At 54.7% G+C, this 114,079-nt stretch carries 121 protein-coding genes, 2 tRNA genes and 1 other RNA gene (1 of these 124 cut by a window edge); 92 read left to right on the top strand and 32 right to left on the bottom strand.

The genetic code is table 11. The annotated features are described in order from the left end of the window. From ahcY to secA, 8 genes are all read left to right on the top strand, one after another. Window positions 1-1,173: the 3' portion of an adenosylhomocysteinase gene (gene ahcY / locus SFC07_RS11465; protein ID WP_411208395.1), read on the top strand. It extends 264 nt beyond the left edge of the window; 1,173 of the gene's 1,437 nt are visible here — the last part of the coding sequence; its start codon lies beyond the left edge, outside the window; it ends in the stop codon at window positions 1,171-1,173. Further along, a complete protein-coding gene (locus SFC07_RS11460; protein WP_411208394.1) occupies window positions 1,173-1,784 on the top strand; it encodes a dTMP kinase in 612 nt (203 codons plus the stop codon). The genes ahcY and SFC07_RS11460 overlap by 1 nt, the downstream gene beginning before the upstream one ends. A gap of 24 nt (window positions 1,785-1,808) precedes the next feature. Continuing rightward, window positions 1,809-2,489, top strand: a complete 681-nt coding sequence (gene mtrA, locus SFC07_RS11455; RefSeq protein WP_411208393.1) for a two-component system response regulator MtrA — start codon at window positions 1,809-1,811, stop codon at window positions 2,487-2,489. Between the two features lie 32 nt (window positions 2,490-2,521). Further along, window positions 2,522-4,153 carry an MtrAB system histidine kinase MtrB gene (gene mtrB / locus SFC07_RS11450; RefSeq protein WP_411208392.1) on the top strand — a complete coding sequence of 544 codons (1,632 nt, stop codon included), beginning with the start codon at window positions 2,522-2,524 and terminating at the stop codon, window positions 4,151-4,153. Continuing rightward, the gene (gene lpqB, locus SFC07_RS11445) at window positions 4,150-5,844 is read left to right on the top strand and encodes an MtrAB system accessory lipoprotein LpqB (protein ID WP_411208391.1); all 1,695 of its coding nucleotides are present in this window, start codon (window positions 4,150-4,152) and stop codon (window positions 5,842-5,844) included. Before mtrB ends, lpqB begins: the two co-directional genes overlap by 4 nt. Then, window positions 5,844-6,434: a ComF family protein gene (locus SFC07_RS11440; protein ID WP_411208390.1), complete on the top strand. Its 591-nt coding sequence runs from the start codon at window positions 5,844-5,846 to the stop codon at window positions 6,432-6,434. The genes lpqB and SFC07_RS11440 overlap by 1 nt, the downstream gene beginning before the upstream one ends. Window positions 6,435-6,576: 142 nt before the next feature. Further along, a complete protein-coding gene (gene hpf / locus SFC07_RS11435; RefSeq protein ID WP_411208389.1) occupies window positions 6,577-7,242 on the top strand; it encodes a ribosome hibernation-promoting factor, HPF/YfiA family in 666 nt (221 codons plus the stop codon). 125 nt (window positions 7,243-7,367) lie between these two features. Continuing rightward, on the top strand, window positions 7,368-9,905 hold the full coding sequence (gene secA, locus SFC07_RS11430; RefSeq protein ID WP_411208388.1) for a preprotein translocase subunit SecA: 2,538 nt from the start codon (window positions 7,368-7,370) through the stop codon (window positions 9,903-9,905). On the opposite strand, the gene SFC07_RS11425 is transcribed toward secA, so the two are convergent. Continuing rightward, on the bottom strand, window positions 9,902-10,282 hold the full coding sequence (locus tag SFC07_RS11425) for an Rv3235 family protein (protein ID WP_411208387.1): 381 nt from the start codon (window positions 10,280-10,282) through the stop codon (window positions 9,902-9,904). The two genes, secA and SFC07_RS11425, sit on opposite strands and share 4 nt — an antisense overlap. Window positions 10,283-10,367: 85 nt before the next feature. Between SFC07_RS11425 and SFC07_RS11420 the strand changes: the two genes are divergently transcribed. Together SFC07_RS11420 and SFC07_RS11415 are read left to right on the top strand one after the other, a co-directional pair. Then, on the top strand, window positions 10,368-10,811 hold the full coding sequence (locus SFC07_RS11420) for an HAD-IA family hydrolase (RefSeq protein ID WP_411208386.1): 444 nt from the start codon (window positions 10,368-10,370) through the stop codon (window positions 10,809-10,811). Window positions 10,812-10,813: 2 nt separating this feature from the next. Further along, the gene (locus SFC07_RS11415) at window positions 10,814-11,320 is read left to right on the top strand and encodes a DUF6912 family protein (protein ID WP_411208385.1); all 507 of its coding nucleotides are present in this window, start codon (window positions 10,814-10,816) and stop codon (window positions 11,318-11,320) included. Here the strand turns inward: SFC07_RS11415 and rsgA are convergent, their stop codons facing one another. Continuing rightward, the gene (gene rsgA / locus SFC07_RS11410; RefSeq protein WP_411208384.1) at window positions 11,321-12,310 is read right to left on the bottom strand and encodes a ribosome small subunit-dependent GTPase A; all 990 of its coding nucleotides are present in this window, start codon (window positions 12,308-12,310) and stop codon (window positions 11,321-11,323) included. Beyond that, on the bottom strand, window positions 12,303-13,595 hold the full coding sequence (gene aroA, locus SFC07_RS11405; protein ID WP_411208383.1) for a 3-phosphoshikimate 1-carboxyvinyltransferase: 1,293 nt from the start codon (window positions 13,593-13,595) through the stop codon (window positions 12,303-12,305). Before aroA ends, rsgA begins: the two co-directional genes overlap by 8 nt. Window positions 13,596-13,605: 10 nt before the next feature. Here aroA and SFC07_RS11400 point away from each other — a divergent pair, with 10 nt between their 5' ends. Beyond that, window positions 13,606-14,247 (top strand): SOS response-associated peptidase, encoded by a 642-nt coding sequence (locus SFC07_RS11400; RefSeq protein ID WP_411208382.1) that lies wholly within the window; start codon window positions 13,606-13,608, stop codon window positions 14,245-14,247. On the opposite strand, the gene SFC07_RS11395 is transcribed toward SFC07_RS11400, so the two are convergent. Next, window positions 14,244-15,356, bottom strand: coding sequence for an HNH endonuclease signature motif containing protein (locus tag SFC07_RS11395; protein ID WP_411208381.1), 1,113 nt, complete (start codon window positions 15,354-15,356; stop codon window positions 14,244-14,246). The two genes, SFC07_RS11400 and SFC07_RS11395, sit on opposite strands and share 4 nt — an antisense overlap. 165 nt (window positions 15,357-15,521) lie before the next feature. Here SFC07_RS11395 and SFC07_RS11390 point away from each other — a divergent pair, with 165 nt between their 5' ends. Further along, the gene (locus SFC07_RS11390; RefSeq protein WP_411208380.1) at window positions 15,522-16,148 is read left to right on the top strand and encodes a sigma-70 family RNA polymerase sigma factor; all 627 of its coding nucleotides are present in this window, start codon (window positions 15,522-15,524) and stop codon (window positions 16,146-16,148) included. Beyond that, window positions 16,145-16,414 carry a mycothiol system anti-sigma-R factor gene (rsrA, locus tag SFC07_RS11385; RefSeq protein WP_411208379.1) on the top strand — a complete coding sequence of 90 codons (270 nt, stop codon included), beginning with the start codon at window positions 16,145-16,147 and terminating at the stop codon, window positions 16,412-16,414. Before SFC07_RS11390 ends, rsrA begins: the two co-directional genes overlap by 4 nt. A gap of 52 nt (window positions 16,415-16,466) precedes the next feature. Here rsrA and SFC07_RS11380 read toward each other — a convergent pair whose 3' ends face one another. Then, the gene (locus SFC07_RS11380; RefSeq protein WP_020948532.1) at window positions 16,467-16,541 is read right to left on the bottom strand and encodes a 50S ribosomal protein bL37; all 75 of its coding nucleotides are present in this window, start codon (window positions 16,539-16,541) and stop codon (window positions 16,467-16,469) included. Window positions 16,542-16,640: 99 nt separating this feature from the next. Next, complete coding sequence (gene whcE / locus SFC07_RS11375; protein ID WP_015650583.1) at window positions 16,641-16,901, bottom strand: WhiB family transcriptional regulator WhcE; 261 nt, start codon at window positions 16,899-16,901, stop codon at window positions 16,641-16,643. 584 nt (window positions 16,902-17,485) lie between these two features. On the opposite strand from whcE, the gene SFC07_RS11370 reads away from it, so the two are divergent. Next, the gene (locus tag SFC07_RS11370) at window positions 17,486-17,887 is read left to right on the top strand and encodes a hypothetical protein (protein WP_411208412.1); all 402 of its coding nucleotides are present in this window, start codon (window positions 17,486-17,488) and stop codon (window positions 17,885-17,887) included. Here SFC07_RS11370 and SFC07_RS11365 read toward each other — a convergent pair. Next, complete coding sequence (locus SFC07_RS11365) at window positions 17,884-19,077, bottom strand: hypothetical protein (RefSeq protein ID WP_411208378.1); 1,194 nt, start codon at window positions 19,075-19,077, stop codon at window positions 17,884-17,886. The two genes, SFC07_RS11370 and SFC07_RS11365, sit on opposite strands and share 4 nt — an antisense overlap. A 3-nt stretch (window positions 19,078-19,080) precedes the next feature. Then, window positions 19,081-20,364: a DEAD/DEAH box helicase gene (locus SFC07_RS11360; protein ID WP_411208377.1), complete on the bottom strand. Its 1,284-nt coding sequence runs from the start codon at window positions 20,362-20,364 to the stop codon at window positions 19,081-19,083. 68 nt (window positions 20,365-20,432) lie between these two features. Here SFC07_RS11360 and SFC07_RS11355 point away from each other — a divergent pair, with 68 nt between their 5' ends. The 8 genes from SFC07_RS11355 to SFC07_RS11320 are packed head-to-tail and all read left to right on the top strand — an operon-like array spanning window position 20,433 to window position 32,483. Further along, window positions 20,433-20,660, top strand: coding sequence for a DUF3107 domain-containing protein (locus SFC07_RS11355; protein ID WP_411208376.1), 228 nt, complete (start codon window positions 20,433-20,435; stop codon window positions 20,658-20,660). A gap of 18 nt (window positions 20,661-20,678) precedes the next feature. Continuing rightward, a complete protein-coding gene (locus tag SFC07_RS11350; protein ID WP_411208375.1) occupies window positions 20,679-21,539 on the top strand; it encodes a DUF3152 domain-containing protein in 861 nt (286 codons plus the stop codon). Between the two features lie 9 nt (window positions 21,540-21,548). After that, complete coding sequence (locus SFC07_RS11345; protein ID WP_411208374.1) at window positions 21,549-22,316, top strand: TIGR02569 family protein; 768 nt, start codon at window positions 21,549-21,551, stop codon at window positions 22,314-22,316. 3 nt (window positions 22,317-22,319) lie between these two features. After that, window positions 22,320-25,373 (top strand): PD-(D/E)XK nuclease family protein, encoded by a 3,054-nt coding sequence (locus SFC07_RS11340; protein WP_411208373.1) that lies wholly within the window; start codon window positions 22,320-22,322, stop codon window positions 25,371-25,373. Continuing rightward, entirely contained in the window at window positions 25,366-28,608 is a 3,243-nt protein-coding gene (locus SFC07_RS11335) for an ATP-dependent helicase (RefSeq protein ID WP_411208371.1), read from the top strand. Before SFC07_RS11340 ends, SFC07_RS11335 begins: the two co-directional genes overlap by 8 nt. A gap of 13 nt (window positions 28,609-28,621) precedes the next feature. After that, window positions 28,622-29,680, top strand: a complete 1,059-nt coding sequence (locus SFC07_RS11330; protein WP_411208369.1) for a potassium channel family protein — start codon at window positions 28,622-28,624, stop codon at window positions 29,678-29,680. Then, entirely contained in the window at window positions 29,680-30,399 is a 720-nt protein-coding gene (locus SFC07_RS11325; RefSeq protein WP_411208367.1) for an NUDIX domain-containing protein, read from the top strand. Before SFC07_RS11330 ends, SFC07_RS11325 begins: the two co-directional genes overlap by 1 nt. Before the next feature lie 47 nt (window positions 30,400-30,446). After that, a complete protein-coding gene (locus SFC07_RS11320; RefSeq protein ID WP_411208365.1) occupies window positions 30,447-32,483 on the top strand; it encodes an ATP-dependent DNA helicase UvrD2 in 2,037 nt (678 codons plus the stop codon). A 40-nt stretch (window positions 32,484-32,523) separates the two neighbouring features. On the opposite strand, the gene SFC07_RS11315 is transcribed toward SFC07_RS11320, so the two are convergent. Then, window positions 32,524-33,315: a hypothetical protein gene (locus SFC07_RS11315; RefSeq protein ID WP_411208364.1), complete on the bottom strand. Its 792-nt coding sequence runs from the start codon at window positions 33,313-33,315 to the stop codon at window positions 32,524-32,526. A gap of 76 nt (window positions 33,316-33,391) precedes the next feature. Between SFC07_RS11315 and SFC07_RS11310 the strand changes: the two genes are divergently transcribed. Further along, complete coding sequence (locus SFC07_RS11310) at window positions 33,392-33,880, top strand: SprT-like domain-containing protein (RefSeq protein ID WP_411208363.1); 489 nt, start codon at window positions 33,392-33,394, stop codon at window positions 33,878-33,880. Here the strand turns inward: SFC07_RS11310 and SFC07_RS11305 are convergent, their stop codons facing one another. Then, complete coding sequence (locus tag SFC07_RS11305; RefSeq protein ID WP_411208362.1) at window positions 33,881-35,290, bottom strand: zinc-dependent metalloprotease; 1,410 nt, start codon at window positions 35,288-35,290, stop codon at window positions 33,881-33,883. Window positions 35,291-35,375: 85 nt separating this feature from the next. Between SFC07_RS11305 and SFC07_RS11300 the strand changes: the two genes are divergently transcribed. Further along, the gene (locus SFC07_RS11300) at window positions 35,376-36,431 is read left to right on the top strand and encodes a PDZ domain-containing protein (RefSeq protein ID WP_411208361.1); all 1,056 of its coding nucleotides are present in this window, start codon (window positions 35,376-35,378) and stop codon (window positions 36,429-36,431) included. Here the strand turns inward: SFC07_RS11300 and SFC07_RS11295 are convergent. Together SFC07_RS11295 and SFC07_RS11290 are read right to left on the bottom strand one after the other, a co-directional pair. Continuing rightward, window positions 36,428-37,105: a hypothetical protein gene (locus SFC07_RS11295; RefSeq protein WP_411208359.1), complete on the bottom strand. Its 678-nt coding sequence runs from the start codon at window positions 37,103-37,105 to the stop codon at window positions 36,428-36,430. The genes SFC07_RS11300 and SFC07_RS11295 overlap by 4 nt on opposite strands. A gap of 74 nt (window positions 37,106-37,179) precedes the next feature. Then, window positions 37,180-37,704 carry a PPA1309 family protein gene (locus tag SFC07_RS11290; RefSeq protein ID WP_411208357.1) on the bottom strand — a complete coding sequence of 175 codons (525 nt, stop codon included), beginning with the start codon at window positions 37,702-37,704 and terminating at the stop codon, window positions 37,180-37,182. 100 nt (window positions 37,705-37,804) lie between these two features. On the opposite strand from SFC07_RS11290, the gene SFC07_RS11285 reads away from it, so the two are divergent. Beyond that, window positions 37,805-40,750, top strand: a complete 2,946-nt coding sequence (locus SFC07_RS11285) for a UPF0182 family protein (RefSeq protein WP_411208356.1) — start codon at window positions 37,805-37,807, stop codon at window positions 40,748-40,750. Between the two features lie 40 nt (window positions 40,751-40,790). On the opposite strand, the gene SFC07_RS11280 is transcribed toward SFC07_RS11285, so the two are convergent. Beyond that, window positions 40,791-42,161, bottom strand: a complete 1,371-nt coding sequence (locus SFC07_RS11280; RefSeq protein ID WP_411208354.1) for a PLP-dependent aminotransferase family protein — start codon at window positions 42,159-42,161, stop codon at window positions 40,791-40,793. Between the two features lie 88 nt (window positions 42,162-42,249). On the opposite strand from SFC07_RS11280, the gene pdxS reads away from it, so the two are divergent. From pdxS to SFC07_RS11260, 4 genes are all read left to right on the top strand, one after another. Beyond that, a complete protein-coding gene (gene pdxS / locus SFC07_RS11275) occupies window positions 42,250-43,158 on the top strand; it encodes a pyridoxal 5'-phosphate synthase lyase subunit PdxS (protein WP_411208353.1) in 909 nt (302 codons plus the stop codon). Then, window positions 43,155-43,751, top strand: a complete 597-nt coding sequence (pdxT, locus tag SFC07_RS11270; RefSeq protein WP_411208352.1) for a pyridoxal 5'-phosphate synthase glutaminase subunit PdxT — start codon at window positions 43,155-43,157, stop codon at window positions 43,749-43,751. Before pdxS ends, pdxT begins: the two co-directional genes overlap by 4 nt. A gap of 106 nt (window positions 43,752-43,857) precedes the next feature. Continuing rightward, a tRNA-Met gene (locus SFC07_RS11265) sits at window positions 43,858-43,931 on the top strand. A 277-nt stretch (window positions 43,932-44,208) separates the two neighbouring features. Next, window positions 44,209-45,291 carry a S1 family peptidase gene (locus tag SFC07_RS11260; protein ID WP_411208351.1) on the top strand — a complete coding sequence of 361 codons (1,083 nt, stop codon included), beginning with the start codon at window positions 44,209-44,211 and terminating at the stop codon, window positions 45,289-45,291. A 77-nt stretch (window positions 45,292-45,368) separates the two neighbouring features. Here SFC07_RS11260 and hisN read toward each other — a convergent pair whose 3' ends face one another. Beyond that, window positions 45,369-46,157 (bottom strand): histidinol-phosphatase, encoded by a 789-nt coding sequence (hisN, locus tag SFC07_RS11255; protein ID WP_411208350.1) that lies wholly within the window; start codon window positions 46,155-46,157, stop codon window positions 45,369-45,371. A 6-nt stretch (window positions 46,158-46,163) separates the two neighbouring features. Further along, window positions 46,164-47,039, bottom strand: coding sequence for an inositol monophosphatase family protein (locus SFC07_RS11250; protein ID WP_411208411.1), 876 nt, complete (start codon window positions 47,037-47,039; stop codon window positions 46,164-46,166). A 78-nt stretch (window positions 47,040-47,117) separates the two neighbouring features. Here SFC07_RS11250 and prfB point away from each other — a divergent pair, with 78 nt between their 5' ends. From prfB to SFC07_RS11215, 7 genes are all read left to right on the top strand, one after another. Next, window positions 47,118-48,224, top strand: a complete 1,107-nt coding sequence (gene prfB / locus SFC07_RS11245) for a peptide chain release factor 2 (protein ID WP_411208349.1) — start codon at window positions 47,118-47,120, stop codon at window positions 48,222-48,224. Window positions 48,225-48,769: 545 nt separating this feature from the next. Next, window positions 48,770-49,459 (top strand): cell division ATP-binding protein FtsE, encoded by a 690-nt coding sequence (gene ftsE / locus SFC07_RS11240; protein ID WP_411208348.1) that lies wholly within the window; start codon window positions 48,770-48,772, stop codon window positions 49,457-49,459. Between the two features lie 9 nt (window positions 49,460-49,468). Continuing rightward, entirely contained in the window at window positions 49,469-50,371 is a 903-nt protein-coding gene (gene ftsX / locus SFC07_RS11235) for a permease-like cell division protein FtsX (RefSeq protein WP_411208347.1), read from the top strand. Window positions 50,372-50,398: 27 nt separating this feature from the next. Beyond that, the gene (gene smpB / locus SFC07_RS11230) at window positions 50,399-50,893 is read left to right on the top strand and encodes an SsrA-binding protein SmpB (protein ID WP_411208346.1); all 495 of its coding nucleotides are present in this window, start codon (window positions 50,399-50,401) and stop codon (window positions 50,891-50,893) included. A 105-nt stretch (window positions 50,894-50,998) separates the two neighbouring features. Next, window positions 50,999-51,375: a transfer-messenger RNA gene (gene ssrA / locus SFC07_RS11225) on the top strand. Between the two features lie 187 nt (window positions 51,376-51,562). Beyond that, entirely contained in the window at window positions 51,563-52,825 is a 1,263-nt protein-coding gene (locus tag SFC07_RS11220) for a tyrosine-type recombinase/integrase (protein ID WP_411208345.1), read from the top strand. Window positions 52,826-52,890: 65 nt separating this feature from the next. After that, a complete protein-coding gene (locus tag SFC07_RS11215; RefSeq protein ID WP_411208344.1) occupies window positions 52,891-53,637 on the top strand; it encodes a DUF5131 family protein in 747 nt (248 codons plus the stop codon). Here SFC07_RS11215 and tcmP read toward each other — a convergent pair. From tcmP to SFC07_RS11180, 7 genes are all read right to left on the bottom strand, one after another. After that, on the bottom strand, window positions 53,624-54,763 hold the full coding sequence (gene tcmP / locus SFC07_RS11210) for a three-Cys-motif partner protein TcmP (RefSeq protein WP_411208343.1): 1,140 nt from the start codon (window positions 54,761-54,763) through the stop codon (window positions 53,624-53,626). The two genes, SFC07_RS11215 and tcmP, sit on opposite strands and share 14 nt — an antisense overlap. Window positions 54,764-54,775: 12 nt before the next feature. Next, entirely contained in the window at window positions 54,776-54,952 is a 177-nt protein-coding gene (locus tag SFC07_RS11205) for a hypothetical protein (RefSeq protein ID WP_411208342.1), read from the bottom strand. A 185-nt stretch (window positions 54,953-55,137) separates the two neighbouring features. Then, on the bottom strand, window positions 55,138-56,091 hold the full coding sequence (locus SFC07_RS11200) for a hypothetical protein (RefSeq protein ID WP_411208341.1): 954 nt from the start codon (window positions 56,089-56,091) through the stop codon (window positions 55,138-55,140). 12 nt (window positions 56,092-56,103) lie between these two features. Continuing rightward, complete coding sequence (locus SFC07_RS11195) at window positions 56,104-56,418, bottom strand: hypothetical protein (RefSeq protein ID WP_411208340.1); 315 nt, start codon at window positions 56,416-56,418, stop codon at window positions 56,104-56,106. A 176-nt stretch (window positions 56,419-56,594) separates the two neighbouring features. After that, the gene (locus SFC07_RS11190) at window positions 56,595-56,765 is read right to left on the bottom strand and encodes a hypothetical protein (RefSeq protein ID WP_411208339.1); all 171 of its coding nucleotides are present in this window, start codon (window positions 56,763-56,765) and stop codon (window positions 56,595-56,597) included. Between the two features lie 116 nt (window positions 56,766-56,881). Further along, complete coding sequence (locus SFC07_RS11185) at window positions 56,882-57,235, bottom strand: ImmA/IrrE family metallo-endopeptidase (RefSeq protein ID WP_411208338.1); 354 nt, start codon at window positions 57,233-57,235, stop codon at window positions 56,882-56,884. Window positions 57,236-57,272: 37 nt separating this feature from the next. After that, window positions 57,273-57,734, bottom strand: a complete 462-nt coding sequence (locus SFC07_RS11180) for a hypothetical protein (RefSeq protein WP_411208337.1) — start codon at window positions 57,732-57,734, stop codon at window positions 57,273-57,275. 149 nt (window positions 57,735-57,883) lie between these two features. On the opposite strand from SFC07_RS11180, the gene SFC07_RS11175 reads away from it, so the two are divergent. The 47 genes from SFC07_RS11175 to SFC07_RS10945 all read left to right on the top strand — a co-directional run bounded on the left by SFC07_RS11175 (window position 57,884) and on the right by SFC07_RS10945 (window position 95,328). After that, on the top strand, window positions 57,884-58,111 hold the full coding sequence (locus tag SFC07_RS11175; protein WP_411208336.1) for a helix-turn-helix domain-containing protein: 228 nt from the start codon (window positions 57,884-57,886) through the stop codon (window positions 58,109-58,111). Window positions 58,112-58,131: 20 nt separating this feature from the next. Then, window positions 58,132-58,443, top strand: coding sequence for a hypothetical protein (locus SFC07_RS11170; RefSeq protein WP_411208335.1), 312 nt, complete (start codon window positions 58,132-58,134; stop codon window positions 58,441-58,443). Between the two features lie 65 nt (window positions 58,444-58,508). Then, window positions 58,509-59,279, top strand: a complete 771-nt coding sequence (locus tag SFC07_RS11165) for a hypothetical protein (RefSeq protein ID WP_411208334.1) — start codon at window positions 58,509-58,511, stop codon at window positions 59,277-59,279. Window positions 59,280-59,367: 88 nt separating this feature from the next. Next, a complete protein-coding gene (locus SFC07_RS11160) occupies window positions 59,368-59,598 on the top strand; it encodes a hypothetical protein (RefSeq protein WP_411208333.1) in 231 nt (76 codons plus the stop codon). Continuing rightward, the gene (locus SFC07_RS11155; protein ID WP_411208332.1) at window positions 59,595-59,810 is read left to right on the top strand and encodes a helix-turn-helix transcriptional regulator; all 216 of its coding nucleotides are present in this window, start codon (window positions 59,595-59,597) and stop codon (window positions 59,808-59,810) included. Before SFC07_RS11160 ends, SFC07_RS11155 begins: the two co-directional genes overlap by 4 nt. Further along, window positions 59,807-60,025 (top strand): hypothetical protein, encoded by a 219-nt coding sequence (locus SFC07_RS11150; RefSeq protein ID WP_411208331.1) that lies wholly within the window; start codon window positions 59,807-59,809, stop codon window positions 60,023-60,025. Before SFC07_RS11155 ends, SFC07_RS11150 begins: the two co-directional genes overlap by 4 nt. Then, the gene (locus SFC07_RS11145) at window positions 60,022-60,357 is read left to right on the top strand and encodes a hypothetical protein (RefSeq protein WP_411208330.1); all 336 of its coding nucleotides are present in this window, start codon (window positions 60,022-60,024) and stop codon (window positions 60,355-60,357) included. Before SFC07_RS11150 ends, SFC07_RS11145 begins: the two co-directional genes overlap by 4 nt. 96 nt (window positions 60,358-60,453) lie before the next feature. Continuing rightward, on the top strand, window positions 60,454-60,735 hold the full coding sequence (locus tag SFC07_RS11140; protein WP_411208329.1) for a hypothetical protein: 282 nt from the start codon (window positions 60,454-60,456) through the stop codon (window positions 60,733-60,735). Beyond that, window positions 60,728-60,949, top strand: coding sequence for a hypothetical protein (locus SFC07_RS11135; protein WP_411208328.1), 222 nt, complete (start codon window positions 60,728-60,730; stop codon window positions 60,947-60,949). The genes SFC07_RS11140 and SFC07_RS11135 overlap by 8 nt, the downstream gene beginning before the upstream one ends. A gap of 2 nt (window positions 60,950-60,951) precedes the next feature. Beyond that, window positions 60,952-61,257, top strand: coding sequence for a hypothetical protein (locus tag SFC07_RS11130; protein WP_411208327.1), 306 nt, complete (start codon window positions 60,952-60,954; stop codon window positions 61,255-61,257). Beyond that, entirely contained in the window at window positions 61,250-61,588 is a 339-nt protein-coding gene (locus SFC07_RS11125) for a hypothetical protein (protein ID WP_411208326.1), read from the top strand. The genes SFC07_RS11130 and SFC07_RS11125 overlap by 8 nt, the downstream gene beginning before the upstream one ends. A 134-nt stretch (window positions 61,589-61,722) precedes the next feature. Further along, window positions 61,723-62,478 carry a hypothetical protein gene (locus SFC07_RS11120; RefSeq protein ID WP_411208325.1) on the top strand — a complete coding sequence of 252 codons (756 nt, stop codon included), beginning with the start codon at window positions 61,723-61,725 and terminating at the stop codon, window positions 62,476-62,478. Window positions 62,479-62,958: 480 nt separating this feature from the next. Continuing rightward, window positions 62,959-63,582, top strand: a complete 624-nt coding sequence (locus SFC07_RS11115; RefSeq protein WP_411208324.1) for a hypothetical protein — start codon at window positions 62,959-62,961, stop codon at window positions 63,580-63,582. 129 nt (window positions 63,583-63,711) lie between these two features. Continuing rightward, window positions 63,712-64,767, top strand: a complete 1,056-nt coding sequence (locus tag SFC07_RS11110; RefSeq protein ID WP_411208323.1) for a hypothetical protein — start codon at window positions 63,712-63,714, stop codon at window positions 64,765-64,767. Between the two features lie 303 nt (window positions 64,768-65,070). Next, window positions 65,071-65,697 (top strand): hypothetical protein, encoded by a 627-nt coding sequence (locus SFC07_RS11105; protein WP_411208322.1) that lies wholly within the window; start codon window positions 65,071-65,073, stop codon window positions 65,695-65,697. A gap of 67 nt (window positions 65,698-65,764) precedes the next feature. Then, window positions 65,765-65,998, top strand: a complete 234-nt coding sequence (locus SFC07_RS11100) for a hypothetical protein (protein WP_411208321.1) — start codon at window positions 65,765-65,767, stop codon at window positions 65,996-65,998. Window positions 65,999-66,018: 20 nt separating this feature from the next. Then, complete coding sequence (locus tag SFC07_RS11095) at window positions 66,019-66,333, top strand: HNH endonuclease signature motif containing protein (RefSeq protein WP_411208320.1); 315 nt, start codon at window positions 66,019-66,021, stop codon at window positions 66,331-66,333. Window positions 66,334-66,471: 138 nt separating this feature from the next. Further along, window positions 66,472-66,927 carry a hypothetical protein gene (locus SFC07_RS11090; protein ID WP_411208319.1) on the top strand — a complete coding sequence of 152 codons (456 nt, stop codon included), beginning with the start codon at window positions 66,472-66,474 and terminating at the stop codon, window positions 66,925-66,927. 10 nt (window positions 66,928-66,937) lie between these two features. Beyond that, entirely contained in the window at window positions 66,938-68,587 is a 1,650-nt protein-coding gene (locus SFC07_RS11085) for a terminase (RefSeq protein WP_411208318.1), read from the top strand. After that, the gene (locus SFC07_RS11080) at window positions 68,581-68,856 is read left to right on the top strand and encodes a hypothetical protein (protein ID WP_411208317.1); all 276 of its coding nucleotides are present in this window, start codon (window positions 68,581-68,583) and stop codon (window positions 68,854-68,856) included. Before SFC07_RS11085 ends, SFC07_RS11080 begins: the two co-directional genes overlap by 7 nt. Window positions 68,857-68,862: 6 nt before the next feature. Continuing rightward, window positions 68,863-69,978: a phage portal protein gene (locus SFC07_RS11075; protein ID WP_411208410.1), complete on the top strand. Its 1,116-nt coding sequence runs from the start codon at window positions 68,863-68,865 to the stop codon at window positions 69,976-69,978. Continuing rightward, entirely contained in the window at window positions 69,975-70,895 is a 921-nt protein-coding gene (locus SFC07_RS11070) for a hypothetical protein (RefSeq protein WP_411208316.1), read from the top strand. The genes SFC07_RS11075 and SFC07_RS11070 overlap by 4 nt, the downstream gene beginning before the upstream one ends. Before the next feature lie 114 nt (window positions 70,896-71,009). Beyond that, window positions 71,010-71,507, top strand: coding sequence for a hypothetical protein (locus tag SFC07_RS11065; protein WP_411208315.1), 498 nt, complete (start codon window positions 71,010-71,012; stop codon window positions 71,505-71,507). 222 nt (window positions 71,508-71,729) lie between these two features. Beyond that, entirely contained in the window at window positions 71,730-72,092 is a 363-nt protein-coding gene (locus SFC07_RS11060) for a capsid cement protein (RefSeq protein WP_411208314.1), read from the top strand. Between the two features lie 15 nt (window positions 72,093-72,107). Continuing rightward, window positions 72,108-73,010 (top strand): major capsid protein, encoded by a 903-nt coding sequence (locus SFC07_RS11055; RefSeq protein ID WP_411208313.1) that lies wholly within the window; start codon window positions 72,108-72,110, stop codon window positions 73,008-73,010. 1 nt (window position 73,011) lies between these two features. Further along, window positions 73,012-73,386, top strand: coding sequence for a hypothetical protein (locus SFC07_RS11050; protein WP_411208312.1), 375 nt, complete (start codon window positions 73,012-73,014; stop codon window positions 73,384-73,386). A gap of 326 nt (window positions 73,387-73,712) precedes the next feature. After that, window positions 73,713-74,021, top strand: coding sequence for a hypothetical protein (locus SFC07_RS11045; RefSeq protein ID WP_411208311.1), 309 nt, complete (start codon window positions 73,713-73,715; stop codon window positions 74,019-74,021). Further along, a complete protein-coding gene (locus SFC07_RS11040) occupies window positions 74,021-74,458 on the top strand; it encodes a hypothetical protein (RefSeq protein ID WP_411208310.1) in 438 nt (145 codons plus the stop codon). The genes SFC07_RS11045 and SFC07_RS11040 overlap by 1 nt, the downstream gene beginning before the upstream one ends. A 12-nt stretch (window positions 74,459-74,470) precedes the next feature. Beyond that, window positions 74,471-75,151, top strand: coding sequence for a hypothetical protein (locus tag SFC07_RS11035; RefSeq protein ID WP_411208309.1), 681 nt, complete (start codon window positions 74,471-74,473; stop codon window positions 75,149-75,151). A 148-nt stretch (window positions 75,152-75,299) separates the two neighbouring features. After that, window positions 75,300-75,755, top strand: a complete 456-nt coding sequence (locus tag SFC07_RS11030) for a hypothetical protein (RefSeq protein ID WP_411208308.1) — start codon at window positions 75,300-75,302, stop codon at window positions 75,753-75,755. A 107-nt stretch (window positions 75,756-75,862) separates the two neighbouring features. Continuing rightward, window positions 75,863-76,168 (top strand): hypothetical protein, encoded by a 306-nt coding sequence (locus SFC07_RS11025; protein WP_411208307.1) that lies wholly within the window; start codon window positions 75,863-75,865, stop codon window positions 76,166-76,168. 10 nt (window positions 76,169-76,178) lie between these two features. Next, complete coding sequence (locus SFC07_RS11020) at window positions 76,179-81,023, top strand: hypothetical protein (protein WP_411208306.1); 4,845 nt, start codon at window positions 76,179-76,181, stop codon at window positions 81,021-81,023. Window positions 81,024-81,035: 12 nt separating this feature from the next. Then, window positions 81,036-81,926 carry a phage tail protein gene (locus tag SFC07_RS11015; protein ID WP_411208305.1) on the top strand — a complete coding sequence of 297 codons (891 nt, stop codon included), beginning with the start codon at window positions 81,036-81,038 and terminating at the stop codon, window positions 81,924-81,926. Then, on the top strand, window positions 81,913-83,598 hold the full coding sequence (locus tag SFC07_RS11010; protein WP_411208304.1) for a phage tail protein: 1,686 nt from the start codon (window positions 81,913-81,915) through the stop codon (window positions 83,596-83,598). Before SFC07_RS11015 ends, SFC07_RS11010 begins: the two co-directional genes overlap by 14 nt. Continuing rightward, on the top strand, window positions 83,595-84,002 hold the full coding sequence (locus SFC07_RS11005; RefSeq protein ID WP_411208303.1) for a DUF2744 domain-containing protein: 408 nt from the start codon (window positions 83,595-83,597) through the stop codon (window positions 84,000-84,002). The genes SFC07_RS11010 and SFC07_RS11005 overlap by 4 nt, the downstream gene beginning before the upstream one ends. Next, window positions 83,995-84,867: a hypothetical protein gene (locus tag SFC07_RS11000; RefSeq protein WP_411208302.1), complete on the top strand. Its 873-nt coding sequence runs from the start codon at window positions 83,995-83,997 to the stop codon at window positions 84,865-84,867. The genes SFC07_RS11005 and SFC07_RS11000 overlap by 8 nt, the downstream gene beginning before the upstream one ends. A 56-nt stretch (window positions 84,868-84,923) precedes the next feature. After that, window positions 84,924-87,128, top strand: a complete 2,205-nt coding sequence (locus SFC07_RS10995) for a glycosyl hydrolase family 28-related protein (RefSeq protein WP_411208301.1) — start codon at window positions 84,924-84,926, stop codon at window positions 87,126-87,128. 100 nt (window positions 87,129-87,228) lie between these two features. Then, entirely contained in the window at window positions 87,229-88,725 is a 1,497-nt protein-coding gene (locus tag SFC07_RS10990) for a glycoside hydrolase domain-containing protein (protein WP_411208300.1), read from the top strand. Then, entirely contained in the window at window positions 88,715-88,954 is a 240-nt protein-coding gene (locus tag SFC07_RS10985; protein WP_411208299.1) for a hypothetical protein, read from the top strand. The genes SFC07_RS10990 and SFC07_RS10985 overlap by 11 nt, the downstream gene beginning before the upstream one ends. 2 nt (window positions 88,955-88,956) lie before the next feature. Next, window positions 88,957-89,451, top strand: a complete 495-nt coding sequence (locus SFC07_RS10980; RefSeq protein ID WP_411208298.1) for a hypothetical protein — start codon at window positions 88,957-88,959, stop codon at window positions 89,449-89,451. A gap of 96 nt (window positions 89,452-89,547) precedes the next feature. Further along, window positions 89,548-90,018 (top strand): hypothetical protein, encoded by a 471-nt coding sequence (locus SFC07_RS10975; protein ID WP_411208297.1) that lies wholly within the window; start codon window positions 89,548-89,550, stop codon window positions 90,016-90,018. Window positions 90,019-90,338: 320 nt separating this feature from the next. Next, entirely contained in the window at window positions 90,339-91,598 is a 1,260-nt protein-coding gene (locus SFC07_RS10970) for a tyrosine-type recombinase/integrase (protein WP_411208296.1), read from the top strand. Between the two features lie 170 nt (window positions 91,599-91,768). Further along, window positions 91,769-92,311 carry a hypothetical protein gene (locus SFC07_RS10965; protein WP_411208295.1) on the top strand — a complete coding sequence of 181 codons (543 nt, stop codon included), beginning with the start codon at window positions 91,769-91,771 and terminating at the stop codon, window positions 92,309-92,311. A 129-nt stretch (window positions 92,312-92,440) separates the two neighbouring features. After that, a complete protein-coding gene (locus SFC07_RS10960) occupies window positions 92,441-92,653 on the top strand; it encodes a helix-turn-helix domain-containing protein (protein WP_066564953.1) in 213 nt (70 codons plus the stop codon). Then, window positions 92,653-93,075: a hypothetical protein gene (locus SFC07_RS10955; RefSeq protein WP_411208294.1), complete on the top strand. Its 423-nt coding sequence runs from the start codon at window positions 92,653-92,655 to the stop codon at window positions 93,073-93,075. The genes SFC07_RS10960 and SFC07_RS10955 overlap by 1 nt, the downstream gene beginning before the upstream one ends. Then, a complete protein-coding gene (locus SFC07_RS10950; RefSeq protein ID WP_411208293.1) occupies window positions 92,966-93,937 on the top strand; it encodes a bifunctional DNA primase/polymerase in 972 nt (323 codons plus the stop codon). The genes SFC07_RS10955 and SFC07_RS10950 overlap by 110 nt, the downstream gene beginning before the upstream one ends. Before the next feature lie 8 nt (window positions 93,938-93,945). Continuing rightward, complete coding sequence (locus SFC07_RS10945) at window positions 93,946-95,328, top strand: VapE domain-containing protein (RefSeq protein WP_411208409.1); 1,383 nt, start codon at window positions 93,946-93,948, stop codon at window positions 95,326-95,328. 859 nt (window positions 95,329-96,187) lie between these two features. On the opposite strand, the gene SFC07_RS10940 is transcribed toward SFC07_RS10945, so the two are convergent. Continuing rightward, window positions 96,188-96,421: a hypothetical protein gene (locus tag SFC07_RS10940; protein WP_411208292.1), complete on the bottom strand. Its 234-nt coding sequence runs from the start codon at window positions 96,419-96,421 to the stop codon at window positions 96,188-96,190. A 767-nt stretch (window positions 96,422-97,188) separates the two neighbouring features. Here SFC07_RS10940 and SFC07_RS10935 point away from each other — a divergent pair. From SFC07_RS10935 to SFC07_RS10925, 3 genes are read left to right on the top strand one after another with little or no spacing between them, the layout of a single operon-like run. Beyond that, entirely contained in the window at window positions 97,189-99,153 is a 1,965-nt protein-coding gene (locus tag SFC07_RS10935) for an N-6 DNA methylase (RefSeq protein ID WP_411208408.1), read from the top strand. Further along, entirely contained in the window at window positions 99,150-100,430 is a 1,281-nt protein-coding gene (locus SFC07_RS10930; protein WP_411208290.1) for a restriction endonuclease subunit S, read from the top strand. The genes SFC07_RS10935 and SFC07_RS10930 overlap by 4 nt, the downstream gene beginning before the upstream one ends. Then, window positions 100,427-103,612, top strand: coding sequence for a type I restriction endonuclease subunit R (locus SFC07_RS10925; protein WP_411208289.1), 3,186 nt, complete (start codon window positions 100,427-100,429; stop codon window positions 103,610-103,612). The genes SFC07_RS10930 and SFC07_RS10925 overlap by 4 nt, the downstream gene beginning before the upstream one ends. Before the next feature lie 38 nt (window positions 103,613-103,650). Here the strand turns inward: SFC07_RS10925 and SFC07_RS10920 are convergent, their stop codons facing one another. The 4 genes from SFC07_RS10920 to SFC07_RS10905 all read right to left on the bottom strand — a co-directional run bounded on the left by SFC07_RS10920 (window position 103,651) and on the right by SFC07_RS10905 (window position 105,631). After that, the gene (locus tag SFC07_RS10920) at window positions 103,651-104,331 is read right to left on the bottom strand and encodes a DUF4357 domain-containing protein (protein ID WP_411208288.1); all 681 of its coding nucleotides are present in this window, start codon (window positions 104,329-104,331) and stop codon (window positions 103,651-103,653) included. Between the two features lie 207 nt (window positions 104,332-104,538). After that, window positions 104,539-104,919 (bottom strand): hypothetical protein, encoded by a 381-nt coding sequence (locus SFC07_RS10915; RefSeq protein WP_411208287.1) that lies wholly within the window; start codon window positions 104,917-104,919, stop codon window positions 104,539-104,541. A gap of 30 nt (window positions 104,920-104,949) precedes the next feature. Further along, window positions 104,950-105,198: a hypothetical protein gene (locus SFC07_RS10910; protein ID WP_411208286.1), complete on the bottom strand. Its 249-nt coding sequence runs from the start codon at window positions 105,196-105,198 to the stop codon at window positions 104,950-104,952. Window positions 105,199-105,391: 193 nt separating this feature from the next. Further along, on the bottom strand, window positions 105,392-105,631 hold the full coding sequence (locus SFC07_RS10905) for a hypothetical protein (protein WP_411208285.1): 240 nt from the start codon (window positions 105,629-105,631) through the stop codon (window positions 105,392-105,394). Between the two features lie 298 nt (window positions 105,632-105,929). On the opposite strand from SFC07_RS10905, the gene SFC07_RS10900 reads away from it, so the two are divergent. Continuing rightward, window positions 105,930-106,628 carry a hypothetical protein gene (locus SFC07_RS10900; RefSeq protein WP_411208284.1) on the top strand — a complete coding sequence of 233 codons (699 nt, stop codon included), beginning with the start codon at window positions 105,930-105,932 and terminating at the stop codon, window positions 106,626-106,628. Between the two features lie 83 nt (window positions 106,629-106,711). Here the strand turns inward: SFC07_RS10900 and SFC07_RS10895 are convergent, their stop codons facing one another. The 4 genes from SFC07_RS10895 to SFC07_RS10880 all read right to left on the bottom strand — a co-directional run bounded on the left by SFC07_RS10895 (window position 106,712) and on the right by SFC07_RS10880 (window position 108,442). Further along, a complete protein-coding gene (locus SFC07_RS10895) occupies window positions 106,712-106,855 on the bottom strand; it encodes a hypothetical protein (RefSeq protein ID WP_411208283.1) in 144 nt (47 codons plus the stop codon). 106 nt (window positions 106,856-106,961) lie between these two features. Further along, complete coding sequence (locus SFC07_RS10890) at window positions 106,962-107,468, bottom strand: phage antirepressor N-terminal domain-containing protein (RefSeq protein ID WP_411208282.1); 507 nt, start codon at window positions 107,466-107,468, stop codon at window positions 106,962-106,964. A 284-nt stretch (window positions 107,469-107,752) separates the two neighbouring features. Beyond that, window positions 107,753-107,926: a hypothetical protein gene (locus SFC07_RS10885; protein WP_186365955.1), complete on the bottom strand. Its 174-nt coding sequence runs from the start codon at window positions 107,924-107,926 to the stop codon at window positions 107,753-107,755. Window positions 107,927-108,289: 363 nt separating this feature from the next. Then, on the bottom strand, window positions 108,290-108,442 hold the full coding sequence (locus SFC07_RS10880; protein ID WP_411208281.1) for a hypothetical protein: 153 nt from the start codon (window positions 108,440-108,442) through the stop codon (window positions 108,290-108,292). A gap of 202 nt (window positions 108,443-108,644) precedes the next feature. Here SFC07_RS10880 and SFC07_RS10875 point away from each other — a divergent pair. Beyond that, window positions 108,645-108,718, top strand: a tRNA-Met gene (locus SFC07_RS10875). Between the two features lie 86 nt (window positions 108,719-108,804). Here the strand turns inward: SFC07_RS10875 and SFC07_RS10870 are convergent. Further along, on the bottom strand, window positions 108,805-109,398 hold the full coding sequence (locus SFC07_RS10870) for a vitamin K epoxide reductase family protein (protein ID WP_411208280.1): 594 nt from the start codon (window positions 109,396-109,398) through the stop codon (window positions 108,805-108,807). 338 nt (window positions 109,399-109,736) lie between these two features. Here SFC07_RS10870 and SFC07_RS10865 point away from each other — a divergent pair, with 338 nt between their 5' ends. The 4 genes from SFC07_RS10865 to SFC07_RS10850 all read left to right on the top strand — a co-directional run bounded on the left by SFC07_RS10865 (window position 109,737) and on the right by SFC07_RS10850 (window position 113,815). Next, window positions 109,737-110,750 (top strand): siderophore ABC transporter substrate-binding protein, encoded by a 1,014-nt coding sequence (locus SFC07_RS10865; protein WP_411208407.1) that lies wholly within the window; start codon window positions 109,737-109,739, stop codon window positions 110,748-110,750. Between the two features lie 224 nt (window positions 110,751-110,974). Continuing rightward, the gene (locus SFC07_RS10860; protein WP_411208279.1) at window positions 110,975-111,991 is read left to right on the top strand and encodes an ABC transporter permease; all 1,017 of its coding nucleotides are present in this window, start codon (window positions 110,975-110,977) and stop codon (window positions 111,989-111,991) included. 31 nt (window positions 111,992-112,022) lie between these two features. Then, window positions 112,023-113,063: an iron chelate uptake ABC transporter family permease subunit gene (locus tag SFC07_RS10855; RefSeq protein WP_411208406.1), complete on the top strand. Its 1,041-nt coding sequence runs from the start codon at window positions 112,023-112,025 to the stop codon at window positions 113,061-113,063. Continuing rightward, entirely contained in the window at window positions 113,060-113,815 is a 756-nt protein-coding gene (locus SFC07_RS10850) for an ABC transporter ATP-binding protein (protein WP_411208278.1), read from the top strand. Before SFC07_RS10855 ends, SFC07_RS10850 begins: the two co-directional genes overlap by 4 nt. The last annotated feature ends 264 nt before the right edge of the window (window positions 113,816-114,079 follow it).

Here is a 114,079-nt window from a genome sequence, read left to right as displayed (position 1 = left end):
GCTGCTGCCATCGTGGTCGGCGACGGCACCGTTGAGGATCCACAGGGCGTTCCAGTTTTTGCCTGGAAGGGCGAATCCCTCGACGAATACTGGTGGTGCATCAACCAGATCTTCAGCTGGGGCGATGAACTTCCCAATATGATCCTTGATGACGGCGGCGACGCCACCATGGCTGTTATTCGTGGCCGTGAATATGAAAAGGCGGGCGTTGTGCCACAGCCTGAGGCCAATGACTCCGATGAGTACATCGCTTTCTTAGGTATGCTGCGTGAGGTTTTGGCAGCAGAGCCAGGCAAGTGGGAGAAGATCGCAGAGGCCGTTAAGGGTGTTACCGAGGAAACCACCACTGGTGTGCACCGCCTCTACCACTTTGCTGAAGAAGGCGTCCTGCCTTTCCCAGCAATGAACGTTAACGATGCTGTCACTAAGTCCAAGTTTGATAATAAGTACGGTACCCGCCACTCACTGATCGACGGCATTAACCGCGCTACCGATATGCTCATGGGCGGCAAGAATGTCCTGGTCTGCGGTTATGGCGATGTGGGCAAGGGCTGCGCCGAGGCATTTGATGGCCAGGGCGCTCGCGTGAAGGTCACCGAGGCTGACCCAATTAACGCACTGCAGGCTTTGATGGATGGTTTCTCCGTGGTCACCGTGGATGAAGCAATCGCAGATGCCGATATCGTGATCACCGCCACCGGCAACAAAGACATCATCTCCTATGAGCAGATGCTGCAGATGAAGGATCACGCACTGCTGGGCAATATTGGTCACTTTGATAATGAGATCGATATGCACTCCCTGCTGCACCGCGATGACGTTATGCGCACCACCATCAAGCCACAGGTTGATGAGTTCACCTTCACCACCGGCCGTTCCATCATCGTGCTTTCCGAGGGTCGCTTGCTCAACCTGGGCAACGCCACCGGACACCCATCCTTCGTGATGTCCAACTCCTTCGCCGATCAGACCATCGCGCAGATTGAGCTCTTCCAAAACGATGGCGAGTATGAGAACGAGGTTTACCGTCTGCCCAAGATCCTGGACGAGAAGGTTGCCCGCATCCACGTTGAGGCACTCGGTGGCAAGCTCACCGAACTCAGCAAGGAACAGGCAGAGTACATCGGCGTAGACGTAGCCGGCCCATTCAAGCCGGAGCACTACCGCTACTAATGATTGTCAGCATTGAGGGCATCGACGGTGCCGGAAAAAACACCCTGGTTAGAGCGCTCACCGAAAAAATCGAGGCCACAGTTTTAGCGTTTCCGCGCTATGAAACCTCGATCCATGCACAGTTGGCTGCCGAAGCCCTGCATGGTCGCATGGGTGATCTCACCGATAGTGCCTATGGCATGGCCACGCTTTTTGCGCTGGACCGCCACGGTGCCCTCGATCAGCTGCACGCCCCCGGGTTGTTATTACTCGACCGCTACGTGGCCTCCAACGCGGCATATACCGCGGCCAGATTGCTTGACGACTCCGCCACGCAGTGGGTGGCTGAGCTGGAATTCGGCCGTCTAGGTTTACCGCGACCAGCCCTCCAAGTGTTGTTAGATACCCCTGCTGAGCTGGCCCAAGAAAGAGCGAGACGTCGAGAAGCACTTGATGTCGCGCGCACCCGGGACCGCTATGAATCCGACTCCGGGTTACAGGAGCGCACCGCTGCGCAATATCGCCGCTTAGCGGCGCAGCAGTGGGAATCTCCCTGGCTAGTTGCTGCCCCCGATGAGGATCCTGGCCATGTTGCCACCAGAATCATCGAATTCCTGGGTAGTATTAAATAACCCCGACTAGCTGGAAGGTGTCTCATGCCGCAGAAAATTCTCGTCGTTGATGATGATCCCGCAATCTCCGAAATGCTCACCATTGTGCTCAGCGCCGAAGGTTTTGATACCGTCGCCGTGACCGATGGCGCGCTGGCAGTGGAAACCGCCACCCGTGAGCAACCCGATCTCATCTTGCTTGACCTGATGCTGCCCGGCATGAACGGAATTGATATTTGCCGTGCTATTCGACGCGACTCCGCAGTCCCCATCATCATGCTCACCGCCAAAACCGACACCGTTGATGTTGTGCTCGGTTTGGAATCCGGTGCCGATGATTATGTAAACAAGCCTTTTAAGGCCAAGGAACTGGTAGCGCGCATCCGCGCTCGTCTGCGTGCCACGGTAGACGAACCCGGCGAAATCCTTGAGGTCGGCGATCTCTCCATCGACGTTCCCGGCCATACCGTGAAGCGTGGCGAAGAAGAAATTTCTCTCACCCCTTTGGAATTTGATTTGCTGCTTGAGCTTGCTCGCAAGCCCCAGCAGGTTTTCACCCGTGAAGAACTACTGGGCAAGGTGTGGGGTTATCGCCATGCCTCTGATACCCGCTTGGTGAATGTGCATGTGCAGCGACTGCGCGCCAAGATTGAAAAAGATCCGGAAAACCCCCAAATTGTGCTCACTGTGCGTGGCGTAGGATATAAAACCGGACATAGCGACTAATACCTGGATAAATAGAGGGGCAGTTTCCCATTTTGACCTGGCTTAAGCGACTTCGACATCGCTTTGTAGATAAATGGCGCACCTCTTTGCAGGTTCGTGTACTTGGATCGATCTTCACCGCCTCGGCGATTGTGATGCTCCTCCTTGGACTCGGCATGCTCACGGTTTTTACCCAGCGTTTGGTGGATCAAAAAATTGATATCGCCAACTCTGAAATCGACCGCGCGCGGGTGATTGTTGAAGATCAAATTGTCGCATCGGGTGCCTCAAGCTCAATGCAGGTGCGAGTTAACTCCGCCCGCGCTGCACTTTCCAGTTTGGGCACTGGTGGGGGAGCAGAGGTGAATGCTGCTTATGACGCCGTGGTTTTGGTCAATAGTGAAGACTTAGTGGTTTCGCCAGAAGGCTATGGTATTCCTGAGCGACTGCGCTTTTTTGTTTCCCAAGATCAGGTGTCCTATCAATTTGCCACTATCGATCAAGGCGACGGCTCTTCCTATAATGCGCTGATTATTGGCACACCCACCGATAGTGATATTCCGAATCTCCAGGTCTACCTGGTGTTTTCTATGGAAGGCGATGAAGCATCGCTGGCGTTGATGCGAGGTTTGCTCTCTGCAGCGCTGCTTATTGTGGTGATTTTGCTAGTCGGCATTGCCTGGCTTGCCACCCAACAAGTGACCACGCCGGTGCGATCGGCGAGCCGAATCGCCGAGCGTTTTGCGCAAGGAAAACTCCGTGAGCGCATGGTGGTTGATGGCGAAGACGAAATGGCGCGTTTGGCAGTGAGCTTTAATGCCATGGCGGAATCGCTTTCGGCGCAGATTAACCAATTGGAAGAATATGGAAATCTGCAGCGGCAATTTACCTCCGATGTTTCCCATGAATTGCGCACCCCGCTGACCACTGTGCGCATGGCCGCAGATCTTATTGCCGATAGTGGAGATGAGTTATCTCCAGGAGCACGCCGCGCCAGCGAGCTGATGATCCGCGAACTAGACCGTTTTGAATCGCTGCTAAATGATCTGCTGGAGATCTCCCGTCACGATGCCGGCGTGGCAGAACTCTCTACCGCCCAGCACGATATCCGCATTCCAATCCGTTCTGCCCTAGATCAGGTTGCGCATTTGGCACAGGAACTCTCGGTGGAGCTGGTGGTGGATATGCCAGAAGAATCGGTGATGATTAATGGCGATTCCCGTCGCATCGAGCGCATTGTGCGAAATCTGCTTGCCAATGCCATCGACCATTCCAAGGGCCATCCGGTGGAACTAAAATTACGCGCCACCGATGCAGCAGTAGCGATCGCCGTAATTGACCATGGCGTGGGCCTAAAGCCTGGACAAGACGAGCTGGTATTCAATCGCTTCTGGCGTGCCGATCCATCTCGCGTGCGTCACTCCGGTGGCACCGGTTTGGGATTAGCGATCTCCCGCGAGGACGCAGCGCTGCACGGCGGAACCCTCGAGGCCGCTGGCACCGTAGGTATCGGATCGATTTTCCGATTGGTGCTGCCCCGTGAACCTCATGGAGATTATCGACGTTCCCCGATTGCGCTCGTGGCACCAGAGAAGGCCTGGGAGGACATGGTGGAACCTGAGGTCATCGAGGCAGATGCTGTGGAGTCTGGGGCGATTGTGCACAAACAGGAGGAAACCCCATGAGGAAATTCACCCAGGTGATAGCTGTGGTGGCTGTGACCTCATTGATCGCTGGATGTTCCACGCTGCCCTCCAACACCGATCCGCAGGTGCTGCGATCTTTTAGTGCCGCAGATACCACCCAAGAAATCGCAGGACCAACACCTGGCCAAGATCCCGATTTGCTGCTGCGTGGATTTTTCGCAGCGGGGGCTTATCCCACTCAACAATATGAAGCGGCTCGTGCATATCTCACCGAGGCTGCCCAAAAGAGTTGGGATCCGGCGACCACAAACAGAGTTGTCGATCGTGTAGATCTAAATACTTTGCCTGGTTCCACAGATGAGGAACGTCGAATAGCAATTCGTGGCACCCAGGTGGGCACGCTGGGCAGCGGTGGGGTGTACCAGCCTGAAAATACGGAGTATGAATCTGAAATCACCATGCGCAAGGAAGATGGCGAATGGCGTATTGATTCGCTGCCCGATGGGGTGATCCTTGAGAGAAACGATCTGCGTAATCGTTATACTCCGCACGATCTTTATTATTTTGATCCTTCTGGCCAAGTTCTGGTCAGTGATCGTCGCTGGATTTTTAATGACACTCAATCGCTCGACACCATCATGATGTCTTTGTTGGTCAGCGGTCCTTCACCCTCGATCGCACCGGGTGTGGTGAATCAGCTGTCCAGCGATGCGACCTTTGTGGGATTAAACAATGGCGAATATCAATTCTCTGGTTTGGGCAATCTTGATGATGATGCCCGTCTGCGTTTTGCAGCCCAAGTGGTGTGGACCCTCGCCAATGCCGACATTGGTGGGCCCTATGCCCTGGTTGCCGATGGCGCACCGTTGCTTACGGAATTCCCTACGCTCACCCTTGACGATGTAGCCGATTACAACCCGCAGGCGTACACCAATACGGTTTCCACGCTCTTTGCTCTCAAGGATGGCGCAGTGTCCAAGGTGAGCTCGGGAAGTGTCACTCCGCTTCCGGGATTATTGGCTTCGGGATCAATTGGCTCGGTGGCAATTTCTACCTCCGCGAATGTGGTTGCCTCAGTGCGTTCGCGGGGTGAGGAATCTGTGTTGGCAGTGGGATCCTTGGAAGGATCTTCGGCCGATGTTTTGACCGCTGGCACGATTACTCGTCCGACTTTTGAGTATGAGGCAACGGCGCTGTGGGCGATTATCGATGGCGATACGCCTGTTAGAGTCGCGCGATCGGCAACTACCGGCGAACTGGTGCAATCGGAATCGGAGATTGCAATGCCTCGCGATGTCACGGGGCCGATCTCGGAATTCCAGCTTTCTCGCACCGGCGTGCGCGCCGCGATGATTGTGGAAGGTCGCGTTTATGTGGGAATTGTCTCACGGCCTAATCCGGGCGAGCGTCGCATTAGCAACGTCATCGAGGTCGCGCCTTCGCTAGGGGAGACCGCGCTAACAGTTTCCTGGCGACCCGATGGTTCATTGTTGGTGGGCACCTCGATTCCCGAATCGCCGATTTGGCGAGTGGAACAAGATGGCTCCGCGAGCACCGCTTTGCCGAGCGGGAATCTCAACGCACCAGTGGTCTCGGTGGCTAGTACCGCAACGACCGCCTATGCCACCGATGCGCATGCGATGGTGCAATTGCCGGCTTCTGATAATGATATTTGGCGTGAGGTACCCGGGTTGCTGGGTTCGCGCGCGGCACCGGTGGTTGCCTACTAATGGAATTATTGCTGCCTCGGGAATGCGCCGGTTGTGGGGTACCGGGCGCAGCGCTGTGCAGTTCTTGCCAACGGGTGTGGCGCACACCCCCTAAAAGGGTGGGGGTGGCAGTGGATTTTCCAGTGTGGTCTTTGTCTCCCTATGAGGGCCCGCATCGCAGTGTCCTCATTGCGATGAAAGAGCGCGGCCGGCGCGACCTTGCCGCTTACGTGGGGGCCGCAGTCGCAGCGTCGATAAGCTATTTGGCCGCTCAAGGTGAGGTTGAGCACGATATCACGCTGGTGCCCGCGCCCACTCGCGATGCCTCCCGCCGCCGGCGTGGCGGCGATCCGGTTGAGCGGGTGTGTTTAAAAACAGGCTTGTCGACGTTTCCCTGCTTGCGGATTTCGGCGCGCACACCCGATTCTGTGGGTCAAAGTGCGCAACAACGTCGACGCAATATGCGGGTGGAATTATTGCGTCGACCTCGGGGTTCGGTCCTCCTGGTTGATGATGTGGTAACAACGGGGGCAACCATTGCAGCATCTGCTGATGTTTTAAGATCAGCAGGTGTGCAGGTCAGAGGAGCTCTAACTTATTGCTACGCGTGAGTTGTCGCATAAAATTAGACCCCCATTGGCAATGTGGTTATGACCAGAAGTAATATAGGAAGTGAAGTTGATCGCGTCACCGTAGTAAGAGTAATTCCACTCACACGCCATGCGGTGGCCACAATTGGGAGGAGATGTAGAAATGACTACACCTGCTGAGAACAACACCCTTAGCCCTGAGGCCCAGGTGAGCATCACCGGCCGTAACGTTGAGGTTCCTGATCACTTTGCTGAGCGAGTGAATACCAAGCTGGCAAAGATTGAGCGCCTGGATCCTACGTTGACCTTCTTCCACGTTGAATTGCAGCATGAGCCAAACCCACGTCGCGCTGAGCAAAGTGATCGCATTCAGATCACCGCCACCGGCAAGGGCCACATCGCTCGTGCAGAAGCCAAGGAAGATAGCTTCTATGCAGCTCTTGAAACCGCACTGGGCAAGATGGAACGCTCTTTGCGCAAGGTTAAGGCACGCCGCAGCATCTCCCGTTCCGGCCACCGCGCACCTTTGGGTGCTGGCGAGGTTGGAGCCCTGCTCACCCAAGAAGAGTCCGCTCCTGAAAATGTGGGCAAGTACGATGTTGATCCTTATGCAGATAAGGTCGAGGACGTTGTACCAGGCCAGATCGTGCGTACCAAGGAGCACCCAGCCACCCCAATGAGCGTGGACGATGCCCTTTCTGAGATGGAGTTGGTGGGACACGATTTCTACCTCTTCGTTAATGAAGAGACCAACCAGCCATCCGTGGTGTACCGCCGTCACGCATTTGACTACGGCTTGATTGCCCTCGCGGCAACCGAAGAGGCATAAACTTCTTCACCTTTTACCCGTCGCCTGCAATTCGCAGGTGACGGGTACTCTGTTTTAAGGAACCCTGCGTACAATATAGGTTCGTTATCAAATTCCCGTTTTGCTATTAATAAGGACGACTGCTCGTGTTTGGATTGTCCAAGATGCTCCGCGTCGGCGAAGGCCGTGCCGTGAAGCGACTTCACAAGATCGCTGATCAAGTTATCGCTCTGGAAGATCAGATCGAAAGCCTCAGCGATGATGAGCTCAAGGCAAAGACAGCCGAGTTCAAGGAGCGCCTCGCAGGCGGAGAAACCCTCGATGAAATTTTCCTAGAAGCCTTTGCAGTAGCTCGTGAAGCCTCCTGGCGCGTGCTGGGCCAAAAGCACTATGCCGTGCAAATTATGGGCGGCGCTGCACTGCACTTTGGCAACGTTGCCGAAATGCGCACCGGTGAGGGCAAGACCCTGACCTGTGTGCTGCCCGCATACCTCAATGCTCTTGAGGGCAAGGGCGTGCATGTGGTGACCGTTAATGATTACCTGGCCAAGCGCGACGCCGAGATGATGGGCCGTGTGCACCGCTTCCTGGGCTTAAGCGTTGGTGTCATTCTTTCTGAGATGCAGCCAGCACAGCGCCGTACTGCATATGCTGCGGACATCACCTACGGCACCAACAATGAGCTGGGCTTTGACTACCTGCGCGATAATATGGCCCGCAACCTGGGCGATTTGGTGCAGCGTGGCCACAACTACGCCATTGTCGACGAGGTTGACTCTATCCTTATCGACGAAGCCCGCACCCCGCTTATTATTTCCGGCCCAGTTGAAGGCACCTCACCCTTCTACACCGCCTTTGCGCAGCTTGTGCCACGTATGACCAAAGACGTGCACTATGAAGTTGATGAGCGCAAAAAGACCGTGGGCATCAAGGAAGAAGGTGTGGAATTTGTCGAAGACCAGCTTGGTATCGATAACCTCTACGCCCCTGAGCACTCCCAGCTGGTGAGCTTCCTCAACAACGCAATTAAGGCAGAAGAGCTGTTCACTCGCGATAAAGACTATATTGTGCGCAATGGCGAAGTCATGATCGTTGACGGCTTCACCGGACGTGTGCTGGCTGGCCGTCGTTACAACGAAGGCATGCACCAGGCAATTGAAGCCAAGGAAAAAGTAGAGATCAAAAACGAGAACCAGACTCTGGCGACCGTTACTCTCCAGAACTACTTCCGCCTGTACAAGAAGCTTGCTGGTATGACCGGTACCGCCGAAACCGAGGCTGCCGAGCTACATCAGATTTATAAGCTGGACGTTATTGCAATTCCTACCAACCGCCCTAATCAGCGCGAGGACCTCACCGACCTGGTGTACAAGACCCAGGAAGCAAAATTCGCAGCAGTGGTAGATGACATCGCAGAACGCAGCGAAAAGGGCCAGCCGATCCTGGTTGGTACCGTCTCCGTTGAGCGCTCCGAATACCTTTCCCAGTTGCTCACCAAGCGTGGAATCAAGCACAATGTGCTTAACGCTAAGCACCACGAGCAGGAAGCACAGATCGTAGCTCAGGCAGGTTTGCCGGGAAATGTCACCGTTGCTACCAACATGGCCGGCCGTGGTACCGACATCGTGCTCGGCGGTAACCCCGAAGTGCTGCTGGATATTCGCCTGCGCGAACGCGGACTTGATCCTTTTGAAAATGAAGAGGAATACCAGGCCGCTTGGGACGCTGAGCTGCAGGGAATGAAAGAGCGCTGCGAGGCTCGTGGTGATAAGGTGCGCGAAGCTGGCGGACTCTACGTGCTGGGCACCGAGCGCCATGAATCACGCCGGATTGATAACCAGCTGCGTGGTCGTTCCGGCCGTCAGGGCGATCCGGGAGCAACCCGTTTCTACCTTTCCATGCGCGATGACCTGATGGTGCGCTTTGTTGGCCCCACCATGGAAAACATGATGAACCGCCTCAATGTTCCAGATGATGTGCCAATCGAGTCCAAGACTGTCACCAACTCCATCAAGGGTGCTCAGGCGCAGGTGGAGAACCAGAACTTCGAAATGCGTAAAAACGTGTTGAAGTATGACGAAGTCATGAACGAACAGCGCAAGGTTATCTACGGCGAGCGCCGCGAGATCCTTGAGTCGGCAGATATCTCTCCTTATATCCGCAACATGATCGAAGAGACCGTGGGTGCCTATGTTGATGGTGCAACCGCACACGGTTATGTCGAAGACTGGGATCTGGACAAGCTGTGGAACGCCCTCGATGCGCTCTATAGCCCGTCGATCACCTGGCAGTCCCTCGTTGAAGGCAGCGAATACGGCAAGCCAGGCGAGCTCAGCGCTGAGGATCTGCGTACCGCTTTGGTTGCCGATGCTCAGGCTGAATATGCCAAGCTTGAAGAAGCCGTAACTGCGATCGGTGGCGAAGCACAGATGCGCAATATCGAACGCATGGTTTTGATGCCAGTTATCGATACCAAATGGCGCGAGCACCTTTATGAGATGGATTATCTCAAGGAGGGTATTGGCCTGCGTGCGATGGCACAGCGCGACCCATTGGTGGAATACCAAAAAGAGGGTGGCGATATGTTCAACGGCATGAAGGACGGAATCAAGGAAGAAACCGTGCGCCAGCTCTTCCTCCTGCGCAAGCAGTTTATCAAGCAAGAAGAAGATGCCAACGCTTAAAAAACTCGAAAATTAAGCATTTTCCATATGCCGTCCGCTTCCACCAAGCGGGCGGCATATGCCGTTCTGCGCTCTTGGAGGGCAATACTGCCGCACACTTCAGCCGAATTTTCGGAGATTTGAATATGGCAGGACATGAGTTTCGCCACCTCTAGACCACCTAGTTTTCTCCGCGCGGCGATGTGCGCGCGCACCGGAGCGTCGAAACGCTTAGGGTGCAGGGTGGTCACCGGCCGCAATCCGTACGCAGAGTCCAGCGCGACGCGTACCAGCGCCGATACCTCGCGCGGCACGGGGGAGCGATCGCGCGACCGGGGGATGATGGGGTCGGCGATGAGGTATTTCAGGTGGGTGAAACCGGGGATGGGAATGAGCATGAGAAATCTCCTTGGGTGCTAAACCCAAGACAAAAGACGCTCCACCCCGAACTGTGCGACAATCGAAACACAGATTACGACTATTATGTCACGAGAGAATACAAAAGAAAGGGAAAAAGTGCGCGGACTAATTGTGGACTATGCCGGAGTTCTAGACGGTACAGATGAGGACCAGCGCCGTTGGCGCAATCTTTTGGCAGCAGCCAAGAAAAACGGAGTTGCCACCGCGGTGTTGAGCAACGATCCAGGCGGGCTCGGCGCAGCGCCAATCCGCGAGCTTGAGACCAACGGGGTAGTCGATAAGGTGCTGCTCTCTGGCGAAATCGGCGTCGAAAAGCCCGAGGAAGCCGCTTTCCAGGCCGCCGCGGACGCCATCGACCTGCCCATGCGTGACTGCGTGCTTGTCGACGATTCCATCCTCAACGTCCGTGGTGCCGTTGAGGCCGGACTAGTAGGCGTTTACTACCAGCAATTTGACCGCGCAGTGGTCGAGATTGTCGGACTTTTTGGTCTAGAAGGTGAATTCTAGTTTTGCGCGTTTATATCCCCGCCACTTTTTGCACTCTGCGTGGCCTAAATGAATCCGGCGTCATCACCGCACGCTCCGGATATGGCTTTGCGGTAACCCCCGCGCTCCTCGATTTCTACACTGAAGGCGACGAAGAAGAGATCGCCCACGCAGCATTTCAAGATGCTGCCGAGGCCTCTATTCGCTTGCTAGCTGTGGGCGATGAGGAACAATTCCCATATCGCCGAGTCGTCGTCTCTGCCGATATTGATGATAAAAACATCACATTCCAGCCCGAAAACGGCGAATCAGTAGTAAAGCTCACCCCAGCTCAAATCAACCTCATTGACGTTGCCGCCATTCACATCGACGTTGAAGCTTCTGAAGCGGATACCAAAGCAGCGATCGCTGTTATCGATGAGTCTGACCTCGGGGAAGAGGATGCAGAACTCATCGTCGGCGATGCCCAGGACAATTTCATGGCCTGGTATGACCCCGAAGAGCTGCCCTTTTTGGTAGAGCTGCTCTAATTACATATCCCAGGCGTCATTACTACGCAACGCCACCAACAGTGCGCGCACGGCCTCGACCCGGCGCGCGCTGGCGCCTTCTAGCTGGTCCAAACCACATTCGGGATCCGCGGGAGGGCCCATATGGGAACAACCGCGAGGGCAATTCTCTGCAGCCAGCGCCAAATCTTCAAACACTCCGACCACGGTATCGGCATCAACATGGGCCAAACCGAAGGAACGGATGCCTGGAGTATCGATGATCCAGCCATCATCGATAGCCAGTGCCACCGACTGAGTCGACGTATGTCGACCCTTGCCAACACCTGACACCACCCCAGTTTCGCGATCTGCGTTAGGAACCAGACGATTGACCAGCGTCGACTTACCTACACCAGAATGGCCGATCAACGCGGTGATATGCCCCTGTACGACCTCCAAAACGGGATCTAGGGGATCATCGACACCACACACCACAACGGGAATCTCAAGAGCTTCAAACTCCGCAGCGAATTCAGAGGGATCCGCCAAATCTGACTTTGTCAGACACAAAATTGGTTGGAGATTTCCGACAAAAGCTGCGATGAGTGCGCGCTCTACAAAACCCGCCCGAGGCGGCGGATCGGCGACAGCTGAAACAATAAGCAACTGATCCGCATTGGCGACAACAATTCGCTCATAGGGATCGGTGTCATCAGCTGTTCTTCGAAGTACGCTAGTGCGCTCCTCAAGGCGCACAATACGCGCTAAGGACCCAGGACGACCAGAAGTATCTCCCACGACGCCTACGCGGTCACCAACCTCGATAGCGGTGCGTCCGAGCTCGCGGGCGCGCATGGTAACGATGGCCTCTTTACGACCATCAAGAACAACACCCCAGCGACCACGGTCTTTGGTAACGACCATGCCGACAAGTGCGTCATCATGTGATGGGCGATCTTTGGTACGTGGGCGCGTGCCCCGACCTGGGCGAACCTTGACGTCAGATTCGTCATAGCTGCGCTTAGCCAACCATTTCCTCCCAGAGTTTTTCGAAACCAGGGAAAGTCTTGGCGGTGGTTTGGATATCTTCTACCTGCACGTCATCAACAACAAGTCCGATGATTGCGCCAGCGGTTGCCATACGGTGATCGGCGTAGGAACGCCAAGCCCCGCCATGGAGTTCAGCTGGTTCGATGAGGAGACCATCGCTTAGCTCCGTGCACTTACCGCCGAGACGATTGATCTCGGTGGTAAGTGCAGCTAGACGGTCAGTTTCATGTCCGCGTAGGTGAGCGATGCCCGTAAGGCGGGATTCGGTAGTTGCCAAAGCTGCAAGAGCTGCGACGGTGGGAGTGAGTTCGCCGATATCGCTCATATCTAGGTGGATGCCTTTGAGCGACACAGGTCCGGTCACAGCGAGATCATAGCTATCACCAGATGCGATCAATTCAACCGCACATCCCATGGTTTCCAGGATCGAGCGAATGGTGTCGCCTGGTTGGGTTGTTGCGCGAGGCCAATTCTTAATGGTCACAGTGCCACCGGTGACGGCAGCGGCCGCAAGGAATGGGGTTGCGTTGGACAAATCTGGCTCGATGCGCAAGGTCCTGCCGTTAATTTCACCAGGATGAACGGTCCACTGGTTCTCGGAAACGTCGACCTTAACGCCTGCTTGGCGCAACATGTCCACGGTCATCTCGATGTGGGGAAGACTTGGGAGGCGTCCACCTACATGCTTAACCGTCACTCCATTCTTAAAACGAGCAGCGGAAAGCAAGAGCCCGGATACAAACTGCGAAGATCCGGAAGCATCGATTTCAACGACGCCACCATCCGGGATTTCACCCGCGTTGACGGTGAAAGGCAGAGAGTTGTTTTCTACTTCCACACCGAGGGTACGAAGTGCATCTAAGATGCTCTGCATTGGACGGAGACGAGCTTGGGGATCGCCGTCGAACTCCACTGGACCAGACGCAAATGCAGCGACTGGGGGAAGGAAACGCATAACAGTTCCAGCCAAACCGCAGTACACGGAGCCAGCAGACAAGCTTGCCGGTTCAACGAGGTAGTGGGTGGTGGACTCGTCGGTGATTTTGGTGCCCAGGCTGCGCAATCCATCGGCCATGAGATCGGTATCTCGGCTGCGAAGGACATCAACAATTGACGATGGTCCCGAAGCTAGAGCTGCCAAGATCAAGGCACGGTTAGTAATAGATTTGGAACCAGGGATTACTTGGTCCCAAACAATGGGGCCGCGAGCGCGCGGGGCATCCCATAATGGCAAAGAGGTAGGCAAATCGGTCACACAGTACATAATAGGGGGTATGTGTGGAAGATTCGTTTTGTTCACTACCGGTGATTCTTTAATTGAAGCAGCGGAGACCTTTGTGGGTCGGCCAGTCACGGCGCCACAGGGAACTCCTGGACCCCGATATAATCTGGCTCCTACGCAGATAGTGCCGATCGTTCGTCCCGGAGAGGAAATGCTCCTGGAACCAGCACGATGGGGACTATTTCCGCATTGGAAGAAGGATGATTCAGGCCCTCCTTTGTTTAATGCTCGTGGTGAAACTGTCGCTGAGAAACCTTCCTTTCGGGACTCTTTTAAACAGCAACGCTGTGTAATTCCTATGGATGGGTATTACGAGTGGCATGAGAAGAAGCCACATTTTGTCTCTTTAGGAGACGAAGTTATGTGGGTTGCTGGGTTGTGGTCGACTGGTCTAAATCAGGTTTCAACAACAATGGTGACTACGGAATCTATTGAACCAATTGCCTGGTTGCATAATCGTTTGCCGCGGTTCTTGGAACAGTCTGAGGTGGAACAATGGTTGTTCGGATCTGCAGAGGATGCGAAGGAGATGTTGCATCCTGTTTCTCAAAGCTGGGTGGAAAGGTTGAACGTGCGTGAGGTTTCCTCAGCTGTGGGAAATGTTGCCAATGACCATGCGGGGCTGTTGGATTAGGCGGCGATCTGGCGGTTTATATATGCGCCGAAGGTAGTGCCCCAGGATCTATGTGAGCGTGAGAGCGGGCCGTCTGGGGTCGTGGTGATGGGGAGACCGTCGATGATGAAGAGGATGTCTCCATTAGGCAGGGGATAACACTTCAGGCGACCTTCGGTCTTTTGGATGTGGTGGAAAACGCACAGTGGGTGGAGATTCCACACGGTGGTGGGTCCGCCGTCCTTCCACGGAATGATGTGGTCTAACTGGCAGTTTTTCACGTCCACGCAACAACCAGGGACGCTACAGGTGGTGAATTTTCCTTTGACGAAGAGCCTAATTTCTGGGGTTGGGGCATAAGCGTCGGTAAATGCGAACTCCGCCTTGTCCATATCGCGGAAGGACGTGACGCGCTCCTTCCAAAAAGCTTGTTGCTTTGCGGTGAGCCAATATCCGCCTTCCAGGTATTCGGGGCAGTCACCGGCCCCGTAGGTGTTGAGCACTACTTTGGTGGTGAGGCCACGCACTAGGTTGAGCAACGCAGAACCGGGCGCGCAGTCTTTGTCTTTGACCATGTGTTCGAGTGCGGTTTTGATCTCAATTGCTTCATCTTCGGCGGCATCTACGGTGATGCTGATGCTGTCATTTTTATTGCGGCGATAGCGGATAGTATACGGTTTTTCCACTGTGGGGGCTTCTACTGGTGGGCACTGAATGGCTATGAATTTGCGCAGCATAGCTGCGATAGAAGGCGCCTGAGGCAGTGCCTGGGCCTCCCTTGTAGGGGTCAGGTAAGAGACCAGGTAGGCGTCGAAAAGCGCGCGCTTTTCTGAAGGTATTTTCCGGGCGGTTTTGGTGATGGTGTTTATTCGGGCCATGTCGAGGTGGCTGAGGTCTTTGAGAAGCTCGTGGAATTTAGGCAGGTGGGGGAGCATACACATGCTAAAAAGGCAGGCAGCGATGAATTTGCGGGCGAGGCCGGAGCGTGCGTTAATTTTGTTGATGACCGTTGCTAAATCCTCGTTGTCATCCGGTTTGAGGCTTTGCCAAAATTCCAGCTCACGCCGGTTAGCTTTGATGATCTCAGTGCTCAGCGGGTCATTTGGGTTGCTGACGGTGTAAAAGAACATTGTTTTCTCCTTAGTGAGGGGCATACGTATGTTCTAAACCATGGGTGGGACACGGCGGGGGTAAAGCGAGTTCAATCCGCAGCTTAGGTGTGTTAAGCACTACCCCCGCGGGGAAGTGAACGGGACCAACGTAGAATGGTCAAGACGCATTCTGAAAGGGGCCACATGGCTGAGAACCGAACCGGCGCAGTCGATGGAGATGCTCTGGCTGCCCGCTTTGAAGAGGAAGTATTGCCGCTCCTCGACCAGCTTTACGGCGGTGCGCTGCGCATGACGCGAAATCCCGCTGACGCTGAGGATTTGGTGCAAGACACCTACATCAAGGCATATCAAGCTTTTGCGAGCTTTAAGCCTGGTACGAACCTAAAAGCGTGGCTTTATAGGATCATGACCAACACCTATATCAACATGTATCGCAAAAAGCAGCGCCAGCCTTCTCAAACTTCTGCGGATGAAATTACTGATTATCAGCTAGTGGAATCGCAATCGCATACCTCTACAGGCTTGGAATCAGCCGAGGTTGAGGCATTGAAGAACCTTCCCGATGGGCAAATTGGGGAAGCGATGAATCAACTCAGCCCGGAATATCGCATGGTGGTCTATTATGCCGATGTGGAAGATCTTGCGTACAAGGATATTGCCGAAATCATGGATGTTCCGCTGGGGACAGTGATGTCTCGGTTACACCGTGGAAGAAAACAGCTACGCGGGATGTTAAAGGAAGTAGCGAAGGAACAAGGCATCGGCCTTGGACATCCCGACATGAAGGAAAATTCGGAGGCTAAGAAATGACAGATCCCACTCGTGGCGTCTCGCGAAACGAATGCGACTGCCCTGAATTCTTCGATGATATGCATCAGCTACTTGATGAGCAGCTTTCGGCCGATGAGTGTGCGCGTCTGCGCTCTCATGCGGAAGACTGTCCAAAATGCATGCAGCTGTTAGAAGCAGAGGCTGAGTTTCGTAGTCTCTTGAGAAAATGCTGCTGTGAATCCGCTCCGACGGAATTGCGACAGCGAATCTCATATCGAATTCGGGTCGAGTACAAGGAAAACTAAAAGGGTATTAAAAAACCGCCAGGAAGAAAAATCTTCCTGGCGGTTACTCCTTTTAGGAGTTAGGGCGACGTCCGTGGTTGGCGCCCTTTTTGCGACGGTCCTTGCGCTTGCGTCCTCGCTTGCTCATGAGTCCTCCTTATAGTTCAGATGTTGATCAACTTAAGATACTTTAGCCGTTGCTCATCAGTGGAACAAAGATGAGGTCTCAAGGCACTTTAAAAATGCTTTAGACGGTGATGCGTGCACGGCCGCGGCCGCGGTTCTTGCGACGCTTAAGAGCGCGACGCTCGTCCTCGCTCATGCCGCCCCAAACGCCGGCATCCTGACCGGTCTCAAGAGCCCATGCAAGGCACTGAGAGGTAACAGGGCAGCGGTTGCAAACCATCTTTGCAGATGCAATTTGTGCAAGAGCTGGGCCGGAGTTTCCGACAGGGAAGAACAGCTCGGGATCCTCTTCGCGGCAGATAGCCTCGTGGCGCCAATCCATTTCGATAACTCCTTTTCAATAAAGCTTGATAATTTCGGTCCGGGCGCGCAGCAAAGTTGACCTATGAGGAAGGTCAGATGAGTGGTTTTTGATACCCGAAATTGACAAAAGAGATGCGATTCGCATCTTCTGGTTTACCTGGGGTTCATGTTGCGCTGCACCGGAGTTAAGAATCAGTTTTTCCTGAGTTCTTTTTGGTACTTGGAAATAATGTCATGTACAGCCCGAGTTGGCTAGACCTGAAGTCCATTTTGTAATAGACATCACATAAAAAGCATGAATTTTGCTGCATGGTTTATTCAATTTTGTGGGGTGGACCACATTATTTGGGTATGTAATTTCCCTAAAAACTTCCTACTACCACTAGTTTCCCTAAATGGTGTTTAAGAGCGTTGGCTGAAGGAGTGTCAAATTCCTATTAACTTGCCTCGGAAACCATTGTCAGCTGGTGCAATGCAAAACTGTTCACCCTGTGTACAAAGTGAACATTTTGTACACTTCCGCCTTAAAAATCTCCGCAACTTAAGACAGGGAATCAAAGCAGTGAAAATGAACGGCTAGAATCAAAGCCCGTGACCACTCATATGCCTGCATCCATTCGCTGGGCCGGAATCATCGCCCTCATTCAATCCGCTATCGGTTTCGCATACGCGCTTTTTCTCATTTATAGGGAAGCGACCGGCAAAACCGACCCCAGCATCGTCTACACCACCGCAGAAGCAAATACCTGGGTCGGATACGGTACCGCAGCATTTTTCATTGTGGTTTTCGGAACCGTCGCAGCCGGCGCCCTCAATATGATGAAGGGACGCCGCTGGGGTAGGGGCGCAGTGGTAATGCTCAACCTCATCCTGCTGCCCGCCACCTATTACATGTTCATCGAAGGACGCATGCTCTGGGCAGTTGTCACCGGGATTTCAGCGATCGCTGTTCTCGGTATGCTTTTTAACCCCCGCGCCGTGCATTGGGCGAACACGGCCTTCTAGGCCAGTGCTACTACCTCGGTGCCACGCTTTTCGACGAAAACCTCGCCGGCTACGCCTAAGAACACAGATCCTTGGTATCCGCCTCGATCGATCGGGATCGTGCGAATCACCTCGCCGGTATCCCAGTTTGCGATATTAAGTCCAGCTTCCGTGGGATAAACCAGCTGGCCATCAATTCCAACGCCGGTGCCGATCGCATCTTCAAAGACCTGTCCCACGGTCAAATTAGTAGGTGTAAACAGAGTCAAACGATCGCCGTCGAACCAGCTCATATGATGCGGAAGATCCCCAGTAGCTGCCTGGAATGGAATATCTGGCAGTGTGGTGGCACTTACGGACTGTTCACTCAGCTTTTCGCCGGTGTCCCTAAAGGAAACAATCATCGGCTGGGGATCGGTGACGTAAACCGCAGCAGCAGTTTGACCAATCGCCACGAGGCGTCCATCGGGGATAGCAAAGTTTTGGCTGATCTCCGGAACTCGCGAATCTTCCGGAGTGGTGTTTTGGAGACGCAGATAACTGGCGCCATCGGGGCAGGTTTCCGTAACGGCCAAAAGATCCTTGCGGGTCAGCGCAGACGTTAAAGAGCACTCCGGGTTGGGTTGTTGATCAGCTTCCTGCACAGCTTCAACTTCGCCATATTCTACGGTTCGCACCAAATCTGAGCGCCACAGTTCAACTCTTTCGGTGCCCAAGATTCCGACGCTATCGTTCGAGGTCACCGGAACGACATCTGCGCTGGCGATAGCACTGCGAGTGGCTTTATATTGCCCATCAGTTGCGTTGATCGCCACTACATCGCCACAGCCCACTCCGGTCTTATACGTAGCTACAGCGGCGTCAAATGCGGTTGAGAGGGCACAGAGCTCATCTGTGCGGTCATAGCTCCACAACTGATCTCCCGCGGGAGTAAAGCTCTTTATATTCGACCCATCTGCAGTGACAATCACACCGGCAGAAATTGATGGTCGAAAGTTCGTGGAGGTATCGGCACTACGCCACACCTCACTTAGCTCATTGGGAACAGTGAGCAGTGTGCCAGTTGCGGTGAAAGCTTCGTTCGCAGGATACAGCTCGGCGTCTCGAATCGGAGCCGTAGCCCACACAGTGGCGACACCAATAACAGAGACAGCTGCGATCGCTGCTGTTGCAATAAAATCCGTTCGGGTGCGTCTAAGAATCTTGGCCACGCTTTAACTCCGATCGCGGGAACGTCGTTGATGGGTACGTGGAACAGATCCTCCCAAGACTTTTTGCGCCGGACCGACGCGCTCGGTGGCGCCCTCAGGGATATCCAATGCCTCAAAAAGTTCAGGTGAGGTGGAGAACCACTTTGGCGGATTGGGCTGGCCCAGCTCTAGCTCGTCGTCGATGGCGCCCCATTTAAGCAGTTCATCATAGCCCACGAGGGTTACCGCAATGCCCTTGTGGCCAGCACGTCCGGTGCGTCCAATGCGGTGCACATAGGTCATGGGATCATCAGGGGTTTGAAAATTGATCACGTGCGTAATGCCGTCGATATCAATGCCGCGCGCAGCAACGTCAGTGGCAACCAAGATGTCGATCTTGCCGGTGCGGAAAGCATTAAGTGACTTTTCGCGGGCAGGTTGACCCATATCACCATGGACAGCTCCGACGGAGAATCCGCGAGCCCCAAGATCTTCGGCAACCTGGGCAGCAGTGCGCTTGGTGCGGGCAAAGATAATGGTTTTGCCGCGATCTTTAGCCTGCAAAATGCGTGCAGTAATAGCCTCTTTGTCCATTTGATGCGCTTGGAAAACCACCTGGCGGGTGGTTTTGTGCACGGCGGAGGAATCAGCAGTTTCCGCCCGAATATGTACTGGCTTATGCAGGAAGCTGCGTGCCAAAGTCAGAATGGGGCCGGGCATGGTGGCAGAAAACAGCATGGTTTGGTGCTTGTGGGTGAGTGCTGTCATCAGCTTTTCAATATCGGGCAAAAAGCCCAGATCGAGCATTTCATCGGCCTCGTCCAACACCAAGATCGCTACCTGGTCCAGCTGCAGTGCACCACGCTTGTACAGATCAAGCAGACGGCCAGGCGTGCCGACCACAATATCGACACCCACCTTGAGAGCATCGATCTGTTCTTCATAAGGAGTTCCACCATAAAAGGTGAAAATCTTTAGTGGTAGGTTCGTGGCAGCGCGCTCGAGATCATCGCCAACCTGCATCGCTAATTCGCGGGTGGGCACGATGACTAATGCACGAGGGGTGCCATCGATTTCTGCCACATCGGCGGAGTCAAAAACACGATCGAGAAGTGGTACACCAAAACCATAGGTTTTGCCCATACCAGTGCGCGCTTGGCCGATGAGGTCTTTGCCATCTAGCGCGATGGGAAGGGTGTACTCCTGGATCGCGAAAGTGTGAGTAATACCGAGAGCTGCAAGTGCGTCGGTGATTTCCACGGCGACGCCGAGCTCAGTGAACGTAGGTCTGGGGCTTTCAGAAGACACAACTTAGATACTATCGTTGCAAGGTTACAATAGGGCTATTCCACTTAAACGATTCTTTAAGGAGAAACATGGATATCAAGGTCGGATTCACAGATTCCGCACGTGAGCTCGTTATTTCTGCTAATTTGCAGCAGGAAGAAGTAGCCGCAAAGGTCTCCGAAGCTTTGGCTAATGATGCCGGAGTTTTGGAGCTCAATGATGAAAAGGGTCGTCTTTACATCATTCGCAATAGCCGCATTGCCTACGTTGAGGTAGGCACCAACACTCCACGTACTGTCGGCTTCGCCGGCGCATAAAGGCGGGTTTTTAAGGCAGTGTCACAGGAACCGTTTTTGGTCCGTTTTGCGCGGGACTATGGCTGGCGTGCCTACGCCATCCCTGTCTTGACCGTGTTAACGGTCTGGGTGCTTTTCGACGTGTTCTCGGCCGACCAGCCCGCCACCGGGGTGAGTGCCGCGTCGACAAGCGTAGTTAAAACGCCGGACCGGGGCTCCGGGCCGGACCCTGCGCAGGTGCAGACTATGGACGTTCCGCTGACGGAATTGCCACCTGGCGGTGCTTTTACCCAAAGCGGTGATGGCACATATCGCCAGGTGGGAACGGCTTTGCCGCGAGTGGGGCAGGGACTGGAACGCACTTTCACTTATGTGGTTGAGATTGAAAATGGCGTAAATACCAGCGCCTATGGTGGCGATGATGCCTTTGTGGCGGCCGTTGATGCCACCCTGTCAGACCCGAAGAGCTGGACCGCAGATCCGCAATTTGCCTTTGAGCATGTCAGTGGCGATGTGGAACCAGATCTGCGCATTCAGTTAACCTCGCTGGATACTACGCACAGTCTCTGCGGCAATGATATTGAGATGGAAACCAGCTGTTTTTATTCTGACGGCGGCCGCGTGATGATCAATGAATCACGGTGGATTCGTGGAGCTGCGCCATTTGCCGGCGATCTGGGTTCTTATCGGCAATACTTGATTAATCACGAAGTTGGCCACGGTTTGGGATATGCCGCCCACGATGTGTGTTCCGCAGATGGCGATCTCGCACCGATTATGATGCAGCAGACTTTGAGTCTCAACAATTCTGAACTTTTTCAGATCGACCCATCCGAGGTTTATCCGGATGATAACGCCACCTGCCGGTTCAACCCGTGGCCCTATCCGCGCGGATTTTAGAGGAGAATAATGTCAGAGTCAGATCAGTTGCCCGACCATGTCCGCGATGCCTTCCAAGTAGGCGCCGGACCAGCCGAGCAACTTAGCGAGGCTTGGGATTATGGATTCCGCGTCGGCAACACCGTTTTTTCCAAGGTGCTCAGCCCTGAAACCGCGGCCTGGTCGTCCAAAACCCGCGAAGGACTCAAACCCGAAGGCGTGCGCGTCGTGCGCCCGATCCGTTCGACCGACGGCCGGTTTGTGGTTGCGGGGTGGCGCGCATCGGTGTTCTCAACGGGCACCGTTGCCAAGCGTGTCGACGAAACCGTGGTGGCGGCCCTGCGTCTGGCCGATGCTCTCTTTAAGTCCCACGCCCCAGAACCGGTGGATAATGTTTTCCATCGCGCCGATCTGCGTGCCTGGGAAGAACAGCCAGGGCAGATTGGTCAGCTCCTGCGCCCCATCGATCGGGTGAATCAGGTTGGACATGCCGATATGTTGGCAACCACCTTGTTCTCCGGAACTCAGCCACCAGCAGTAACCGATCTGGTGCCAGTGTTGCGACCACATGGTTTCACCGCAGCCTTGGTGATTGTTGATGGTTTGCTTTTGGGTGCTGTTGACGAAGGCATCCTGGGCCGTTTTGCGCATTTGCCAGATATTGAATCGCTATTGCTGCGCGCATTTTTATTCCGACGCAATATTCAAGAGCTCTCTGAGAACAACGATCCGAATGTCATTTCGAACCTAAATAGGGTAGAGAACACGCTTGTGTCCTATGTTTCTGACAAACTTTGAGGTATGTCGGAATATCAACCCCCAATTCCAGCCGATCCCCAAGTTCATCTTGTTAAGGCTACTTCCAAGCTTCGCCCTCGTTCCTGGGAGGGCGAAGCTTCCCATTTAGTCCACAAAGGCACTGGTCGCTGGCGTGTCACCGGCACCGCTGGCGCAGGTGTGAGCTCCCTGCTTATCGATACCGTCATCGAGCGCATCAAGCAGGGATGGGATCCTTCATCGCTGTTGATTATCGCTACCTCCAAAGAGGCTGCGAGTCGTTTGAGACGAGAGATCTCAGAGCTGGTGTCTCAGATGGACTATGTCTCCCAAGGCCCCTTGGTGCGATCGGTGCACTCTCTCGCCTTTGCGCTAATTCGAGATGCCGCCGATGAAGATGTGCGTCTGATTACCGGTGCGGAACAAGATGCGGTGATTCGTGAATTGCTGCGCGGCCAAGCTGAAGACGGCCGTGGCGATTGGCCACCGGAGCAACGCGAGGGACTGCGGATGGTGGGATTTGCCCGCCAGCTGCGCGATTTCCTCCTCCGCGCAGTTGAACGCGGCGTCGGTCCAGCAGAGCTACAAACTTTGGGCACAGAGTACAAACGTCAGAATTGGCGCGCGGCTGGACAATTCCTCCAGGAATATAAGCAGGTGATGGGCCTTGCTGGTTCACATAGCTATTCCGCATCGGAATTGGTGACAGCAGCGCTCGCAGGTCCCGAGCCACAGCAGATGTATCGCGGTGTGTTTGTAGATGACGCCCAGCATCTCGACCCCAAATCTGCAGAACTTATTAGCCAGTTTTTGCCCAGCGCTGAGCTGGCGGTTATCGCTGGCGATCCGCAGCAGTCGATATTCCATTTCCGTGGCGCCAATCCAGAATTTCTAAAAAAGGTCCCCGTTGACCATGAATTGCTTCTGGAGCAATCGCGGCGGGAGTCGTCGACAAGCGTTATTGTGGCAGAAACCGAAACCGCGCACGCCAACCTCATTGCTGACACCGTGCGCCGTGCGCACCTGATTGATGGCGTGGCGTGGTCGGAGATCGCGGTGATTGTGCGCTCGGCCGGCATGATTACGCCGATGCGTCGCCTCCTGCTTGCAGCCGGCGTGCCGGTGCAGATTAGCCCGACCGATGTGGTGCTATCCGAACAACGCATCGTTGCTGCCATGATTTCGGGGCTGCGCGCGCTCACAGAAGAGCTGCTGCCGATGGAGCTGGAAGATCTGCTGCTCGGGCCGATCGGTGGTGCCGATCCGGTGACTCTGCGCCGACTGCTGCGCGGTTTGCGCCAAGCTGAGATGAAAACTGGCGGGCATCGGCGCGCCATTGATGTGCTACGCGAGCTCATTTCTGCACATCAGCTTGAGAACACCGATCTGCTGACTTACCTCACTGAGCGCGAGCTGGGGCTGTTGGAGCGCGTGCGCACCGTGCTGCGCGCCGGACGCCAGGCGTTGAAAGATCAAGGCAGCATTGAAGAGGTGCTGTGGGCAGTATGGGCGGCCACCGATCTCTCCAACGCACTGTCGGCAGCCAGCCTGCGTGGTGGCGCCGCGGGCTCCCAGGCTGATCGCGATTTGGATGCCATGATGGCGCTTTTCGACGCCGCCGGCGACTACGTTGAGCGCTACCCGGCGGCGGGGTTACGCAGTTTTATCCTCCATATTTCAGAGCAGGAGCTGCCCACCGGTGTGCGCGAACGCCGCGGTGTCAGCCCCGACGCGGTGGAAATTCTCACCGCGCACTCCACGACCGGCCGCGAATGGCAACGCGTTATTGTTGCCGGAGTCCAGGAGGGAAGTTGGCCAGCCTTGGGTGAAACTGGCACCCTGCTGGAGCAAGAGGAATTTGTTGATCTTGTTGATGCCGGAATCGAACCCGATATCATCATTTCGCGATCCGCCGATCGTCTCGCCGAGGAAAAGCGCCTCTTTTATGTGGCAACAACCCGCGCCACCGACACCTTGCTGGTCACCGCTGTCGGTTCACCTTCCGACGATGACCTCAGCGAGCCTTCGCGGTTTTTGGAGCTGTTGAGAACACCGATCGACACTTTCGAGGATGAAGATCGCGCGCCTCTAGCCGAGCCCCAGGAAATCGGCCACCGCCTGCTCTCTGTTCCCGCTTTGGTTGCCGAGCTGCGCCGCGTGGTGTGCGATCCCACCGACCCGCGCCGCAAACAGGCCGCCCGCCAGCTATCCCGTTTGGCAGAAGCCGGAATCCCCGGCGCGGACCCTGCCGAGTGGACGCAGCTGCGCACTCCTTCTACCTCCGAGGTGCTGGCTGAGGGCCCGGTTTCGCTATCGCCCTCGCGCATTGAGGCCTTGCTTAATTGTCCGTTGCGCGCGGTGCTCGATCGTCTGGACTCTGAGGAGGAAACGCCGATCGCGATGATCAAGGGCACCCTCGTGCACGCATTTGCCGAGGCTGTGGCCGGTGGCGTGGACGCCACCGTGGCCGCTGACAAGGTCACCGAGGCCTACATGCAGGCCGCTAACGCACCAAGTTGGCAGCAAGAGAGCACCGAAAGTGCTTTTCGACGCATCCTCACGCGCACTCACACCTGGTTGGAAACTTCCCGTGCTGTGTTTACAGAGGTAGGCGCCGAAATGGATGTCTCTGTCGCCATCGATGAGAATATCCGCATCCGCGGCCGTATGGACCGCCTCGAGCGGAATAAAGATGGGGAATTGGTGATCGTTGATCTCAAGACCGGCAAAACTCAGATTACTGAGGCTGATGTTGCCGAACACCCCCAGCTTTTTGCCTATCAGCTCGCACTATCCCGCGGTGTTATCGATGGCGATCGCATTGTTGATGGTGAGAATCCAGAACCTGTGGGTGGTGGAGTGTTGGTTTATCCAGCTTCCACCACTAAATCAATCGGGACGCGCACCCAAGCACCAAAGACTGCAGAAGAGCTTGATGAGTTCGCAGCCTTGTTGCCGGGGCTTGCCGAACATTTGCGAGGCCCCAATCTGCTCGCTCGAATTAACCCCACCTGTGCAAATTGCTCTGTGCGTAGTTTGTGCCCTGTGCAACCGGAAGGACAAATGATCAATGGATAAGATCTCTCCACGTCTGCTATCAAAATATCTCGGCCAGGAACATGCACCCACCGAGCAGCAGGCCGCCATTGTCGGCGCCGAACCAGGACCCCTATTAGTGGTGGCAGGCGCCGGAGCTGGCAAAACTGAGACCATGGCTGCGCGCGTGGTGTGGCTGGTTGCCAATGGTTATGCCACCCCAGACCAGGTTTTAGGATTGACCTTTACCCGCAAAGCAGCGCAGCAGCTTTCTCAAAGAATCAGAAAGCGTTTGGAAGTCCTGGCAGGTATCCCGCGCCTAGATGAAATTGATCCAACAGGTCAGCTGAAGAAGAACCTGCAGGCCATTACCCCAACGGTGTCTACCTACGACTCCTATGCGGGCACGCTTATTAGAGAATACGGATTGCTGCTCCCTGTCGAGCCCTCTGCGCGTTTGATTACCCAAACCGAGCTTTATCACATCGCCCGCGGGGTGGTGGATAACTATCGCGGCGAACTCATGGCCACTCAAACCCCGGCCACTGTTACTGAATATCTCTTGGGCTTGGTCAGTGAGATGGACAATCACATGGTCACCGCCGAAGACATCCTCGAGGAATCTGAGCCTTTCATTAGGCTTTTTGAGGAGCTACCAAAGGCGCCACGCCAAAAAAATGAACTTAATAAGGATCTTTCCGATTGGCGAGACACCCAGATCACTCGTCTCCAGTACCTGCCGTTGGTCAAGCAGCTAAAACAAGAACTGCATGAGCGTGCCGTTATTACCTTTGGTGAACAGATGTCCAAGGCCGCCCGTCTTGCTTCGCTGCATCCCCAGGTGGGCTATTCCCAGCGTCGTCGATTCCGCGTGGTGATGTTGGATGAATACCAGGACACCAGCCACTCTCAGCGCGTGTTATTGCGCAGCCTTTTTGGTGGCACCGATCCAGGTTTGACAGTTACTGCCGTGGGTGATCCCATGCAGGCAATTTATGGATGGCGTGGTGCAACTGCCGCCAACTTGGAGAACTTTGTTGAAGATTTCCCCGTCATCACCCTTGATGGAAATACCAAAGCTCCCAAAAATGAGTTGACCACCAGTTGGCGCAATCCGCCAGAGGTACTCACCCTGGCCAATGCGGTATCCCGCGAAGTGTTGGGGCCACCGGAATCGCCGACTCGTACGGTGCAGCCACTTAACTCCCGCGATGGCGCGCCTCAAGGCGATGTCTCCATCGCGTGGTTCGATACCGCTGCCAAAGAACGCAGCTTTGTTGCCGATCAGTTGGAAAAGCATTGGAATGCCCGCGAGGGAGAGGGCTCATTTACCGCGGCGGTGTTGGTGCGCAAGCGTCGCCATTCTGCGCCCATTGCAGAGGAGCTACTTAAACGAGGCATCCCGGTGGAAGTGGTCGGACTTTCTGGACTTCTTGATGTGCCAGAGATCGCCGATCTGGTTGCTATCGCCACCATGATGGTTCGCCCACAGGATAATCGCGCAGCGCTGCGCATTTTGGGCGGCCCGCATGTGGGCTTGGGCATTAAAGATATGCAGCGACTCCAAGAACGCGCGCGCAATCTTGCCGGACGCGTGACTCGCGAACGTCGCCAAAAAGAAGCAGATCCACTTGCGGAACTTGAAGCGATTATTGATGAAGTCTCCACTTCTGAGCCAGAAGCTGTGGTGGGCTTGAGTGATGCGATCTCGGATCTCGGAGAACCAGAGCGCTATAGCGCCGAGGGCCTGTTGCGATTAAGGCGCCTGTCTGCACAGTTGCGTTATTTGCGCACTCATAGTTTGGCGCGATCGGTGGCGGATATCTTTGCCGATATTGAGGAAGTGTTTAATATCCGCACCGAGGTGCTGGCTCGCGAAGATCCTCATGCCGATGGCGCGACCGGCACGGTGCACCTAGATAAGTTCGCTGCCGAAGTGGCCCAACATTCCAGCCTGAATTTGCCACAACTTTTGGACTACTTTGATTTGGCTCGTAGCCAAGAAGATGGCTTGGAACCCGGCGAAGTTACGGTGCGCAGTGATAGAGTCCAAATCTTGACGGCCCACAAGGCCAAGGGGTTGGAGTGGGAGATCGTCTCGGTGCTGCATGCCGATGCGGGAACCTATGAGGCAAAGCCCACAACCTGGCTGACCAATATCCCCTCCATTCCATCCTCGCTGCGTGGCGATGCGGGTACCGGCGTGCCGGAATTAAATACTGCGGTGGAGGATCGTAAAGAACTCGAGATCGCGGGTAAGGAATATAAAGCGGAGGTAAAACAGGGCCTCGCAGAGGAAAACTCTCGCCTCTTCTACGTCGGCATCACTCGCAGCGAGCGCGTATTGATGGTTACCGGATCCGCAGTTGATGAAAGTGGTGCCAAAACTCCGAAGAAACCCTATGAGCATTTGGAGATCCTGCGCGCTAAAGCACCAGAGGCCGTAGTCGAGTGGTGGGAAGGCGAAACTGACGACGTCGAAAAGCCCCTGCCAGCGGAGGGCACCTACCCGCACGCGAGCACCCACCCCGCGGTGGAAGCTGGAGCCGCGCTGGTGCGCGGCGAACGTGTGCCGCCCAACACCGAGGGCGGCCTGGAGAGCTTGTGGGAAAAAGAGGTTACAGCGCTTATCGACGAACACCGCAGGCTTTCGGCACCCTCGCTGGAGGTCGAAATTTCGCGTGAGTTAACGGCAACTGATCTCGTTGCTCTCAAGAACAACCCGGAGCAATTTGCCCGTCGCCTGCGCCGGCCGGTTCCTTTTAAGCCCAACACCTATGCCAAGCGCGGTACGCAATTCCACCAATGGCTTGAAGATCGCTTTGGCGCGACCTCCTTATTGGACGAGGATGAGCTGCCAGGCATCGGTGAGGAGATCTCCGATCGCACCTTTGACGAATTGCGTGAGGCGTTTATCGCATCTGAATGGGAAGCGCGCACACCGGAATTTGTGGAGCATCCTTTTGAAGTGGTGATCGGTGAGCACGTGATCCGTGGCCGCATGGATGCAGTGTTCCGCAACCCCGATGGCAGCTGGATGGTGGTGGACTGGAAGACTGGACATCCACCGACCGGCAAAGAAATGGAAGCAGCTATTATCCAGCTCGCGGTCTACCGCATTGCGTGGGCACAATTGCAGCACCTTGATCCGGAGGAAGTTCGCGCAGCGTTCCACTATGTGGCTCATAATCACACCTTTGAGCCACGCAATCTGCCGACTTCTGAAGCCTTGGCTGCTTTATTGTCTGGGGAAAGGCCTAAGATCAATCAGGAATGAAAGGATGGTGAAGATGGGTAGTGCAAAAAAAGATGGCGAACTCGCAGATCTTCCCGATCATGCTCTGCTGAGTATTATCCGCATCCCCGAGGCTGAAAAACTCAGCCCTTGGTGGTTGATTTTGCGTCGAGTTGGCTATGCCATGGTGCTGTTGATCTTTATTACCTGCGTGGTCTACTTTGACCGCGAAGGTTATTCCGAGGACCTCACCCTCATCGACGCCCTATATTACTCAACAGTCTCGCTCACCACAGTGGGCTATGGCGATATCACACCCGTCACCCAGACTGCTCGTCTGATAAATATCATCGTTCTTACCCCGGCCCGCATCGGATTCCTGATCCTCTTGGTCGGTACAACCTTGTCGGTGCTTACTGAAGAAACTCGCCGGGCCCTGCAAATTCAGCGTTGGAGAAAACGAATGCGCAATCACACTGTCGTTGTAGGTTATGGCACCAAGGGTCGCTCTGCCGTGGCCGCCTTGCTTGCCGACGGCGTACCGGCAAATCAGATCGTTGTTATTGATACTGATCAGACCTCTCTCGATGCAGCCAATAACAGTGGTTTGGTCACTGTTAAAGGTTCTGCCACCAAAGCAGATGTGTTGCGTCTAGCAGGTGTATCTCGTGCGCGCGCTGTTGTAGTGGCTCCCAACCTGGATGACACCGCAGTGCTGGTCACGCTTTCAGTAAGGGAAATCGCGCCTCGTGCCATGATCGTGGCCAGTGTCCGCGAATCTGAGAACCAGCATCTGCTGGAACAATCCGGTGCCGATTCCGTAGTTATTTCCTCTGAGACCGCTGGTCGTATGTTGGGACTGGCAACTGTAACCCCATCGGTGGTGGAGATGATGGAAGATCTGCTCTCTCCAGATGAAGGATTCTCCATTGCCGAACGCCCCGTGGGTGAAGATGAAGTGGGCTCCAATCCGCGTCACCTCGCCGATATCGTTTTAGGTGTGGTGCGCTCCGGTGAGCTTTATCGAATCGATTCCCCCGAAGCAGAAACAGTAGAGCCAGGCGATCGCCTGCTTTATGTGCGCCGAGTTTTTAGTGAGGATGTTAAAGACTAATGCGAATTCTTCCCATCGGCCCGGGGGATGAGATCGCTGTTCTCAACGGCGCAGCGGTGTTCGTCGAAAAGCACCCCGGTGAGGTTGTCCCTGTTGCCCCCGACCTGGGGGCGGTGCGGGTAAGCTTGGCTGAGATTGAGGCGCTGGGGCAGGCGCGGGCGCCGCGTGAGATTCGCGATCGCGATGTAGCGGCCTGTGTGTCGATTTTGCGCAATCGCGAGTTGGTGCGATTTGATCCTTTTGATGGCAGCGAGTTGAGCTATCACGAACCCGGTGTTGCCTATGGCGCGAGTGGGCGTCCGCATTTTCCGCGTTTGGACCCAGCTGTGATTGGGCTCGTGGAATTACGCGGCGAGGATCGTTTGTTGTTGGGAATGAATGCAGCTCGACGCATTCGTTATTCTTTGATTGCTGGATATGTCTCGCACGGTGAGTCGATTGAAGAGGCATTTGCGCGCGAGGTTTTTGAAGAAGCTGCTCGACGAGTAACTGAGATTTCCTATGTGGCAAGTCAACCCTGGCCGGTGTCGGGATCGCTGATGTTGGGCATGCGTGGGGTGACTGAAGATGAGTTGCCTCAAGGCGAAACCGATGGCGAGCTCGCGCAGACGATCTGGGCGAGTCCGCTTGAGATTATCGATAATAAGATTCCGTTGGCGCCTCCGGGATCCATTGCCCATGACATGATCCATGCCTGGGCTCGAAGCAAGCAATCCTAAACAGCTAGCGACGCTAGCAACGTTTGAAACTCTTAAGGAAAATTTTCGTGATTAATCTGCAGGATCTCGACGAGGATCAACGCATTGCTGCTTCCGCACCACGCGGACCTGTGTGCATCCTCGCCGGAGCCGGCACCGGTAAAACCCGCACCATTACCTATCGCATTGCGCATTTGATCGACCAAGGATTTGTCAGCCCCAATCGTGTTTTGGCGGTAACCTTTACCTCCCGCGCGGCCGGGGAGATGCGCCATCGCCTAAATCTCATGGGAATTGGTGGGGTACAGGCACGTACTTTCCACGCGGCCGCGCGTAAACAATTGCTCTATTTTTGGCCCCAGGTAGCGGGAAATCTGCCGTGGAAACTGCTGGACAATAAATTCCAGCTGGTTGGTCGCGCGGTTCGTGCCTCGCGGTTGGAATCCTCAACTGAAAAAGTTCGCGATATTTTGGGCGAGATTGAATGGGCTAAGGCATCGCTGATTACTCCAGAGCAATATCCCGAAAATTTGGGCACGCGTACGCCTCCTGCTCCTGCGGAAAAAATCGCAGAGGTTTATCGGCGTTATGAAGATATGAAAACTGCACCCGAGGGCATGCTTTTAGATTTTGATGATCTGCTTTTGCATACCGCCGGCGCGCTCGAAAATTCACCCGCGGTAGCAGAAGAATTCCGCGAGCAATATCGCAGCTTTGTGGTGGACGAATATCAAGACGTTACGCCTTTGCAGCAGCGAGTTTTAGAAGCCTGGCTAGGTGATCGTGATGATCTCACTGTGGTGGGTGATGCTAATCAGACGATTTATTCCTTTACCGGAGCCACACCTTCCTATTTGTTGAATTTTTCGCGTACCTATCCGGAGGCAACCGTCGTAAAGCTCCAGCGTGACTATCGCTCCACACCGCAGGTCACCGGATTGGCCAATACCGTTATTGGTCAGGCTAAGGGCCGCGTTGCGGGCACGCGTTTGGAGTTGCAGGGCATGCGCGCGCCGGGGCCGGAGCCTGTGTTTAAGGCTTTTGATGATGAGCCCACTGAGGCGCGCGAGGTGGCGGGTCGGATCCTGACACTACTGGATCAAGGTGTGCCGGCATCTGAGATCGCTGTTCTCTACCGCATCAATGCGCAGTCGGCAGTTTTTGAACAGGCGCTTGCCGATGCCGGAATTGTGTACCAGGTGCGTGGCGGCGAAGGATTTTTTAATCGCACCGAGATTCGCCAAGCCTTGACACAACTCATCCGCGCCGGGCAGCGCGATGTTGATGAAAGCGATCTGGTGCGTCTGACCCAACGCGTTTTGGTGCCACTGGGTTTGAGCTCGGAGGAACCCGAGGGCGCGCAGGAACGCGAGCGGTGGCAATCGCTTAATGCTTTGGTGGAACTGGTCCAAGAGTTGGTGCAAGCCACTCCCGATCTGGATTTGCCGGGGCTGTTGCTCAAATTGCGTGAGCGCCAGGAAGCCAAGCATCCGCCGACTGTTGAGGGTGTGACCTTAGCGTCTTTGCATGCTGCCAAGGGCTTGGAATGGGATGCGGTATTCCTGGTGGGGCTCATCGATTCCACTTTGCCGATCAGCCATGCCATTAAATCTGGCGATGAGGCGATCGAGGAGGAGCGTCGACTCTTTTATGTGGGCGTGACTCGTGCCCGCGAGCATCTTTTCTGCTCCTGGGCGCTGGCGCGTCAAGAAGGCGGAAGGAAATCGCGGAAACGCAGCCGCTTCCTCGACGGAATTGTGCTGGATATGCTGCCTGAGTCGGGCGCTGCGCGGAGCAATCGTCCCCGCAATTGCCGGGTGTGTGGAAATCCTTTGGATACCGCTGCCGAAAAGGTAGTCGGCCGGTGCTCGAGCTGCCCGCCGCAGGCTGAGGAGGAAGTTTATGAGGCGCTTCGCAGCTGGAGAAACGATACGGCGCGTCAAGAAAACAACGCTGCATATATGGTCTTTAGCAACGCCACCTTGATGGCGATCGCCGAGATGAAACCCACCAATGAGAATGAGCTGCTCAGCGTGCCAGGCGTGGGCCCGATGAAGATCGAAAAATACGGCGAGGACGTGCTGGAGATCCTCCGCAGCACCTAGGCCGGAGCTACTAAGGCCGACCCCACAACAAGCGAGCCACCTAACCCCAGCACAGCGGACACCGCGGGTGCGGGGCGAGGTGGCTTTTGCGATAGGCGCCCAGGTGTGGATCGACCTCCTCAACCTCGCCGGGCAGCCAGGAGTCCGCGCTCACCAGCGCCGCCAAACGCGCAGCGGTGGCTGCCTCCGCAATGGGGTCGGCATGGGTGGGGCCATTGGGATGCTGGCTGACCAGTGCATGCCAATGCGGATCGATATCACTGCGGTGCAAATCCACGCACAATAAACACGGCCCCACACCATCCCGCCGCCCCGGGCCGATCAGCCCGCGGGAATCAATCAACGCCGCACTGAGGTAGGTGGGTGCGCACTCCGCGAGCAGAGGCGCCAGATTGCGGGTGTGCGCCAAACGATTAATCACCAAAATATGCGATGCGGGTCTTTGGAAAAACTCACGAGAATTCTCATCGTTGATCCGGGTGCGCGGATTAAACCCGGCCGCTTCCAGCAACGCCGAGGTCGCGTCGACAAGCGTGCCATGCCCGTAGAGCAACACGGGCGCGGTGGCCGTTTCACGGACCACCCCAAAAGCGAGGAGATCCTCAACGAGGCTGAGCGCGGCAACGGTGCCAAGACCCGCCGCACTGAGCTTGTCGACGACACCCGCCACCGGTTTGGGCTCGCGCAGATGGAGCAAAATCGAGGTGATCGCTGCTATGAATGCCGGATCGATTTCTAAGACACCCGATCGCGTGGCGTCGATACCAAATTGGATTGCGGAATCGGGACGCACCACAATCTGCACTGCGTCGGATAATTTGATGTGTGTCATGGAATCCTTCAATAAATTCCACGGCAAAAACCTGCCACCCCGTGCACTCATTTCACCACAGATACAATGAGCTGTCATGCAGGAAATTGAGGTTATTCGATCAGCCCGACGCACCCGAACTGTGCAGGCGAAAATTGTTGATGGTCGAATCCAAGTCCGCATCCCGGCGCGGATGTCCAAAGCGGAGGAAGAAAAAGCCGTTGCCGAGATCGTGGCAAAGCTGAAGCGAAAAACGCGATCGTCCGTCTCAAGCGATGCCGATCTCATGGCGCGGGCACATCGACTCAACGCCGCGGTACTGGAGGGCAAAGCCACTGTTAAAAGCGTGCGTTGGGTGAGCAATCAAAATACTCGTTGGGGATCATGCACCATCTCCACTGCCGAGATTCGTATTTCCGATCGGCTGCGCGAGGTGCCGGATTATGTGCTCGATTCGGTGCTGGTGCATGAGTTAACGCATACGTTTATCTCCGGCCACGGGCCGGAGTTTTGGGAGTGGGCAAATAAAACGCCCTTGGCCGAGCGGGCCAAGGGCTATTTGGAAGCGTTGCAGCGCTGGGGCTGATTACTCCTTTGAATCTGGGGTTTCGCCTTCGCCGGGCTCGCCAGGGGTGCCGGGCTCGCCGTCTTTCTTTTCGGCTTCCTCAGCGAGCAGCTTTTCCAAAGCGGTGATTTCCGCGATGGGGTCGAAGGACTCGGCATCGGATTCTCCGAGCAAGCTATCGATAAACTCAGCTGGCTTTTCCACATCTTCTGCGGTGGGCAGGAAGTCGGGGTGATCCCAGATTGCATCGCGGCGCTTAACACCTACGGCGTTTTCCACACGACGCCACAGCTCTGCCGCCTCTGCGACCTTAGGTGCGCCGAGCTCAATGCCAACAACCTTAGCGAAGGCCTGCTCGGCATTTCCGCCAGTGGCGCGACGGCGACGCCACGCTTCATTCATGGCCTCGGTGCTAGGAATACGATCGCCTATGGCCTGGGTGACAACAAGATCAACCCAGCCTTCGACCAAAGCCAACAGGGTTTCCAAACGAGCAACGGCATTGGCATTGCGGGAACCAATGCGTGGGGAAAGATCCATGCCCTGGAGCTCATTCATCATTTCCTGCAGGCGCTCAGGATCTGGATTATCCATTTGGAAGCTGCCCATTGCTTCTTGGATATGGGAGGTATCAATTTCTAGACCGGCAGCGTATTCCTCAACGGAGGAGACTAGACGCTCAACTAGCCAAGGCACATGCTTAAACAGGCGCTGGCGGGCAGCTTCGCGGGCGCAAACATAAACCAGCATTTCCTGCGGTGCGATATCAAGTCCCTTGGATGCCTCAGCCAGGTTGATTGGCAAAATCGCAGAAACGCCGGCAGGGGAGACGGGGAGTCCGAAGTCAGAGCCACTGAGAGTCTGCTTGGCTAGATCGCCCAAAGCGTTGCCCAGCTGCATGCCGAAGTTCATTGATGACATGGAGTTCATCATCTGAGACATCGGGCCCATCATCTCGCGGGCTTCCTCAGGGAGGTTTTCTAATTGTGCCTTATTCATTTGCTCGGCAACTGGGGTGACCAAGCGCTTCCAAACTGGCAGTGTATTGGAAAGCCAATCTTCGGCATTCCAGGCAATAACGCGGTGGCCGGAAGTGGGAAGCTCGGTGGAATCATCAAGCCATAGTTCCGCTAGGCGCAGGGATTCTTCCACTGCTTCTTGATCGGATTTCTTAATGGCAGCTACGTTTCCGATTTGCTGGCGGGCAATGCGTGCTGCGAGGTCATAATTAACGGGGCCGGAGGCATCAGGTGAGTTCATAGAGTCGCCCATGCCGGAGAGCATTTGGCCAAACTGGTTGAGGATATCGCCTAATCCACCTGCTCCCATATTGCCGCCGAAGAAGCCGAAAGGATCGTTGTTGTTACGGTTCCTGTCGTTGTCATCGTCGTCGTTGTTTCCGAAAGAGAAACCGAAGCCATTGGAATTCATACCTACCAATCTACAAGGCGCCTATTTGTCAATGCCATGATCTAAACAACGCTGTTAGCGAACACAGGTTGTAGGGTGGATATTCGTGAACCGCCGACTGAAAACCCTGACGTGGGGTGCAATCCCTTTAGTGGCTCTGGCCTCTCTGGTAAGCATTGACCATATTCCAGGCACCGATATCAACCTGAGCGTGCCTTATGCTGCTGAAGGCCCCGGGCCAACCTTTAACACTCTTGGAGAAGTTGAGGGCGAAGATGTGGTGTCTATTGAGGGCGCCGATCTTGATGAGGTCAGTGGAAATCTCAATATGACCACCGTGTCGGTACGCTCCGGGATGACTCTTTCCCAAGCCTTGTCGCGCTGGCTTTTTACCGATGACACTCTCGTGCCTATTGAGCAGATCTTCCCAGCCGGACAAAGCGCTGAAGAAGTACAGCAGTCCAACCGCACTGCCTTTATTTCTTCAGAGGCCAATGCCACCATCGCTGCGATGAATTATCTCAAGATGCCCGTCAAGGTTGAGGTCGCAGAAGTGGTAGCCGATAGTGCTGCTTCCGACCACTTTGAGGTGGGCGATTATCTATTAAGCATCGATGGCACCGAGATTAAGACCCCCGGCGAGGCACAAACGATCGTGCGGTCCAAGGCTCCTGGCGATACTGTGACGATCCGCTATGAGCGCAATGGTGCAGAGGCGGAAGAGAGCATCACTCTGGGCGAGCATCCCGATGATTCATCAGTAGCGCTTTTAGGAATCTCTATGACCTCGGTTCCTGCCAATGGCATCAACGTTGATTACAACTTGGAAGATGTCGGAGGTCCGAGTGCAGGTATGATGTTCTCGCTGGCAGTCGTCGACAAGCTCTCTGAGGGGCGGCTTAATGGTGGCAAATTTGTGGCCGGTACTGGCACTATCTCTGAAGATGGCACGGTGGGCTCAATCGGTGGCATTGCGCATAAGGTGCGCGCTGCTGAGGAGGCGGGCGCGGAGGTATTTTTGGCGCCGGCCGACAACTGCGCAGAGGCGATGAGTGCAAAACCGGAGGATATGACCATTTTGGAGGTCACAACCTTGGACAATGCCATCACTCAGATGGAGGCTTTTGCCCAAGGTGGAGATTATGAAACCTGCGGCAGCTAATTTTTAGCCGTGGTGCTCGGCTCGGCGGACTCTGAGGCTGCAGCTGAGGTCGCAGCAGAAGTTGAGGCGGACTCGGTGGCCTCAGAGGCTGGCTCCTCCGCCAATCCGAGCTCATAGATGCGCTCTTCGGGATCAATTTTGTCCGAGGAGACCATCTGCTGCAGAACCAGGCCCTTGTCATTATCAACCACGGTAATAATCGACATGGTGCCAATCGTGGTCCAACCAACCACCTTCGAACCGGTATCCTCAACCACCCGCGAACTGCGCAGCTCAGTCAGCAGCTGGGTGGTGCTGGTGGCCTTGGAGGCATTATCAAAAAACTGAAATTGCCCCACTTCAGAACCGGAACACGCATAGGAATCCTCCACACCGGAAGGATCGCAGGTATCAAATTGCGCAAAAAGTTCCTCCGGCGCCACCGAGGAAAAAACCTCGTACACCTTCTGAATGTCCTTTTTCATACCCGCAGCGCTTGTCGACGAAGCCTCAGTGCTTGCGGTTTCCGTTAAGGTTCTGCTACCTGGGCTTGTCGACGAGATGCTGGAGGTCGTCGGCGTCTGGCTGGAACTTTCCCCGGTGTTTTCACCGCCACTGGTGCATGCAGCTAAAAGTGGAATAAGCGCCACAAATCCCAGTGCAACGCGGGCCTGCTTATGCGGATTGGACGCCACAGTGTGAACTCCTAGCTATAAAGACGCGGGGCTTAACTAAATCGATCTTAGTCAAGTCTGCCAGATTGTCAGATCTAAAACTCTTCTGGATCAGCTTCCAAGGTATAGCGCAGCGCGGCAATAACACCAGGAGCAACACCAGGTCCGCCGCGAAGCTCGATCTCATCTTCGGCAAAAGGACCGCGTGCTTCCAATTCTTCTTCCGTTGGGCGCAGCTGCAAAAGGGTCAATTCAGCCTCCCCCCGCAGTACCCCAGAAAATAGGCGTGCGGGACGAGCTTCAGATCCGGGTTCCGAGATGTCGGTGAACATTATTTCCTGCGCCAAAATGGCACCGGCGATTTCCTGAGGCCAGGCCAGGCGGGAAATATAGTCGCCCAAAGCCTCGGAGCCGGGCAGCAGGTTGTCAGGAAGATTGTCCTGAACCACTAGGGTGAGCGGGGATTCTTCCGATTCACTGTCAAGAGTATCCAAGAGCATTTCAGTGGGGACAAGTGCGAAAAGGGTAGGGCCGGCATCCCAACCTTCGGCATGGATAAAGTCCACAGCCTCCAACATGGCTTTGTTCAGGGCTTGTGGAGAGTAAATGGCATTATTCATTGATTTTTTCCTTTGTGGAGAATACTTGTTGGTCTTTATTGGTGATTAAACCGTAGAGTAGGGGGGAAAAGCAGAATCACGTATACATAAGGATATTGTCTTGTCGACTGGTCTTACACCTCCGCCCCAACCGATCAAGAGACCTCCAAAGGCGGTGACGTGGATCTTTGGCATTATTGCGCTAATCATCCTCATTACCCCAATGAGTGTCGGTTTTTATACCGACTGGCTTTGGTTTGGTGAAGTAGACTTCCGCGGTGTCTTTAGCAAGGTGCTTGTTACTCGCATCGTGCTGTTTGTAATTTTTGCGCTTATTGCCGGTTTTGTCACATGGCTTGCTGGTTACTTTGCCATCAAACTCCGTCCCGATGAAATAGCAGCCTTTGATCGTGATTCTCCGGTCTATCAGTACCGCCAGATGATCGAAAATAGCCTGCGACGCATCTTGGTATTCGTTCCGATTTTTGTGGGACTTTTGGCAGGTTTGGTGGGCCAACGTGCCTGGCGCACCGTGCAGCTGTGGCTCAACCGCCAGCCATTTGGCATTGAAGATCAGCAATTTGGCAAGGACTATGGCTTCTATGCCTTCGACCTGCCAATGATTCGCCTGGTAGTGGAGTCCTTCTCTCTGCTGCTCATCATCGCATTTGTTATCGCCTTGGTGGGCCACTACCTCCTGGGTGGTATCCGCGCTGGTAACCAGATGACTGGCCAAAAGTCTTATGTTTCCCGCGGTGCTCGCGCACAGCTGGCAATCACTGCTGGTATTTGGATGCTTTTACAGGTCGCCTCCTATTGGTTGGATCGTTATGATCTGCTGACTCAGGAAAACTCCACCTTCACCGGTGCCGGTTACACCGATATCAATGCTCAATTGCCAGCAAAGATCATCCTCATGGTCATTGCACTATTTGTGGCCTTTGCCTTCTTCTCTACGATTTTCCTGCGTGATCTTCGGATCCCAGGACTAGCTGTGGTGTTGATGGTTTTAAGCTCCGTGGTCATCGGTGCCGTCTGGCCTTTGATGCTGGAACGATTCTCCGTGCAGCCAAACCGTGCGGAAAAAGAATCCGAGTACATTTCCCGCAATATTGAATCCACCCGTTTTGCCTATGGCATTACCGATGAGGATGTCACCTACGAGGAAAACTGGGGCGCTGGCGAAACCACGAATGCGGAAGTCGCTGCAGACTCTGCAACCATTTCCAATATTCGTTTGCTGGATCCACAGATACTGTCTCCGACCTTCACCCAGCAGCAACAGCTACGTAACTTCTACGGCTTCCCTGACCAATTGGCCATGGACCGCTTTGAAGTTGATGGCGAATTGCGCGACTTTGTGGTGGCTGCCCGTGAGCTTGATCCAAACTCCCTCCAGCAAAACCAGCAGGACTGGATCAACCGCCACACTGTTTATACCCACGGCAATGGCTTCATTGCGGCCCAGGCCAACCAGGTTGATGAGGTTGCCCGCGATGTCGGATCAACCCGTGGTGGTTACCCGGTCTATACCGTTTCCGATCTGCAGTCCAATGCCCGCGCTGCGGAAAGCGAAGATGCTGAAGAACTAGGCATCAAGGTAGACCAACCTCGCGTTTACTATGGGCCACTCATTGCCTCGGCAGCCGATGGCGCTGACTATGCCATCGTTGGCGATACCGGCGATGGCCCAGTGGAATATGACACCGATACCTCCAGCTACACCTATGAAGGTGAAGGCGGAGTGGGCATTGGCAACCTGGTAAACCGTGCCGCTTTTGCGCTGCGCTACCAGGAAATGAATATGCTGCTCTCCGATCGCGTGGGCGCAGATTCCAAGATCCTCTTCGAGCGCGATCCACGTGCGCGTGTGGAAAAGGTTGCGCCTTGGCTGACCACTGACTCCAAGACCTACCCAACCGTTATTGATGGTCGCATCAAGTGGATTGTTGATGGCTACACCACCTTGGATAGCCTGCCTTATTCCACTCGTTCCTCTTTGACCGAGGCCACCCAGGATACGATCACTCCCGACGGCACCCAGCAGCAGCTGATTACCGATCAGGTGGGATATATCCGCAACTCGGTCAAGGCCGTTGTTGATGCCTATGACGGCAGCGTTGAGCTCTATGAGTTTGATACTGAGGATCCAGTACTGAAGGCGTGGCGCGGAGTGTTCCCAGATTCCGTTAAGCCGGAATCTGAAATCTCCGATGAGCTGCGTGCTCACCTGCGCTACCCAGAAGACCTCTTCAAGGTACAGCGCGACATGCTGGCCAAGTACCACGTTGATGATTCCGGCACCTTCTTCACCAACGATGCTTTCTGGTCTGTGCCTAGCGATCCAACCGCAGCTGAAGGCCTGCAGGAACTCAAGCAGCCCCCTTATTATGTTGTCGCTGCTGATCCAGAGACCGGCGAGTCCAGCTTCCAGCTGATCACTCCTTTCCGCGGCCTTCAGCGCGAGTACCTCTCTGCCCACATGTCTGCATCTTCGGATCCAGAAACCTATGGACAGATCACCGTGCGTGTCCTGCCAACAGATTCCACTACCCAGGGACCAAAGCAGGCCCAGGACGCCATGATGTCTTCTGACCAAGTGGCGCAGGACCAAACCCTGTGGCGCGGATCCAATGATCTGCACAACGGTAATCTGCTGACCTTGCCTGTCGGCGGGGGAGAGATCCTCTACGTTGAGCCGATTTACTCGCAGCGTAAGGATCAAGCCTCGGCCTTCCCGAAGCTGCTGCGCATGTTGGTCTTCTACAAGGGCCAGGTTGGTTACGCACCGACTATCGCAGAGGCGTTGTCTCAGGTGGGTATTGATCCCGCCGCCGCCCAGGACATCGTCGAAGTGGATGGCAATGTGGTAGAGCCAGAGGCCACCCCAGCAGAACCTGCTGCGGACACTCCGGCCACTCCTGCTGCTAGCCAGGCAGAAGGAATCGCTGCGATCAATGATGCACTGAGCAATCTTGAGGCAGCAAAGGACGGTTCCTTCGAGGAGTATGGTCGCGCCCTCGACGCCCTTGACCAGGCAGTCGAAAGCTACCAGTCAACTCCTTAAACAGTTGAGAAAAGCACTCCAGGTTCTCCTGGAGTGCTTTTTATGCGCTAATCGCATCGGCAATCTCAGCGAGCACCCAATCGAGTGTGTCATCATCATGGGAACCAAACCCAAATACAATCCCATTCTCTGCACCCGCACCGCCCCAATATTGCGAAAGCGCAGTCACCTGGAGACCACGCATCGCTAGCTTCTCGACGACCACCTCTGCGGGTGTTGCGGTGATCAAAACGGCGTGCAGGCCACCATCAATTGGGCGCAATTGTGCGCCGGGCAATGCGCTGAGGCGCTCATTAACGATGCTGCGCCTGCGGCGATAGACCCTTCTGAGGCGCTGGGTGCGACGTCGTAAAGCACCTGAGGCCAGGTAAGTGGCAAGCGCGGCCTGGGTGATCGCGCCGACTGGCTGGCCGAGGATCCCACGCAGCTGCGCCAACTGGTGGGCAAGCGGCGTGGGCAGGAGGAGATAACCGCAAGCGATCTGCGGAGTAATAACCGAGGAAAAAGTACCGAGCAGCACCGTGCGATCGGGGGCTAGCGCGGTGAGCGGAGGCAGTGGCATGCCGACATAACGCAGCTCGGAATCGAAGTCGTCTTCAATGAGCAAGGTATCGCTGTTCTCAGCCCAGTTGACCAAGGCGGTGCGTCGGGCAGCTGGCAGCGATCCGCCATAGGGGTATTGGTGGCTGGGGGTGAGCAGGAGTGCATCGAGATCGGTGGGCAGATCCGAGACCATAAGACCATTGGAATCGGTTGGGAGATCGCGGAGGTGGTGTCCCAAGGTCTCAGGGATACGGCGCAAACTAGGATAGCCCGGCGCTTCCACACCGATCGTGGCCTGCGCGAACGTCCGCAGCAGCAGAGTCAAACCCTCGCGAGCACCGGCGGTAACGATAATGCGATCGGGATCGCAGACGAGTCCGCGCATGCGCCTTAAGTGCTCTGCGATTTCGCTTCGCAAATCCGCCAAGCCAGCATCGGGAATATTCTGCGGGGGATTGGCACAGGCGGTGCGCCACGCAGCTCGCCATGCGGAATCCGCCAGAGTCGCCGTATCGGGAATACCGGGATCGAGATTGAGTAGCGGGGGAGCGGGAGTCGGAGTTTTGCGATGCGTTTTCTCTGCTTCCAAGGGCTTTAATTGGTGCAGATTGGGATTAATAATCGTGCCGGAACCATGGGTGCTGCTGAGGTATCCTTCGGCCGCTAGTTGGTCATAGGCGGTCACCACGCTCCCCCGTGATACCCCCAAACGGTTAGCCAATGCACGAGTGCTGGGCACGGGGTCGCCGGGGCTGAGAATTCCCTTGGCCAGCAGATTGCGGATTTGGGCTGTGAGCTGTGCTGGAATGGGTGTCGTGGAGGCCGGATTGAGGACCAAAGGCAAGGTGGATACGAGGTCAGAGCGCATGGGTTTAGCCTGCACCCAAAAGTGGTCTAATGCAACTAGTCGAATGTGGATCTATTCCTAGACCACTTTGGGGAGTTGGATAATTGCCATGACTGAACATATTCAAGACAATAACCAGGCAACCGCCACCACCCGCGTGAAGCGCGGACTCGCCGATATGCTCAAGGGCGGTGTGATCATGGATGTGGTCACCCCTGAGCAAGCTCGCATCGCTGAGGACGCCGGCGCCACTGCCGTCATGGCACTTGAGCGAGTCCCTGCCGATATCCGTTCTCAAGGCGGCGTGGCTCGTATGAGCGATCCAGACCTCATCGAAGGCATCATCAACGCCGTGTCCATCCCCGTGATGGCGAAAGCACGCATCGGCCACTTCGTTGAAGCTCAGATCCTGGAATCCCTCGGCGTTGACTTCATTGACGAGTCTGAGGTGCTCAGCCCTGCCGACTACACCCACCACATCAACAAGTGGAACTTCCAGGTTCCTTTCGTCTGCGGTGCCACCAACCTCGGCGAGGCACTGCGCCGCATCACCGAAGGTGCCGCAATGATCCGCTCCAAGGGCGAGGCTGGTACCGGCGACGTCTCCGAGGCCGTGCGCCACCTGCGCACCATTCGCGGCGATATCAACCGCCTGCGCACCCTCGACGAGGATGAGCTCTACGTTGCCGCTAAGGAACTGCAAGCACCATTTGACCTGGTCCGCGAGGTAGCGCAGACCGGCAAACTCCCAGTTGTCACCTTCGTTGCCGGCGGCGTGGCCACCCCAGCCGATGCCGCACTCGTGCGCCAAATGGGCGCCGAAGGCGTCTTTGTCGGCTCCGGCATCTTCAAATCCGGCAACCCAGCCGCCCGCGCCGCCGCGATTGTCAAGGCCGCAACGCTTTACGACGACCCCGCTGCGCTCGCCGAAGTTTCCCGCGGTCTCGGCGAAGCCATGGTTGGCATCAACGTTTCCGATGTTCCTGCTCCTCACCGTTTGGCGGAGCGCGGCTGGTGATTATCGGAGTGCTGGCACTCCAAGGTGGAGTTGATGAACACCTGCAGATGCTTGAAGAACTGGGGGTAAGCGGACGTAAAGTGCGCCTAGCCCGAGATCTTGAAGGTATTGATGGCATCATCTTGCCTGGTGGGGAATCTTCAGTAATGGATAAGCTCGCGCGAGCCCTCGATCTTGCCGAGCCCTTGAGACAACGCATCGCAGCGGGGCTACCCGTCCTCGCGACCTGCGCTGGCCTCATCTACACCGCTAAAACCGTGGACAATCCTGCACCGGGGCAGCAGACCTTGGGAGTTCTAGATATTACAGTGCACCGAAATGCCTTCGGCAGCCAAAAAGATTCCTTTGATACGGCACTAGATGTCACGCTGCCAACAGGTGTGCTGGAAAAAGTGCAGGCCTCTTTTATCCGCGCACCCGAGGTTATTTCCTGCGGTGAGGGAGTTACCCCAATCGCTCGTCTCAACAATGGAGCAGTAGTGGGGGCAATGCAGGGAAATGTCCTGGCGCTTTCATTCCATCCGGAGGAGTCTGGTGATTCCAGAGTCCATCAGGCCTGGATTAATACCCTTGAGAAGGTCTCTGACCAGTAGATTTGATGTATTGCCTAGCGCTCTGTATAGTTTTAACACGTTGCCACAGAGCGTGAAAGCAATTTCCACTTATGGCAGAGATTAAATGACACTTAAGTCATTGCGTCGCGGGATGGAGCAGCTCGGTAGCTCGCTGGGCTCATAACCCAGAGGTCGTAGGTTCAAATCCTGCTCCCGCTACTAATCAAAAATCCTCTTCAACTTCGGTTGAAGAGGATTTTTTGCATGCTGACGCCGACGCGCGGGAGGGGTTCGTCGAAAAGCACCCCCAAATACCCCTGAAAACCTGGTTTTTACCCTTAAACCCGCAGCTCATGGGTGGTATCTGGTTAGTGCTTGTGCGGTTCTGGGGTCAACTAGGTCACACTTATGAAATCTTCGCTTCAAAGTGATGTGGGACATGGCACTATGTAGATTATTGCCCGTTTCATGTTATGAAAGTGAACTAAAGATCCTTATGCGACTCCCGGTCTCACGCCGTGCCATCTTTTCCGCGTCAATTCTGCTTGCTGGAGTGAGTTTGACCGCGCCGGCAGCGCACGCAGCCGACTGGGTGGATACAACGGCCGTGGTGGATCAGGCAAATGCGCAACTTTCACAATTTGGGGTCACTCTGGACCGTAGCGCTGCGGAAAACTTTGATGAAACCACTAATGCTTCCATCGACGCGGCACTTGCTCCTTATGGAATAACCGAGACTCCCGCAGGCCAGGTTGTGGAGCAGCCCTTGGCGCCTCCTGCTGACGCTGCGGCCATGCAGTCAATCTCGGATTCTGCGCCAGCAGTGCAGCAGGCGCTCCCGAACTATGTGGTCCGCAATGATGTTCAGGCTCAGGTAATGGCTGCAACTCTTGGTGATGTTGTGCACCGCGTCCCCGGTTCCTGGTTTAATGCGCCGTCAGTTCCAGTTGAATCACAGGTCGCGGAACAAGAAGGCCAATCCCTCTACGGACCAGGCACTCCGATTTACCTTGATGGCACTGCGATGTGCACCCTCGCTGTTACCGGAACTGATGCTGATGGTCGCAAAATTGGCATTACTGCAGGTCACTGTGGTCAGGCGGGCGATGCCGTGCGTTCTGCAGATTCCTATTGGGTGGGCGATTCCGGAACCGTTGTTTATAACGCACCGAATGCGGATTATTCCGTGATTGAGTTCGGCTCTAATGCACAGCTGACCAATTCTTATAATGGCATTACCGTCAACTCTGTCGGCGGGGGAGTTGCTCCTGGTCAACAGGTGTGCAAGAGTGGCGTGGCTACCGGCTTGACCTGCGGAGTTGTTTGGTCTGCCGATGAACGCCTGTCCATGTCCCAGTTATGTGCTGGCCGTGGCGATTCCGGAGCTCCAGTATTTGTGGAGAACCGCCTGGTGGGCATTGTCTCCGGCGGCGTGATTCCAAACTATGATCTCTCCTGCACCACGCCTTTGCAGGGACCACTCTTTATGCCATCGCTGTCCGTAAATATGGACCAGGTTCTTGGCGATCTGGATACCCTCAATGGTCCAGGTCGCGGTTTCCAGCCAACTGCTGGCTAGACCTTTAAAGAAGAGAGGACCTCGCTGCCGAATTGGCCAGCGAGGTCCTCTTTTATTGCCGGGCTATAGCCACGAGCTTAGGACTGCTTAAAGCGGTCCAAAACCTCTTGGTGCAGCAGACCATTGGTAGCGATCGCATCGCCACCATGTGGGCCGTCAACACCTGCAAGGGAGGTGAAGCGACCGCCGGCCTCAGTGACCAAAATTGATAGAGGTGCTAGATCCCACAGGCTGACCTCTGGTTCCGCGGCGATATCCACGGCACCTTCGGCAACGAGGCAGTAGGAGAAGAAATCGCCAAAGCCGCGCAGGCGCCAGACGTCATCGCTTAACTCCACAAATTGTTCGCGCAGCTTGCGCTCTTCCCAACCAGAGAGGGAAGAAAAAGAGATGGAGGCATCTTCCAACTTGGATACGGAAGAAACCTGTAGCTTGCGTGGGGAAGCGCCATTGAAGGTACGCCAGGCACCTGCGCCCTCGGCAGCCCACCAGCGACGAGCCAAAGCCGGAGCAGAGACAACACCTGCGACTGGTCGACCATTATCCAACAGTGCGATCAAAGTAGCCCAGACTGGGACTCCGCGCACGAAGTTTTTGGTGCCATCGATGGGATCGATAATCCACTGGCGGCCGCTAAGCTCTACATCGCCGCCAAATTCTTCACCCAAAATGGCATCAGCAGGACGGGCGGTGCTGAGCTTTTCCCGCAGTGCTTCTTCGGTCGCAAGATCGGCATCGCTTACGGGAGTCATATCAGGCTTGGAGGAAACCTCCAGGTCAGTGGCCTCAAAGCGGTCGAGGGTGAGGGAATCGGCAAGTTCAGCTAATTCCAGGGCAAGGGCTAGGTCATCGGCGTAGTTACTCATGATGTCCTAGTCTAGTGCGCTTAGGGTATCGGAAATCTCAGCGACGGCCTCGGCGTTTCCTGCAACACACCAGGTGACACCGCCCGCTTCAACCTTCACGCAGGCGCCACCCACACCTTCAATCAGCGCGCGGCCGGGCAGCCAATCCCAATCGGCCACGCTGTGCTGCACCCAAGCGCCGACACTGCCTTCAGCAATTCCGGCCAAATCCACAGAGCCCGCACCAAACATTCTGATCGTGGCAGGCTTGGTGACGACGCTGCGCCACACCTCATGAATCTGCTCATCAGCCAAACGGGTGGGGTGAATATAAGTGGCAAGCGAAATAGCGCTCAGGGGTTCGTCGACAAGCATCTTGAGCTCCTGACCGTCGCGCGTGGTCCGGATACCCGGGCCACCAAACCACGTATAACCCATGGCAGGGCGGTGTACCGCCCCAAAAAGCAGGCGCTCCGGCTGTGCCGGCTCACCCTCCACAAGCGCCAGCGCGGAGCACCAATAATCGGAGCCGCGGGTGAAATTATAGGTGCCATCGACTGGGTCGATGACCCAAAAACGACCGCTTTTCGACGGCCGGTTGGCGCCTTCCTCACCGATCACACCATCCTCAGGTCGCAGCGCTTCCAAAGCCCCGGCCACAAAAGACTCGGCGGCGCGGTCAGCATCGGTGACAACATCGGAAATGGAGGTCTTGAAATCAGTTGCGACACCATTTTCACGCATGCGCCACGCGAGGCGACCGGCGTTATAAACCAAAGCTTGGGCCAAATGTTCATCACTGTCTTGCTCATGCGCAATAACGAAAGTTTTGGTGATGGTCTTGATCATGTCATCTAAGCTGGTGGCTGGATGAGTCTGCTCGGGATTATTCATACCTACTATTGTGCATCCCTTAAGCTCAGCGTGCCGAACAGGGCGGAGTTCTTAGCTTGCAGCGGTGAACAGGTAACATATGCAAACATGCGTCCCGAAATTTCTGCAGCACTTTCTGAGCTTGATAGCACCCTCACGACCATTGAGAAGGTACTGAACCCGGAAGAAATGTCCGACCGAGTTCGAGAACTAGAAGCCCAGGCAGCAGATCCTTCACTCTGGGACGACCCCGACCACGCCCAGCAGGTCACCTCTGAGCTCTCCCATGTACAAGCTGAGCTGCGCAAAATTACCGAGCTGCGCCAGCGCGTGGAAGATCTCCCCATCATGTACGAACTCGCCGAGGAAGAAGACGGCGATACCTCCGTAGCTGATGAAGAACTCGGGGACCTGCGCGCTGCCATTGAGGCTCTGGAAGTAAAGACCATGCTTTCCGGCGAATACGACGCCCGCGAAGCCGTTATTAACATCCGCTCCGGCGCAGGTGGCGTTGACGCTGCCGACTGGGCCGAAATGCTCATGCGCATGTACACCCGCTGGGCCGAAAAGAATGGCCACAAGGTCGATGTTTATGACATCTCCTATGCCGAAGAAGCTGGCATCAAATCCGCCACCTTTGTTATCCATGGCGACTATATGTACGGCCAGCTTTCCGTGGAACAGGGCGCACACCGACTCGTGCGCATCAGCCCCTTTGATAACCAAGGCCGCCGCCAAACCTCATTTGCCGAGGTAGAGGTGCTGCCGGTGGTAGAAAAAACTGACTCCATTGAGATCCCCGATAACGAGATCCGCGTGGATGTTTACCGCTCCTCAGGCCCTGGCGGACAGTCCGTGAACACCACTGACTCCGCCGTTCGCCTTACTCACATTCCCACCGGCATCGTTGTGACCTGCCAAAATGAGAAATCGCAGATCCAAAACAAGGCCTCTGCGATGCGAGTTCTCCAGGCGAAACTGCTCGAGCGCAAGCGTCAAGAAGAGCGAGCTGAGATGGATGCCCTCGGTGCCGGCGGCAATGCTTCCTGGGGAAATCAGATGCGGTCCTATGTTTTGCACCCTTATCAAATGGTGAAGGATCTGCGCACCAACTTCGAGGTGAACGATCCACAGAAGGTGCTCGACGGCGATATCGACGGCTTCCTCGAAGCGGGAATTCGCTGGCGCATGGCCGAGCAAAACAGCGAGAGCTAGTTTTGGCTGCTTTTCAGGTGGAGCTTTAGGTGGGGCTTTGAGATTTTGCCCCTGTGACCTGAGTTCGGCCTGAGTTCGGCTCGGGAGTGGCCGGGAATGGCAGGGGATTGGCTTAGTTTTGGTCCAGTTTTAGCTCGGGAGTGGACGGGGAGCGACCCCGAGTCGGCCCGACGTCGGCCCGGAGTGGCGAAAGTGTGCCAGATTCTACAAGAAATTGCTCCACATGTTCTACCTTGTAGGTTCTGGCACAAAAATCGACCCTGATCTGTGCCAGAATCTACAAGAAGCGTGTCTTTGGGGCAATTCTTGTAGCCTCAGGGACAAGCCGTGAATAAAATTGCCATCTGCCCTAATTTCATAGGGCTCTAGATTGCCTTCTAAGGCTTTAATGGGGGCAGTCTAACACTAAAGCTCATTTTGGCAATAGGGGCGCTTAAAACGGCTTGCTGTTAATAATGGATTTACCCGTGTTTTAGCTGAGAATGTTTAGGCAAAATAGTCACTTCCGTTTCTCTAGTCACAACAGTTTCGATAGAGTGTGAGCCGTGATCACCTTCGAGAATGTCTCCAAGAACTACAAGACATCAACCCGCCCGGCATTGGACAATGTTTCATTACATATTGAAAAAGGCGAGTTTGTCTTCCTCATTGGGCCATCGGGATCGGGTAAATCAACCTTCCTGCGCCTACTAACACGGGAGGAGAATGTCAGTTCCGGGAATCTCACCCTCGCGGACTTTCAGGTAAATAAGCTGCGCGGTGCTCAGGTCAATAAGCTGAGGCAACGCATTGGCTATGTCTTCCAGGATTTCCGCCTGCTCAAAAATAAGAATGTCTATGACAATGTGGCATTTGCGCTGGAAGTAATCGGTAAGAAGAAGGACAAGATCGAGCAGCTTGTTCCCGAAACCCTGGAGATGGTCGGCCTTGCGGGCAAAGCTAATCGCATGCCCAATGAACTTTCAGGCGGCGAGCAGCAGCGTGTAGCCATCGCCCGCGCCTTTGTGAATAGGCCCTTGGTGCTCCTTGCGGATGAGCCAACCGGAAACCTGGACCCAGATACCTCTGATGACATTATGATTTTGCTCAATCGCATTAATCGCTTGGGAACCACGATCGTTATGTCCACACACAATGCTCGCACCGTGGATGATATGCGCCGTCGCGTTATTGAATTGCAGCTGGGCAAATTAGTTCGCGATGATGCCCACGGCGTCTACGGCGAAATGCGATAGGGGGGAATCATGTCGTTAGGATATGTAATTCGTGAAGCTTTTCGCGGCTTAGGTCGCAACTTCACCATGACGGTAGCGCTGATTATTACCACCTCAATTTCGCTGGCACTTTTAGCCACCGGATTTTTGGTCACCAATATGACAGAGCGCACCAAAGACATCTATTTGGATCGCGTGGAAGTAATGATCCAGCTGGATGAAAACACCTCCGCTAATGATCCTGAGTGTACCAGCGAAGAGTGCGTGGAGGTCCGCGATACCTTGGAAGGCATTGAGGGAATCGATTCCATTACTTATCGTTCCCGCGAAGCTTCTTATGAGCACTTCGTTGAGGTTTTCCAAAACACCGATCCGGTATTGGTGCAGGAAACTTCTCCCGATGCATTGCCCGCTGCTTTCCATGTGCGCCTCGAGGATCCACTAGCTGTGGAGATCCTCGATCCTGTGCGCGATTTGCCACAGGTGACCAATGTGATTGATCAGGTAGATGACCTTAGGGGAGCTACCGACAATCTCGATTCCATTAGGAATGCCACTTTCTTGATTGCTGCGGTTCAGCTTTTGGCCTCAATTTTCCTCATCGCAAATATGGTGCAGATTGCGGCTTATAACCGTCGCGAGGAAACGGAGATTATGCGTATAGTCGGCGCATCGCGGTTCTATACGCAGGGTCCATTTGTGCTGGAAGCGATCATCGCAACGCTTATTGGTGCGGTGTTCGCTACGGTCGGATTGTTCCTGGGTAAGGAGCTGGTTATCGATAAGGCCCTCAGGGGTCTATATGAATCGCAGCTTATTGCGCCGGTGACCACCAATGATATTTGGCTCATCGCGCCGGCAATTTCGGCCTTTGGTGTGGTGATTGCGGGAGTGATCGCGCAGCTCACTTTGAGGTTCTACGTTCGTAAATAGCAACACCTGCCGTAGACTGAAGAGACTATGGCCAAGAATAATAAGAAAGTCGACGAAAACAACGCAGTTCTCGCGACAAATCGCAAGGCCCGCCATGACTACCAGATCATTGATACCTGGGAGGCGGGCGTGGTGCTGCTCGGCACCGAAATTAAATCGCTGCGCGAGGGCAAGGTTTCCCTCGTTGATTCCTTCGCGAGCATTGAAAATGGCGAAATTTGGCTCCAGCACCTGCACATTCCGCAGTATTCGATGGGGTCCTGGACCAACCACACGCCCAAGCGCACCCGCAAGTTGCTGCTGCACCGCAAGGAAATTGATTCCCTCATGGGCAAGGTCCGTGACGGCAACCGCACCCTGATCCCGCTGAAGCTCTACCTCAAGAACGGTCGAGTCAAGCTCGAGCTGGGGCTCGCGCAAGGTAAGCAGGACTACGACAAGCGCCAAGACATCAAGCGCCGAACCGAAGAACGCGAGGTCACCCGGGAGCTTGGGCGTCGTATTAAAGGCATCAACGCCTAGGGCGGAGTCGAAAAGCGCTTTTCGACGCTTGCATGTTGCGGTTAATCTGCGCTAAAGTAAAATCTTCTTGTGGAACTCGCACGAGCCCACCACAAGATGATCAACGGGGCTGACATGGTTTCGACTACGTTGATTTAGCCAGGGGAAGCGTGCCGGTGAAGGCTGGAGACCACCGTGAGCGTCGCAGCAAACTAATAAGCGCCGAGAAGTCTCAGCGCGACTACGCCCTCGCTGCATAATCCAGCGACCGCGTGTCTGTCAGCCTAGGGAAGTCCCTGACCTAGATCCTGGCATCGACTAAGGGACTTGCTATTCAATCGCGTCCGCGGGGTTGAATGGGACTTTTACCGCAGACTGGGCCCATCATCCGGAAGTGTTCGTACTAGCCGGAGGGCCGAGCAGAGATCTGATTGCGAACTGCGCACGGAGAAGCCCTGGCGAGACACCGTAGGACCCGGGTTCAATTCCCGGCAGCTCCACGAGATAAAAGAAGCCCCACACCCTCTGGTGTGGGGCTTCTTTCTTTTTGCCCTCTGACCTGCAATTAGTGATAGTGTGCAGTAGCGGGTAGTTAGCAATATTGCGCTGCGCTCGTTAGTCATTTTTTAGTCATGACACCTAGATCAGTCACGTATTAGTCACAAAAAGTCACGAGGAGAGCCGCCGAAAATGGCACGGAAGAAACGCAGCTTCGGCACCGTCGACCAACTCCCATCCGGCAAATGGCGAGCACGCTACACAGGACCCGACGGCAGACCACACAAAGGACCACACACTTGGTTCGACGAAGGCGACGCACTCTCCTGGATCCGCGACGAACAAAAACTCATCGAGTTCAACGAATGGACCCCACCAGCCACCCGCCTTAACCGACGCGAAGACCTCGAACGCACCGTCGGCACCTGGATCCTCGAATGGCTCGACCTCCGCTCCCGCGGCACCAACCCTCTCGCACAATCAACCCTCGACGACTATCAGCGCACCCTCGACTCCCGAATCCTCAAAGTCACAGGCAAAGCCGCCAGACTCCGCGACATCCAACTCCTGAAACTAACGCGCCGAGATGTCGCAACATGGTGGGACAACATCAACGAACAATTCGACAGCGCACCATATAACCGCAACGCCTACACCCGTCTAAAAACAGCAATCCAAGCAGCAGTAGACCGCGACATGATCCCCGGCAATGTCGTATCCGTCCCCGACGCCAAAACAAAACCAAAACCCAAACGCAAACAACTCCCTGAAGGCGACGTCATGCAAGCCATCATCGACCAACTCGACCACACCATCCCCCGCGTCGAGGGCCGCCACAAACTCATAGCAATCCTCACCTTCTTCCACGGCATGCGCATTGGCGAAGTCCTCGCACTACGCAGAGAACACATCATCGACACCGGAAACACCATCGCAATCCAAATCCACGGAAACGCCTTCCGTAGACCAGGCGAAGGAATGTCCCTCAAAGACACAACCAAAACCACCGCCGGCCACCGCACCGTCCCAATCTTCCCCCACTTCCACGCCGATCTCCGCTACCACCTCGAACACTTCACCCCACCACACGACACAGCACACCTCTTCCTCACAGCACACGGCCACCTCATCCTCGACACCAGCTACCGATCAATCCTCACCCGCGCAAAAAAGCGCGCCGGGTTTGAGGACGTGAAGATCACGCCACATTATGGGCGGGTCTGGCTGATTACGACGCTGGCAGAGTTGGGCATGGTGCCGCCGGCTATTGGTGAGATCCTTGGGCAAGTGGATTTGAAGACCATTACCGAGATTTATATGCGTTCCACGGAAGCGAAGCGGAACGAGATTCTGGGGCAGGTGAATTCTGCGCTTGCGGGAAAGCCTAAAGGCGTCGGCGATCTCGACAAGAGGAGGAAAGAAAATGCCGCCAAGGAATCTAAGAAAGCTATGTAACGAACAGTAAAAGCATACAAACGCACAGATGTGCGACTATCGTATAGATTAACAAGGAGACAGTAATGGCAAAGAAGTCAAGAATCGAGTGGACAGAAGTCACATGGAATCCCGTTACAGGTTGTGACAGGGTTTCTGCAGGCTGCGATAATTGTTACGCCCTGACTATGTCCAAGCGGCTGAAAGCAATGGGTGTTGAAAAATATCAATCTGATGGTGATCCACGGACATCTGGTCCTGGATTCGGTGTCGCTCTTCACCCAGGTACGCTCAACGAACCATATCGTTGGAAGCAACCTCGGACTGTATTTGTAAACTCAATGTCTGACCTCTTTCACGCCAAGGTGCCCGTCGAGTTTATTAGGTCAGTTTTCGACGTTATTCGTGAGAATCCACAACACATTTTCCAAGTTCTTACGAAACGTAGTCTTCGAGCTGCTCGATTAGCAGACCAGCTGGATTGGCCGAACAATCTTTGGATGGGTGTCTCTGTGGAAGACATGAAAGTTGTTAACCGCGTTGATCACCTTCGAAGAATCCCTGCAAAGGTTCGCTTTTTATCGTGTGAGCCTCTGCTGGGGTCTTTGGAAGGCATTGATCTCACCGGCATTGATTGGGTTATCGCTGGCGGTGAGTCCGGTCCTCGTTACCGTCCTATGGATGTGGAGTGGGCGCGTGTGATCCGTGACGCCTGCAATGATCAAGGCGTCGCATTCTTCTTTAAGCAATGGGGTGGACGCAATGCCAAGGCGCTTGGCCGTGAACTCGATGGTGTGCTTTGGGATCAGTACCCGGTCTCTAGGAATGCATAGTTTGTTGGATTTGCCAGTATTCGACTTTCTTTTTTCGATATTCAATCGTTATGATTCCCTCCTTTTCTAGTTCTACTAATGCTTGTCTAATGGCTTTATCCGGAATGGAACCGAGATTCGAACCCAAAATGGAGGGAGCAACAGCACTGACTTCGAAAGGCTTGCCTTCATGTAATAAATGAATAATGTTCTCTTTTAGTTGAGGCTTTGTATTTTTGATGTGCTCGTTCATATCAAATTGGCGAGGAGCTTCAAATAATGCGTAATTGTCTTCCGGTTCTTCCATAGATTCAAAAGTCATCCACCATTTCTCATGAGCTCGAGAAACCGCGTCGTACATTCGAAAAGCTGCGGCGCCCGAACGTGTTACGTGGACAAGGCTGTAAATGGTTTTCGTTGTTGGACTTCTCTTCACTGGAATAATGCAAACTGAGGCTTTGGTATCTGACACCAAGCGCTTTGCGAATTCTCTTGCGATAACCTCACCAAAATCATCGCCTTCCTTATGCTCTTTAAATAAACTTTTCCACCAGTCACCACCTACCGCATCCGTAATTCTTTTATGCGTAGCAGCTGCAGCTGCCTGGCCTTCTTTTGCGCCAGCGCTTCGTCGAAACGCTTCATGACTAAAGTTCAGCAAAAGCTCAGTTGGTTTGTTGTATGCATCACGATTCATCGTCTTGACTAATAATTCATAAGGAACACCAAACCCGCAGGGGTCAAGGAAAGCTAGAAGTGGGTGCGAGCGGTGGTTTTCCAGAATTCCACCCAGGTCTATCGAGATATCTCCACGTCTAGCATCTATGACTAAGTTCGGGTGTGTATTTTCTGCCAGTACAGAAGTGAGTTTTTCAAAGGAGTCTGCATCTTTTTCTCGATAGTGGAGGTGAAACTTCCTACCGCGACTTTTTGCTAAGTCACTCGCAAATTTGATTGACATTTCTGCAGATCCGGGAGAACCATCTTCATATCGTCCAGCACCGGCAAATCCATCGATGTATGCAACTTCGCTGACAGAACTGAGTCGGGCCATGAAAACTGGAAGGTAGACCCGAAGAAGCTCATGTTTGAACGTCGATGGAAGGTTTCTTTTTGCCCAATAGTCATTACTTGTTCCGGTAGACATTGCGGTCCTTTCCTAGTTCTCGAAATGTGTCTCATCAAATGTGCATCCCAGCATGGCTACTGCAAGATGTTGGAGGCGATCAGGCGTGAGTGGCAATGACATGTGGTCAAGGATCTGGGTGGCGATCTCGACTTCATCGCCAATGAAGACATGGTCTGGAGTTCTCAAGATCATCATGTTTGTTTCCATCTTGATGTCCTTTCATTGCTGCATGGGTAGTAGCTTTTCTAAGTTACTTTAGCGTGAGTATGTTCCATAGGCGCTCAAATGTGGGCAATAGTAGACAGTCTGAGATGACTCTCAAAAATTACTTGGAAACTAAAGAAAGGGGGGATTGGGCAGTTACCCAATCCCCCTCTTTCTTGCAGCAGGGTTTAATAGAGCGATATCAGCATTTGATCGCTGCAGAATTCAGTCCATCCGGATGTTCCATCGGTGAAGAATGTTGTTCCAGCCTGGTGCTGGGTCGGGTCGCCACAGGAGGCGATTGTTTTGTCGAGTTCGCGGATTGGTTCGGTTCCTGGTGCGCCAGTTATGCCGATGACGGGTGTTTGGGTTGTCGTTGTAGTTCGTGGAGCGGGTGGAACGTATTGGCTTGAGGTGGTGGGGATCACTGCCACAGCAGCAGGGGCTTCTACGGATTCCACAGCAGGTGCTGCACTATTGCTTGCAGGCTCTGAGGAGTCAGATTCGACGAGCGTCCACAAGCCACACCTGTTTGATTGGAAGGCTTTATCGGTTGCTTCAATGGTGACAAATGCTTGTCCACTTGGATTACCATTTGCGATGATGTCTTCGGTGGTGCCGCTGAATCCTGAAAGCCGTGCCCAGTAGCATGAGTCTGCGCTGCCGTCGTACCTGTATGTACCGGGAAGAATGTCTACGCCGACCAGTGATGTTCCATTGACGATGAAATCAAGTGGCTCATTAGCTGATGTGGTTGTGGTTGTAGAGGTCGGAGCTCCAATGACTCTGGAGACTACCTTGTTCTGGACCTTCACCGAGTTGTCGGCGGAGTCTACATCGACGAGGCATGAGAAGGTTAGCGGACGTCCATTCAGAGGTGTGAAGGAAGAGTCGACCGCATAAGTGGAAACATTGTCGCTGGATTCGCGTTCAGAGACTGTCCATTCTTCGTAGGGAGCCCAGCTGCCACTTGCATTGTTCGTGTTTGCATCAACTTCATCTTGGACTGCATCGAAGCAGGCCTCCTTGACGGATTCCTTGACAGTTTGCAGTTCCTCGGCGGAAGGTTCTTTAGTGGTTGAGCAACCGGCAAGGAGCGTTGCGCTAAGAATGAGAGAGCAAATGCTCTTGATATTTTTCACGATTATCTAGACCTAAACCGTATGATCATTGCTCGGAGGGAAGCGTCGTTCCATCTCTTCGAAGTGATCTTGTTGTTGTTGTTGTCCAATGACAGAAAGAGTCCAAGGAATCAGAGAAAACAACAATAAGGAAAAGCTAGAAGCCAAAATGATAAAGCCTCCTCCAGTAAAGAGCGCTAGAAGGCCAATCAAGACTCCCACGATTGATGCAACCATGAACATGCTCGAGACAAGGTTTGCAAACCAGAGCCGATCTCGATCAATTGGCTTCTGATCTACAGAAGATTCGGGCAATAATGGATTTTGGTCTTTGCGAGCTAAGGGCATGAGAAGTCTTTCTGATCATTGTGTATTTCAATGATTATCTCCAACTAGCCACTGTGCTGCACACTAATTTCACAGAAAGAGACAAATGGGGGTATCTCTTCTTCATGTCTTTTACTTGTAAAAGGCCATCAAAAAAGAGGGAGAAAGAAATTCTTTCCCCCTCTTGTCGCTCAAGATCAGTAAAGCCCCATGCTGCTCATCATCGATCCCACGGCAGCGGCAGGAAGAAAATAAACCAACCCTACAAATGCTCCAATTCCAGCGGAGAGGACACCTGCGTTATGGAGAAGCATTTCAGAGAAAACTGCAGGGTCAAAAACTGGAGGTAAATCGAAAATCGTGTACATGAATCTCTACTTTCGGCATTAACAAGCGTTGAATATTCGATTCATTATCACTGATTAGGTTCTCTGCTGCACCGAGATTTCATAGAAATAATTAAATGGGGGTAACCCCACGTCAACTATAAGACTTTGACCTTCTCATAAATCTGACGCCACAGATTGACGTATTCAACTGTCACACCCAATTCGATTGCGAGCGCGCCGGGGTGCGAACCCACGAGTCGTTCGGCGCGCGCATAGGCCTCTTGACTGATTAGGGCTTCCACTGCCCATCGGTCCGCTCGCAGCTCTTGCCGGCTATCGCGGAGGTGGTCATCCGTGTGGGTGTCTCCATAGATTGCATGACCAAGTTCATGGGCGACGGCGCAGATGGTTTCCGCCCATGAAAGACCTGTCCGGTAGAGCACCCTTCTTGATTGTGGGAACCAACCCCCGAGGTCTTCGGGGTGCAGTTCATTTCGGATGTCGGGCATGATGCGGACGCCAATCCGCCGCGCGAGGGTGTCGAGCTTACGCTCCTGCTCCGTAGTCATCATCTCCCTCTCCGGGTTCAGGCTTTTTCCGCTTTGCGACGTACCGCTCAGGTTCTGGTTCAGATTCGGATTGCTCTATTGGCTGGGGGAGTCGTCGAACGTTGGAGGTGAGTGACTCTTCAGCTTCATTCATCAGCTCTTCGGGGTCTTCACCAAGACGCTTTGCGAGGGTCTGAATGAGGATCCTGTCGCTGAGCGAATCAGCCATTTGTTCCTCACTCATGTCAGAGACCTCTTCAGGCTTGAGGTATTCGGTCGAGACGAGTCCTTGTATTGGGCTGACGCCGTAGGCCCGTGAAATTGCGATGACGTTTTCAGGGGAAAGGACCCCTTTGGCTAGCTGCCGATTGAGCGTGGACGTAGTTATGCCTGAAGCAAGTGAGACTGCTCGCTCTGTGGCATTCCCTGTAATGCGCTCGTACCAAGTTGTGTGGTTCATGTGTCCCATTATGCACAACAATTACAGCTTGTGCAATATGGGAAAGGTATTTAGCTGGGAATATAACTATTTTTCACTACGGATTGTGCATTTTGGGATAATGTTGCATAATGGGATATGCAAGGCAAAGTGCACAACAGGAGGTTGAAATGAAATCAAAAGTTAACCCAAAGCTTCTCGACGAAATTCGAGAAGCGCACAACCTGAAAACCGATCTCGAACTCGCGAGTTTCCTCAGGATCGCCCCATCAACCCTGTCAGGGATTCGAAACGGAACAAATCCGAAACTCACCACCGCAATGATCATCTTCGATGCCGCGGGAGTCACAGACCTCCGCCAGGCGGTAATCCGATCTAACCAAGACCAAGCCGCATAACGCGCCGGGAAAGAGGAGAAATGAAAATCAAAATCAAGAACTTCCCCAAAGAAGCAACCAACTTCTTCGGCGAAGGCCGCGTCATCAAGATCGGTGATGTCGAAATCAAGTGGGACACCCGCATTCGCGCATGGGAATGCAGCTTGCCAGGCGTCGGACTCATGCGCTCCTACCTGATCGGTCGAATCGTCGACGGCCAGGTCCTCGTCACTGAAAACATCGCACACGACCACCCAGCACAAGGACCACTCGCTACCCGCATCGCGGAAATCCTGCAGGGACTGCTTGCAGCTGGCGAAGACCTCGGGGAATGGCAACGCACCAACTCATAAGCAAATCCCACCCGGCCTAGCAATCCACAGCATGCGCGCCGGGCAATTAAGAAAGAGACGAAAGAATGGATTTTGATAACGCAGTCATCAATTATCTTGTCCGTGAGCTTAACCATCGCGCAAAAAAGATCCTGCCAAACCCCGAGGACTTCATGGCGCATATCTTGGCCGCGAAGCTGAAAGAACGTGGTGTGGTCAACATCGAAGATGTTCCAGGAATTGATGACTTGATCATGAAAGAGACTCTGATCGCGGTGGACTTGATTGGAGCCGGCCACCTGGCCGTTGAAATTGGAACAGCAACTCTTGAGAGAGCACTATTTCTAAACCTCACCATTGATTGGCGAGATTGTATCAGTGTAGAAAAAGCATTCAATAAGGCTCTCAGCTCTTTGTTGCCAGAACCATATTCGGCCTTTGACCAGCGGATCATTGAAGTATTCATTGATCAGGGTGCTCAAGCAGAGCAGTGCTTGAAAAACAAGGGGGCTGTTTTTTATAAGGCAGCAGAACGCGCATCAGGATTCACAACCACTGGAATGAAATTACAGGTCGAGAACGGCATCGCTATTAGAGACAAAGAGGAAGTGCTCGCTGTAATTGACCTAGAAAACGCCATTATTAGTAATCTCGCAGCGCCACTTCAATCTTATTCAACGATTGACCGAGTTAGAGGCATGACAGAGATTCTTCGGATGTATTGCGAAGCCCAATCCCCATGCGCCGAAACAAGGCACAAAAGCGGTGCATGGTCAAACGCCTTCCGCGAGAACGCAAGCTCAGCTTCATTCCTACTTTCAGCTGCACTCTCTGATGCCCAAGGAGTCGAAGAATGATTGAAGCTGAAATCTTTCAGAAAAAGAAGAAACCCGTCCAGGACGGCAAATCTCGGGACGGGCAATCCAACAAAAGAGAGGATCTGCAATGAAGGTTACCACGAAGCCAGTAAGGCACCTCGACGCTGACCAGCTTCAAGCACTCGTTGATAAGGGGTGGACGCACATTACAACGAGATATATCCAGGAGGCATCGGAAATTGTGGAGATCAGAGGAGACACCGTCGATGTGCAAGTCCCAGAAAGGGCGTATGCCATACCACTTTCAATCGTCGCGATCACAGCAGTTCACAAGCCAGAAGAAGTGACATCGATATGAGCTCAGAGAATTCAAAATACCTCAAAATTTCAGAAGCATGCGACCTCCTGCGGATCGATAAATCGACGCTGCGGAGATATGCACGTCAAGGGAAGTTATCTCGCGTGAGCCTGAGCCCCCGGAAGGTGCTCTACATCCGCGCAGAAATTGATGAACTCATCTCAGCAAACACACATCGAATGGAAACTCTTTCAGAAAGGAAAGTTTCATGACCATCAGCATTCCCAAAATTGATTCCGTTATTTACGGGGTTTCAGCTGAAACGCTTGATTGGTGCATCGAAGAGATCAACACCGCGGCGGAATTCATTGAGGACGAACTACTCGGGCTGGTTCTCGACGGAGACCTCAGAACCATCATGAAAGTACGACATGCTGCGCTGCTGAAATGCGCAAACGCAATCGAAGAATTCAAGGAGACGCTATGAACACCCCAGCTGCAATGCCGAAGAAGGCCACCGGGATCACCAAGCCTGTCACCTCTGACATGCCAGCATTGCATCCTATTAAAACGGCCGCACTTGCTCACCCGAGCAGGCAGCAGGAGCCAGACGTTCGTACCCCAGAAACAAGAATCCATATCACCACAACCTCACCTTCGGGGATTCCTGGTGAGCTCAAAATCAACGGAAGGCCATTGCCATGTCTCACCGCCAGCGAATTCGACATCGAGCTCAACGACGACGGTTCCGGAGTTGTTTGGGTTGGTTTGATGGCCGATCGAATCATCGTGAATCAAGCAAAGCCGAGGAAGAAATGAACCCTGCATCATGGGTCGGTATCGTCCCTCTGAAATTTCATGCCGGACTTGTCGTTATTCTTCTCAGTCTCATATTGATTGCTGGGGGATTCTGAGATGACTACCGCCTTGTTTGTTTGCGTTGCTCTGCTCGCCGTGGCGAACATCTTGACCGTCCTCGGGGTGGAAGCTGCTTTATCGCGGGTAGCTGAAATAAACCGTTACCTTCACGAAGACCTCAACACAGTAGAGGCAATCGTCGATGGCTTTGCCAGGGAATTGGATGATCTGGAATCAACCGCGGCATCCAAAGTTACAGTGTCACATCTCACCGGGAGGCTTTCATCTTTGGAGACTTTGGTGAAAACCATGAACTCGAGGTGGGAAGACAATGTCTAGCAATGATCATCGCATTGAGGACGCAGTCGAAGAATGTGTCCAAAAGATTGCGGAAGTTTGGAAGTCCCAAGGGTGGGATTTTGGGGAGCCGCATGACTACCTACGCGAAGAATTCTTTTTGGCAATCAAAATTTATGGTCCCCAAAACCCTGACAATAATAGCTTGGACGAACAGCCCGATACGCAGCCATATCTCCGTGGTTCTCGGAGGTAGTCATGATTGTGCATCAGGTGCTATGTCCAAAGAAGAACCGTTTGATCCGAGTTGCTGGCAGCAAGCGCCAGCGATTGGTTGAGGTGGGGGATCTTGTTTCGACGGTGCCGTTTTCTTGGACATCGATGATGTCCGTGACCAAATTCAAGATCATCAACCGACGCAAATTTGTACAGGTGAGCACCCTTATTGCTTGGTCTCGGGATCTTGAGAGCAAGGGGTTGAAAAAGGACGCTGCTCAGCTGGAAGAGTTCATCGAGTGGGTGTCCAACGTTGAATTTTTGATGAAGGACAAAGCTCATGTCTGATCAGGCTTTTTGCAAGATGTGCAGTCAACCAATCAGGTTTGAGTTCACAAGAAGCGGGAAGCAGATCGCTTTGGATTATTCCTCTGATCAGGACCATGGAACATTCGTTTTGAACGTGGAGCGTAGTCCGCAGGGTGAATATCGACGGATCGCGATTGCCTTGTCCAAAGCGGAGCGTGTGCAGGCGGTTGAGGAGGGAGAGTTGTTGTTTCTCGCCCATCGACTGTCATGCGCCAATGAGCGCGAGGGGACTCCCATCCCACCGGATTTGAGGGAGAAAGCGCAGTCTGTCATCTCTGACGCGAAAGGGTTTTGGAATGGAAACCGCTGAGGTTGACGCCGCGGATCAATGGTGGAGTGAGCAAAGTGCAGCGCGGAAAGTGCAAATTTGCCGGTGGATTACACAGCGTCGGTCGTTGCCGGCTGTTGAGATTCCCGGTCAGTTACAACTATTAGGAGGCCACGATGGCGGTTATGAGTCCGCAGTCGAAGATCATTTGTTATCACGAGGAGCTTAGATCTGCGCTTTTGGCTGCGTTGAAAGTGGCGGATAAGAAGCTCTTTGGGTCGATCCAGTTTCGGCCTTTGCCAGAGGACGGCGTCCTGCAGATCTCGGCATTGAATAAGACGTCAACATTTGTCGCGACGGTCCCTACCGAGATGTGTGATGTCGTCGATCAACGCGATGAAGTTTTTGAATGCTTGCTTTCAGAGGCGAGCGTAATGGCAAAGTTCCCGATCAAGTTGCCGCCGGGTTCAGAGGGCGAAGTGGCTAAGGCCGGCTTGATTATTGCTGATTCGTGGATTCAGATCACCGATGAGACTGGCTTGGGGATTGGAATTCGTCATAGTCGAGTCCGTCGGAACAGTGATCTTGAGCTTCCAGGGCATGCAGATCGCACAATTGAGACTGCGATCGATGCTGACGAAGATTTTGACGCAGTGCTGTTTCCAGCTCAGACGGCGTTGGTCGGGCGGGTTGCAGAGATCATGGGCCAGAAGCATCAAATCAGGCTCCTTAAAGCGCCTGAGGGAGTTCTTTCTCGAGTGTTGCTGTCCGGAGCGACCTATGGTCTGACATGTACTGAGGGGCGTCAAAAGGATGAAGACACAGACACTTCGGATGATCAGCCGCTTTCCTTTGATGACTCTGGACTATCTGTGACTTCTTCGAAGAGTTTGAAGATTGTTGGGGCATCGCCAGCACATGGGGTGTCCTGATGAATTCCGACGTGATGGGAGTGTGCGCGCTTCCAGGGCATGAGAGCAGCCGCGCCCAGCCGTCATTGTGGGAATCTCGGCGAGGAAAAGAGCCAATTGAAGAGATGGAAGAACGCCACCGACAGGCGCGGTTTCTGTGTCAACGGTGCCCGCTGCTTGATCCCTGCGAGCGTGCTCTCAGTGACATGGAGTTGAAGTCGATTCCAATTGATGGGGTCATGGCAGGCCGATATGGAGATGTTGCCTATGGATCTCTGTGGGAAGGCGACGTGCAACGAACGTGCGCGGTTTGTGGCGAGCTCATGAATCCTCAACGCAAGTATCGAAAGCGAACTCCTCCAGTGGCCCGCAATCACATGGGGGAGGGTTTATGCGAAGAGTGCTTCCCGATTTTTTCACGGAAGAATCGCTCGGCAGCAGTCAGAAATCTGAAAGCAAAGAGATCAAGCCGCCGGTCGGCGTAAAGCAAAGGAAACAATCATGGCGCACTTTATTGCACTCGATATTGAAACAACGGGGTTAGATCAATTTTCAGATGAAATTCTTGAAATCGGAGTTGTCTCACTTGATCAACACTTTAAGCCTCTAAGGGCTAAATCATGGCTGACATGTTCAAAGGAACGTCTAGATAAGATTTTCCGCAACATTGATCGCACTGTGATCGACATGCACAGAACCTCTGGCTTGATCAAAGACATCAATTGGAATCACCTGCCAATCGACCCTGTCAAGATCTCAGAAGAGATCACAGCATTCATTGTCGAAGAATCAGAAGACAAGGCGCTGCCGATGGTCGGCTCGAGTATTAGCTTCGATCGGGGATTCCTGGCACAGTCACCACATTGGCGGGGCATTCTCGATGTGATTCATTATCGCAGCGTTGACGCCACATCAATTTTGCTAGCGCACCAAGCATTATTAGGAACCATCGAGGATCCTGATCTTGTGGCCTTGGAACTCGAAGCGATCGCATACCAGCAGAACGTCGAGCGTAACGAAATGTTCAGGGAACTTCCACCGGAATTCCTTCGGGTTGCTCACCGACCAATCTTCGATGCATTGAATTCAGCAGCCTTGATCCGTGCCGTTTTTGGCAGGAGGTGATGGTAATGAACACCATCTCCACAAGCAGAGATCCGCCACGTCCACAACCTCCATGACTTGCCCAACGACAAAAGGAACATCAATGCGAAACCACACCACAGCAAAGCCCCGTTCCGGGAGTGTTATCTGATGGCATGGGGACGAGTCGATGACACCTTCAACGCTTGGGACTGCTGGATGAAAGCCACAGAACTTGCCGCTCAACGAGGCGACGATCGCCTCGTCTTGGAGCTGAAAGGCGCATGTAGCGCGCTGTACACATATAGCGCGCAGCAATGGACCGACTACGAAATCTCCTACGGTGCAGCCATCGTGCAGCTCGGCATGTCACATGCTGAGAGACTGATTGCAGATCTCATCGCGATCGGGCTCCTCACGGATATTTCAGAGGGCGAGACCCGCCGATTCAAGCTCCTCGAGCGAAAAGACAAGTGGAACAACATCCGCTCAGACGAAAAGAAACACTCCGCAAAACGCAAGCGCGACCAAAACCGCGCATCACTCCAGGTTCCCGTCATGCTCCGCGACGGCGACCAATGCCGATACTGCGGAGGGGAAGTCGTATGGGGAGACACACGCAGCGACGCAGGCCGCGAATACGACCACATCAACATCGATGAGGAAACCACCGCAGAGAACTACGTCGTCGCATGCCGAGGCTGCAACCAGCTCCGACACGATCTCGGCCAAGAAGCTAACATCGAACTCCCACTACTTCCAGCACCCGACGAACCAATCTATGGCCCAAAGCTCCTCGAGCGCTTAGCCAAATGGCCACCAACCGTCGCACGGTTTGCACGCCAAATGGGAATCCCGAACCCACTCACAGGTTCGGTCGAGGCCCACACGGACCCTGCCACCAGCAGGGCAACGGACACCCAACCCCCATCCACCCAACCTTCAGGGCTACCTGCCACCCAGGCAGGGAAAGCCCCGCAGCTCCCCGCACAGGATTCCCACCAGGTCGAGTCCCAGGGTCGAGCAGCGCAAGAGGTACAAACGCGCCGGGCATCCAGTTCGGCGACTACAGCTGAAACCTTGTCTATACATCGATCCATGGGACTATCTGTCACCCAGGCAGAGCGAGACCCGCAGCACCCGTCAAAGTCGCACGTGCGTGACTTGGGTGCTGCTAAGGACGAACCACAACCATCCGCACGGAAGCGCCGTCGCCGCCGACGCTAGCATTTAGATCCTTTAGATCTGCTCAAGAAAACCGAGCCAAGGATTAACGCAGCGAAAGCGGACGTCTTCGACACCGTGCTCAACACTTTGGAAATTCCGAAGAGTTGAGCTTCAGGTGATGTCATGTGACCTTTTTCGACGTCGCTTCCTTTGGCGTACCCAAAACACCTTCATGTTCTCAAAACCTTTCTCTAGAAGGTGGTGTGCATTTCTGGAGAGTCCGGGTCGGGTCGGGTCGGGACGGGACGGGACGGGGAGACCTTGAGATACACCCTCAATAAATCTTTTAGAAAGGCTTTAATCATGGATGATCTTTTATCTTCTCTTTGTCAGGCTTTAACTGATCTTGAACGTAGGGCTGAATATCTCGATGATCTTCTTGTTCCTCAGATGTCGTTTGCTGCTGAGGCGACTGGTGGTTCGTCTGCTCCTCCTGGATCGAAGCCACCAATCGTGGTGGGGATTGTCGATCTCAAGATTGAGGTTGAGGGTGTGCTGGCAACCTGGTGCAGCGCCGTCGTTCGCTTTGCCCCTGAGGCAGGCCTGCAGATCTCACATGATCTGGGGATTGATGAACGGTGCCGCCGGCTGTTCGAGTGTGCCAACTCATTGGTGGAGCTGCCATTCTTTGACCGCATGGTGGAGGAGATCATGGGGATCTCGTCATTGGTGAGAGAAGTCATTGATGTGCCAGGCATATCGCCATGGTCTCGCGAGATCCCTGAGGTTGGGACAGCTCGTGAGATTGTGCGCTGGGTGAAAGCTTCGGGCATGGAGTTGTCGAGGTGGCGATTGCAGAAGTGGATTTCAGAAGGGCTAGTGCCATCTGAGGTTCTTCCTGATCGTCGTGTGATCGTGCGGTTCAATGATGTGGTTGAGCAGGTGCGACGTTCGTATTTTCGTGACCAGCCACCACCAGTGGTAAGCTAACGCTCGATAGATCTAACCCCGAAGAAGCCCATGGCTCTCGGGGTTTAGCCATGTCTGGAGGTGAGCCGTGGCAGATGTTCCAGGTGTCGGAGATGGGCGAGCGCTCAAGCGATACTGGACTGCGGGTGAGGGCTTGGCCAAGTGGGCAAGCAGTCCGCATCCATGGACCACATTGGTCAACCTCTTGTCTAAGTACATGAGTAGAACCCAGGCTCAAGGTCTTGCATCGAACTACTTCAAGGAAGTGTTTGGGATCTGGCCAGGGGAACGCAAAGGCGACAACCCTACGGGCCCTGGGTAGATCAACCATGAGGAGGAACCATGGCTTGGCAACGAGGGCAGACAAGAACGAACACTCCCGAATGGAAAGCGCTGTACCGGAAGGCCAGGCGTGAGCTCCCGTTGGTCTGTGCTGTCACTGGCATGACTGAGGCTGAGGCTAAAGCTCAAGGATTCCGTCTCGAGCTTGACCACATCATTCCCGACGCTGAGGGTGGAACGGATTCGCTCGACAACCTGCAGTGGTTGATCACTCCGATCCACAGCGCCAAGAGCCGAAAAGAGTGGGAGCGCGGCCAAAAACGCAGGCTCGCACGCCGAAGGCTCCCCGTCGCCAAGCACCCAGGCCTCGTCTAATCCCGACCGCAGGGGTGGGGAGGGACTCAGAGGCAGGCTCAAGTCGGGGACGGCAAGCATGGGGCGAAAAAAGCTGTACGGTGTCAGGAAAAATTCTCGAACCAATTCATAAAGAACCAGTTCAAAGGGGGTTTATTGATGGTTGCCCGCAAGCGATCCGATCAGCGGATCAGGCGAAACAAGGACGGTCCCGATGTGCTCGGCGTTGCCAAAGCACCTGCAGCGAACACCACGAAGATCCCCAGAGTCCGTTCCCACTGGGAGCCGCTCACAAAAGAATGGTTTAGGTCACTCAAGGAATCTGGCCAGGCGTACTTCTTCGAACCGTCCGATTGGCAGGCAGCGGTCCTCGTGGCCACGCAGCTGGATCTTCACTTGAAGAAGTCGAAAGAATCAGGAAACCCGATTCGAGCTAGTGCCTTCGAGGTTCTCTGGTCAGCGATGGGTGATCTTCTCACGACGGAAGGTCAGCGTCGCAGGATCAAGGTGGAGCTGCAGCGTGAAGCGGAATCAATAGATCCAGACGCGCCGGCTGTCGTATCGATCATGGACAACTATCGAGACATGGGGCTGATGGGAGGTGACCCCAGCTAGGAGGTAAACGGTGGCGTATCGTGTCGCATCACAAAATGAGGTTGCAGCGGCAGATCGCTTGATCACCCTCCCACCAGGGATCCCAGAGCGCACCCTGGGATATGAAGCGCTTGCATGGGCGGCAAAATATTTGCGCCATCCAAATGGCAAGCGCGCCGGGCAGAGGTGGCAGTTCACGCGGGAGCAAGCGCGGTTCATCCTGTGGTTCTACGCGGTTGACGAATGCGGTTACTGGATCTACTCCTCCGGTGAGCGTCGTCTTGCAAAAGGATCAGGGAAGAGCCCATTTGCAGCAGTGTTGGCATTGCTGGAACTGTTCGCACCGGTTCGTTTCCTTCGTTTTGATGATCGTGTTCCAGGTGGCGTGATTGGTCAGCCGGTGAAGCTGCCGTGGGTTCAGATCGCTGCAGTGAGCAGGGAGCAGACGAAGAACACATTCCGGATGATTACGGCGATGGTTTCTAAGAAGAATGCTCCTCAGCTGCATCGTGATTATGATTTTGAGGTTTATAAAACTCAGATTCAGGTTGCCGGTGGCGGAAAGCTGGAGACAATCACTTCTGCGGCGTCGACGCAAGAAGGTGCGGAGATCACCGCAGCGATTTGTGATGAGACGGAGCACTGGCTCCCTCAAAATGGTGGCGTCGAGTTGTTCTCAACGATTGTCGATAATCTTTCAAAGAGCGGCAATCGGGTGGTGTGCACCCTCAATGCATGGAAACCGGGGCTTAACTCAGTCGGGGAAAAGAACTTCGATGAATGGTGCCTGCAGGAAGTCGGCAGGTCAAAGGGCGGTAAAACGCTTTATGACGCCCGAATGGCTCCGCCGGATACTGATTTGTCGGATGAAAAGTCGTTGAGAAATGCTCTCGAATTTGTCTATGCAGATTGTCCATGGGCATTAGAGCAAATCAGCTCAATGATTAAACGAATTTGGAACACACAGACTAGCGCTGATGATTCCAAGCGAAAGTATTTGAACTGGCCAACCGTCGATACGCGTTCTTGGGCGGATCCGAAAAACTGGGCTCAGATGGCGCGGCCAGACATTGAGGTCGAGCCAGGGGAGCGCATTGCAATGTTCTTCGATGGCTCGCTGTCGAACGACACCACAGCGCTTGTCGGTTGCAGGATCAGCGATGGGCACATTTTCAAGATTGGCTTTTGGGAGCCTCCAGAGGAAGGAATCATCGATGTTGAATCCGTCGCTGCTCGAGTGTCCTGGGCGAAAGAGACCTACCAAGTCGCTGGCTTTTTCGCTGACGTCCGTGAATGGGAGTCATTCACGAAGCTGCAATGGCCTGAAGAATTCAGGGACACGCTGGAAATCATGGCAGTCCCTGGAGGAAAAGCTCCGCAGTGGGTGGCTTGGGATATGCGTTCTAAGACGTGGGATTTCACGCAGGCCTGCGAGCTAGTGGAGCGCGAAATTCTTGAGCTGGGGTTCACGCATGACGGAGACGCGGATCTCGGAATGCATGTGAGGAATATGCGCAGGCATGAGAATCGCTATGGAATTTCCGTGAAGAAAGAAACTCCGAAGTCATCGAAGAAGATTGACCTTGGTGTGTGCATGATTGGTGCTCGCATGGTGCGGCAGTTGGTGCTCGCTGGAGATTCCGAACAAACATTTTATGACGGTGAGGTGGTGACATGGTGATGAACCGAGAGCAAGCAACGGACGCAGTCCAGGAGCTGCTGAGGGTCCATGCTGAAGAGCGCAAGCGCATGGATGAAATTCATGCAGCAATGCAGCCATGGACAGCTGCTCAGGCCGCAGAAAAATTTGGGTTGCTGGGGACAAAGGTGGGGCGTTCTCGTCAGATTGAGATCGCTAAATCATCTCAAACGAACTACCTGCCATTGATTCTTGATGTTTTCTCTCAAGCGCTGAAGGTCGACAACTACTACACAGGGTCAGCGACATAGTCTGATATCTGGCAATGGTGGTTGCGAAACCGCATGAACGCTCGCCAAACGGGGCTCCACCGATCAACACTCCAGTACGGCACAGGGTACGCGGTGGTTTCCCGTGGTGGGGCGACAGGAAACCAGCCGATCATTGGGCTTGCATCTCCCCGCCAAATGGTCACCCTCTACGGCGAAGAATTCTTCTGGCCAGGAGAGCAGGGCGTATCGACGGAATGGCCCATCCTGGCAGCTGAGATCAAGAACAACCGAATTCGCATGTGGGACGAAGAAAATATCTACTACTTCGGAGTTCGAAACGCCCCAGTATCAGCAATTGATTGGGCATCGAGAACATGGAATACTCACTCGAACTTTGATTTCATTGAAGCCAGGGAACATAAAATCGGAAATGTTCCAGTGGTTCGTTATCAAGACCGAATGCTTCTCGACGGAGAGGAACAGCGCGGCATTATCGAACCTCTTCTCTCCATGCAGAAACGCCTGGATATGACGAACTGGGAGCAAGGAAACACCCAATACGTATCCGCATTCAAGCAAAGATACGTTATCGGTTGGGCACCAAAGGACGAGCAAACCCAAGCTCGCATGCAGGCCTCCGACACCTGGTGGATTAACGCCGATGGCTCCAAGGTCAAGCCGGGGCAATTCGACGAAACCGACTTCACCGGCTACACCACATCAAAGGAGTCAACACTCCGAGATCTCACTGCGATTGCTCAAATCCCACCGCAAATGGCAGGAGCAAACGCCATCTCAAACGTTTCAGCAGAAGGCCTAGCCCTGATGGAAAACGCACGAGACAACAAAGCAAGCGAAATCAGAACCTCCATAGGAGAATCACACGAGCAGCTGCTCCGCCTCTGCGCACACGTCGCAGGGGACGAGGCAGCAGCAAGCGACTTCACCTCTGAAGTGTCATGGCAGGATCTCTCCTCCAGAAGCTTTGCTCAATGGGTGGACGGTCTTGGCAAGTTGGCAACAATGCTGGGGATCCCTGCAGAAGCCCTCATTGAAGACATTCCAGGCTGGTCAAAGGAAAAGATTCAACGCGTCAAGAACTCCATCAATGACTCACCTCCCCAGACTGATGTCGTCACCGGAACAGGTCTTTGGACATGAGTCTGATTGATCTTCGGAAAGCAATGGCAATTATTCTCAAAGACCTTGAGAAAGCAATCGTCAAAGCTCTCACCGACACGGGCGTCCCCACCGGAGCAGCAACCCTCTATGAGTTCGTCGAAATCATCTACCCGGTGATCTTGCAGGCGCGCCGGGAAATCTACGCAGAGCAAGTTATCCAAATGGGTTTAGAGATTGCTGAGTACGGACTCCAAGTGAAGCCAGCGACGCTCAGGGATTACGCCCCGTCAGCGACGTTCAAGACCTTTGCCTCTGCACTCAACATCGGGGAGGATAGGCGCGCAGCGCTTCCAATCGAGTTCATGGATGATGTCACCAGAGCTGCCCGTGGTGACAAGATCATCATCACCGATGACAACCGGCACGCTCCAGAGGTCATTGAAAAAGCAGCCAAAAAGCTTACAGCTGCAGCGGAAAGACACGCCAGGGACGCCGGTCGTCAGGCAGTCATCGATACCGCAGCGGGCGGGCAAGTAAGGGCCGAACCTCGCAATGAAACAACCCCGCAAAGCTACCGCAGAACAACAACCACGGGTGAGGAACTGGGCTGGGCACGGGTTCTCACCGGCGACGAAAACTGTGCATTCTGCGCCATGCTCGCCAGCCGAGGACCCGTTTACAGCGAAGAGACAGTCCTAACAGCTGGATCCAAATCTTCCAGAGAAGGAATGACCTACCACGCCAATTGCGATTGCGCTGCTGTCCTCGTGATCAAAGGCCGCAAATGGCAAGGAGAAACCGAGTACAAAAAGCTCAAATCAATGTGGGATAACGCAACCGAAAATCCCACAAAGGACGAAATCAAAGAAGGTCTAGAACAACCACTCGACCGCTTCGCAAAACGATGGAGCGCCGTTGAAGACAAGACCCGGTACGCGCCGGGCACAGAAGGATAATCCTCTGTTGGTACGCAGTGGCCACATTCCAGGTTCGAGTCCTGGCGTACCGCTAGCCCCACGTCGGTGGGGTTTTGTCATATCCACGAAAGAGACCCTAAAGAGGAGGTCACTTTGTCTGACGAGAATCCCACCGTCGATGATGCACAAGCCCAAGCGACGGATAATTCCACTGGCCAATCATCCCCCGAGGACATTGCGGCGCAGCTCGCAGCGACACAAGCAGAGCTGGAAGCCAAACGCGCGAAGATTGCCGAACTTGCCCCGTTAGCAGAGGCTGCTCGTGCAGCTGAAGAGGCAAAGAAGTCAGAGCTTGAAAAGCTCCAGGAGGCGCAGGCGCTTCTGCAAAGTGAGAAGGCTTTGCTGGCTGAGGAGAATACGAAACTGCGTTTGGCTCAAACCTATGGTCTTGCCAGCGAAGATCTCGGATTGCTGGGCAGCGGGTCATCTGAGGGAATGGAGGCCAATGCAAAGAGGCTGCAGGAGCTTCATGCAGCTGCAGCCAAAGCTGTTGCGGCTCCTTCAAACCGCCCGATTGATTCCATGAAGCCAGGTGCGTCTCAGAAGTCCGACGCTGGTGCGGCCACCGCCTATCCATCGCATTGGCGATGATATGGCCACCTCAGATCTAGAGCACAGGTTCGCATTCCATCCAGCAACCACCGATGAGAAACGAGACCTCCATACGAGCATGCGTCAAGCATGCCTACGTGCTGCACAGGCTATCGATGAGCAAGCACCTGATAGTCGAGAAAAAGCGCTTGCAATCACCAAGTTAGAAGAAGCCATGATGTGGGCGAATGCCGCTGTGGCTCGAAACAAGGAAGGTAACAAATGAAAACCACAAACGTTCGCTTTGAGCCAGGTGCGAATATCCCAGCCAAGGCAGGAACTGATCTTGACGCAGGAACCCTCGTCATCGTCACCGCGGGAGGCATTACACCAACCGTCGCTGCTGCGACCGCAGGCTCGATTCCGCTCGGGATCGTGGCTCACGAAGTCAAGCAGGGCGATCTCGTCACAGTTCTGCGAGGAACCGTCGTCGCGGAAGCGAAGGCTACTGGAGCGATTGCAGCTGGCGCTAACGTCGCTGCTGGAGCAAACGGCGTCGCAGTCACAGCACCAGCGGACACCGCGGTAATTGGCATCGCCACTCAAGCAGCAGCAAACAACCTCGTCTACGTCGCATTCAAATAGGAAGGAAACAACCTTATGTCAATTGCATATCCTTTGACCAGCCCTAATGTCGTTGATGGTGCGATCACCGTCGATTTGATGCTGCAGGAACCAACTCGCATCACCAGCTACATCGCTGAAAAGGTCAATGAGCAGCTATTCATTGACAAGCTATTCACCCCAGAAAATGCGGTAGGTGGAGCGATCATCTTCGATCAGACCGTAAAGACCGACACCAAGGTTGAAGGAACGTCGAAGATCCCAGCAGGATCCGAGTTCCCAATCGTGTCATCCACCGACACCGAACCAAAGGTGGAGAAGGTCGAAAAGACCGGCGGCAAGTTCAAGGTCACTGACGAAGCACGCAAGCGCAACCAAGGATCTGTGATTCAGCGTGAATCTCGAAAGCTTGCTAACACGATCACCAGCGATATCCACAAGGGTGGTCTCGAGGCGCTCAAGAGCTCCCTGACCGACCTCGGCAGCGATAAGCTAACCGTTGCTTCCGGTGGCTGGGTTGCGGCAGGAAAGGCAACCTCCGGAACCAAGACCGCAGAGAAATCCGCACGCGCCGATCTGATTCGCGCAGTAGCAGCAGGAGCAAAGACAGAGCTTGGATACGCCTACAATCTTCTCCTCACCAACACCGATGATGATGCAGCTCTCAAGATCGCCCTTGAAAACGACCAGGCAGTCCAGGCGTTCTACGCAAGCTTTGGAATCACCCCAATCGTGACACCACTGCTGACCAAGGGCACCTCCTACCTCGTCGCAGGAGGCGCAGTTGGAACCATGGGCGTTGAGGATCCACTTTCCGCCGAAACCTGGGACGACCGCAAGATCCAGTCCACCTGGTTCCAATCCTGGATGACCGTCGCATTCGGTATCACCGACCCACTAGCAATCGTCGAAATCACCAACGTCGACGGCGACGCCTAAAATGTTCGCCACCATCAATGACCTCTGGGCCAGGTGGCCAGCACATCCAGACATCCCAGAAGAAACCGCAGAAGCCTTCCTCTCGGACGCGTCAGACCTCATCACCGATCTCTTCGAAATCCCATCATCGCCAGACGAAGCACTCGGGCGGACACTCCGTCGAATCACCGTCGCAATGACGCGCCGGGCATTGACTCGCTTTGGTGAGGATGGGTTGGAATCGGTGACTGATTCCCAGGGGCCGTTTTCAACCTCGATGAAGTTCTCAAACCCGGATGGGAATTTGTACGTGACAAAGCAGGAGCGCGAAGCGATCGAAAACGCGCTCGCACCATCTGCAGGGGACTTCGTCGTCACGCAATCTTCTGGGTGGTGAACAGTGGCCAAGGTGAAGGTAACACGGACGGGGAATCAGGACGCTTTCGGAGATCCAGATCCAGACAGCGTTCAATCGTTCTTTGTTGATGGTGCGAAAATTGGGTGGACAACAACCACCCAAGACACCGACCACAAGGCCATCACTATCAGACGTGTCTCCCTGTTTTTCCGGAGGTCAACACCGGATATTCAAGACGATGATCAAATTACCTTGCCGGATGGAAAGGTGTTTTGGGTTGAGGGCGTCGACGCGTGGGAACATGCGCGGATCCCCAACGTCATCGCAGGAACCGAGGTCATTCTCCGAACTGCGAGGACAAGGTCATGAAATGGGATCAAGACGATAGCTTCCTGGATCAATGGTCGCTGGGTGAGGATTGGGCTGCAGTCGCACTCGCGGCAGGACACCGAGCAGCGACACTCTGGGATTCCATCGTTGCTAGGGACACCGGATCCTTGGCGCGTTCCGCTCAAGTGACCTTGCAGGTCCACAAAGGCAAAAAGCATTCCGCACTCTATGCAATCGTGTCATCGAACGTCGAATACGCGGTTCCTCATGAGTTCGGCAATGAACAAATCACATCGCCAGGTCGAGAATGGCACCAAGTGCTCAACATGCTGGGAGGTGCATAGTGGTTCAAATCCCACAACATCTAGCAGAGCGCTTCGCCGACATAGAAGCCCTCGTGATGAACGCATTGACGCCAGCACTCCAGCAATGCAGTCCACCGGGTCGAGGAGTCACCGCACTCCCAGACGATGCCTCATCAACACTCGACGCTGGCGGATTCTTCGTCCTTATCACCAGAGTCGGTGGTGGAATCCCACCGAACCAGCGAGCCCGCGACGACGCAAACATCGCAGTCTCAGTCCTGTCCGCGACGCGCCGGGATTCGTGGTTGGTCGCGAATATGGTTCGGGCGCTTTTTGATGATCATCGTCCTGGTGAGGCGGGGATCGCTGATATTGCTGAGTTTGTTGGTCCAGTTCAATCTCCATTTGTGAATCCTGATCGCAGGTTGGTCACGATTTATTTCACAGTGACTGCCGTGAAAACACGGCGGATTTAAGAAAGGTGCACCATGGTTGCAGTTGATTTTTATGATCTGAAAGACAAGAACGATGAGCTTCTCATTGCGCCGCTGAATTTTGCGGTGCTTGTGGGAAAGTTCGGCGAAGTGACGATTCCTGACCGGCTGACGGATGACACTGGTATCTTGCAGGCTCTGCCTGAAGGTTTTAAGACAGTCGGTGAAATCCAGAAGGCCGCTGGAATCACCCTGACACCAGAGCTCACACTGACCGGCCCCGAGGGCTACGGCTCCCGTGGGCGTCGTCGTGACCTTATCCAGACTGAAGGGTTTGGTATTGATTACACGGCGCAGGAGCAGCGTCTCATCAACCTCGAAACCGGCATGGATCTAGACGTTGAGACTCCGGAGTTATCCCCAAGCGAGATTCGGTTCTCCAAGCGTCGTAATCGAAAGATGCCTGAGTACTCCGTTATTTTGATTGGTCTCGATGCCGAGAATGCGATTGGTAAGGACATTTACCCTTACTGGATTTATTCGCGCATGGTTCAAACCGCACGCAATCCACTCAACCTGACTGATTCGAACATCATGGAATACGCGGTGCGTTTGGACATGAAGGAGCTGGAGAGCACTTCCACCTTGATGCCGTTTTACTTTGGTCTTGCAGGCCCTGGTGTTCCAGATTATGCGTCAGCAGTCGGTCTGACCCTGCCACCAGCGGGAAACTAATGGCCCTCGGCGTTGAGCCAACATCTTCTCCTGAGGAACCTTCTGGTTCCACCGAAGACATGTTGTTCAGCGCCGGGGGCACGCAAACTGTCGATGGTGGTTCAAGTTCGGATCCCATCGACTTCTGATTTCAGGGGTGTGGATTCCCGTGGCAGGCCGCCACACCCCTTTTGCCTGCCACCAAACTTCTCAAGAACAATTAAAGAAAGGGCCTGCCATGCCTAAGAAACAAGAACTGACCGAAGCTCCCGAGTCTGAAGCGATCAACAAGTTTGAGGAGCTCCGACGTCGAGTCATTGAATCAGGGAAAATCCAAACCGTTAAAACGACAGATGAACCTTTCATCTTGGGGGCTGATTGGGGCTTCACCACTCCGATTAAAGTTGAGAAACCGAAGTTCACTGCCTCCGAACTGATTTCAGAATCTCTTCGAACCGGCCAGGTTCTCCAAGCTCTCCGTTTGGTCTTTGGTCCAAACATTTCAAAAGTCTTGCCGAAAATTGATGCCTTGGGTGATGAGGGCGGTCCCTCCAGCATTTTGCTGATTGAAGACATTATGGTGCATTTCTATGGTCCTGGTGCCGCGCAGGTTTTTACCAATTAGCCTCCATCGTCGGCAGGAGAGGGAAGCAACTCCGGTGGGATCTCCACCATCATCTTGGACTTGATCTTGATGATTGGTTCCGAGGTGTAAGGGATTGGCGCACGCTGTTGGATCTCATAGACGAGCTGCCACGTGGCAGCCACTATCGCGCGGCCGTCGCTGATGATGATGACATTGCCGAGGCAGTGTTCGATCTAAAACCGCGTTCATCTTCCCCTCCTTTGGAGGATTGGACAGCCGAAATTGAAGCGCTGACCGGCATTCAAGATCTCTTGTTCAGCCTGCTCTACCGCGGCAGTGATCAACGACCACCACGCTTGCCACGCCCCGAAACTGCTATGGATCGCGTTGAGAAACGCAGAATCGCCGTCAAGAAAACGCACGTGTTAAGCCAGCTTCTGCCTGGACAATAGGAGGCCTCAAATGGTGAACTATTCAGCAGGATCAGCATCTATTGCGATCCGCCCAGACCTGCGGGATTTCCGCAAAAAGGTCAAAGCTGCTCTCCAGCAGATCGACTCCGAACACGCGGTTGATATCGTCCCAGATACCGATAAATTCCGCGCAAAGCTCGATGGTTTCCTTTCCTCTGTGGACAGCTCCGTTGATGTTGACGTCAATCTGAACAAGGCGATAACAGCAGCTGAGATCGATCGGCTCGTTCGAAATCGTACTGTTGACGTTGATGTTGACGTCGATACTGCAGCAGCTCAATTGCAGGTTGCTGCTCTTGATCGTCAGGTGGAGTCTGTCAACGGCTCGATCCTGCAGATCGGCGCCAGCAGCGTCCTTATGGGCACGATTGGAACGGTGGCGTCCGGTGCCATCGCCCCGATCACTTCTTTGGCAGTCGAACTTGCTTCAGTGTCTGGTGCATTGGTGCCAATCCCTGCAATGGCAGGCGCAGCAGGAACCGCTCTGGCCGGCATCATGGTGGGATCAATGGGCGTCTCCGACGCATTTTCCGCAATGAGTGGAGACGCATCCGAATTCGAAACTGCACTCGCAGAGCTCGCACCAACCGCAGCCGGATTCATGCGATCAATCTATGGAGTCAAAGACGAGTGGGCGGACATGCAATCCACAGTCCAAAACTCACTCTTTGAAGGTTTGGGCGAATCGGTAGAAACCCTCACCACCAGGCAACTGCCAAACCTCACACAAGGACTCTCAGCCACAAACACTGAGATCAACCGAGGGCTCCGCGCATCAATTGCCCAGTTCTCTACCGAAGCAGCAGCAACAGACTTTTCTGTATTCCTAGACAATTCAGCAAGGTCAATCTCCGGCCTTGCACTCGCAGCAGCACCACTGTCCCAAATCTGGATCGACATCTCCACCGTCGGATCAGAATATCTCCCAGGAATGGCACGCAGTCTAGGCCTTGCTACCCAAGGCTGGTCCACCTTCATTTCTGAAGCCCGCCAAACCGGCCAAATCAATGACTTCATTGAAGGCGGAATCGACTCCCTTGGCCAACTGGCGGGTGTTGCAACCGACCTCGGCGGAACCCTCGTCGGAGTCCTAGGTGCCGCCTACCAAGCTGGAAACCCCATGCTGGACACCCTCGGAAACATCACCCAAAGAACTCGCGATTGGGTTGAAAGCGCCGACGGCAACGCAACTCTCACAAACTTCTTCCAAACCACCTCTGACGCAGTCGCCGACCTCGCCACGATCCTCCCGCCAGTCGCCGAAACCATCGTGAGCGATCTCATCCCTGGATTCGCAGGATTAGTCTCCGGCGCCGCGCCGGGAGTCTTGACGTTCGTCGAGGGCTTGGCGTCTGGGCTGGATAATGTTGGCCCGAATTTGGCGTTGGCTGGTGAGGGAGCAGGCGATCTCCTTGAGGCATTGGCGCCATTGAGCCCTGTTCTTTCTGAGAGCGTCGAGTTGATTGGTGCGGCAGGTTCTGTGCTGACGACGTTGTCGGGGCCATTAGAGCTGGTGGCAAGTCTCCTGGGGGATCATCCGCAGCTGGTGTTGACTGCAGCAGCGGCATGGGGAACCTGGAAGTATATGCCGGGCGTTGTCGACAAGCTTTCAGGTTCGTTGTCTGGTGTGGGAACTTCTGCCAAAGAGGTCAGCGTCGTTGGGTCATCAATCGTTGAGGCATATAGTGCCGCGCGTACTGGTGCTCCGGAGATTGGCCGTTTTGGTGCAGGACTGCAGGTTCTTGGTGGTGAAGGTGGAGTTGCCTCTGCTGCTCTTGATGGAGTCAAGCGTGCTGGTTCTGGTGTCCTTGATTTCTTTGGTGGCCCGTGGGGCGTAGGTCTCATGGCAGCCACCGGCTTGGTAGTTGGGATTGCAGATGCGAGTCATCGAGCCTCTGAAGCTGAAGAGGCTCTAGCAGGGCAATCTTCAGAGGTTGCAGACGCTCAAGCAGGTCTGGTTGCAGCAGTGGCTGGCACCAGTGGTGCTCTGGGAGAGGACGGACTGGCTGCTGCTGCGGAGCTTGCTCGAGCAGAGTTGATAACGCTTGTCGCCACTGGTGAACAGATGGACGGGTTCTTGTCTGACACCGGAGTTCATGCCTGGAACTTTGAAGGATCAGGCGTGGAAATGCTGAAAGAACAGCAGCGAATAAGAGACACTGGCGATGCCTATAAGCGGATGGAAGAAACCGCCTCTGAAATGGGCCTGTCAGTTGAAGATGTCTATCGGGTCGTTGCCGAAGGCGGGCCGCAGTTTAATGAGCTGGTCTCGAATCTCCGGGCAACCGATGAAGCAGGACAGATCGCCGCGGACGAGCTGGAGAATGTTCGGCAGCGTGTCCTGGACACCGTAGACGCTGCTCGTCAGCTGGATCCAGGAATGCGAGAAGCTGCGGACGCTGTCGGAATCTTGGCCGACGAGTCATCGTCAGCAAACGACAAATTTTCTGCGCTGAATTCAATCCTCCAATTGATGGGGTTGGCGCCGAAGGACGCTGAGCGTGCCATGAGGGACGCCTCGGAGTCGATTGCTGAATTGGCAGAGAAAGCTGTTTCTTTGGCTGATCCCATGGGAGCACTGGGTGATTCGCTTTTTGGTTTGGATGGAAATCTTGATACCACCACAGCAAATGGCAGAGCGCTTTTTGACCAGCTTGATGAGCTGGGCGCAACATTGCAGAACGTTGCGGTCAATGGAGGTGATACTGCTGGCAAGTTCGAAGAAATGCAGCCAGTTCTGCAAACTTTGAAGGAGCAGTTTGGCTTAACTGATGCTCAAATGCAGGATCTCATTAATCACTTCGGATTGGTTCCCGAGACTCTGGACATCTTGGTGGGGCTTCAAGGCGCGGATAGTGCACAAGAAGAACTCGCTGCGGTCTTGACAGGTCTTACGGCAGTTGATGCTGGCGCTACCGTTGAGGTGACAACTCTTTCTGATGAAGCTAAAGCACGTCTGGAAGATTTGGGTATTACAGTCACAACTTTGCCGAACGGCAATATCCAAATCACGGACAATGCCTATACCACTAAAGAGAACGTCAAGAAGGAGCTTGACGGGCTAGTAACACACGGTACTCACATTCAAACACTGGTCCAGCAAACGGAGTACATCAACAATGCGGGTGGAACCCAAGCATTGTCGCGTGCAATGCAGGCCAATGGATCCGTGAGATACGCAGCTGATGGGTGGCTGTCGCAGCAAGATGCAATGATCGTCCCGGGTGGATCGTATGTCACCTTCGGCGAAGATGAGACGGATGGGGAATCTTTGATTCCGCATGCAAAATCTAAGCGGCACAAGTCTGAGCAGATTTTGATTGAGACCGCTGGGATCTTTGGGCTCGGAGTCGTCAACAAGAATGGCGAGCTCTTGAGGCGTGATGGGACCTCTGTTGCCTGGGATGGTCGAACCTCATATTTTGCAGATGGTGCTGTCAGGTCCTCTGCTGAAATTGATGATTTCGCTCAAGGTATCGAGGGAAAGCCATATGTCTGGGGCGGTGTGAACTGGGGTGATTGCAGTGGCGCAATGTCAGCAATCGCCCGTTTCGCTACAGGCCTGGAGCCATTCGCTGGGCGCTTTGCAACGGGGAACCAACGTGAAGCGCTCCTTGATATGGGCTTTACTCTGGGAATCGGGTCTCCTGGAGACCTGCGTTTCGGGTGGTTCAATGGAGGTCCGTGGGGCGGTCACACCAGTGGCACACTTCCAAGTGGTGTCAATGTGGAGATGGGAGGAAGTCGGGGCGATGGCCAATACGGTGGAGGTGCTGCAGGTGCGAACGACCCGCAGTACACAGATCATGCCTATTTGCCCGTTTCCGATTCATCTTTCACGGACAGCTATTTCGATGATTCAACCTATGGCTATTCCACCTCTAGGTCTTCGTCGAAAAGCGCCTCTGGGGTGCAGGTTGCCGCTCCACTCCAAGCCAAGTCTGATGCGCCGACGTCCTGGTCTGACGTGGCAGGGATCGCTGCAAGTGCATTTGCGAAGGGCATGGTGTCTGACGCTCTGGGAGTGTTCGGGATTCCTGATTCTCCACCCGCATTGCAGGCCTGGGGAATGTGGCAAGATGCGACCTCCGCGCCGTCATCTGACCGCACAATCCAGTACGTGGACGAAGACGAAATCACCCAGCTGGAGCGAGATCTTGCCACCAAGGAAGAAGAACTCCGAATTGATCAGCTCAAGCTCGGCGAAATGGATGAGAAAACCAAAGCCTCCACTCGCGCCTCTGCAGAGCTGAGCATCAAGAAGAAGCAGCAGGATCTTGATGATCTCCGCAGCGAGCTCATGGCTGCAAGGGTTGGTGATCTCTACAAGATCAACGACGACGGAACACTCGGCTCCAAAGTTGATGAGCAGATAGCCGACTCAACCTATGAGATGCAGCAAGCTGCTTTGAAAAATGTGGAAGCCAGCCTGTGGGAGGCCGTCGTGGGCAAGCAACCAATGAGCGGCATGATCCCTGAGGCGGTCACCGACCCGCTCAAGGAAATTGCCAACCAATGGGGAGTGCCACTTCGATTCGCAATGGGCGGCACCGTGCCATTCATCGGAGGGCCGGTCGCCGACGCAGTCCCCGCACTGCTATCAGCTGGTGAGCATGTCACCAGATCCTTGGTCGCTGATCAAGCCCGACCACTTCTCGACGCCATGAATTCAGATCCAGGGTTTGCCCGCGCTCTGAACTCTGCGGTCATGTCTCCGCAAACCAGCCAAGGTGAAACCACGATCGAGTACCACATTCACGCAGCCAACGCCGATGAAGGTATCCGCAAGGCAGAAATGATGGAGCGCCGCAGGCTCGCAGCTGCCGGAGTCTAAGAAGGAGGTTTTATGAATTTAGAAATCGGAGCCCCACTCACCGTCGACATCATCGGCGTCGACGGATCCAAGTGGCGCGTCTCAGGACCGGGGCAGGGGAGGGAAGGCGTCGAGCTTGCGCTCTCCCCAGAGGCGCTTTTCGACGAAGCCCCCTTCCGTGGAATCTGGCAACAGGGAGCCTTCCAAGAAGGAGCGACCTACATCGGCCACACAATCGAGCCAATCGATATGATCCTCCCCTTCAACATCGTCGGCGATGGAGGCTGGGATTGGGAATATATCGAAGCACGATTCTTCGCAGCTTGGGACACTGATCGTCAAACCGAAATCGTTGTCACCTCCGGAGGAAGCCGTCGCAGGCTCTACGTCCAAAAGTTCGAAAACATCACCACCAAATCAGACAGAGACCCCCGCCTCCTTCAATGGTCAATCATGCAGGTTTCAGCCCGCGCAGCATGGCCTTTTTGGCAGGGCGACACCCTAATATCTGCAGCGTCCACCAATCAGTCGACAGCTGATCTGACCGTCACAGTGGCGAATCCCACAGACCGCCCAATGTGGCTCCAGTGGGTGCTCACCGCGCCGGGGAGGTGGACGATTCCAGATTTTGATTGGGGAGTGGGAGATCACCCCAATCGAAAGATCGTCACACCAACGCTTGCTGCAGGGCAAGCTCTGACGATTGAAACACACCCACTGCGTGAAGCGTATGTCGCTGCTGATGGCAGCAATATCGCAGGGCGGTTTGGTGGCGTCCTGTTCCAGCACTCAGTCCCACCACACACACCACCGACCGATGTGCCCGTGAAGCTCGAAGATTCTACCGGCGGCGGTGCTGTTCAATGTCGCATGCTTCAAGAGTGGCGGCGCGCATGGAGAGGAGAAACCAATGTTGGTGCTTGATGACCGATCATCAGGGTTAGATGCTGAAACCCACGCCATGCTCGAAGCGATTTGGGAAGAGGGGCAGCGGGTTCGGGAACGCCGCATGATGGCGCGCCGAACGCCACCAGTGTCCAGGCTGTGGGATGGTGATTGGAATTTGATCAGCCAGCTTACTGGTGAGATTGATGGGTCGATGAGGTGGAAGCTCAATGACACTGGTGAAGCAACAATCACGATTCCGGCAGGTCATAAGCTGACCCCACGGCTGATTAATCCGCTTGGTGTAACCACCTCTAAGAACGTGCACCTGACTGTCGATAAGGACGGTGCACGCTGGAGCGGGAGATTGTCGAAAGCAAGGTTGACTAAGCGTTCTGATGGTCTCCGTGAAGTGGAGCTGATCTTCCTCCACGACTACGAGGAGGTCAAATGGATTTATTGCTGGCCGAATCCTTTCCTCCCGGCAGCAATCCAGTTCCCGAGAGCGTTCACGCTTGCCGGCCCCACTGCGTGGGTGCTGAAAACCGCGCTCCTCGTTAATCTGCTTCGCCTGGAGGGCAACCTTTGGGCGCTGCCTGATGATCCGCTTGACTGGTATCAGTGGGATGATACTTTTCGCCAGCAGGACTGGAACATCATGGTCAAGCCAGGGCCATTCATCGGAGATCCAACACCCTGGACCATTATTTCTTCACGCATGAAGACATGGCATGATCTCGCCGCGAAGAAGCTTGCCGACGCCCAACTCTCGGTTGAGTGCAGGCGTTGGTTGGATGGCGATCCTGACCCCTGGGAGGGATACACTCCCCGCCACGGGCAGCTCATCATCGACGTTGTCGATAAATCTGGCTGGTGGGGAGACCAAGGAACCTCATTCTTCGGCAGCATCTGGGAGGGGATGGTTCGCACCGTCCAGTCTCTTGCCGGCAACAATGTCGACACTGATATCACAGTCATGTCAGAGCCTGCGGTTGTGCCTGAATACCAGCAACCAAACTGGCTGGGCACTGTGCCGACCGCGCCGTATGTCGTTTTTCGTGATGGTGCGATTAGTGGCGTGGAGGCTGCAAGCTTTGAAATCTCGCCACCGACTGCGGTGCAAATGCTCAACGGCGGACATAGTGCCTATGGCGTGAATGAGGGGATTAGCGCCGCGATCCAGATGGTCGGAAATATCTTAGGAACCGCAGTGCTGGTGCCAACGGCTGGCACAATCGCTGACACCTTTTTGAAGCCGATTTATGAGGACACGCTCTTTGCCTGGACGAGCATTAAATCACTTGTCCGTGCTGACGAGCTCGGGTGGTCGCACTACCACGAATTTTTCGAGCCCGGGGCAGACCGCGCCTACACCCTGTCGTCGTTGCTTTCACTTCGGCAAGCTTTCTGGGAGACCAGGCAAAAAGTCTCCCACAAGCTGGAAGTCAGAGATGGCGCTCCTTGGTTCGTTGGAGATCAAGGCCACGGACACTTTTTCCTGGGGGATCGCATCGGAGCCACCATCAAGCACCTACCTGATGGGCTGATCGTCGTGGAGCAGGTGACCGAGCTGGAATACGCCTGGGCTCGTGAATCCCGTGGGTGGAGCGTGGTGTGTGGCGATCAAACCTCACAGCAATCAAACGTTGAAAAGATTGTGGCAAATGTCCAAGCAGTCCAATCTGCTGTACACGATTTGGGGCTGATATGAGTAACGGAATTCCACTGCAATCTGAATGTGATGCAAGCTCACCTGAAGAGCATGCACTCTGGGCGCTGGTGGGTTTGCCGGGGCCTGGGAAGAATGCGCCACTGATGATGCCACCTCCTGCGCTGCGGGAAATCTCCCAGCATTTGTGGGAATGCGGCTTCAGACATGATCCTGATCTGCAGAAAAAGAAGTACGTCCCACCACGTAGTGCGTCGAATTGGATTGCGTGTGGAGCAGGCAGATGGGTGCCAATCAACACTGTGCTGCCTGCTGAGGACACTGTGCCAGATCTCTCCAGCTGGAGCGTCGAAGAAAAACGCGCACTACTAGCGAATCTTCAATCTGAATTACAGGCCGAAACACCAAACAGTCAAGAGGATAGAGCGGAGGTACACGATGGCTGACCTATCTCACATCGGCGGGGAGATCCCCGATAGCGCTTATGTTGCAGATGGCAGTGGAGACTCCAACGTCAAGACCTTGCAGGGCATGGATGAGGACTCAGTCAAGCAGGCCATGCGCGGTGGAATCGACGAATCTTACGGCGGCGCTTGGGGCCAGCTGTTTAATGGGTTGCTAAAAGGAATTGGCGGCATCATCGGCGGCGCTTTTGGGCTGGGCGTCGGGGCGCTGCAATTCATTGTGGACGGCATCACTGGATTGATTGGTGGCGTCGCCGACGGAATTCGGAGGCAGCTTCCGGGTGGCAACCCATGGACGCCAATTAGTGAGGCTTTCATTGATCGCCAAAATGAATTGAAAGAACGATACGACCTCATCCCCATCGGCTACTGTTCCGCCTACATGGATCGCAATATTAACCTGGAATGGAGCCGTGGTGAACGCCGACTGCCATTCCGTGCGGCTCTCGGCCCATCCAAAGGCGCCCATCTTGACGTCGATATGGAACGCATCGTCTTTGACGTAACCGGCACGTGGAGCATCCACGTCAGAGCCTCCTACAACGGAACCATTTACACCGGTGACGGACGAGTTCACATCGACATCTTCGTCCGCCGAGCAAACGGAGATCTCCACTCCACCTGGCGAGTCCGAGACGCGCCGGGCACCGAGGAAGGAACACTGACGTGTACCGAACCTGTGGTTATTGACGAAGTAGGGATGACTGTCGATGTCGTCTGTAGATCTGGAAACTGGCGGTGGTGGCCTGGAGGGAAACAATATTCATGCCTCGCTGTGGTGCGCGCTGCATTGGAGACCGACAATCCTGGCGTCAATACCGTGCCCGATGAAGAAGCCCCAGCTTAACCCGTTCCATAAACCCACACCATGGTGTGGGTTTTCTTTTTGAAAGGAATTTCGATGTGACAACCGTGAAGATTGACATCAAGACGATGGGTGCGACAACGCACCCCGATGACCGGGTCGTCATGCATGCCCCTGAAGTGCGCGCACGCATTGGTGGCGGGCTGGTATCCACGGCTCCGCTGGAGGTGCCGCTGGTCGATGGTGTGGCGACGCTGGAAAATGTGGAGCCAGGCCCCATGCTCATCAGATTCGAGTGCCTCGGCATTGCCGACACCATGGAAAAGCTGGGCATTGTGCCTGATAGTGGGGTGTGGACGCTTGATGAAATCATCTCCGGCAAGCTCACCTGGACACCTCCGGTAGTGTCTGAGGGCCTGCAAAAGATCATTGATCAGATGAATCTTGCCCTGGATTCCGTCGGGTCTGCTGTGGAGGGGGAGATGGGTGGTTTGATTCGCTCCGCGGAATCAGCTGCACAGACCTCCGCAATGTATTCCGAGACCTCTGCGATTTTCTCAAACTCTGCGAATGTTCGCGCTACCATCGCAGAGACGGCAGCGAGTAATGCAGTGGCGCGTGTGGATGCCCTGGAGGCCGTGAGTGGCCTAGGGCCGTCTACCCCTGTGGATGGCCAGACCGCTTCGCTGGTCCTGCAATCCGATTCCCTGACTCGCAGTGCGCTCGACGGTGCGGTGACTGCACACACTGGGATGTATCCGGTGGAGTCGTATGGTGCTGTGGGTGATGGTGTGGCCGATGACACTGTGGCGATTCAGGCTGCGATTGATGCCGCTACGTCGGCTGGTGGTGGTACGATCTTTTTCCGACCGGGCGCAATGTATTTAGTGAAAACACTGAATGTTTCTGAGGGGATTACGCTCAGTGGTTATGGATCGAAATTGCTCCGACCTGCGAATACGCCGAACTGGGTGCGCACGATCACGAATCAGAATCGTGCTTATGTGGGGCCGAAAGATTCCGAAAAAATGATCATCATTCGGGGGCTAACTGTCGATGGAAATTTGGCTAATCAGGGTGCGTATGAAAACTATGAGTTGCAGCAGTCGATGCTGCTGCAATTCCAGGGAGACCCCACCCAGCCGGGTCGGGTGCGTGTCCTCCTGGAGGATGTGACGACGAATAATTGCGTGTCTGATGGTGTGCATGTATGGCGAAATGTGGACATCACGATCCGCAATCATCGGGCGAATGATTGCTTCCGTGGTGGTCTGGTGGCATCTGGCGGTCACTCGATCATTCGGGTGGAGGGCTATCGTGGTGGCGGCACTATCCGTGGCGCACACATTGACATTGAGATCGACTCAGCTGGATACGGTGGCTCTCTGCGCACCGATATCTATTTGACTGATGCTGTGGAGCTGACGAGGGCAAAATTTACTGACAATTTTGATGGCAAAGCGGGGGCGATTATCCGCTTGGATCGGTGTGTGTTGCTTTCTGGCGTAGTGTGGGTGCTGGGAAGCGAAGAGAAGGGATTTGCTGATTTGCAGGTCAAAAATTCCACGCTTCACACCTATGCGACGCTGTACGGTAATTCGATCATTAACCCACAGGGTGCAATTTTTGAGAATGTGAAGCTTTACGGGCACCATGTGGATGGTGCCACGGAGCGACGAGTCATCAATATCCGCCCAAACAATCTCGGGAAATCACCCACTAAATCATCCATAAAATTCATCAATTGCGATCTCATGGTGGCAGAGCCTGGGGGCAGTAGCCAGTGGATCGGGTATGCCCGTGAGGCTGCTGACAATCTATCCCACACCATGGAAATCATCGGCGGCAATATCACCACAGCATTCCGAGGTGTGCAGCTGCCGTCCGGCCATGCAGTGATTGGTGGCGGGGTGAAAATTGATGCCCCCACCCCAATTTTCGTCAATAATGATGGTGCCAGACCACAGTACACAGTGCTGGGTGACATTAAATTCGGGGCGACAGCGACGCAGGAATTTTTCACCTACGGCTCCGGCGCTCAATCTACCATCGAGCACTCCGGCACAGTCGTGGATGTAGCTGTGAATAATTCGATCGGCACACAGACTGGCTGGGGTGGCCAAATTTACCGAGGCCGCCGAACCCTCCTCGTGGACGCTCCCCCCACAGCCACCACCACCGGAATCAGGGGTGATATCGCCCGCCTGAAAACCCCCGTGGCAGGTGCGGCCTACGAATGGATCTGCACCACATCCGGGTCGACCAATGCCGCATGGAAAGTACTCACCACAATACCCACATAACCCGCATTGCCCTGGCCTCAATAGCCGGGGCATTTCGTAACCCCGTACCCACATGGTGCGGGGTTTTCGCATGCAACAAGAATTTAAGAAAGGAGAAGCTATGAAAATTCTTGATTTTTCAGCTGGACCACCAAATGCACAGGCTATTAAAGCAGCCGGTGCAGATGGTGTCATGCTGTATCTTTCACCGGGGCGTGAGCCATGGATGACGGGCAAAGCTCCATCACGGGCATTCCTTGATTCCCTCGACTCGGAGGGAATTAAATACGGGTTTGTTTGGCAGTTCCGTGCTGGAGGGTCCATTGATTCCGGTGATGCAGGCCGAGGCTATGACGGCGGGTATTCGGACGCATCTGCGGCACTGGCCAAGCTTAATGAGTTGCAATGTTTTGCCTTCCCGGTTCATTTTGCAGTTGATTGGGATGTCACTCTCCCGGAGTGGAATTCACGTGTCGCTGACTATTTTCGAGGTGCCGTCGCCAAGCTTGGTCTCGGGCGCGTTGGAATCTACGGGCATTCTCGTTTGATTGCTTGGGCTAAGGAAGATGGCCTGGTTGCAGAGGTTGCCCCTGGACGGGTGCTTGGGTGGCAGACGAAATCCTGGTCGAATGGTGTCGAGGCCAGCGATTACGCCACGTTGTATCAGCACACTCATAATGTGCCCGGCCCCGATGGCGTGCAGGTCGATATCAACGAGCCATTCTTTGAGGATTGGGGTTGGCGAGGTGTTCCAGACCAGCGGGTTCGACCAGCGTCAACGCCCGTGCAGATAACTGGTGTGGAGTATCCGTGCGATGTGGTGATTGATGCACCTGATTCTGGGTGGCGTGACCCCTATTCGACGCAAGCCACGGTCTTTCACACCACGGAAAACTCCGATAATGCGCTGCCGGAGAATGTTGCCAAGTGGCAGAGCGACCCTGCAAACCAGTCCTCCTACAACGTGCTCATCGGTGCCGATGTAACCGGCGCAAAAACAGTTCGAACCAACCCTGACGACCGGCGCCCATGGGCAGCGGGAGAACCGGGAAACACCCAGGCAATCCATGTCTCGGGTGTCGGCTATGCAAGCCGCAGTCGACAAGACTGGATTAATAATCCCAAGCAGCTCGAGCGCTTCGCTGAAGTGTCGGCTGATCATCACCTGCGATACGGTCGTCCCCTCGTCTGGTTGGAGCCTGCCGATGTGGCAGCTGGGCGAGAGGGTTTCACTTCCCACGGCAACTGGTACCTGGGCAAAGGTGGTCCTGCTTTCCGCTCTGACCCAGGTGAGAATTTCCCCCATGACATCGTGCTTGCACGAGCAAAAGAACTCGTTACTCAAGGAGAAGATATGTCTTTTACTGACGCAGACCGCAAAAAGCTTGATGAAGTCCACGCGGAGCTGACGAAGCGATTCCCCTCGCGATCAGATTTCCGAGCCACAGATTCGCCTGTCGATACTCTTGCTGGGTTTGTCCTAAATGTTGATGCCCGTGAGCATGAAAATGCGGTGTTTAGTGCAGCGCAGCGCACTGGACTGACCGTTGATCAGGTTGTGGAGCAGCTGAGCGCTGGAAAAACCTTTGCAGAGATTGGAGCTGACCATGACAAATAATCAGTCTCAATGGCGACAACCATGGTTTATCCGTCGTGTCGTCTATGCCGTCGTTGCTTTGGCATTGTTGATTGCGGTGGGTGCTGGGTGGATCACTGAAGATCAATCAGCGTCGATCTTGTCCCAGGCTGATCAGCTGCTCGGAGTCTTAGCGGCTCTTGGGTTGAGTGTGGCTTCTGCGAAAGCCAATCCACAATCGGATCTCAAAAACCCAGATCAGGCGGCATAAGTATGGAGTCGATCATCCAGGCAATGCCAAGCCAGGTTGAGGTCGATGTCCAAGATCAGCCGGTTGTTTCGCCGTGGATGACGCTCGTTGTGATCCCACTGATTTTGGCGGGGGTTGCAGTGATCCAAAAATGGGTGCCCACCCGGTCAGATCATGTCACGTCGATTACGACCGCTTATCGCGATCAGATAAGCACGTTAGTTACGCAGGTGAAGACTTTGGTGGAGCAGCAAGCCGCAATGCAGACCCGGCTCACAGAGATGGAGGAAAAAGTCGCGAGGGCTGATCATCGAGGTGATCGAGCTGAAAGGATCGCACATAAAGCTCTTGATCGCGTCGATGACCATGTGAGCTATCTTCAGGTTCGGATTGCTGCTCGGGACATGAATGACCCTGAGAAGGAACTAACACCTTGGGTTCCCGATCCACCTCCTCATCTGATTGATGGGGAGTGGACGCAGCGTCACCGTGCTGATCTAGAGGCGCTAGACGACTAAACATTTTGCCCCACCTTCCACAATCGGGAGGTGGGGCAATTTTCTGTATTCACATGAATAAAGACACCATATTAGATATCCACTATGCTCAGGAAGATGATTGAATCGAAGCTGGAAAAAGCACAAAAACTTCTTCAATTTATCTACGATTTTGAAGCGAATCACCCTAATGAGGAAATTGAATCTGAGATTGAGGCCAATCGTGCCGACGTCAGAGAGTCAGAAATAACGTACTCTGATGTCGATTTCTTGGCAGAGGATCCTTTTGGATCCGGGTTTGGTGGATCTTCTTTTGACCGCAATGATGCCCTGCGGAAAGTTTTTATGACTCACGCACTTCGCTTAGGACTCAGCAAGGAGGAAATCGCAGCAGCAGGTAAATGGCTTGTTGAACGGGGACTCGCAAAATCCCGAAACAGTTTCGTCTTCCTAGGGGATCTTCAGCTCACAAGGGCTGGTGAAGATCTAATTGATTTGGGGATCTCCATTAAAGACTGGTATTTCGGGACTTACCGCGAAGCGTTTTTGAATCGAACCCTCCCCATTGCCAGCTCGGAGGAAGAATAATCGTAGTTATGAGGCTATGCCCACTTTCATCGAGTCTTGAAAGAGGCCAAATCCTTAACTTGGTCAGTCACATATAAGTCATGATTGTCGCCCGGGGGCATGAAACCAAAGGTCAATACAAGAATAAGTTCAATTCCCGGCAGCTCCACAGAAGGTAAAACCCCCGGTCATCACTGACCGGGGGTTTTACTATATCCTTGCTGGTAGTGACCATGTTACTATGTTGCCTACAGTGGCCACAAGGGGCCATGAAGTGAAGTAGTTACGGGAAAGATACGGGAAGCAATTCCCGTTCCCGTCCAAGGTGGGAGGGCAACCTCATGGCAGGCAAGCGACGTACCCGGCGCGCCTTTGGGACAGTGCGCGCTAAAGGCAAGCGGTTCTACGCGGAATACACCGGGCCCGATGGAGCTCAACACACCCCCGGGCATTCTTTTGCCAGTAGGACAGATGCTGATGGATGGTTAGCGACAGAACGCCGCCTCATCGACCTGGAGACCTGGAGTCCACCAGCTGTTCGGAAAGATAAGGCGGAGCAGGATACCACTACTGTGGGGCAGTGGTTGGAGCAGTACCACGTCAACCTGGAGCACAGGCCGAAACCTCCGCGCCTGTCAACGATGCAGAACTACCGCCGTGTGACCACCAATCGGATCACCAACCCCTTATCGCCGGGGGATGTCATGCTGGATATCACCCGGTTAGCCTCCCTGCCCCTGGTGAAGCTGACCAAAGGGGATGTGTACCGCTGGTGGGATGGAGTGCAGCGTGCCTACCCCGATGCCCACACCATTAACCAGCAGGCCTTTAAACGCCTACGGGCAGCGTGTGAAGAGGCTACGCGCCGGGAAATGATTCCCACCAACCCTGTGGATGTGCCCGAGGCAGGCAAACGGGTGCAGACCAAGGAAAAGTACTTACCCGAGGATGGGGAACTTCATGCAATCCTGGAGGCCATGCCCGCGCAATACCGGGTGCTCACCTCATTGATGCTGTTTCACGGCCTGCACATTGGTGAGGCCCTGGCGCTGGAGCAGAGGCACGTGCAGGTGGAGTACCTACCTGCCCCGTGGATGCCGCGGGTAGTGGTGAGGGTGGAGCAGAACGCCCAACGCCTTGGGGGAGATGATGGACGAACGTTTATGTTTATCCAGCCGCCTAAGTCAGATGCTGGGTACAGGGAGGTTCCCATCATGGCTAGTCATGTGCCGTTGTTCCTGGAGCACCACGCCCTGCACCTACCCGGCGCGCCCACGCTGGTGGAGACCTGGCAGGGCCCCCGGCGTGTGTCCTTGTTGACCGCTATGCGTACCGGGGGGTTGATGATGGACACTAGCTATAGAAGTGTGCTCAACCGGGCTAAGGAACGCGCCGGGGTGTCCATGGAGATTGACCCGCATTGTGGACGTAACTGGTTGATCACCCGCCTGGCAGAACAGGGGGCGCACTTGAAAGAGATTGGTCGGTTACTCGGGCAAGAGGATGTAGCGACCATTTTAGATGTGTACATGAAAGTGCGAACAGGCCGTACGGCGACGTTAATGGAGAAAGTGAATTCAACCTTGGAGGTTACGAAGTGATTAAACCTGCCGACATGGGTCTACCCCGTTGGGTGTATAACGGGATTCCAGATCCAGAGAAGTCGCTGGTAAGGCTACTAATGCAAGATAAGCAGCGTTTCAAAAGAACCGCCCAGGTTGTTTACCGTTGCAAGAAGTGTGGCAAAAGCCTGGGATTTGTCTATCCCGTCGTGATGCAAAATCCAGATGAGCCCGTGGAGTTTGGACAGCTCAACGATGAGGGGCACTTGGTGGTAAATGCGCCAGTATGTAGGACGGGAGATGCTGGGCATGTAATTCCGGAGCGTCCAACACCATTTGGGCCTTGGGTGGTCTGCAAGCCAGTGCCACCCGGTTACATCGTGAGGACTTGGTGGTTATTCACCTATCGCAATATCGATCCCGAGTTTGTATTTGTGGATGATGTAACAGGTGATATTGCTTTTGCTCCCGCTGGTGGGGTGAAGGGGCACCGTCCGGGTGAATCTGCGTCGGATGAAATTCACGCTGTGTCTTCGCCGGGAGAGATTACTGTGGCAGGCCAACGTGATGTATGGGAAGTAACCGACCGCAATATATGGAGACAGGAGGAGAAAAATCCACCAGTGTTCTCCTTAGATAATCCCAGCGGTTTAATCATCTGTAGGGACTATGAGCAGGTGTTAACCTTTGCGGAAGTAGAGGCAGATATCGCAAATTATGTGCCTGGACGACCGGTAAATCTACCTCGATAAAATTAAATTGGCAGCGCCGGGCATGTCGGGTACAGTTAGGGCAACGCTGTCGGTTGATACCGTAGACCCAAACCTTGTCAAAGTGAGCGGCTGAGACACAACTCCGATTTATAAGGAGGTGTGTCTGTCGTGTCTAAGACAGCACCCATTTCCCGCCATGCGCGGATGATCACAATTCAGCAAGCAGCCGCCGAATGGCAATTAGGCGAAAGAACCTTGCGCCGGCACATTGCAGAGGGCAGGCTCACTGCCTACCGCGCCGGACGCGTAATCCGGTTAAAGCCCGAGGATGTAGACGCTCTTTTCACCCCCACCAACAAATGGGATGGGGGAGTAGCGTAATGCCTGCGAACTACACCGCCGTGGATGCATTAACCCACACACGGGAATCATTGAAAAACACCCTGGATTGGGTACATGAACACCTGGCAGCTCACTACGGCCTGGAGTGGATCGACGGGGAAAAAAACCTACCCGAGCCCCTGAACGAGGTCATGGCAGCCCTGTACAGCATCACCGATGATGTGACAGATATGGCTGTGGACACCGGTGTCTATCACCGCAATAGTGATGGTGTCCTCATGCGCCCTGTCTACTACTCCAACCACCGTCCCGTATATCTACAGCGCATGATCGGACCAGTGGGCGATCAGAATGAGTGCACCTACCTGGGGCACCCCAACGGCCAACCATACCCCGTGGTGGAGGCAGAGACCCGGCGCGCCGGGCTGCATGTTGTGCAGGGAGGCGGCAGAAATGAATAAAGCCCCTACGGTCCAGGCAGGGGCAGTATCCGGAGTGGTCGACCATCTCCAGTGTAGCAACCTTACCGGTCGGAGTATCCCACTGACGCTTGATGGAGCGCCCGAGACCACGCCCCGCGAACTGTGGTTACCGACCGCTGCACACCGCTATGCCCGACTCGGGTTCAAGATAGGCCCGTTGAACGGAAAAGTGCCCATGACCCCCAACGGGTTCAAGGACTTCACCACCAACCTGGAGCAGATCACCACCTGGTGGGAGAAACATCCCGGCGCGAATATTGGTGCCACCCCACCACCCGGCATGGTGGTGCTCGATATTGATCCCCGTAACGGCGGGTGGGACACCTGGCAACGCCTTAATGCAGACCACCACGTACCGGATACGTTGATGATGCTCACTGGTTCTCATGGTCTGCACTACTGGTTCACGCTCCCTTATGCCGGTGATCTACGCGGTGTAGCCGGGGAGGGCGTGGATGTAAAGACTCACACCGGGTATCTGGTGATGCCCCCGAGTGTGCACCCCATCACCGGGTGGCACTACCTCATAGCGCACTGGTGCACCCCTGTGGAGCTCCCCACGTGGCTACGCGCCCATGTCTATAAGCCTGTCCCCAAGCCAGTACGGGCGCGTCGGGTAGTTCCTGGGGATAGTCCCGGCGCGGGGCTGGTGGCCACGGTGGAACAGGCAGGGGAGGGGCAGCGTAACAATGTGCTGTATTGGGCAGCGTGCCGGACCCTGGAGGATGGGTTAGACCTCACAGCAGAGCTCACCGCCGCTGCACAGTCCATCGGGCTAACTGACATGGAGATACAGCGCACGTTGACCAGTGCCGCCAACACCGTGGGGAGGGCAGCCTAGTGGCATTCATGCCGGAAGAGATTGACCTGAAACCAACACCACCGATGGAAGAACGTATAGCCAGTGGGGAAATTCAAGTGCCCCAAGACCTCACGCCTCCCGCCGATACCGTTGATGAAAAGGGAAACCCTGTGCCCCATGAGTGGGAAAACACCATGGATAACAGGGCGCTACTAGCCATCTTTGCAAACCCTGCGCTACGCGGACTTGCCTATAATCAACTGGCAGAACGCCTAGATGTCATGCCCGGGGCGCCACTGCCCTGGGCAGGTGGGGGAACGGTTAATGCAGCCACACGGGCAACGCTACGAATTTATCTGGGGTCTACTGCAGGAATCAGCAGTGCCCGCATGGTTGATGAAGCCTTGGCAGCACTACCCACTTTTCGTTCCTTTCACCCGGTGTGCGACTACCTCAACAATCTGCCAGCCTGGGACGGAGTGCGACGCCTGGACACCATGTTGGTGGACTACCTGGGGGCAGAAGACAGTGGCTATATCCGCGCAGTGACGCGTAAGACATTCATAGCAGCCATTAGGCGCGCCTACACCCCTGGTTGCAAGCATGACACCATGTTGGTGCTATCAGGTGCCCAAGGCCTAGGGAAATCGGAGTTAGTGCGCCGGGTAGCTAACGGCTGGTTCACCGACCAATTGGGTATCTCAGATATGGATGATCCGAAAAAAGCAGCAGAAAAAACCCTGGGTTCCTGGTTTGTGGAAGTGCCCGAACTGGTAGGCATGAACAAGACGGAAACCAACGCCGTGAAAGGATTCATCACTACACAGGTTGATCGCTACCGGGCAGCGTATGCAGTGGACGCTGAAGACCACCCGCGTGGCTACGTGCTCGTTGGCACAACAAACGATGATGAATACTTACGGGATGTGACGGGCAACCGGCGTTTCTGGCCTGTGACATGTTCCCCCACCCGTCAACACAGCCCGTTCAGTCTCACCGAGGAACACGTTGCCCTGGTGTGGGCAGAGGCCCTGCATTATCACCATGCGGGGGAGCCAACCTATCTCACTGATGAGTTGGTGGAGGTTGCCGAGCAGAGGCAGGGAGAGGCGCGACAGGTTGATGAATGGGAGGGCACCATAGGCCAATGGCTGGATAGGCCTGTATCCGAGGAGTGGGACGATGTGCAGGAAAGTAAGCGTGACAGTTTCCAGCAGCCCCCCGGCGCGACGGGCCGGCAGCACAGGGTATGCGCCATGGAAGTGTGGCTAGAGTGCCTAGACGGAAGTAAGGACAGCTACAATCAGTACCGTCACGGTAAGAGGATTACCAACGCGTTGCAGTCCCTAGGGTGGGTTAAGCCCGATAGAGCTACCCGTGGCGCATACGGGGTTCAAAAGTACTGGCACCGCCCGAGCATGGCCAAGTGACAGGGGCTGTAACCACTGGGAGCAGTCGGTTACACACCGGTTACACCCATCGGTTACAGCCCATAACCCCAGCTCAATACCAATATTTACCTTCATTGTAACCAATGTAACTAGTAAATCTTCAAAAGGTAATTAGATAGCTTATATAGAAAAACTGGTTTCAACGGTTACAAAAACACTGGCAAATTCCCACTGACCTGCATAAACGAGGTGTAACCGACTAGGTGCACGCGCACGGTTACACAGCTATCGCCGGCCCCTCACCACCCGGCACGCCCTGGTGCTCATGCACATGGTCGCGCCGGGTGACCGATCACACCAACGATTGGGAGGCCCCACCGCCGTGGACTTCACCACGCCCAGCCCCGGGTACTGCAACACCCCCAAGGAATGATTAACTGCGTTCCTAGTGGGGTGATCGACAACGGCACTACCCCAACCATGAAGGCAAGATGATGCCGTACCCCACCCGCGTGGAGGAACCTCATATATGGCTGGCGACGTTCTACCGCATTGGTTACCGCAATGCCGCTGGCGCCGGCTTGACCGCCCCGACCAGATCATTTTTGTATCGTGGTGCCAGCATCCGTTTCCACCATGAAAATATATGTGGGAGCGGTATTGTTAACAGACCCGCCTCGCGCACGTAGAGGGTACTTAACGCACATCCGCGTGCCAACATAGAGATCATCAGATTGACTATAAAAGACCTTCAACAGTACCCGCAGGATAACCTTACCTCCCAGATTGATTCTGGGAGAGTCGCTGCTCATTAGACAAAGCGAGAGTGTCGAAGAATCGAAGTTGTGGACAACGATCTCAACACTCTCGCTATAGCCCTGCACGGCGCCACCGACGACTACCTCATACCCACCTCGATCTCCTGCTCGTTCGGCGGCCCTCCGAATTCCCACCCCAGTTCAGCGATGCGCAACCGATTGTTCTGGCGATCATGGAAACCCTGCTCGGCTTTACCTCGGAACGCCGCGTCGTCAGATACGTCCACACAATCCTGACCAGCTTCTTCCCGTATCTGCCCCAGCAGTCCGATTACCATAAGCGCCAACGCGCCCTCATTGCGGGTACGCAGCACATCCTGGCGTTCCTAGCCAACAGCACCGGCTTGTTGGGCGATGGTGTCTGAGTCGTGGGCTCCACCCCGGTCGAATGCGGTCACTCCCGCCAAACGGTGCCCCGGTTGGATCTGGCAGCGTCATCAAGTACGGCTATTGTGCCTCCCACTCGAGGTTCTTCTGGGGTCTGCGGCTGCATCTGATTTCCACGCTGCACGGGATGCTGGTCGGTTACGCAGTCATCGGGGTGGAAGCAGACGAATGCGCAACCTTGCTGGCCATGCTGGATACGGTGCCGGTGCCAGTGCCTGCGGGCCAGGTGATCATGGCTGACAAGGGTTACAACGGTGCGTGGTTAGAGGATGAGCTCGTAGGTGGTGGGGTCGAGGTGATCCGGCCGGTCAGAAAAGCGGAAAATGCCAGGCCAAGCAGACAGGTTCTTAAGCCTTAACAGCTGAGTGTTGAGTCGGTGTGTGACACGTTGAAAGGCCGGTTGTGCCTGGAGGGCGGCGGTGGCCGACCTTTTCCGAGGTGATCAGTTGGATTGTTCGGCGGTTGTGGGCGTTGACTGTAGTGATCTGGAATAACCACGCCACCGGTTAGCTTGTGCTGCGGTCCCTGGTCGCGTACGACCACTAAACACCTGGAATCAATCATCTAGTGCTCGACGTTGTCGACGTAGACGGGTGGTAGGGGAGGGTTGCTAAATAGGGGAGTCATCTAGGTGACATCGAGTGATCTGCCTAAAGTGGAAGGAAACTCGATTCAAGTGAAAGACAGGTGGCTTGTGTTTAACCACGCCTCATTTATCTGGAGTGCAGCTGATCTGCTCCGCGGAACCTATAAGCAACACCAGTACGGCAACATCATCCTGCCCTTCACCGTGCTTGCCCGCCTTGACGGAGTCCTCGCCCCCACCAAGCAAGCGGTTTTAGCAGCCATCGAAGGCCTTGACCCTGATCAGGCACCGTCAGCGGGCATGCTGCGCAACCGGGCGGGCCACGACTACTCCTTCTACAACCGGTCTCGGCATGACTTGACCTCCCTGCAGGGTGACGTCGACAACCTGGAAGAGAACCTCCGCGACTACGTCAACGCGTTCTCCCCGAACGTCCGGGACATCTTCGACCAGTACAAGTTCGACGAGACCATCATCGATCTGTCCAACAATGACCTGCTGTTGGAGATTCTCCAGCATTTCGCTAAAGCGGATCTTCGCCCCGAGGCCGTAACCAACGAGGTCATGGGCCATATCTTCGAAGAGCTCATCCGAAAGTTCGCTGAGGCTTCCAATGAGACCGCTGGTGAGCACTTCACCCCCAGGGAGGTCATCGACCTGATGGTCACCATCCTGCTCGACGGGGATGCTGATCTGACCACCCCAGGGGTCATCCGCTCGGTCTATGACCCCACCGCTGGCACTGGCGGCATGCTCTCGGCGGCCGACAACAAGATCAAGCACTTCAACAAACACGCCCAAGTCAACCTCCTCGGCCAGGAAATCAACCCCGAGTCCTACGCCATCTGCAAAGCCGACATGGTCGTCAAAGGCCAACCGATCACCAACATCGCACTCGGCAACACCCTAACCAACCCGGCGTTCGAGGACCAGACCTTCCACTATGCCCTGTCCAACCCACCCTTTGGTGTGGCCTGGAAGAAGGATAAGCCAGCCGTTGAGCGCGAACACGAGATCGCCGGTTACGCCGGGCGCTTCGGCCCTGGTCTGCCGAGGGTCTCCGATGGATCCCTGCTGTTTTTGATGCATTTGGTCTCCAAGCTGCGTGAACCCGGCCTGGAAGGTGGTGCTGCCGGCCGCGGAGCCATCGTTCTCAATGGCTCCCCACTGTTCACCGGTGGGGCAGGTTCCGGGGAATCCAGCATCCGCAAATGGGTGCTTGACAATGACTATCTTGAGGCGATCATCGGCCTGCCGACGGACATGTTCTACAACACCGGCATCTCCACCTACATCTGGATTCTCAACAAGGACAAAGACCCCGCCCGCAAGGGCAAGGTCCAGCTGATCGACGCGACCGAGATGTTCGTCAAGATGCGTAAGTCCATTGGCTCCAAACGCAAGATGCTCTCCGAAGACAACATCGCCACCATCGCCACGCTCTACGGGGACTTCGTTGGGTCCGAGCACTCGAAGATCTTCGACACCACCGACTTCTACTACCGCACCATCACCGTGGAGCGCCCGCTGAAGCTCAACTACGCCTTCACCGCCCAGCGCATCGACAGGGCACTTACTGCCAAGCCTGTGGCCAAGCTTGAGGAGTGGGAGCAGGAAGCCCTCCACACGGCTCTGAGAGGCGCTGAGAAGGCCACTGGCGGGGTCGTGTCCACTAACCGGGCCCAGTTCACCAAGGACCTCAAGAAGGTTCTTGCCGAGGAGGGGCTCGTCCTCACACCGGCCGTGTTCAAGGCTGTCCTCACCGAACTTGGCGAACACGATGACCACGGTGAGTTGGTGACCAAGGCAGGCAAGCCCGAGGCTGATCCCAGCCTGCGCGATACCGAAAACGTCCCCTGGGACCAGGACATCCACGACTACCTCGAACGCGAAGTTATCCCCTTCGTCCCCGATGCCTGGATCGATGAGACCAAGACGAAGGAAGGCGTGGAAATTCCGTTTACCCGCCACTTCTACCAGTACATCCCCCCACGCCCCCTGGAAGACATCGACCGGGACCTCGACGAAGTCCTCGGCCGCATCCGGGCCCGCCTCGAGCAGGTGAAAGCATGAATTCTTCACAGCTTCCTCGAGAATTAGGCTGGGTTGAAAAGCTCCCCCAGAGATATCGAGTAGCCCGTCTAGGCAGTGTCGCTAATCCGGTTAAACAAAGAAATATTGGCAATCGGAACACCGACTTGTTGTCGTTGAGCTACGGAAACATCATTTCTAAGGACATCGAGTCTGTCGATGGACTGCTTCCGGAATCCTTCGAAACGTACAACACTGTCGAACCGGGAGACGTAGTTTTTCGACTCACAGACTTACAAAATGACAAGCGAAGTCTACGTACCGGATTGGTAAAACAATCTGGGATCATTACTTCCGCATACGTTTCCGTCCGTCCTGTGGCCATAGAGGCCCGCTATCTTGCTTATTTCATGAGAGCCATGGACTTGGCGAAGGTGTTCTACTCCCTGGGGGGTGGATTGAGGCAATCTTTAAATTATGCCGAGGCTAAGTTGCTGCCGGTTGTACTCCCTCCTGAGGGCGAGCAACGAGCGATTGCGGATTATCTCGACCGAGAAACCGCCGAAATCGACGCCTTCATAGCAGACCTCGATGACTACTCCACCCTTTTATCCCACCGCCTTGATGCAGAACGGGATCGAACATTTCTTGCCCTCTTAGACTCTTCGAATCCTGTTCCCCTGAAGCGCTGGCTCAAAATACCTTTAAGTTATGGGGCAACTGCAGCCGCTAATCATTTCGACCCCGGTGAAGTCCGATACCTAAGAATCACTGATTTCGGAGCCGAGGGGGATCTCCGACCTGAGGTAGCTACTTCTTTGCCATATGAGGCGGCCGCAGGGTATATGACTGCCCCGGGCGATATCCTTCTAGCTCGTTCTGGGGCGACAGTGGGGAAAGCATTTATGGTTCCTGACTCGTTGCCCGAGGCTTGTTTTGCGGGATACTTAGTTCGCGCACGTTGTCAGAATCGAGTGGAAGCCAGCTTTGTTTGGCATGCTCTCCAGACAACCAAGTACAAAGACTGGATCGCAGCGAATGCCACCGTGGCTACGATTCAGAATGTCAGTGCTCAAAAATTTGGTACTTATCGTATTCCACGTCCCTCCTTAGCAAAACAGTCGGAAGTAATCGAGGAGTTGGATCGAGTGCAGAAAAACATCGATGCTTCTCAGGCGCTGTCCGCAGAAGCGAGAACACTGGCTGTGGAACGCCGAGCAGCTCTTATTTCTGCTGCCGTCACCGGTCAGATCGATGTGACTGCCCAGGGTATGTCGGCTGCGGAGCAGCTGCGGGATGAGTTGGAGGTCCACGTATGAGTGTCGGTGCTCATCGGGAGGTCAACCTCCAGCGGTTCGTCGTCGATCACCTCGCCTCCCACGGGTGGCTGGCGTCGAAGGGAAACGAGGGCTACGACAAAGGGCGTGCCCTGTTCGTCCCCGACCTGCTGGGTTGGCTGGAGGAGACGGACCCGGACAACTACCACCGGATCGTGCCCAAGGACGCCCCCGAAGCAGCGGTGGCCAAGGGGCAGAACCGGATTCTCGACCGGGTGGCCAAAAAGCTTGGCTCGGAGGAAAAGCACGGCGGTGGCACCCTCAACGTCCTGCGCAACGGTGTCGATGTGGCTGGGGTCAAGAAGTTCAGCCTGCTGCAGATGCCGCCGGCCAACGACAAAAACCCCCGCCTGACCAAACGGTACGAGCAGAACCGTCTCCGGGTCGTCGAGGAGCTCGTCTACTCCACCAGGCACGGCAACCGGCTGGATCTGACCCTGTTCGTCAACGGCATCCCCGTGGCCACTGTGGAGATCAAGACGGAGTTCACCCAATCGCTGGATCAGGCAATGACCCAGTACCGCACCCAGCGCCTACCCAAGGGAGAACCCCTCCTGACTGCCGGACGTGGCGCCCTGGTGCATTTTGCGGTCACCGACCGTCGCATCGCCATGACCACCCGCCTGGATGGACCGTCGACGGTGTTTTTGCCGTTCAACCAGGGCCACAACGGCGGGGCCGGCAACCCGCCCTCAGAGACGGGGCATGCCACCAGCTACTTCTGGGAGGACATCCTCTATCGCGACACGTGGCTGACGATTCTGACGAAGTTCATCTACACCAACCACCAGACGAAGACCGATCCCATCACCGGCAAGGTGACGACCACCTCCCAGATCCGCTTCCCCCGGTTCCACCAGTGGCGGGCAGTGTCCAAGATCGCCGCGGCGGCCGCAGTGGAGGGCCCGGGGCACAACTACCTCATCCAGCACTCCGCCGGGTCGGGGAAGACCGATTCGATTGCCTGGACCGCCCATCGCCTGGCATCCCTCCACGACGAGGCAGGGGAGAAGGTCTTTGACACCGTCTTCGTCATCGCTGACCGGCAGGTCCTTGACCGTCAGCTTCAGGACGCCGTCCAGCAGCTGGAGACCGTCGCCGGGACCTTCCAGGCCATCGAATCGGGTGGTGGGTCGAAGACGGCCCGGTTGACGCAGGTGCTCACCAGTGGGACGGCGAAGATCGTCGGAGTGACCCTGCAGACCTTCCCCCATGCTCTGGCGGCGTTGAAGGACCCGGCGAACCAGGAGCAGCTGGCGGGAAAGCGGTTCGCGATCATCGCCGATGAAGCTCACTCCTCTCAGACGGGAAGTTCCGCGAAGGCCGTCCGGGAGATGCTCTACCTCACCCAGGACACCCAGGAGTTTGACCTGGAGGAACCAGGAGCTGACCAGGATGCCCTGGCGGCGATGGCGGCCCACAGTGACGCGGACAAGCGCTTGAGCTACTTCGCGTTCACCGCCACCCCGAAGGCGAAGACCCTGGAGCTGTTCGGCCGGCGTAACCCGGTCACCCAGAAGTTGGAGCCGTTTGACCTGTACCCGATGAAGCAGGCCATCGAGGAGGGCTTCATCCTCGATGTGCTTAAGAACTACACCACCTACGAGATGGCCGCCCGCGTGGCACTCAAGGGCACCACCGCCGGCACCGAGGCCGACGGGGCACAGGGCACGCGGGGAGGAGATATTGAGGATGGGGAGGTGGATGTTCGACAGGGCACCCGCGCCTACATCAACTTCGTCGAACTGCACCCCACGAACGTCGCCTCCAAGGTCGATGTCATCCTCGACCACTACCGCTCCACCGTCCAACCCCACCTGGGTGGTCGGGCCAAGGCCATGGTGGTCACCGATTCCCGGGCAGCTGCGGTGCGCTATGCCCGGGCCTTCGACAAGGCGATCACGGACCGGAGCCTGCCTTTACAGACGCTGGTGGCATTTTCCGGGGAAGTCCCCGACCCGGATGTCTCCTCCCTACCCGGCACCCCGCAGAAGATGGTCACCGAAACCAGCATGAACCCAGCTCTCAAGGGGCGGGAGCTGGCCAGTGTGTTCGCCCAGGATGGGCAGAACATCCTTGTGGTGGCCAACAAGTACCAGACCGGGTTCGACCAGCCCCTGCTGGTGGGCATGTACGTCGATAAGCAGCTCTCCGGTATCGCCGCGGTGCAGACCCTGTCGCGGCTCAACCGCCGGGCACCGGGCAAGACCGACACCTATGTCCTCGACTTCGTCAACGACGCTGAGCGGATCCTCGAGTCGTTTAAGACCTTCTACGAGGCCGCCCATATCGAAACCGAGTCCGACCCGGACCTGGTTGCTGATCTGATCGCCAAGCTGGAGGCCCAGCACATCTTCACCTGGTCAGAGGTCGATCAGGTGTGGGCCGACTGGTCGGCGAAACCGACCACCATGGCCCGCAAGCACGCCCAGTTCTCAGCCCACCTGGCACCTGCCGTGGAGAGGTTCGAAAACGCCTGGCACCAGGCGGTGCTGGCCCAGGATGAGGAGCGACGGGAGGAGCTGCTCGACTTCAAGGCGGTGCTGTCCCAGTACGTCAAGGCCTACTCGTTTTTCAGCCAGATCCTCCACTTCGGAGACCCACGCTATGAGAAGATGTCCGTTTTCGCCGACCTCCTGGCCAAGTTGCTGCGGGAGTTCACCGCAGATGCCGAGAAGCCTGAGCCGGTGGATGTCTCGGATGTGGTGCTCACCCACTTCCGGTTGGAGAAGATCCGGGAAGAAGACGACCTCGGACTTGCCACCACCGACGGTGACGCCCCAGGTCTCCACGGCATGACCGAGGCCGGCCTGGCGAAGGCGAGGGAATCGGAGCATGCCAGGAAGGCGGAGTTGATCGAGAAGGTCAACAAGTACTTCGGCGACCTGGAGGCCAAGGACGAGTACAAGGTCAGCTTCATCGAGACCCTGCTGGCTGAAGCCGCCGACCACCCGGAGTTGGAGGTGCAGGCCAAGAACAACTCCAAGATCGATTTCGCCAGCTCCCCGCAGTTGCAGGTCATCCTGGAAGACGCCCTGTGGAAGTACGAAGAATCCTCCAATGAGGTCCTCAAGGCCGCCCGGGAGATGACGACCCTAAAGCTGGTGGAGATGGCTATGGAATTTGGTCTCTTCGAGCGGTTGAGAGGACAAAGTACAGGCTAAGGATCCTGCTGAAGCAGAGAGACGAGAAGGTCGACAGGTTATGCGTCGGCAGTTTGCCCCTGCTCCCAGTCCCCCAGGGTCTGGCCTGTCTTCGTCTTCCAGACGGTCCGCCCGTTCGCGCTCGCTCGGCCGTAGACAATGGACCCGGCGGCCGAAGGGGAGGCGAAGACGACGTCCTTAGCTAGCTGGACCAGGCCAGGTTTGGGGCAGGGTGTGGCGACCTCCAGGACCTTCGCATGCTGGGCCTGACGCAGGATGAATTGTTTCCTCGTCGACTCGGACATCTTGGGGTTCTCCTTCATGACCGCGGGGATCACGGAGCCCGCCAAGAGAGTGAACTCACCGTCGATGATTTGGGCTTGGGCGTCGGCCCCTACCAGGGTCCTCATGTAGAAGACCGGGCTGTCCGAGGACTCGGAAACCTCGTCGGCTACCGGAGGGGTGACTGGGGCGGTGGTCTCCTCGGGGGTTGTGGCCGTGGTTGTCCCGGGGGTGGTGCTGTCCTGGGTGGTACGGCCCCGGAAGATGTCGAAGCCGAGGACCGGCATGAGAATCCGTATCTGGGAGATGAAGTAGTGCATGTCGGACTCATCGGCCTCGGGAAGCGCCGCTCCACCGGTCGGGGCGTTGCCGTTGATAAGGGAGATCCGGCCGATGGACTTGGCGAGCTTGATCAACTCCGACTCGAGGTACCTCACGTGGGCCTTGGTGAGGTTCATGTCTTTGGAGGTGATGATGACGACGTCCTCCCAGAAATCCTTCTGGGCGTTGTGGCTGTCCAGTCGTTTGACGACACTGTCGCCCTCGCCGATGTAGGCGGCCCCAACGTCACCAGCACACCAAGCGAACCACTGGCAAGGTTAACCAGTAGGTTTGTCCAGTTATCCAGTCCCCACTGGGACATAGGTGTTCCTTTCGTCAGGGGCCTAGGCCAACTGATACCTGGCGTAAATGGTCAAGTTGCCTAGGGCCGTGTCCAGGTCCTTACCGTATGGCTCCGTGGTGAGAAACGGCATACGTTCATCGTTGCCAAAGGCGGACATTATGGCATTGCCGAAACGGTCCACGGTGCTTTGGGCCGGGTAGCCGTCATCGTCCACCAGGTCCGTCTTTCTCTCCATGTCGCTTACTATTTCGTCCAGGCGCGCTGTATATGAGGTGGCCAATTTCTGCATTACGGTCACCATTTCACGGAGGCTTTTGTCCGTGAGGCGGAGGTCCAAGACGTTGAGGCCATGCTCCAACGTGGCCACAGCCTCCCGGTGGGCATGGATAAGGGCCTCCAGTTCGTCCTTACGCCAATGCATGGCTTGGTAGATGTTGGCGGCGTCCTTAAGTCAGCCAGATAAGGCGGCGTACGTAGCGCGCCAGGTGGCCAGGGCTGTGTCCGTGGTGGTGATGAACTCCGCCACGGCCTCCATTTGCCGCTGGCGTTTGTCCCGTTTCTCCGCCCGTACGTTGGACCGCCAGGTGGCCAGGCCTGTTAGGAGAGCACCAACAACAGCACCTAAGACGGCGCTCACCACAGCGGGGTCCATGCCCCACATGGCCGCGGGCGTAGGACAGGTGATATTTACCGGGGTCATAGCCGTTAGGTTACCTACTACCAGGCCATAAACGGGGGAACGCCCCGCCTTGATTTCCGGGGGAGGGGGCCAAGGCGGGGCGTTGCTCTAGTGGGCAATTGTGATAATACCCACTGTCTAGCGTTTGTACATTCGGGAGCCAATTTCGTCCAGGTCCTCCGCCTCCACGGACGGGGCCGGGCCAGTGATGGTGTCAGAGACGGTGTAGAACTCCGCGGCCTGGGTGTGGCCGTAGATACGCTGGCTCGCCCTCCTCGTCGGTTCCGAACAGGACGTAGACACCGGTTCGTTGGGCTTCCTCGCGATTTTTAATCCTCGCGAGGTCCTTGCGGCGGGCCCGGAGCATGTGGCCGGTCCAGTTGAGGATCTCGGTAGTCATCAACCCGCCGACGGTGCCGTCGACGAGGACGAGACGAACTTGTTTACCACTCATCGAAACATCCTCCGACTTCCGTCACCAGCCGAATCCGGTACAGGCTCTCCAAGCCGGTGAGGTTGGGTTGCGAACAGGTCTGTCACTCCAGCCTATCGAGGTAGAGAAGGAGCCGGAGTTCTTTGCACGTGGACAGGGTGAGGAAGTGGATGCGACTGGCCTCAGGACCGTAGGACGCTGCCCGGCGCGGCAGGGTCAGCTCTTCAGAGGAAAGACGGTCTTGTGAAGGTCTCTGCGATGTTAGGCTGAAGATGTCCGACCTCCACACGTGGTGGGTCCTATTTACGGAGGAAGCGTCATGGCGGTGTCACCGGAAAACCTCTCGGTTGCCCTGGCTGTTCTGGGGTCACCGGAGGAGGCTGTCTCCACGGACACCGTATGGCAGCAGACAGAGATCTTCTATCGTGAACGCTGGACGAAGAGATGGCCGAAGGACCTTCCTCTCCCGGGGTTCTTGAAGAGGTCGGAGCCGGCTCTTTCGGTCTCCCGACAAAGACTGTTCGAGTTCGGGGAATCCGTGGAGACGGAAGAGGACGCCGTGAGCTTTTATGTCGCGGTGTGCTCCTGGGGGGCTGGTACTGACGCGCAGCAGACGTATCGGTGTGTCCAGCCTCTTCACCAACCCGGCGCGCCGGGGAAGCTGCTGGAGGGGTTGAGGGTCGCCTCCCTCGGGTCTGCAGATGAGGGGTACTTCACGTTCAACAACTACAGCCAGGCAAGGATCAAGTACCTCGGCCCGGCGTTCTTCACCAAGCTGCTCTACTTTGCCGCTGGTCGACCTACCCCGGCTGATACCCGCCATCCCCTTATCCTGGATAGGAGAGTGGCTGCTGCCCTGGGATGGACAAAGACTTCTGGATGGCGGACCTCCGAATACTCCCGCTATCTCGACCTGGTGGAGCAGCTCCATGAGCGGTGGCGTCCGGACCTGCCCACTGATGTCATCGAGTACACCCTATTCCAAGCCGGACGAGCCCCCAACGTCCCCAGCATCTAGAGGACCGGACCTCTCACAGCATTGGGCTTGTTTTTCAGTCAGGTCCGTGTGAATGCCACAGTGCTTCTCCCTGCCAGCTTCGCCTACTGGCGGCAGGTTTCTTCGGTTCCTCCGGCTTCCATACATTTCCAGAAGTTTGTGGTGGCATCACCTTCTGCCTGGGCGTACTCAGGACCGCTCAGAAGGTGCCAGCAGTAGTCGGTGTACTGGGTGGTCCCGTCCGACATCAGGGTTGGCCCTGGGATGCCTCACCGAGACCACGAGCAGGGACGACAGTGGCTTTCGCCCGTAGGTGGTCCGGTTCGACCAGTCCCTCAGCGGCCTTGAGAAGGTCTAGCTGCAGCCTCGACTCGAGATGACCTCAGAGAAGTCCTGAGGCTTGCTCTCGACCACCCGAGGGTTGATGACTGTGCCCTTGGTCCAGTATGACTCGATGGCCTCGGCCACCTCGTTCTGATAGGCGACAACCAGAGGCCGGGAGGTTTCATTGACCCGGTCCTCGTCAATGGTCGCCAGCCACATCGTGAGGGTCTTGAGGTTGATGGTGGTCATCTCGCGGGTACGGTCATCCGCACCAACCATTGGGCTTATCCCAATGGTTGCCCACGACTTGCCGTTTAGCTTGGTGAACTGTCCGGCGTAGTCCATTCCGATGGACTCGACCAGGGGTCGGAAGACAACATAGGGTTCGCCGTCGACCTGGATAGACTGAACGCTGTCCCTGTGGAACGGGATGTCGAGGACCTCCACCGAGGCTGAAGAGTCCAGGATGGGGATGCTGGCGCTCTCTTCATGGAAATCGTGGATGGCCCTGACTGTAACTTCACCAAAGTCCTCCACCCCTTCTAGTCCTCAAGACACTAGTGGCCTCCGGTTTCCGTAGATAGATGGGGGAGAACCTTGTTGTAAGTTATGTCCCCGATCTCCCGGCGTGTCTTGCTCTGAGGTCTCTCTAGGGGCGCGACTGTATGTTTTTCGACTATCTGGCCTGAAACCTTGGGAAGCCGTGCAAACAACTCTCTCGGATGGAGCTGAAGGTGGTATAAGAGCCGCGGTAGTTGGAGAACCTTTACCAAGTGCCAACGAGGCTGTGGATCACCTTGCGTGCTGAGTGAGTGATGTTGTCAGTCTTCGGTATGGGCGATCATCACATCGAGGTCAGTACAGCGGAGGCAAGCGGCGGCCAAAGCTCTGAGATCTTCATCATTTTCGACCATGAGGTGTTCCAGAAGCTGGGAGGTTATATCTGTATAGTCGCGAGCAAGGAAGAGGTGGTCCTCGGTATCGAGATAGATCATGTCTCTATTGGACTGCGTAGGGCCCTGCTCGGTTCCCTTCTCTGGACGTCGTGTTGCTCTCGTCTTAAGAGGTACACCTCGTAATAGATGGAGCATTACGGGAAAGTTACGGGAAGCAATGCAGAGGCGCGGGTTGAAAATGGGTCTTGAACAGCAAGAATGGCTCTTACAGGGTGAGTTCCCGGCAGCTCCACCAAAGCCCTCGACCTGTTTACGCAGGTAGGGGGCTTTTTCTATGCCTTAGAAGGACAGTAGACCGCGAATGACGTCGAAGATGAAACCAAAGATGCTGCCAACGATGGGAAGGTTGGCGTAAAAGTTTGTAAACACATCGTAGTAGTGCATTAAGACTCCTTTAGTAGGTTAAATACCGCTTGAAAGGCCGATTTCTGCAAAAAAGACATCTAAAAATGGTGCGAGGGCGACGGTGCCGATGATGGCCTCGATCAGATATGGGAATGCGAGGACGGAATTGGCGGCACTATTTGCCATCTGCTGAAGCGTTGCGAGATCCATGGGGCAAATCCTCTAGGGTCGGGACTGGGGGATAAGAAAGTGAAGCTAGTGCGGAGGTTATCAGGGCAAAAGGAGTTCTGCTGTAATTCTTCTAACATTCTTAGACTGCTCTTAGTTATGTGGGGGGACCATGATTAATTTGTAAATCATTTACATAGGTGTACACTTTGGAAACGAAGCACAAACACTTTATGTGTTGCGTCGCGGGATGGAGCAGCTCGGTAGCTCGCTGGGCTCATAACCCAGAGGTCGTAGGTTCAAATCCTGCTCCCGCTACTAACTCAAAAATCCTCCTTAACTTCGGTTAAGGAGGATTTTTGGCAAAAAAAGGCACAACCTTGGGGAGGTTGTGCCTTGAAGTCTTAGAACATGTAGCGGAATTCCCAAACAGCAATTGCAGCGATGATAAGCAGCCACACAATTGCGATAAGCACCTTGTACTTGTCGAGGGCGCGCACAAAGCCTCCGGTGTAGCCGCTAAAGGTCTTAATATTCCACACGGTCACCATGACGAACATGAAGATCGAGACAGTCCATACGCCCATGCAATAAGGGCAGAGGGAGCGGATGATCTCCATGGACTGGTATGCGAGCCAGTGGCAGAATGCCATGGCGAAAGTCATGCCGATTTGGGTGCAGAACCAGAACCAGCCACGGAAGCGTCCGCCGGCAAGAATTGCTGCACCGATCATTGCGACGGCGGCAAAACCAGCGATACCAATGAGGGGGTTAGGGATATTTCCAAAAGCGGTGGACTGGCCGGACCTCATTACGTTGCCGCAGGCAAGAACCTCGTTGAAATCACAGCTGGTGATATAACCAGGGTCTTCCATGATCTTTAGTTTCTCGGCCATGATGATTACGGAGAGGATTAATCCGATAATTCCTCCGAGTAATAGCACCCAACCGAGCCAATTTGGTGCTTTCGGTGGGGCAGTCTGGGTTTCAGTTGACACTCGGGGAACCTCCGGAGTTTAAGTAAATAATTCTAATGAGGGCTAATTCTATGCCCATAAAAACTTAAAGTCCTGTTCTGAAAGAAACCTCACAACTTCCTGGGTTTCCCAAGGGTACTTAAAAGGAAAATCTGCCCAAAACCCTAGCCATGTATCAGGTCTGGTGGGGGTAATTCCAAAGACTATGCGACTTGCAACTTTCCACTTTGAGGGTGTGTTCTATCTTGCAAAGGTTTGGCTTAGTTTAGTCGATATGTTAATTTTCTTCTTTAGGTACTCCTAACCTAATCTGTGGATTTAGTGGGTACATCCGTGTAAAACAAGAAGTCAAGGACGTAATCGTGAAAAACAGGTTTAAGCTCGTCTCAGTTGCTGTAATTGCTGCACTTTCCCTCGCTGGTTGCTCCAGCACTGACAGCAGTTCTTCCTCTGAGTCATCTTCTACTGCTGCGTCCGCAGCGTCCATCACCATTGAGGACAATCACGGTACCCAGGAAATCCCACAGCCAATTGAGGCAGTGGCTGCAACCGATAACCGTTCCTTCGAATTGCTTGACCGCTGGGGCATTGACTTGGTTGCTGCTCCAATTGCATTGGTTCCATTTACTGTGACCAACTACAAGGAAAATGCCGATATTGCAGATATCGGCACCCACAATGAGCCAAATCTGGAAGCACTGACCGCAGCGCAGCCAGACCTCATCATCAATGGTCAGCGTTTTGCGCAGTACTATGATGGCATCGCGGCTCTCAACCCAGATGCCACCCTCGTGGAGCTAGACCCTCGTGATGGACAGTCTTTGGACCAGGAACTTATCCGTCAGGCCGAGACCCTGGGCACCATCTTCGGTGAAGAGGAAGATGCAGCTCAACTCGTTGATGATTTCAATACCGCACTCGAGCGCGCCAAGACCGCTTATGCAGCGATCTCCGACAAGAAGGTCATGGCAGTAAACGTCTCCGGTGGCAACATTGGCTACATCGCTCCGTCTGTTGGCCGTACCTTTGGACCTCTTTTTGATCTTGTTGGCCTCACCCCAGCATTGGAAGTTGATAGCGCATCCGGCGATCACGAGGGCGATGACATCAATGTTGAGGCAATCGCTGCTGCAAACCCAGATCTGATCTTGGTTATGGACCGCGATGGCGGCACCAGCACTCGCAACGAGGCAGATTATGTTCCTGCTGAGGAGATCATCTCCAAGAACGAGGCTCTTGCAAACGTAACTGCTATTACCGCTGGTGATGTTTACTATGCACCTGCCGATACCTACACCAACGAGAACATCATCACCTACACCGAGATCCTCAATGGCATGGCAGATCTTTTTGAAAAAGCTGCACAGCAATAATTGAGACTTGAGCTACTGCGATCCACTACAATTAGTTAGGTAAGGCTTGAATGTGTAAGGCTGTCTTGTATATGCAAGGCAGCCTTATCTTTTTAGGTTGGAGACCCTCGAGGTTTTCGTCGAAAAGCACGGTTTTTAATTTTTAAGCAATGAGCAGGAAACCAGGTATTTAGAATGTTAAGCGCACTCGCGAGTATCTGTGGGAGAGGGGAGTGGTCACGCTAATGGCTATTTCGACATCTCCGCAGATTGCCAGCAATCACTCACATGAGGGGCGTACCAAACGCACCAGATCAAAACTTCTGGATTGGAAGTTGCTGATTGGCCTCATTTTTGTGCTTGGCCTCGTGGTGTTATCCCTGTTCACGGGACAATATGATATTTTTGGCGGCTCCGATGGACAGCTGATGTTTGAGGCTGTTCGTATTCCGCGCACCGTATCGCTGATCCTTTCCGGTGCAGCGATGGCGATGTGTGGTTTGGTGATGCAGCTGCTGACCCAAAATAAATTTGTGGAACCCAGCACCACCGGCACCACTGAATGGGCTGGTCTCGGCCTGCTTTTTGTAATGTATTTTATTCCGGCGGCATCGGTGCTTGATCGCATGATCGGTGCTGTGATCTTCTCCTTCATTGGAACGATGGTGTTTTTCCTTTTCCTGCGAAAGGTGACACTGCGTTCTTCTCTGATCGTGCCAATTATCGGCATCATGATCGGTGCTGTGGTGTCTTCAGTATCGAGCTTCTTTGCGCTGCAATTTAATATGCTGCAGCAGCTGGGGATTTGGTTCGCGGGCTCTTTTAATACTGTGTTCCGTGGACAGTATGAGATCTTGTGGATTGTCGTTTTTGTGGTTATCGCTGTGTTCTTCTTTGCCGATCGCCTGACGGTTGCCGGTTTGGGAGAAGAGATCGCTACCAACGTTGGTGTTAATTATAACCGCATGGTGCTCATTGGCACCGGACTGATCGCCATCGCCACCGGCGTTGTCACCGTCGTGGTCGGCAGCCTGCCATTTTTGGGACTGATTGTACCCAACCTGGTTTCTATGATGCGTGGCGACGACCTGCGCTCCAATCTGCCGTGGGTGTGTTTGACCGGCATCGCGGTAGTAACTATCTGCGATTTGATTAGCCGCACCATCATTGCGCCTTTTGAAATTCCGGTATCAACAATTCTGGGAATTTTGGGTGCCATTGTTTTCCTCATCATGATTGTGAGGCAGCGTGGCCGTGGATAAGCAAAGTGAAAGCCTGAAGTCCGCTGAGGCAATGCGCCCTGGAAACATGGCGGCGTCGAGAAGCAAAGAACGGCGCAGCTCCGGCGCCTTCCAAACCGCGAAGGCCAAGCGCCGTTATTGGCTGATTATGGCCGGCTTGGTGGTGCTGGCACTGGCCTTTACCTGGGGTTTGATCTGGTACGACAATCCGATGCCGGTGGGGCACCCCGCGTTTGCGCTTATTGCAGAACGACGCATGCAGGCCGTTTTTGTCATGATTATTGTGGCTGTGTGTCAAGGTTTTGCCACGGTTGCTTTTCAAACAGTGACGAATAACCGCATTATTACGCCCTCAATTATGGGTTTTGAATCGCTTTATACAGTGATTCATACCGCCACGGTATTCCTTTTTGGTGCAACAGCGCTGCTTGCAACCCGTAATTTGGAAATGTTCGTGGGGCAGTTGGTCCTCATGATCTTATTGTCACTGTTACTTTATACCTGGCTGCTTACCGGCAAACGTGGCAATATGCATGCAATGCTGTTGGCTGGCATCGTGATCGGTGGTGGACTTGGTTCGATTTCCACCTTTATGCAGAGGATTTTGACTCCTTCTGAGTTCGACATTCTCACCGCCAGGCTTTTTGGCTCCGTTAATAATGCCGAAACGGAATACTTCCCGATTGCCATTCCTTTGGTAGTGGTGGCTTCGGTGCTGCTGTTCCTGAGCTCGCGCACGCTTAACGTAGTGGCACTGGGCCGGGAAACCGCAACCAACTTGGGTATGAATCACCGCCGGGCATCCATATTCACCCTGATTTTGGTGTCAGTTCTTATGGCAGTATCCACTTCCTTGGTGGGCCCCATGACCTTCCTTGGATTTTTGGTAGCAACCTTGGCCTACCAATTTGCCGATACCTACGATCACCGATTCCTGCTACCAATGTCTGCACTGATCGGATTTGTGGTGCTCTCTGGCGCGTACTTCATCATGAACCATGTGTTCCGCGCCCAAGGTGTTGTTTCCATCATCATTGAGATGGTCGGTGGCAGCCTCTTCCTTATTGTCATTCTGCGAAAGGGCAAATTGTGATTACTTTATCCGGCATTCGCAAGGAATATTCCAGCGAAGTTTCCATCGGACCTGTCGATCTCCAGATCCCAGCCGGCGGGATTACCGCATTTGTTGGCCCCAACGGTGCCGGCAAATCGACGTTGCTCACCATGGTTGGCCGTTTGCTCGGCATCGATAGTGGCACGATTACCGTGGCCAACTATGACGTCAGCTCTACTGCTTCCAAGGATTTGGCGAAGGTGCTCTCCATCCTGCGCCAAGAAAACCACTTTGTTACCAAGCTGACCGTGCGCCAGCTGGTTGGTTTTGGCCGTTTCCCTTATAGCAAGGGCCGGCTCACCACCGAGGATGAGAAAATCATTTCCAAATATATTGACTTCCTTAACCTCACGGAATTGGAAGATCGATATCTTGATCAGCTGTCCGGTGGACAGCGACAGCGTGCGTACGTGGCAATGGTGCTCAGCCAGGAAACTGACTACGTGCTTCTCGACGAACCCCTCAATAATCTGGATATCGCGCATTCAGTTGAAATGATGAAACACCTGGAACATGCGGCTCGCGATTTGGGACGCACGATCATCGTTGTTTTGCATGACATTAACTTTGCTGCGCGATATGCCGATTACATCGTGGCTGTGAAGAGGGGACAGATTGCTACACAGGGCACTCCCGAAGAAATCATGAACGACAAGATTCTTTCCGAAATCTTCAATACGCCCATTGAGGTTATTAACGGTCCACACGGCAAGATTGCGTGTTATCACTAGCGGTGGACCGCTGTGAACCGCTGTGAACAGGGAATTTGTATAAAAGTGTGCTCCGAGGTAAATTAATCAGCACGCCAGCGACGTAGCCACAAGGTTACGAACTGGCAAAGACATTAAGAAGTCTGATTGAAGTTTTTGACTTAATCAAAACTCTTCAGTACAGTATGTCGAGCCACTTCGAAACAAACTCCCTTTAAAGAGTGTTGTTGAGGTGTGTGTATGTTGTTTGAGAACTCAATAGTGTGCCATTTATTTTATTATGTT

This window comes from Corynebacterium callunae (assembly GCF_046592015.1).
In the GTDB taxonomy this organism is placed as follows: Bacteria; Actinomycetota; Actinomycetes; order Mycobacteriales; family Mycobacteriaceae; genus Corynebacterium; species Corynebacterium callunae_A.
This window is presented reverse-complemented; position numbering and strand designations above follow the sequence as displayed.

Excerpts from the sequence above, each read along its gene's own strand:
- SFC07_RS11185 (WP_411208338.1), bottom strand. The coding sequence starts at position 57,235 with ATGCCCGACATCCGAAATGAACTGCACCCCGAAGACCTCGGGGGTTGG.
- SFC07_RS11130 (WP_411208327.1), top strand. The coding sequence starts at position 60,952 with ATGATTGTGCATCAGGTGCTATGTCCAAAGAAGAACCGTTTGATCCGA.
- SFC07_RS11055 (WP_411208313.1), top strand. The coding sequence starts at position 72,108 with ATGTCAATTGCATATCCTTTGACCAGCCCTAATGTCGTTGATGGTGCG.
- SFC07_RS10905 (WP_411208285.1), bottom strand. The coding sequence starts at position 105,631 with ATGAGTGGTAAACAAGTTCGTCTCGTCCTCGTCGACGGCACCGTCGGC.
- SFC07_RS11080 (WP_411208317.1), top strand. The coding sequence starts at position 68,581 with ATGGTGATGAACCGAGAGCAAGCAACGGACGCAGTCCAGGAGCTGCTG.
- SFC07_RS11005 (WP_411208303.1), top strand. The coding sequence starts at position 83,595 with ATGAGTAACGGAATTCCACTGCAATCTGAATGTGATGCAAGCTCACCT.
- SFC07_RS11000 (WP_411208302.1), top strand. The coding sequence starts at position 83,995 with ATGGCTGACCTATCTCACATCGGCGGGGAGATCCCCGATAGCGCTTAT.
- aroA (WP_411208383.1), bottom strand. The coding sequence starts at position 13,595 with ATGTACTGTGTGACCGATTTGCCTACCTCTTTGCCATTATGGGATGCC.
- pdxS (WP_411208353.1), top strand. The coding sequence starts at position 42,250 with ATGACTGAACATATTCAAGACAATAACCAGGCAACCGCCACCACCCGC.
- SFC07_RS11135 (WP_411208328.1), top strand. The coding sequence starts at position 60,728 with ATGTCTAGCAATGATCATCGCATTGAGGACGCAGTCGAAGAATGTGTC.
- SFC07_RS11115 (WP_411208324.1), top strand. The coding sequence starts at position 62,959 with ATGGCGCACTTTATTGCACTCGATATTGAAACAACGGGGTTAGATCAA.
- SFC07_RS10895 (WP_411208283.1), bottom strand. The coding sequence starts at position 106,855 with ATGTCGGACGGGACCACCCAGTACACCGACTACTGCTGGCACCTTCTG.
- SFC07_RS11180 (WP_411208337.1), bottom strand. The coding sequence starts at position 57,734 with ATGAACCACACAACTTGGTACGAGCGCATTACAGGGAATGCCACAGAG.
- SFC07_RS10855 (WP_411208406.1), top strand. The coding sequence starts at position 112,023 with ATGCGCCCTGGAAACATGGCGGCGTCGAGAAGCAAAGAACGGCGCAGC.
- prfB (WP_411208349.1), top strand. The coding sequence starts at position 47,118 with ATGCGTCCCGAAATTTCTGCAGCACTTTCTGAGCTTGATAGCACCCTC.
- SFC07_RS11390 (WP_411208380.1), top strand. The coding sequence starts at position 15,522 with ATGGCTGAGAACCGAACCGGCGCAGTCGATGGAGATGCTCTGGCTGCC.
- SFC07_RS11335 (WP_411208371.1), top strand. The coding sequence starts at position 25,366 with ATGGATAAGATCTCTCCACGTCTGCTATCAAAATATCTCGGCCAGGAA.
- SFC07_RS10970 (WP_411208296.1), top strand. The coding sequence starts at position 90,339 with ATGGCAGGCAAGCGACGTACCCGGCGCGCCTTTGGGACAGTGCGCGCT.
- SFC07_RS11105 (WP_411208322.1), top strand. The coding sequence starts at position 65,071 with ATGGATGATCTTTTATCTTCTCTTTGTCAGGCTTTAACTGATCTTGAA.
- SFC07_RS11395 (WP_411208381.1), bottom strand. The coding sequence starts at position 15,356 with ATGTTCTTTTACACCGTCAGCAACCCAAATGACCCGCTGAGCACTGAG.
- SFC07_RS10990 (WP_411208300.1), top strand. The coding sequence starts at position 87,229 with ATGAAAATTCTTGATTTTTCAGCTGGACCACCAAATGCACAGGCTATT.
- SFC07_RS10975 (WP_411208297.1), top strand. The coding sequence starts at position 89,548 with ATGATTGAATCGAAGCTGGAAAAAGCACAAAAACTTCTTCAATTTATC.
- SFC07_RS11280 (WP_411208354.1), bottom strand. The coding sequence starts at position 42,161 with ATGCGCTCTGACCTCGTATCCACCTTGCCTTTGGTCCTCAATCCGGCC.
- SFC07_RS11355 (WP_411208376.1), top strand. The coding sequence starts at position 20,433 with ATGGATATCAAGGTCGGATTCACAGATTCCGCACGTGAGCTCGTTATT.
- SFC07_RS10925 (WP_411208289.1), top strand. The coding sequence starts at position 100,427 with ATGAGTGTCGGTGCTCATCGGGAGGTCAACCTCCAGCGGTTCGTCGTC.
- SFC07_RS10915 (WP_411208287.1), bottom strand. The coding sequence starts at position 104,919 with ATGCATTGGCGTAAGGACGAACTGGAGGCCCTTATCCATGCCCACCGG.
- SFC07_RS11045 (WP_411208311.1), top strand. The coding sequence starts at position 73,713 with ATGAAATGGGATCAAGACGATAGCTTCCTGGATCAATGGTCGCTGGGT.
- SFC07_RS10945 (WP_411208409.1), top strand. The coding sequence starts at position 93,946 with ATGCCGGAAGAGATTGACCTGAAACCAACACCACCGATGGAAGAACGT.
- SFC07_RS11020 (WP_411208306.1), top strand. The coding sequence starts at position 76,179 with ATGGTGAACTATTCAGCAGGATCAGCATCTATTGCGATCCGCCCAGAC.
- SFC07_RS11340 (WP_411208373.1), top strand. The coding sequence starts at position 22,320 with ATGTCGGAATATCAACCCCCAATTCCAGCCGATCCCCAAGTTCATCTT.
- SFC07_RS11050 (WP_411208312.1), top strand. The coding sequence starts at position 73,012 with ATGTTCGCCACCATCAATGACCTCTGGGCCAGGTGGCCAGCACATCCA.
- SFC07_RS10880 (WP_411208281.1), bottom strand. The coding sequence starts at position 108,442 with ATGGATCTCGCAACGCTTCAGCAGATGGCAAATAGTGCCGCCAATTCC.
- SFC07_RS11120 (WP_411208325.1), top strand. The coding sequence starts at position 61,723 with ATGGCGGTTATGAGTCCGCAGTCGAAGATCATTTGTTATCACGAGGAG.
- SFC07_RS11070 (WP_411208316.1), top strand. The coding sequence starts at position 69,975 with ATGAGTCTGATTGATCTTCGGAAAGCAATGGCAATTATTCTCAAAGAC.
- SFC07_RS11010 (WP_411208304.1), top strand. The coding sequence starts at position 81,913 with ATGTTGGTGCTTGATGACCGATCATCAGGGTTAGATGCTGAAACCCAC.
- SFC07_RS11155 (WP_411208332.1), top strand. The coding sequence starts at position 59,595 with ATGAGCTCAGAGAATTCAAAATACCTCAAAATTTCAGAAGCATGCGAC.
- SFC07_RS11400 (WP_411208382.1), top strand. The coding sequence starts at position 13,606 with ATGTGTGGAAGATTCGTTTTGTTCACTACCGGTGATTCTTTAATTGAA.
- SFC07_RS10910 (WP_411208286.1), bottom strand. The coding sequence starts at position 105,198 with ATGACCCCGGTAAATATCACCTGTCCTACGCCCGCGGCCATGTGGGGC.
- SFC07_RS11110 (WP_411208323.1), top strand. The coding sequence starts at position 63,712 with ATGGCATGGGGACGAGTCGATGACACCTTCAACGCTTGGGACTGCTGG.
- SFC07_RS11175 (WP_411208336.1), top strand. The coding sequence starts at position 57,884 with ATGAAATCAAAAGTTAACCCAAAGCTTCTCGACGAAATTCGAGAAGCG.
- SFC07_RS10930 (WP_411208290.1), top strand. The coding sequence starts at position 99,150 with ATGAATTCTTCACAGCTTCCTCGAGAATTAGGCTGGGTTGAAAAGCTC.
- SFC07_RS11290 (WP_411208357.1), bottom strand. The coding sequence starts at position 37,704 with ATGAATAATGCCATTTACTCTCCACAAGCCCTGAACAAAGCCATGTTG.
- SFC07_RS10885 (WP_186365955.1), bottom strand. The coding sequence starts at position 107,926 with ATGATCTATCTCGATACCGAGGACCACCTCTTCCTTGCTCGCGACTAT.
- SFC07_RS11325 (WP_411208367.1), top strand. The coding sequence starts at position 29,680 with ATGCGAATTCTTCCCATCGGCCCGGGGGATGAGATCGCTGTTCTCAAC.
- tcmP (WP_411208343.1), bottom strand. The coding sequence starts at position 54,763 with ATGTCTACCGGAACAAGTAATGACTATTGGGCAAAAAGAAACCTTCCA.
- SFC07_RS10980 (WP_411208298.1), top strand. The coding sequence starts at position 88,957 with ATGGAGTCGATCATCCAGGCAATGCCAAGCCAGGTTGAGGTCGATGTC.
- SFC07_RS11190 (WP_411208339.1), bottom strand. The coding sequence starts at position 56,765 with ATGTACACGATTTTCGATTTACCTCCAGTTTTTGACCCTGCAGTTTTC.
- SFC07_RS11170 (WP_411208335.1), top strand. The coding sequence starts at position 58,132 with ATGAAAATCAAAATCAAGAACTTCCCCAAAGAAGCAACCAACTTCTTC.
- SFC07_RS11125 (WP_411208326.1), top strand. The coding sequence starts at position 61,250 with ATGTCTGATCAGGCTTTTTGCAAGATGTGCAGTCAACCAATCAGGTTT.
- SFC07_RS10985 (WP_411208299.1), top strand. The coding sequence starts at position 88,715 with ATGACAAATAATCAGTCTCAATGGCGACAACCATGGTTTATCCGTCGT.
- SFC07_RS11165 (WP_411208334.1), top strand. The coding sequence starts at position 58,509 with ATGGATTTTGATAACGCAGTCATCAATTATCTTGTCCGTGAGCTTAAC.
- SFC07_RS11220 (WP_411208345.1), top strand. The coding sequence starts at position 51,563 with ATGGCACGGAAGAAACGCAGCTTCGGCACCGTCGACCAACTCCCATCC.
- ftsX (WP_411208347.1), top strand. The coding sequence starts at position 49,469 with ATGTCGTTAGGATATGTAATTCGTGAAGCTTTTCGCGGCTTAGGTCGC.
- SFC07_RS11345 (WP_411208374.1), top strand. The coding sequence starts at position 21,549 with ATGTCAGAGTCAGATCAGTTGCCCGACCATGTCCGCGATGCCTTCCAA.
- SFC07_RS11315 (WP_411208364.1), bottom strand. The coding sequence starts at position 33,315 with ATGACACACATCAAATTATCCGACGCAGTGCAGATTGTGGTGCGTCCC.
- SFC07_RS10950 (WP_411208293.1), top strand. The coding sequence starts at position 92,966 with ATGAGTGCACCTACCTGGGGCACCCCAACGGCCAACCATACCCCGTGG.
- SFC07_RS11035 (WP_411208309.1), top strand. The coding sequence starts at position 74,471 with ATGGTTGCAGTTGATTTTTATGATCTGAAAGACAAGAACGATGAGCTT.
- SFC07_RS11310 (WP_411208363.1), top strand. The coding sequence starts at position 33,392 with ATGCAGGAAATTGAGGTTATTCGATCAGCCCGACGCACCCGAACTGTG.
- rsrA (WP_411208379.1), top strand. The coding sequence starts at position 16,145 with ATGACAGATCCCACTCGTGGCGTCTCGCGAAACGAATGCGACTGCCCT.
- SFC07_RS11440 (WP_411208390.1), top strand. The coding sequence starts at position 5,844 with ATGGAATTATTGCTGCCTCGGGAATGCGCCGGTTGTGGGGTACCGGGC.
- SFC07_RS11015 (WP_411208305.1), top strand. The coding sequence starts at position 81,036 with ATGAATTTAGAAATCGGAGCCCCACTCACCGTCGACATCATCGGCGTC.
- hpf (WP_411208389.1), top strand. The coding sequence starts at position 6,577 with ATGACTACACCTGCTGAGAACAACACCCTTAGCCCTGAGGCCCAGGTG.
- SFC07_RS11060 (WP_411208314.1), top strand. The coding sequence starts at position 71,730 with ATGAAAACCACAAACGTTCGCTTTGAGCCAGGTGCGAATATCCCAGCC.
- SFC07_RS10860 (WP_411208279.1), top strand. The coding sequence starts at position 110,975 with ATGGCTATTTCGACATCTCCGCAGATTGCCAGCAATCACTCACATGAG.
- SFC07_RS11205 (WP_411208342.1), bottom strand. The coding sequence starts at position 54,952 with ATGGAAACAAACATGATGATCTTGAGAACTCCAGACCATGTCTTCATT.
- SFC07_RS10920 (WP_411208288.1), bottom strand. The coding sequence starts at position 104,331 with ATGAACCTCACCAAGGCCCACGTGAGGTACCTCGAGTCGGAGTTGATC.
- SFC07_RS11095 (WP_411208320.1), top strand. The coding sequence starts at position 66,019 with ATGGCTTGGCAACGAGGGCAGACAAGAACGAACACTCCCGAATGGAAA.
- mtrA (WP_411208393.1), top strand. The coding sequence starts at position 1,809 with ATGCCGCAGAAAATTCTCGTCGTTGATGATGATCCCGCAATCTCCGAA.
- SFC07_RS11150 (WP_411208331.1), top strand. The coding sequence starts at position 59,807 with ATGACCATCAGCATTCCCAAAATTGATTCCGTTATTTACGGGGTTTCA.
- SFC07_RS11420 (WP_411208386.1), top strand. The coding sequence starts at position 10,368 with ATGTCACGAGAGAATACAAAAGAAAGGGAAAAAGTGCGCGGACTAATT.
- SFC07_RS11330 (WP_411208369.1), top strand. The coding sequence starts at position 28,622 with ATGGGTAGTGCAAAAAAAGATGGCGAACTCGCAGATCTTCCCGATCAT.
- SFC07_RS11370 (WP_411208412.1), top strand. The coding sequence starts at position 17,486 with ATGCCTGCATCCATTCGCTGGGCCGGAATCATCGCCCTCATTCAATCC.
- SFC07_RS10955 (WP_411208294.1), top strand. The coding sequence starts at position 92,653 with ATGCCTGCGAACTACACCGCCGTGGATGCATTAACCCACACACGGGAA.
- SFC07_RS11090 (WP_411208319.1), top strand. The coding sequence starts at position 66,472 with ATGGTTGCCCGCAAGCGATCCGATCAGCGGATCAGGCGAAACAAGGAC.
- SFC07_RS11145 (WP_411208330.1), top strand. The coding sequence starts at position 60,022 with ATGAACACCCCAGCTGCAATGCCGAAGAAGGCCACCGGGATCACCAAG.
- SFC07_RS11160 (WP_411208333.1), top strand. The coding sequence starts at position 59,368 with ATGAAGGTTACCACGAAGCCAGTAAGGCACCTCGACGCTGACCAGCTT.
- hisN (WP_411208350.1), bottom strand. The coding sequence starts at position 46,157 with ATGAGTAACTACGCCGATGACCTAGCCCTTGCCCTGGAATTAGCTGAA.
- SFC07_RS11195 (WP_411208340.1), bottom strand. The coding sequence starts at position 56,418 with ATGCCCTTAGCTCGCAAAGACCAAAATCCATTATTGCCCGAATCTTCT.
- whcE (WP_015650583.1), bottom strand. The coding sequence starts at position 16,901 with ATGGATTGGCGCCACGAGGCTATCTGCCGCGAAGAGGATCCCGAGCTG.
- lpqB (WP_411208391.1), top strand. The coding sequence starts at position 4,150 with ATGAGGAAATTCACCCAGGTGATAGCTGTGGTGGCTGTGACCTCATTG.
- SFC07_RS11425 (WP_411208387.1), bottom strand. The coding sequence starts at position 10,282 with ATGCTCATTCCCATCCCCGGTTTCACCCACCTGAAATACCTCATCGCC.
- SFC07_RS11260 (WP_411208351.1), top strand. The coding sequence starts at position 44,209 with ATGCGACTCCCGGTCTCACGCCGTGCCATCTTTTCCGCGTCAATTCTG.
- smpB (WP_411208346.1), top strand. The coding sequence starts at position 50,399 with ATGGCCAAGAATAATAAGAAAGTCGACGAAAACAACGCAGTTCTCGCG.
- SFC07_RS11460 (WP_411208394.1), top strand. The coding sequence starts at position 1,173 with ATGATTGTCAGCATTGAGGGCATCGACGGTGCCGGAAAAAACACCCTG.
- SFC07_RS11305 (WP_411208362.1), bottom strand. The coding sequence starts at position 35,290 with ATGAATTCCAATGGCTTCGGTTTCTCTTTCGGAAACAACGACGACGAT.
- SFC07_RS10900 (WP_411208284.1), top strand. The coding sequence starts at position 105,930 with ATGGCGGTGTCACCGGAAAACCTCTCGGTTGCCCTGGCTGTTCTGGGG.
- SFC07_RS11215 (WP_411208344.1), top strand. The coding sequence starts at position 52,891 with ATGGCAAAGAAGTCAAGAATCGAGTGGACAGAAGTCACATGGAATCCC.
- SFC07_RS11140 (WP_411208329.1), top strand. The coding sequence starts at position 60,454 with ATGACTACCGCCTTGTTTGTTTGCGTTGCTCTGCTCGCCGTGGCGAAC.